Below are 115,343 nucleotides of genomic sequence, written 5' to 3'. Positions count from 1 at the left end.
TTGACCTCGTCGTCTCCGGTGACGGCCAGGCACAAGTCGGCGCTGAGCACGTCGGCGGAGAACAGCACGGTGCTCTGGGAGGCATTGCCCTCGATCGCACGCACGTCCAATTCACTGTTGATGGATCGCACGATTTCGGGATCGCTGTCGATCAGCGTGACGCTGTGCCGGCGTCGGCACAGCATGTCGGCGATCCAGCGTCCAACGGTGCCGCCACCGAGAGTCAGAATCCTCATCGGCTCAGACCATCCAGTCCAAGACGAGAACCAAGGCGAAAACGACCGCCATGAAGCCGGTGATCCAACGGGCCGTGTGGAAGGCGTGTCGCAGGATCAACGACAAATCCTCATGCCGAGTCGCACCAAACACCAGCGAGATCGCAATGATCAGTGGCAGGTAGTACAGCAAATAGGTGGGCGAAATTGAAAGCACAGCGGATTCCAGGAAAGGTTTGAAGTCCCCGCATCCTAGATCAAACCACTGCGAATCGGCAATGTCATGGGGGGAGAGAGCTTCTAGCTTCTAGCTTCTAGCTTCTAGCTCCTAGCTCCTAGCTCCTAGCTCCTAGCCCGTGCCCGTGCCCGTGCCCGTGCCCGTGCCCGTGCCCCTGTGCCCCTGTGCCCCTGTGCCCCTGTGCCCCTGTGCCCCCGTGCCCCCGTGCCCCCGTGCCCCCGTGCCCCCGTGCCCCGTGCCACTTTCCTCCTCTCCCACGCCTCCTGGGGTATGATGCCCCCTTCGGCGAGTTTTTCTCACCAAACAGGCAAGAATTGCATCCATGATCGGAGAGACGCAGATGAGCAGCGGATTGAGCGGCAACGAGCAAGTGACAACGCGAACGAGGTGGGGGGTGAAACGGGGCCTGGTGGCCGCGGTTGTCTTCGCGGCTTTGCATGGGAATTTGGCGATGGCGGAAACACTGAACGTTTGGTTCGGAACCACCACCCCTCGGGGAGGTGCCAGTGAAGGGATCTACCATGCCACCTTCGACACCGATTCGGGCAAACTGAGCTCGGCGAGCTTGGCAGTGAAAGCCTCGCAACCTGGGTTCTTGGCGATGCATCCGAGCAAGCCCGTGCTGTACGCCACCAGCGGAAGTGGCGTGACGGCCTACCGCGTGCAAGCTGAATCGAAGGACGCGAAGTTGGTGGAACTGGGATCGGTCGAGAGCGGTGACGGCGGGGTCGCACACCTGGCGACCGATCGCACCGGATCGGTTCTGTTGTCGGCGCAGTACGGCGGTGGCTCGACGACGTTGTATGAATTGGCCGAAGACGGTTCGGTCGCACGCCGCGTGGAGGTCCATGAACACGATGCCCTGTTGTCGCCAGCGGGATCAGGCGTCGTTGAAAACCGCCAAAACGCACCGCATGCACACTGGGTCGGGACCTCGCCAGACAACCGCTTCGCGTTCACTCCGGATCTGGGGATGGACAAGGTCGTGATTTGGAAGTTGGATCCCAACGGACCTGGTCTGACACATCATGGTTTTGGCGAAGGGATCCCCGGTGGCGGACCACGTCACATGAAGTTCAGCCCAGACGGCAAACGCATTTACCTGCTCAACGAGTTGGCTCTGTCGGTCACCGCGTTCGACTACGACGCGAAGGCGGGCACGATGACGGCCGGACAAACCATCCCTGCCCTGTCGGAAGAAACCAAGGCGAAGGAGCGTTTCAACAGTGCTTCTGAAATTCGAGTGCACCCGTCCGGCAAGTTTGTTTATTCCGCGAACCGTGGCCACGACAGCATTTCGGTCTTTCGTGTGGATGACTCCGGTGAAATGCAATTGGTGGAAGTCGAAGCCATTCGCGGCGGTTGGCCTCGAAACTTCAACCTCGATCCCAGCGGTCGCTGGTTGATTGCAGCGGGCCGAGACAGCCACACTGCCACGGTCTTTGAAGTCGACGGGGACACTGGCGAACTGACCTTCACACGTCAAACCCAACAGGTTCCCACGCCCATTTGCGTGCTGTTCAGCAAGTAGCTGGGATCAACAGATCGAGGGCTCAAGCGGACCTGAGCCCTCGGTCGAACCGCGTCACCGATAGAGGGTGCAATGATGAGACTTCCGAGTTGTATTGGGGGGCTGTTGATTGGGCCCTGCCTGGTCATGTCCATCGCCTGTTTGCTCGGCATGTCAGATGGCGGTTTCGCAGACGAGTCTCCCGGTGAAAGCCTCACGGGTGGAGGCGTGCCTGGGACGGTCAAGTGGCGGGAACCGGTGGAGTTCACTCGCCGAAGTCTTGAACTGCCGGGTTACGTGCAACCGGCTTTGGGAGCCGCAGACGACAAAGCGGTCATCGCAGTCGCCTTCTCGCAAGATGCAAAATGGATGGCCACCGGCAACGCCGCAGGCCAAGTCTTGCTGCGCCGCACCGGCGAACCCGAAGTGCAGCAAGAGATGATCGGTGAGCACCACACGATTGTCCGCGGTCTTCAGTTTCTCAGTGGGGGGAAGTTTCTGGCGTCTCTGGATGTCGAAGGTCGGCTGCTTCTGTGGTCCACCAGCACCGGCGAGAAGGTTCAGGAGTTGGCTCCCATTGACCAGGTGCTCGCGATTGGCGTGGGGAGCGATGACGGTCGGCTCATTGGGCTTTCCGAAGGAACCACGTTGCGGGTTTGGGAACAGGAAGATGATCGATGGCACGAGACGCAGGAGGTCTCGCTGGAGATGCCCTGTTCCTTGTTGTCGGTCAGTCGGGATGCCAATGTGGCGGTGGTGGTTTCACAACCGAACGTCTGGCAGGTTCACCGTTTTCCGGCGAGCGTTGTTGGCCAAGCGGAGAAAAAACAAGCAGGTGACGTCGTCAGCGAAGAGCCATTCACGGCAGACTCCAACGGGCTGAACGCCATCAGTGCTGTCCGAGTGTCGCCCAATGGTGATCGGGTGGCATTGGGGTGGGATGATGGATCCATCACTGTTCACTTGACCGCGGACGGCAGTGAGAAATTTCGTTGGTGGAAGCATCCCAACAGGGTCACCAATCTTTGCTTTTCAAAAACGGGCAAGACGTTGCTGAGCGGATGTTTTCGAGACCGCATTCGTGTCTGGGATCTTGCCCGTGGACAGCACATCAACGATCGAGAGGTGGGTTTGGAATTGGTCGCGGCGATGGAGTTGACCGACGACCCACAGCGTTTGGTGGTAGCGGGAGCCGGACCGGATGTTGTTGTGTTGGATGTGCAGGTACCCGCGGATCGATTCGTTCCCGCGTTTGCTCGGCCGCGAGCCTGGAACAACAAAGCGGTCCATGGGGTTCGGTTTGTTCCAGGAAAAGACGAAATCGCGGTGGTCGCGAAACTGGGCACGATTGAACGAGTTGATCTGCAGGGAAAACGTCTGCAAAAGGCGACGCTGCTCGAGCCAGGTCGCGGCAAGCTGGTCACCGCCATGGTTTCTCCTGATGGCCAGTTCAGTGCGCGCGGTTATGCGTCGGGAGAGGTCCTGGTTCATCGCCAGGGAAATGGAAACCCGCTCTGGAAGTCGAACCTGGGGAGTCGAGTCAATGCGCTGGATATCTCCCGCGATTCCAAGTGGTTGGCGGTCGCCAGCGGTCGGAATTCCGTTTTGCGAGTCATGGATCTTCCGACCGGACGGGAGGTTTCTCGCACAGCGAATTTAGACGAAGACATTCGCCGGGTGCGTTTTGATCCTGACGCAGCAACCTTGCTTTCGAACGGGCATCAAGGTCGACTCTCCGATCATATCGGCGTGTTGACGCGATGGTCCGTCAAAGATGCGAAGCAGCTCAATCGAGTTCAATCGCCCGACATCTACAGTTGTGTGGAAGTCAGCCCTGACGGATCGCGGATCGTTACGGGTGGCATGACCGGCGTGGTGCAATTGTTCGATGACCAATTGCGATTGCTGAAAACGTATGAGGTGGGTGGGCGTGGTGGAATCCACGTGCTGCGTCTGTTTGATTCAAAGCACTTGTTTGTTGGGACCTACAAAGGCAGTGTGCTGTGCATCGACTTGGAGACGGGGATGGAACTTGCCAGGTTGGAACCATTGCCGGAACACTTGTTGAGGCCTGTACGCGACATCGACTACGACGCCAAAACCGAAACGCTGATTGCGGTGGGCGGCTACGACGGGCAAGAATCCATGCGTCTTTACTCGCTCAAAGAATTTTTTCAAACGATTGACGCGGTGGGTGTTCCAGTGATCGAGACACCGCCTCGTCTCCATCAATGATCTTGGATTGGGGGACGGTGGCGTTCCGGTTCGGTGGATGGTCATTGCTGAATGGAACACACAGCTACGACATGAACGCAAGCAGGAGTCCTTTGCATGAACGAAACGAAGAAGGTTGCCATTGTCACCGGTGGTTCGCGGGGAATCGGTGCGGCGATTGCCGAACGATTGGCGAGCGATGGATTCTCGGTGGTGATCAACTACGCGAGCAGTTCCCAGGCGGCGGACGAACTGACCGAGCGAATCACAGAAGCGGGTGGTTCGGCAGAGTCATTTCAAGCCGATGTGAGCGACTCGGACGCGGTCGAGAAACTCTTTGATTTCGCGACGGAGTCGTTCGGCGGGGTGGACGTGTTGGTCAACAACGCTGGCGTTCTGAAGATGCAACCGCTGGCGGAGTTTTCCGACGAGGACTTTGATCGATTGGTGGATATCAATCTGAAAGGTTGCTTTCACACGATGCGAGAAGCGTCCCGTCGACTTCGTGATGGCGGACGGGTGATCAATTTATCGTCCAGTGTGATTGGATTGCGGATGCCGAACTACGGTGTCTACTCAGCAACCAAAGCGGCCGTGGAGGCCATGTCGGCTGTCCTGGCGAACGAACTGAGAGGGCGCCAGATCACGGTCAATTCCGTCGCGCCTGGTCCGACCGCGACCAAGCTTTTCCTAGATGACAAATCGGACGAATTGATCGATCGCTTGACCAACATGTCGCCGTTGGAACGACTCGGCCAACCCAGCGACATCGCGTCCGTGATTTCCTTTCTGGCGGGGCCAGATGGGGCTTGGGTGAATGGTCAAACGCTGCGTGCCAATGGGGGAGTGGTTTGAGAGTGGAAAGGGCCACAGGGCCACAGGGCCTCAGGGCCTCAGGACTCAGGGCCTCAGGACTCAGGCCTCAGGACTCAGGCCTCAGGACTCAGGACTCAGGAAGCTGCTGGTCTGTCACAGCTAAAAGTTAGGGTTGATCGTAGTGGACGAGGCGACGAGTCCTTGGATTTGACGCCAGTTCAGGACTCGTCGCCTCGTCCACTACCCTCGGGATAAGTCATGACAGACCACTCGAAATCAGCGGATGCTGGCTTGTTCGATTTGTGTGAGTTCTCGTTCGGCATTGGTGACACTTCGGCCGCCGATCTTTTGACGCGCGAGTTCTGATTTCATTGCCATGGCATACAAACCGCATGAGACGACGATTCCGATCACGCCCACAATCAGTGACGGGTAAAGTGAGTTGGGGTGCAGGACCTGATCGAACCCTGCGGCCACGACAACGGGGATCCAAATCAACCACCATGCGAAGCCGATGACGGGACCGACCCACAAAGAAAAACGCCTGACGGCGCCGAGCTTCTCGCGAATTTCGGTGATCGGTTGGGACGTGTCGATGCGTTTGATTCGAACCAAGACGTTGGCCGCCGAAATGATCAAGAACAACCCGTAGACGTGCACGATCACACCGCTGACCAGTCGATGTGGCACGTGCGTGTTGGGGGCCCAGCAGTAAGCACCCAGCGCGATGAGAGCGACTCCGATCATAATTTGAAGCACCTGGCCGACACCCAGAGGTCGCAACGCTGATTTGACCCGCTCCATGAGTTGGCGACGTGTCAGGAGCAAACGGCCGGCGAGTTCTTGCTCGTGCATCCCAGCGGAGGAAGGGAGACGGTCTCGTTGTGACGCCGAGTCCACGATCTGGGTTGGAGCGAGCGCGGCCCGGTCACCGGACGCAATGGACTGCATATCGGATTTGATTTGGCTGGCTCGTTGATAGCGTCTCCGAGGTTCCTTTTCCAGTGTTCGCAGAACGACATCATCCAAACGAACATCGATCTCGACCTTTTGGGATGGGGCCGCGAAACGACCGATCGGAAGTTCACCCGTCAGCATTTCGTAGAACACGACGCCCAGCGAATAGATGTCGGCGCGATGGTCGACGCCACGTGCACCTTCAAGTTGTTCAGGGGCCATGTACCGCGGCGTTCCCATGATCTGGTGGGTGCCGGTGAGCGCTGATGGTTGGTCTTGATCGCCGAGGAGTCGCGAAAGTCCGAAGTCGGCGATCTTCACCGAGCCATCGACCGCCATCAGGATGTTTTCTGGTTTGATGTCGCGGTGGATGACGCCGTTGTCATGAGCGAACTGGAGCGCGTCGCAAAGATGCGGCACGATCGCGAGCGCATGGGCGGGGGCGAGTTGGCCGGCCGCGACCACATCACGCAGCGTGGACCCGTCAACGTACTCCATCAAGAAATAGTACGTGTCGTCGACGTGTCCGAACTCATAGACCGAGACAATATTCGGATGGTTCAATTTCGCGAGCGTGCGAGCTTCACGAGTGAACCGCAATGCGAACTTGACATCGTGTCCGAATTCTTCGGGGAGGATTTTAAGGGCAACGACACGATCCAGGCCTTCTTGGCGTGCTTTGTAGACCGCACCCATTCCGCCCGCGCCGAGTAGTTCGGTGATCTTCAAATTGGGGAATCGCTTTCCCAGTTGCTCCACCGACGGTGGGATGAAGGCTCGCTTGGGTTGGCCGTTTCCACGAAATGCGTCGCGGATCACCTGGGCGTTGTCTTGAAAACGATCCAGGTAGTCTTGCTCGGTGGGTTGCTCAGCCCGTCGTCGGCGATAATCGATATCCAACACAATCAGTTCCGCCAGCAGGACGTCCCGTTCGTCCGGCGGAATGTCCTCGGTTAGAAAGGATTCAATGCTGGGCGATTGATCGGTTTGCCATTTGTGCTCGAAGTCCGCGCACAGGTCGTCAATTCGTTCCAAGGTCGCGATCGGTAGTTTCTTTTGGCGAATGCTCATCGAACAGTTCCTGGTGACATTTTTCACGGATGAGGTGCAGACGACGTTCAATCGTCCGTTCGGAGCATCCAAATCGTGCGGCAAGTTCCGTGTTGGAATACCCTTCTAACTTGGCACCCGCCAAATCTCGCAGTTGCCCGACACCTAAATGCGAAAAAAATTGCTCCACGGATTCCTCCATCATCAATACCATCTCGGGGGATGGCTCATCGCCGATGGCCTCGATGAAGGATTGGTTTTCGTCACGTTTGTCCAGTGAATGAAGCTGAACATCCCCGCCCCGTCGCTGGCGATGATCGCGACGTTTTTTGTCGACCACTTTTCGGGCGGACATCTTCAACAGCAAACGCCACAAATCGTCTCGGTCGGAAAGATCCGGAAAGCGGCCTTTTTGAGCGGCTGAATAAAAACTGTCGAAGACGCTCAGGACAATGTCTTCTTCGTCCGAGACGGCGCGGTTTTGGCCGAAGAGTTTGTTTCGAACCGATCGCACCAGCCGATCATAGTAGTGCTGCCAAATCTGGTTGGCAGCAATGGAATCGCCGTCTTTGACTTGGTCGATCCAGTGGCTGATGTTTCTTGATTCTGACATTAAAACAACTGTTGCATCGCAAACCACCTGTGACAACACCACGTCGACGCCGCTTTCGGTTCGTGCAGCGCAGGCGTTCCTGATTGTCGAAGATTACCCGCCCTCGATCTAGCCGGAGCACAAAATTGCCCCAATTGCAGGCAGTCTTTGCAGCACGCTTTGCAAGTGGTCCGAGATTTGGTGGACAAATTCGACGTCTTGTTCGTGAGCCACGATATAGAGCACGAACAGGCTGTACATGGTGAGCAAAGCGAACGCTTTGCCCCGTTTCATTTCGACGGTCTTGGTTCCATCGGAGGCGACGCCTCGTTTGCCGATGTAGTAGATCAAGAAACCGACGATCGTCAGAAGGAAGAGGAACAACCGCAGTTCACCGCTTTGAGCTGCGATCTCAGGTTCCATCTGAATTGGGCCGTGAAACAAAGTGAACAGAAACAGCGGAAACCCAAGCGCGAAGCAGATGTCAAAGATGTTGCTGCCCAACGCGTTGGCCACCGCATCGTCGTAGTCGCCGTCCCGAGCGTCGCGAATGGACATGACCGTGTCCGGAACACTGGTTGCCATCGATGCAAAGATGACCGCGACGAACATCGCTGGCATGCCAAGCCCTTCAAAGGTCTGGCCGAACAATTCGTAGGAAGGGTTCTCGAGGTTGGCAGGGCCGCTGCCGAGCCACTCGCAGGCCAACACCAACGCCCAGCAGGCAACGGCGATGACCCCGGTGCTGGTCAGCAGCAATCCCCAGCCGTTCCAGGTTTCTTGCTTCATCTGTTCGCGGTGATGGTCTTTGACAAACCATCGTTCCAGATCCAGCAACGGTCCTCCCGAGATCCAGTAGAACAAGGTGGCGAGCAGGCCGCGTGGGGCATCGTCCTCTTCCGTGTCTTCTTCATCCAGGGTGTTTTCGGAAGGGTTCCTCTCAGACGGCTTCATCGTCGTCAGCATGTACGTGAGGTAGGCCCCGTACATCAGCATCAGGATCAAACCTTGCCACCAATGAAGTTGTTCCCCGTTGATCAGCAGGATCAAAATGAACTCGCAGAGAATCAACGAGAGGCCATCACGCAGAAGGACTCGCGTGGAAACGTTGACCGAAGTGACGCGGACTCCCATCACGACAAAGCCCACCACGCTGAGGATGCAGACGGCCGGGATGATCATCCCGTTGAACAACGCGCTTCCGGCTGTGGTGCCGATTCCGATCGAAAACCCATCGCGATCGGAAAGCACAAACAGTGCGATCAGGGTCGTGAAGAGTTCTGGGACGGAACTGGAGATGGCATTGATCGTGCCGCCACGAACGCCTTCGGAAAGATTGCGGCCGATGTACTCACTCGCGATTTCGAATCCGTCGCAGGCTCGCCAGATGACCAAGCAGGTGAGGAAGATCAGAACGAGTGGGATGACGATGCCCATGGAAGCCTTGGAAACGGGAAAGAGGGAGTTTGATTCGTTGAATGCTCGCGACCGCAAAGAATGACATCGCGACGGTAACAATTACAAGCGGCGGATCAAGTTTGCCAGGGCCCCGGATGGTGTTTGGGTTCCACATTTGGTTTCACGAAGGTGTCTCAGAATGCAATGCATGCATGTCAAAATGAAGGCGGAATGCTCTGAGAGGACTCGGCGGTGGCTGCGCAAGGACACTCCCCTGCCCCGTGAAACATCCCGCGAGACGTGTTTTGCGGGGCTGGAGACGCGGAAGGCTATGCCGGTTTTGACGACCGTCCAGGCGCCAAGATTTTCGTTCCAGCCCAGTTTGGTCCTTTTCAGTTGTTTCGACTCGGGACGCCGCTAGTCTGAAACTTTGACTTTTGCAGGCAATCGGCACGCTTCGTGCACCAACGGACATCGCCGCCTGGGCCGAACGAGCACCACCGGAAACAAACGGACTTTTGACCGCCATTTGGAGCCACCTTCCATGCCGACCCCATCGCTGATTCACCGCCTTCGATCTTCAAGCATCCTCGCTTCCAAGTTGACGCTCTCATGCGTTCTGTTGGGATCGATGTCCAACCCCGTCGCGGTTCGTGCGGACGAAACCGCTTCGGCAGTCAAGCATGCGGGCAACGACGGTCGAGTCAATGAGGGGCGTGTTTCTGTGCAGAAGATTGCCGTCGAGGATCCCACCGACCAGCTGGCCAAGCAGGCCATCGCTGAGCTGGGGTTGGATGAGCAGAACATCATTGAGCAGATGTCGGCCACCTCACCAGCGAATGCATTTTCAACCAACGACTCCTTTGCTCCGCTGAGCGAAGCGAAGGGAACCACTGGTGGTTTGGACGATCATCGATCGACACCTCCACTGGCGGATCATCCGTTGAGTTGGGCGCTTGGGTTTGCCCAAGCTCATGCGGACCACATTCGCCAGCACGTCAGCGACTACAGTTGCAAACTGATCAAACGCGAACGGATTGATGGTGATTTGCAAATCCCTCAAATCATGGACGTGGCGGTTCGCGTGGAACAAGCCAACGAGCAAGGTGAGGTCTCACCGATGTCGGTGTTTCTGCAGTACCAGTCACCGCGCACCCTCCGTGATCGTCGCGTGCTCTACATCGAGGGCGAGAACGAAGGCAAAGCCAGGGTTCGAAAAGGCGGTGGGGCACTGAGCTACTTGGTGCTGTCGATCGACCCACACGGGCGTCAAGCGCAAGAGCAAAGCAACTACCCCATCACGGACATTGGCTTTGACAAGATCATGAATCGGTTGATCGGGCTGATCGAATTCGACATGGAGAATGATCCCAGCGGCGACAACACCGAGGTGACCTACTTTCGCAACGCTCGGGTGATGGGGCGTCCAGCCACGCACATCCAAATCGTACATCCGACCCAGGAAGGTGGGGTCACATTCCATCGTGCCAACGCGTTCATCGACGACGAACTGCACGTGCCGATTCGTTTGGAAGTCTACGATTGGCCCGCTTCGGAAAGTGATGCACCTGAGTTGAAGGAAGAGTACACCTACGCGGATCTGAAGCTGAACGTCGGTTTGGCGGATGCCACGTTTGCATCGACTCGATTAAAAGGCAAACTGAACGGCAACGTTGGCCTGACCGAAGCCGATTTGAAAGTCAGCCCCAACGCAGTCGCCAAAGACTGAGCGATTTTCGCGGGACGGTCGTTGTTGCGTTGCTAAAAAGGTACGCAGTTGTCATCGGGTATGTGAGCCGCTTGGCGTTAGCCACGGTTCCCGCACTGAACCGGGGCGAACGCCCAAACGGCTCACGGGATTCAACTCAATCATTCCTGCGTAGCTGCTTCGTTTGGGCACGCTTCGAGCGAACGTAGCAACGGTTTCGAACTTCGATCTCGACACGCCAGGTCACTTCTGTCTGAGATAGCTGCTGTTGAGGATCGTGAGCGATTGGACCTTTCCGTTTTCTTGCCCTTCCAGCAACACGCTGACGTCGTCGTCGGATCCATCCAAGTATTGAAGGCGTTTGGGAGAGGACGTTTTCACGAGTTTGCCAAACGTTTTGGGGCCTCCCCAGTCGATCACCATTTCCAAACCTTCGCCGGCTTCCGAAACCGTTATCACCCTCGACTGAAGTCTGAACTTCCCGACGAGCGATTCGCGAAATTCTTGCTCGAACTGCTGCGATTTCGGGAGTGGAATGACCATGGTCTCCAAAGCCTTTCGGCAGCCTGATTCGGCGAGGAAGAAACCACGTTTGTCGTCGGTGTTGGCCAGGACGATCAAAGAGGCGTTCTGTTCTGGGTACCAAGAGACCGCGGTGAGAAAACCACGCACGGAACCGGTGTGAGAGACTCGCTGATGAGGTTCGCCTGCATCGGCAATTCGCCAGCCAAGTCCGTAGCTGCCGTCGGGGCCGGGTTGCAGCATTCGTTCCACGCTCGCTTTGGATCTCCGAAGCGTCAGAAGAAAGGAGAGCATGTCCTCCGCGTTGGTGACGATCCCTCCCATTCCTTGATATTGCAAACCGTAAAAATCGCCGTATGGATGCTCCAGTGCGGAACGGTCCGCGCCATAGGTTGATTTGCCAATTGACACCTGGAAGCCCTCGGGGGCGGAGTCACCGGTGAAGCACGCGGCATTCATTTTCGCAGGACGCAAAACCAATTCGCGAATTGCGTTTGGGTAGGTTTGACCGGTTACCTTCGCGATGATCGCGGCGAGCAACGCGTAGCCCTGGTTCCAATATTCAAATTGGGTTCCTGGTTTCTGCTGTGGACCGCCTTGCAGATAGGCTTCGGTCACCTTCCCGACATCTTTTGACACAGGGCCATAGTTCGTGCCCGGAATGCCGGAGGTATGTTGCAGCAGATGTTGGATCGTGATGTCACGGCAACTCTCAGGGACATTTGGCAAGTGATCCGCAATGGAATCCTCAAGAGACAATTTGCTTTGTCGGTCGAGGATGATCACCGCGAGAGCCGTGACCGGTTTGGTCACCGACCCAATCTCGAACAGCGTTTTGGAATCGATCGGAGTTTTCGATTTGGAATCGGCGTAGCCAAAGCTTTGATTGGCGATGACCTTTCCCTCTTTTTCGGCAACCACGATGCCGCTGAAATTGCTTTTGCCGGCTAGGTCGATGGCTTCTGCGAATTGGCTCTGAAGTGATTCCTGCCCCATCAGACTTGGGACGAGAAGGAATTGACTTATCAGTGTCGATATCAAGAGACTGGTGCAAAAGCGTACGGCCATTTGTTTGTTCCCGCGGATCGATTGAGACCAGTGCCACCGGTAGGGCGATGACCGTTCGTATTTGGAATCGTCTTCTGTGGGACTGTATGCGTTCCACCCGATTGGGTCAAGTTTGGGGCTCGCATTCAATGATTGGTTCGACCGAGTGGGATCACTCCATGCAAAACGCTGGAACCATGTTTGGATCCAGCGTTTGTTGTCGGGTGGCGGCGGTTGGGGAGTTGGGATCCCTATTTGCCGTAAGGTTCTTTCGTAGAGGAATTTATCATCGATTCATAGTCTTCCATTTCTTGCGCCGCATCCGTAGGTTGCTGGATGACGGTTGATTCGCCGCTGTCGCATCCGATGCAGAACAGAGAGAGAGCGATCAGCGAAAGCAAGGCAAACGATCGGTTGGAAGATGGGGTTCGGGACATCAGCGTTCAGTTCCGTATGAGAGAAAGAGGGGGACAAGGTTGGCAAAGAGAAAAGCGTTGTGGCTGCATTGCAACAACGCTTTTCGTTTCCCGGGCGTCGAACAGGTCGCCTGATCGACAATCAGATCGAGTCCAGCGACACGATTTCTTTGTTGGCTTTTGTGCCAAGAGCACCCCACAATCCGTAGGGGCTCTGCGATCCCGCGTTGCTTGGGCTGTGGTCCTTGTAGACGGTGTGAGCACGCGAGTTGCCCGCTTCAATCGAGTCGGTGATGAACTTCACGGCCCCATCACCCATCAACACATGCACTCCGCCTTGGTGACGTGAACTGGGTGGGTAGATGCCCCAAGTGCTGTCGGCCGTGGTGCGAGAGACGGTTTCGCTGTTGGGGGAAAGGATGGTGTTCATGCCAGAGTGTTGCATTTCGCCGTCTGCCCAGTGAAATCCACGAGCCCAGCTTGCGCGGGCGCCGTCCCCAGCAGCGTTGTCCGTGGTCAAGTTTTCCCCGGATCGCCAGAATTGTGGCCGTTCGGGATCGATCTTGTCATTGTCTCTTGCCCAGGAAGGGTTGTCCCGCAAGGGTGCCGAGCCGGGACCGTCGATCGGAGCGGTTCGGATATCGCGGTCACCCAGGTCCGTGGCAATTTCGCCAGCCGCGATCGTGTTGGACAAGCCGTCCAGCACATCCCGGAAACCGGTGTATTGGCGAGCGATGAACATGCCCCGACCTGAGGCACGGATTTGTTCCGCATAACCCGAGTTGATCACAAACGGATTGGAACCGCCCCATGCGCCGACTTCTCCGTATTCGACGGCATCGCCTTGGCATGCGGCATAGTTCGTTCGCCCGAGCGCTGGCAGTCCCGTTCCTGGATCGCTGGGGCAACGAAGAGCCGCCAGTTCCGTGATCCAGGGGGTGTAATCGGATCGCCACGGTGCGGGGCCCATCCCAGGCCAAGGGGTCGCACGAAGTGTCCCGTCCGTGTTGATTGCCAAAGGGTTGCTGATCTGTTCCCACAAACCTTGTTGTTCGATGAAAGGCAAGATTGCAGGCAGCCAACCCAGACGCAGTTGGTTCCCGCCGAGCGATCCATCGTTGGCATTGTTGGACCCGCCTTTTTGAGCAGGCAGCTTGTTGTAAGCCGAGTGATAGTTGTGTAGTGCAAGTCCGATTTGCTTGAAATTGTTGCTGCAGCTCATCCGTCGGGCTGCTTCGCGTGCCGCTTGGACGGCTGGCAACAACAAGCCAACCAGGACGCCGATGATGGCAATGACCACCAAAAGTTCCACCAATGTAAAACCGTTTTTGCGCATCTTCTTCATAAGACTCTCCCCGAGAGCTGATCGCGAAAGGATGGCACCAGCCATTGCTGAAGTCGAGAGTTCGACTGTGATGCCCAAGTGGTAGACAAGGCAACGCTTTCCAAGAATCGCTTGGTGCACGTTGTGCCACTTCTAAGGGGATTAAGTTCTCCTACGATGCAATTGTTTCGCGAGAATCCTAAATTTTAGTGCGTCTTTTCACGAGAGGGTTCCTCACGCCATAGGGGACTGCCAAGAGGGCGGTGCACTTGTGAGTGGGCTGCAGGTGGTCCACAAGGGGCGTGTTCAAAGGCCTGCTAGGCCAACGCGGTTGTCGAACGTATGGTGCGGCGAAACCCACCTGTTTTTCCGAAGCCTCGCGTCCTTTGCTTCGACGGAGGGCGATTCGAAAGTCATCAGAAATCGCGAAAAGGACCGCGTGGTTCAGCGGCTTCCATCTCGCGAAGCCAATGGGCATACCGTTCTTTGACCATCGCAAGCACCTCGGGGTGTGACTCCGAAAGGTCCTGTTTTTCGGCGAGGTCGCGATCGAGATCGAACAGGCCACCTTGTTCGCCCATCTGGACCCATTTCCACTGGCTGACCCTCGCTCCGATCTGATCGCGGCGTTTCCAGAACAATTCTTTTCTTGGTGATGCTGACTCGCCACGGAGGGTGGGCCACCAATCGAATCCGTCGAGGACAACGCCGGCAGGTGGTTCGACACTCGCAGCTGCTGCGAAACTGGGCAGCAGCTCCAGGCTGGTCAGAAATTCGTCGTTCACCTGCCCTGCTTGGATCTTTCCGGCCGGCCAACGAACGATGCAGGGCACGCGAATGCCGCCTTCCCAGGTCTGTCCCTTGTGGCCTCGCAGCGGTGAGTTGTCGGCACCCCCGCTGCCACCGTTGTCGGAGAAGAAAACGACGATCGTGTCATCGAGGATCTGCTTCGCTTCCAACGTCTTCAGCATCTCGCCAATCGCCGCGTCCATGCAGGTGACCGCCGCACGGTAGTCGCGACGCCGGGCCTGCGGTGTCGCGACCGTTGCCGGGGCGCCGTAGCGATAGCGGTCGGTGACTCTCGTTTCCGCCTCCACGGGCGGGTACATCGCTTTGAATCGATCGGGGGCCTGCACTGAGGAGCGAATGGTCGGATCCAGCGACGACGAATTGTGCGGCGCGTTGAATGGAACGTACAAGAAGAACGGCTCTTTGCCAGCGTGTTCGTCCAAGAACCGCAGAGCCTCACGTTGGAACAGGTACGTGCAGTAGGTGCCCTTGTCCTCTTCCGTCGGTTCGAGGTTGCGAACCATACAAGGCACGCCGTAACGCTCGTGCGTGAAGTAGTCGATGCCGGTGTTGACGAACCCGTAGAAGTCATCGAAGCCACGCGAAGTGGGCAGCATTCGGCGCAGGGCACCCAAGTCCCATTTGCCATAGATCCCGCTTTTGTAACCGGCCGGTTTCAAGACGGCTGGGATGATCGCCTCACGTTCGTCCATCCCGCCGATGCGTTCGAACGTCACGGGGTATTCTTCGGGCGTGTAGCGATGGCCGTAGTCGGGAGCTTCGTTGCGGATCATGTCGTAGATCCCGTTTCGCTGCGGATAACGCCCCGTCAACAGACTGGCCCGCGACGGTGTGCAGGCTGGCCACGCCACATAGAAATTTGTCAGCCGGGTGCCTTCTTTGGCAAGGCGGTCGAGGGTCGGCGTGAGGATGCCGTTGCCAAGGAGGCCCAGGTCGTTGTAGCCCTGATCGTCCGAAACAATCAGCAAGATGTTCGGACGATCCGCCGCTGAGGCCTTGGCGGCAATCAGCAACATCGCAAGCGTCATGAGAAAGTGGATCATCCAGTTTCGGGGCGGTTGCATCACGCTGTTCCAGTGGGGATGGGGTGTCAGGTGTTTTTGGAGGTGTGTTGTTCTGCTTGCGTGGGACGCTTCAACGTAGCCATCGACTCAGATTCTCGCGTACGAACGCATCGTCATTGAGAGCTGGGTAAGCGGCGATCACTCGATCGATTTCTTGGGATTGACCGTCCGAGAGAACTTCGTTGGGATCCAGGCACCAGGTTCCAGGCAGCAGACCTTGGCGGCGTAGCACCTCATGGATTCCGGGAATGCAGCCGGCAAACCCGTTGGCGGCATCGAAGAAGGCTGCGTTGCAATCGGTGACTTCGATGTTACGGCTGAGTAATTCCAAAGGGATGTCATCGCCGCGATCCAGCACTGCGTGAATTTCATCGAGCAATTCAACGGCCTTGCGAGTCCACACGCACCAGTGCCCCAGCAGCCCGCCACGAATTCGAACCGATTTCACTCCGTGTTCCGTGACAATGCGGTACGGCGTCAGCAGGTCCGCGATGATGTTGTCGTCGTTGCCGGTGTAGAAAGTGATCGCGTCGTCGCGATCAGCGTCACAGATGGCACGAACCACATCCAGCGTTTGATAGCGGTTGAAGGGAGCCAGTTTGATCGCGATGACGTTTTCAATCTCGGCGAACTCTCGCCAGAATTCATACGACAGCACGCAACCACCGACGGCTGGTTGCAAGTAGAAACCGATCACCGGCATGACCTCGGCGACTTCTCGACAGTGAGCAATCAGATCGTCGATCGAATCGTTGGCCAACGCCGCCAGGCTCAACAGACATGCATGATAGCCCTGTGAAACGGCGAACTCTGCTTCGCGGATTGCTTGCGGTGTTTTCCCACAGACGCCCGCCACTTTGAAGATTTCACGGCCTTGCGCACCGGCGTGTTCGTCAATGACCTCGGACGCCAAACGCAACACGGGTTCATACAACGCGATCGATGGATCACGGATGGCGAACTGCGTGGAGTGAACACCGACTGCGATGCCCCCCGCGCCGGCGTCGATGTAATAGCGAGTCAGCGCCGTTTGGTAACGAGGATCGAATTGGCGGCTGGCATCGAGAGCCAGAGGTTGCGCTGGGATGACGATTCCACGGCGGACGTTCGCGCGGATGTCTGGCGAGAGGTCACTGGTCTGCATCGGTTCAATAGGCTCCGTCACTGACTTCGAAATGAGTGGGCTTGTTCAGCGAACGACCGCCGGTCTTGACCCAGTGGGCTTGCCAGCGAATCAGTTGATCGGCTGAGACGGACGGAGCTCCGAACAGCTTTCTGGCTTGGGAGCTGTCACTCAGGTAAGACGCATCGTCCGGAGTGGTCGTGAAGCGAACGGGCTTGTTCAGCAGTTCCCCGAGTCGCAGGGCAACATCTTCGGTGAGCAATGTTTCTGGACCGGTGACGTTGAGAATGTTCGCTGGCGAGGTGCAGTGGTCCAAGCACATCAACGCTTGATGATTCGCGTCGCCCTGCCAAATCACGTTGAAGGCTTGGACGGAGTTGTCGACGGGCTGCCCGTTCCAAATCTTGGCGGCGATGTCATGCAGCACCCCGTATCGCAGGTCGATCGCGTAATTCAATCGGTACAGACAGACGGGAGTTCCCCACTCAAGGCAGCCGTACTCGAACATGCGTTCTCGACCCAGGCATGATTGAGCGTACTCGCCAATCGGTCCCGGTGGTGTGAGTTCGGTCGGTTGGCGATCCACTGAAGCCAGCGGGTAAACACACCCGGTTGAAAAGGCAACGATCTTGGAATCCCGAAAGTGATCCGCCACATTCGCGGGGACAATCGTGTTCATCGCCCAGGTCAAAGGTTCTTCGCCCTCGGTTCCGAATTTTCGGCCGGCCATGAACAGGACATTGGGGACGGGTGGAAGTTTGGCCACGGCGTCTCGGTCGAGCAAATCGCACTGGATCGTTCTGACGCCCGCCGATTCCAATCGAGCACGAGCGTCTGCATCGGAAAACCGTGCCACCCCGTGTACGCTTTTTCGCAGGCCAGCTTTCTCGATTGCCGCAACGGCCAACTGGCCCAAGCTGACACCCATCTTCCCAGCGATTCCCAAGATGATCAGGTCGCCATCGAGTTGTCGCATGAACTCGATCAGTGCATCGCTCGGTCGAGACAGCAATGTGTCGAGTTGCGATTCAGATTCAATCCACTCAGGAAATTCGACGGCCATCGTCTGCTGCTCGTTGGTGGTCACAAGGTTGGACCCTGATTCTAACGTCGCGTGACCACGTTGGCTTGCTCGAGCCCAGAGCCCTCATGAAACCGTGAGAGCATGTGCGAACCGCACCTTTGGTTGTCGTCGTTCAGTCGTTGAGTGGATCAGGGAATTTGGAGGTGTGGTCGTGGACGATTCGCCAGCCTTCCGGAAAACGCTGGAACACGAGCGTGAATCGGCCGCCCATCGGTTCGTCTCGTTCGAGTTTCCAGACTCCCAGGACTTGCATGGCAGCGTCGCCGAGTGGCAAGAATTCGAGATCCGTGAACGTGAGTTTTCCCATTTCTTTCGACGTTGGATAACGTTTCTTGTATCGCTGCCACGTCGCGTCGAACCCGCGAGTCACTTCGCCACCGGAGGAAAACGTGAGCTGGTCGCTCTTCCAGTAGACGTCCATGAACGCGTCGATGTCGCCCGCATTCCAGTCGCTGGCTTGCTGTTGGATCAGAGCCGTGATTTCCGCCGCGGGTGAGCTCGTTTGGTCCGTCGTGTCCGCAGGGGCTCCGCCGTTGTCGAGGATCAAGTGCGTCTCGAATCGTCCGGTGCTGTCGGCTGCAGCGCAGCTCATGCCAGGTGTGTTGTGCTGCATCACGATCTCGCCGGTTTGTGAAACGGCGATCAATCCACCGATGCCAGGCTGAAGACGATTCAGCATGATCTCCGTGACGGCTGATTCGAGCGATTTGCTCGCGTAACGCATTTGAGCTGCGATGTCATAGGCGACGCTGTTACGGATGTACTCTTCGCCAACACCGGTGCCGGAAACGGCGCACAAGCCATTGGCGGCGTACGTGCCTGCACCGACGATCGGTGAATCGCCAACTCGTCCGGGCAGCTTTTGGGCGGTGCCACCGGTGCTGGTTCCTGCGGCCAGGTTCCCATGCGAATCCAACACCACACAGCCAACGGTTCCCAAGTGGGATTCGTCTTCCTCCTGATTGGCGGAAGCAATGTTCGCTGCGTCATCGCCATCGCGTTGGGAGAGAAAGTATGCCGGATCGACGAGAGGCACTTGCTGTGTTTCTGCAAACTCATCGGCACCGGGACCGACGAGCAGCACGTGTTTCGTGTTTGTCATCACCCGGCGAGCAAGCGAGATTGGATTCTTGACCTTGGTCACGCCAGCAACGGCGCCACACCCGAGTGTCTTGCCATCCATCACCGAAGAGTCCATTTCGACGCGTCCGTCATTTGTCAAAACAGAACCACGCCCGGCGTTGAAGATTGGATTGTCTTCCAAGGTGCGGATGACGGCTTCGACGGTGTCCATGGCGGTTCCGCCGTCGGCGAGCAGGTCGCGTCCTGTTTCCAACGCGTGTTGCAATCCGGCGGTTCGTTTTTGGCTGGATGCCTCACCGAGTTGTGCGGGAGAACTGCCTGCTCCGCCATGAATCACGATGGCCCAGGTTGGTTTCATGGCTGGCTCTTCACTGTGGGTGCTCCTTGTGCTGATCAACGCCAATAGGATAGCGGGGACAAGGATCGTCGCATTGAACTTCATACTTCAGGCCTCAAGCGTCGGCGACACAACGAACTGGATTCAACGTCGAAACCATCTTCCATCGGCGAGAGAGACGCGGGAAGGGGACGCGATCGGGCGGTCCGCGGCGAAGGGAAGAAGAGGTGAGGCAGGATTCTGACGGCTGCAGCAACGCCGGCAAAGGCCCGGTTCGGTGGGGATTCCCTGCTTCAAAAGGAAGCTTTTTGAGGCTGATGTCACGGGGATTGTTTTTTAAAAAAGATGGCGGCGGTCCGGCGTGAAACTGGCAACGTGTTGTGTAGGCGGATGCGTTCGTTACACAAGTTTTTGCTACTGGAGAACTCACTATGTCCCGTCCATCTCATCGCCAATGCCGTCCCTTGGAGCATCTCTTTCGAGCCACGACGCAGTCGGGAATTTCCAATTCGAGGATGACCAATTTTGAGCCCAGCCCGAATGTCCAACGATTGAACATGGAGCTCGATGGCTCACCCGGTCAGGACAAGAAACCGTCGTCGATCAACCGCATTGCCGCTTATGAGCGACAGCATCTGCCGACGGGGAGACGCGTGGTGGACACCGAGGCGGTGGACCACTGCTTTGGCAGCGACGTGGATTACTTGGTGGATTTGGACGACTGCTCAAGCGAATGAGGTGAGCGTCACCACGGTGGCTGGCGATGCACTGAGTCGAATTCTTGTGACACTTCGATGCAAAAGCGTCCTTTGTTGAAGGAGAGAATGCGTGGCCGTGATGGCCGCCCTTTCCATGTTCCTTTCTTTCACGACGCGCAGAGGTGCACGATGAATTTCCAACGAGTCTCCTTCCTGATCGCAACGGCTTTGCTGTCGGCTGCTTTCTGCAGCAGTGACGTCGTTGCCCAGTGCAGGTCGGGTGGCGGCAGATCGCCGAGCGGCAGCCCGGCCTCGTACACAAGCAACTCGATGTATCCGCAGAACGCTCTGGTCTCCAATGGGTATCCCCAGGGCAACTTGGCCGCGCTGCAGTACCAGCAACAGCAGTTGGCGTCCCAACGGCAAGTCGCAAACGTCGCCTATGAGAACTTGCAGCGACAACGACTCGCTGCGATGCAGTTTGAGACAGAAGTCCAACTGCAACGTTTGGCTCGTGCGGAAGCGAAAAGAGCCGCTCGAGCAGAACGCATCGCCGCCCGGTTGCGTGAGCAAGGGCGATTGGATGAGTCCTACACTTTGGCGTCGGTCCGTGTCGGTGAAGACATTCCGCGACGCTGACTCAAGACCGAGCGAAGAAGTGTCAGGTTGAAATTGTAGCTCAGGCTTCGAGTGGTCTGTCAGAACTTGTTTTTAGTGTAGTGGACGAGGCCACGAGTCCTGAACTGGCGTGAAATCCAAGGACTCGTGGCCTCGTCCACGACGATCAACCCTCACTTTTAGCTGTGACAGACCACTAGCCTGAGTTGCACGCAATCACCGGCTGAAGCCTATGCCACTTGATTTCCGACCTGCCTTAGACAGGGCTGGATGCCAAGGCAGCCGATTTGGAATGGCTGAAGTGGTTGGCGGTGCCGATGCCGTGTGGAGCCGAGATTCCCTGCGACGCCTTGTGAGCCCTGCCCGTCGTTTCGTGGGTGCTTCGCGAGCGGTACGCCCAACGGACGTTCAGATCATCGACGGCAACCAGCAATGGATCGGCGTTGCAGTCGACACGAGCTTGGTACCTGACCACAACGGTTGATCCACTTTGGACCGTGTTGAAGTGCAGGTTGAGGTTCCGGTGCATGGAATGGTTGGTCGGACGGGACGGATTCCCATCGATGTGAGTTGAGAGGATCTGATCGAACATCAGATTGGGGCTGTAGCTGCGTGACAGTGCCACTTGCACGACGTCGTCTTCGTCCTCGACCTGAGGCAGCTCCAGCGTGATGCGGAATTGAAGAACGTCTCCAGCAATCGCGATTTTCTTGTCGCATGATTCAAGCCAGCGAAGTGGCCCGGCTTCTCCACGAGAGATCGCGATGGTCTGAGATTCGTGGACTGCAGCTTGAATCGTGTTGCACGATTCGATGAGTTTGTCCAAAGCCAAGTCGTTTTGGGGAGAGTCCACTCGTGTCAACTTCATGCGTTTTGTTCCTGATCCACGTGGGCCTGATTTTCAGAGAAACGGCTTCATTGCCGAACTCTCTCTCCGTCGCATGAAGAGATCTTTGCACCTGAAATCGCGCGGCGAGCAGGAGTCAAGACGAGAAGCAGGGAAACTTCCGCCTCGAAGGGGCACGCGTGTGATCTGGAACGATTATCAGGACGCGTGGGATTGGGGCATGCAGAGAGAAGGAGACGCGGTCGCTCTCGAACGCTCCTTCCGTGGACTTTCGATCGAATCGCATTCCCGTGCGTTCGGCGGTTGCGAAGCCAGGATCGGAATGAGTGGGCTTCACTGATCGCGTGGTCGATGCTGCCCAGCTATTCCAGGATGATCTGGGTGAAGTCGGCGAATTTGGTTCCAGCAAGATCGGCAGCGATGACCCGTTTGGCGATTTCAAAGTCCACGACGATACAACATGTTTCCATTGTTCCTGAGCCAATGCTCCCGCCGTCGCAGTGTCCCAATCCAGTCCAGCCGAGAGTCTCGTTCATGCGATCCTCGAGAGCATGGCGTTTGCTGAGATCTTTTTTGCTTCCCATCCCTTCGATCGCGTATTCGATCAGCAGGACGTCGAAGTCGTCTTCATCGAGGGGGGCGTAGCCATGGCCCAGCGGCTTGGCGAGAACGGACAGAAGATTGTCGCTTTCAGACTGGTTCTTGTCGCATTTGTGTATTTTTGTTTCGCCACGTTCGCCGACGAGCCCCCAATCTCCGTGATTTTTGGCCCGTGAACCCAAGCTTCGTGGTACCGGAGTTCCGTATCTGAGCGAAGGTAGAGTTTGAGCATGGCAGTGGGCGTTTGAGTTGCGTCGTCGCATGATTGGGATCTCAAGGCACGCCCCATGCTAAGCCATTGCATCTGCGTGGCAGCGGCAACATCCTCGGAAATCCCGTGCATGTTCCTTCGCTTCTCGTTACGATGCTTCGTTTTGAACCTGTTTCGCTGGCTTGTTGCTAGGCAGGTGGACAGGAATGATCGGACACACCCCTGTGAGCCGTTTGGGCGTTCGCCCCGGTTGTACGTGGGAGCAACTCCTGCCGACCTGCTTAGCCCCGCTGAAATTGCACATCAAGAATCGACAACCGAGAAAGAAAACTATGCTACGACGCATCCTGACAGTCTTCCTTTTATGCGGCGGTATTTTGCCGAGCCTGATGCCGCAAGCTGGTGCCGAGGAGGCGATTGAGTTCCAGGCCAACGACGTGGTCGCCATCTACGGCAACGGCCTGGCCGATCGAATGCAGCATGACCCCTGGGTCGAGACCTTTCTCCAGCATCAATTGAAAGGGCTTGATGTCAGTTTCCGAAACATGAGTTTTTCGGGTGACAAAGTCAATCAACGTCCAAGGAACAAGGGCTTCACCAACGACATCGAGTATTTGAAACACGTGGCGCCGGATGTTGTTTTCTCTTTCTATGGTTTCAATGAGTCGTTTGCTGGACCGGAAAAAGCGGGCGAGTATCGCGATGAATTGATCCAACTGGTTCAGCGGTACACCCAGGCCCGAAAGGACCAAGGGGAGGACTTGCGGTTTGTTTTGTTCAGCCCGATCGCCTACGAGAACACCGGCGACCCGAACCTGCCCGACGGCACAGAGTTGAACGCGAACTTGGCGGCCTACACCGAGGCGACTCGTGAGGCAGCCGAAAAGACCGGTGTGGAATTCGTGGATTTGTTCTCGCCAACCTTGCAATTGTTTCAATCGAGTTCCAAGCAACTCACGCTCAACGGCATTCACCTCAATGCGACCGGTTACAAGGAGCTTGCTGGGATCATTTCTCGGGCCTTGTTCGATGAGGCGCCTGCTGCTGATGCGGATTTGGAACCCTTGTATGACGCGATCAAGGACAAGAACTGGCATTGGCACAATCGTTACCGGGCAACCGACGGCAACGACATTTGGGGCTCTCGGTCCACATTGACCTTCGTGGACGGGCAGAGCAACGCCGACGTGCTGAAGCACGAGTTGGTGATGCTCGATGTGATGACGGCCAATCGCGACAAAGTGATTTGGGCAGCTGCTCAGGGGCGAACCTTGCAAGCGGACGACAGCAATGTGCCACCGCCGGTCAAGGTGATCTCGAACATTGGCGGCGGGAGTGCCAGTTCCAGTGCGAGGAAAGAGGGCAGCATTGAGTACCTCAGCCCCGAGGAGTCGATGGCAAAGATCAATGTGCCAGAAGGCTACGAACTGAATGTCTTCGCCTCGGAGGAGCAGTTTCCTGATCTGGCAAACCCGGTCCAGATGCAAGTCGACGCCAAAGGTCGCCTTTGGGTTGCGAGTTGGAACACTTACCCCAAGTGGGAACCAGGCAAGGAGATGAATGACAGCCTGATGATCTTGGAGGACACCGACAACGATGGGAAAGCGGATGTCCGGAAGATCTTTGCTCATGTTCACAATCCACTCGGTTTCGAGTTTTGGAACGGGGGCGTGGTCGTCACGTCTGGTCCCGATTTGTGGTTCTTGAAGGACACGGATGGCGATGACAAGGCCGACGTGCGATATCCCATTCTGCAAGGGCTCGGCACCTCGGACACCCACCACGCCGCCAACAATTTGATTTACGGGCCTGACGGCGGGATCTATTGGCAAAGTGGTATTTTTCTCGTCCACAACCACGAGACGCCTTGGAAGCAGAACCTGAACATCGGGGCGTCGGGCATGTACCGCTTTGACCCGCAAACATTTGCGATCACCCCTCACGCGGGTAACTCGCCCAATCCGCACGGAACCAGCTTTGACTCTTGGGGCTACTGCTACGCCAGCGATGGAACCGGTGGGCGTTGTTACCAAGTGCGGCCCGAAGGCAACGGTTTCAAGATGCACCAATTGCTGGAGAAAGAGTTTCGTCCGGTGGCCGCCAATGCCATTTTGTCATCGGAGCATTTCCCCGACGAATTGCAGGACGACATCCTGATCTGCAACACGATCGGTTTCTTGGGAGTCAAGCAGTACAAACTGGACCGAGAAGGTGATGTCGTCGAGGAAGACCTGGCAGAGAAGACCCAGGAGGAACCGGGGTACGTCAAAATCACACAGGGTGGTGGGCTGATCACGGTCGATCATCCCGCGCTGAAGGACGCCAAGATCACGGGGTTCAAACTCAGTGTGAATGGACGCCAGCAGATGAATCTCTCCGAAGTGGAGGTCATCAGCGGTGGCCAAAACATTGCGGCGACTGCCAAGCTGAAGCAATCCAGCGAGTACAGCAACGGAACCTTTCCCGTGCAACGGCTCGTCGATGGTGACAAGGGAAACTTTGCTCACACATCGCAACAGAAAGACCCTTGGATGCGAGGTGACTTCCCGTCGCCCGTGCAGATCTCCGAGTTCAAAGTTTGGAATCGCAAAGGATTCGAAGATCGTTTCAACAACGGCAAAATTGAGTTCCTCAACGGCAAGGATGTTGTCGCGGCAGTGGATATCCAAATCGCTTCGGTTGCTCCGGAAGAGAAGCGACGAGAGGTCGGTGAAGTTTGGGGAACGCCCGGGTTGGAACTGCTCAACAGCGATGACCGGAACTTCCGTCCCACCGATGCGGTTGTTGGCGAGGATGGTGCTCTGTATGTCTCGGATTGGCACAACGCGATCATCGGTCACATGCAGCACAACATTCGCGACCCCAATCGTGACCACGCTCACGGCCGGATTTTTCGATTGACGGTCAAAGATCGTCCCCTGCAAAAACCCGTCAAAATCGCGGGCCAGCCCATCGAGGCTCTGCTCGAAAATCTGAAGCACCCCGTCAATGGTGTTCGGCATCGGACTCGAATCGAGCTCACCGAGCATGACTCCGATCAAGTCATCGCAGCAACGCAAAAGTGGATGGCGAACTTTGATCCCAATGACGAAACGGAAGCTCATCACCTGTTGGAAGCACTCTGGTTGCATCAGCAAAACGGGGTCAAGAACCAGGCTTTGCTGAACCAATTGTTGGAGTCCGATGTCCGCCACGCTGTGGTCGCAGCCAAGACGGTTCGGCACTTTTGGGAAAAGGTTGATACGACCGGTGGAAGCGAGTTTGCCGCGCCTGCGGAACTTGAATTCGTGAAGTACGATCCACCCAAGCACCTCAGCCCGGCAGACCGCAAGACGTACGAGTTGGGCGCGACGATCTATCAGCGTGAATCGCACTGTGCGACCTGTCACATGACTCACGGCAAGGGAACGCCCAATGTCTACCCGCCATTGGTCGGCAGCCCCTGGGTCAACGGGAGCGAGGATCGGCTGATCAAGATGGCCCTGCATGGCGTGTGGGGCAAAATGACCGTGGCCGGGAAGACTTACGACCCTGCCCGAGGCGTGCCGCCCATGACCGCGTTCCGATCTTTGTTGAAGGACGATGAAATGGCCGCGGTTCTGACCTTCGTGCGGAACACTTGGGGGAATGAATCCTCGGTCGTCAGTCGGCAGTCCGTCACGCGTGTTCGGGAAGAAACCAAAGACCGGACGACGTTCTACAAACCCGAAGAAATTCTCCGTGTTCATCCGCTGGAGAAGGATCTGATGGATGAGAACGCCGCACCCGAGGCGGAGGTGTTCTCCAACGAGGAACTGGAACAGCAGCTCCTCACCGCTTCACCTTCCAAGCTGGCGCAGGTTGCCTTGGCGAAGGGGAATTTTCAACGCGGCAAACGGTTGTTCCACGAATCGTCTGCAGCCTGCTTCGCGTGTCACTCGCCACCCGCGGGCACCGTGCGAATGGGACCGGACTTGGAAAAGGCAACGACCAAACGCACGAATGAAGAACTGGTCGATGCCCTGCTCCGCCCGTCCAAGTTGATCGACAAGGACTACGCGCAGGTGAGCGTGCTGACCGTGGATGGTCAGATCTTCACTGGCATTCGTGTGAGTGAAAACGACGACGAGATCGTGTTGCGGAATCTCGCTCAACCGGAACCCATCACGATTGCGCAGGACGATGTCGAGGATGTGATCGAGTCGGAGGTGTCTTTGATGCCTGAGAACTTGATGCGGCAGATGAAGAACCGCAAAGAGTTCAACGATCTGTTGAAGTACATCATCGAAGTCCGCAAGAAGTGAGTCTGCGTTGATGCTGGCTGGATGATCCATCTTGGTGGTTCCCCACGAGGATCCCGGCGGGATCACAGATGGTAGCCGGGGGGTGCTGCGTAGCAGTGCACCCCCGGAATTCGAGCCCCAATAACACACTCTCCATCCCTCCGTGGCCGAGGCCACGGAGGGATGGAGAGTGGAGACGTGGGTTTACATGTCCGTCGGTGGCGCTATCGCTTACCGACGGCTACTTTCTGCCATCCCTACCGGGATGAAAACCTACGCGGGCGACCAGTCTGCGACACCCTTCGGGGTCGAATGAATGGTCGCGTTTGAAATCCGGGGGTGTTCGCTGTCGCTCAAACCCCCGGCTACTTTCTTTCATCCCTCCGGGATGGCGTTTTTGTGGGGTGAGCAAAGGAAGTGAGTGAAAAACTCATGACACGATCGACCTGCCGGCAGCTGTGGTCTGCGCAAAAGATCCCGACGGGATCACAGATGGTAGCCGTGGGTCGCGATAGCGCACCTACGGTCAGCAGTCACTCGCGAACGCCGACCCCGAAGGGTGTCGCAGAGAACGATTTGGCCAGCGTGTATTGTTGCCTCGTCTTTTGGGAGGCTCCTCTTTGGGCCAAGCCTAGTTCGTTGGCGGGTCAACGAACTCGAGTGGTGGAGCGACGTCAGGTTCTCGCTCTGAAAGGACTCGGATCGTGTAGCCTCCGTAGCACTTTTGGCCGACGATCATCATCCAATCGGTGATATCGCTACGAGTAACCGTGCGGACATCGCCAAGCTTCAGGTTTGGAATGTTCTCTGGGTCATTTGCACACTCGCCGGTAATCTCATCGCCTTCGATTTTGATGGGAGTGAACCAGATGTGTTCCAATTCGCCATCTGACGTTGGCATTGCGAATTTGAGATTGTAGGCATCGCTACCCATCGTCTTCCAGTTGTTCTCAAAGAACGAAAGCGTTTCCTGTGCCTTGGCGATCGCCGCATTCATTTCTGAGTCGTCGTCTTCAACGTTGACGACCGGGGAGACCGAAGAGTTCGGTGTCGGTGACTCGCTGCATCCGCAGAAGGCGATGAGCGTTGATGAGACGAACCCGACTAGCAATTTGTGGATCAATGCCGTTTCCTTCGGTGAGTTGAATGTTGCCGCCGCAGGCCGATATCAGGCAATGCGTGAGGCGATTGTAATCTCACTTGGCAGTTCTGACCGAACCGCTGGAGCAATGGATCGGTCGCCGCAAACGCACGTATTGTCATTTGTCCAGACTTGGGGCGTGGGAACGCTCTTGCGATCAACACTCGCTAAAAGCCGATGCCGCGGAAGGTGGTTCAGGCGTTGCGGGCTTCTCGGGCGATGGTCCACTCGATGGCGGCGATCAGGGCGCGGGCCTTGTTGAGGGTTTCTTCGTATTCTGAGTCGGGGTTGCTGTCGGCGACGACTCCGCAACCGGCTTGCACGTGATACGCCCCGTTTTGGTGCACGATCGTGCGGAGCGCCAAGCAGGTGTCCATGTTGCCTCGGTAGTCGATGTAGCCGACCGCGCCCCCATACGGGCCGCGACGATGCGGTTCGATCTCGTCGATGACCTGCATCGCCCGGACTTTGGGGGCACCCGAAACGGTTCCCGCGGGCAAGCATGATTTCAAAGCGTCAAACGCGTCCAGGCCTTCCCGCAATTTGCCTCGCACTTCGCTGCTGATATGCATCACGTGGCTGTAACGCTCGATGACCATGATCTCGGTCAGGTCCACGGTGCCGAACTCGGCGATCCGGCCGATGTCGTTGCGACCCAGGTCGACCAGCATCACGTGTTCAGCACGCTCCTTGGGGTCGGCCAGCAATTCTTGTTCGAGGGCTTTGTCCTCTTTTTCGGTCGCGCCGCGAGGGCGGGTGCCCGCGAGCGGACGCACCGTGACCTCGCGGTCTTTGACTCGGCACATGATCTCGGGCGAGCAACCGACCAAGACACATTCGGGATTGCGGACAAAGAACATGAACGGCGACGGATTGACGACACGCAGCGAACGGTAGACGGCGAAGGGATCGACATCGCTTTTGACGGTCAGACGTTGGCTGGGAACGACCTGGAAGATATCGCCGGCGCGGATGTATTCAACGCAGTGGCGGACCGCGTCACAGAAGGATTCCCGGGTGAAGTTGGACTCGACCGGAAGTGGTTGGCGTTGGTCTTCTTCGATGATTTCGTCCACGCGAAGATCCGGTGGGCTGGTCATCAGACGCTTGATCGTTTGGTCGACTTCTGCGGCGGCGGATTGCCGGGCGGCGGCGATGGTCGCGGAGTCCGATTCTTCGTCGATGCCGCGGCAATCGGCCAGGGAGACCACCGTGATGGTCTTGTCGACGTGATCGAACACGCACAGGGTGTGATAAAAAGCGAAGTTCAGATCGGGAAGTTCGCGGTCATCTTCGGTGGTGTCCGGCAAATTCTCGACATAGCGGACAACGTCATAGCCCGCGTAGCCGATGGCTCCTCCGATGAACGGCGGCAGTCCATCCAGGGTCGCGGTGCGGTCTTGGAAGCGTTGGCGAAACGCGTCCAGGGGATCGTCGCACTGGGATTCAACGACTTCGCCGGTGGACATGTTTGTCTGCCGAACCGTGTTGCCTTTGGCGGTGAATCGGGCCAGGGGTCGGGAGCCCAAAAAGCTGAAACGCCCCACCTTTTCGCCTCCGATCACGCTTTCGATCAGAAAAGCAGGGCCGCCATCGTCCAGGTGCATGAACGCCGTGACGGGGGTCAACGTATCAGACAGCAGGCGTCGGTAGACGGGGACAAAGTCGAACCGACGGGCCAGCGATTCGAACGACGAAAGCGGCGGTTGGTGCATGAGGTTTCCAGTCATGAAGTTTCGGCACGTTGGGGCGTTGCGATAGTGTGAAGTGCGACGGCGGGCTTGGAAACCGGGTTGGCCAGCGATAGAATTCCAAGGCGTGAACGAGTCCGCCTCCTCGGGCGGTCATCACGGAGCCGTGATGCCGACCATGACAGCAATCGTGCCGCGAAGTTCGCTTCGGACCGCGAATTCCGCATCGTGCCACGGAACCTGTGTCACGAATTTAGCGAGCCATCCTGCGAGACTCTCATGAAATGCCAGTACTGCGATAAACCGGCGACTTTTCACATCACCGAATTGACCGAACCCGATGGGCCGCAAGTGCTGCATTTGTGCGAGCAGCACGCTCGGAACGTGTTGCAAAAGGGCGAACCAACGCCGGTTTCCAGCGTCGCAGGGGCGTTGGCCAAGCAGTTGCAATTGGGCCAGACCAAGGAAGAATTGCGGAAGTTGGATCAAAAAGAGTGCCCCGTTTGTGGGATCACCTTCTTTGAATTCCGTAATTCAGGACGGTTGGGTTGCCCCCTGGACTATGACTTCTTCGAAGCCGACCTCAAACCTTTGTTGCTGAATATTCACGACTCATTGGAACACACCGGAAAACGGCCCACCCGAGCGGCTGCCACAGCCGATTCACAAGCGGACTTGATCCGGTTGCGAAAAGAAATGGAAGCCGCGGTGGACCGGGAAGAATACGAACGAGCGTCCGAATTGCGAGATCAAATCAACGCGATCCAAGGCGAGCCCAAACGTCGAGGAAACGCGATATGAAAGAAGCCACCGACCTGTCGGTGTTGGTCCAAAAAAGCGGTGAATGGTTGCGTGGCACGGGCCCCGAATCCGACATTGTGATCAGCAGCCGCATCCGTTTGGCCCGCAATTTGGCGGGATTCCCCTTCATTCGAAAATGCAGTCCCGAGGACCGCGAAAAAATCGAACGCCAGGTTCGTTCCCGGCTGGAAAATCTGCCTGAATGGGACGAGATCCCTTACGTCGACATCGCGACACTGAGTGAAGTGGACCGCCAGTTCTTGGTCGAACGCCAGCTCATCAGCCGAGAAATCGCGGATTCCGAAGGCAGTCGTGCCGTCGCGATCGATCCCAGCGAACAATACTCGGTGATGATCAACGAGGAGGACCACTTGCGCATCCAGGTGATGCACAGCGGTTTGGATTTGCTCAGTGCCTGGGAACAAATTGATCGAATCGACGATGCGATTGAAGGGGAGGTGCTGTACGCATTCCACAGCAAATTCGGCTACCTGACGGCTTGTCCAACCAATGTTGGCACGGGGCTGCGGGTCAGTGTGATGCTGCACTTGCCCGGTTTGGTGATCACTCAGCAGATCGAAAAGGTGTTCCGCAGCATGCAGCGGATCAACGTCACGGTCCGTGGTCTGTACGGCGAAGGGTCGCAGTACACCGGCGATTTTTACCAGGTCAGCAACCAGGTGACGCTCGGGCACACCGAACAAGAATTGTTGGAAATGGTTGGCCAAGAGGTGGTTCCACGGATCATCGATTACGAACGCAAGGCTCGCGAATTCCTGATCGACAAGGGCCAGCAAGACCTGCATGACGACGTCAGCCGGGCGCTGGGGATTCTCAGCACGGCCCGCAAAATCAGCAGCGAAGAAACCATGCACTACTTGTCCAAGGTTCGGATGGGCGTGAACCTGGGGCTGATCGACGACGTGCAATTGGCAACGATCAACAAGCTGTTCATCCACACCCAGCCGGCTCACTTGCAAAAGCTGCACGGGCGAGTGTTGACGACCAGCGACCGGAACGTCCAGCGAGCCAGCTACTTGCAACGCCATTTGTGCGGGCCCGCTGACCGCACCGACGAACTGAACTGACTTTCTCGAAGATGCGTCTGACTGAATGGATGTATCAAACGCCGACCCAATGAGTGGACAAGTTGCAACGGGAAATCATCGTCAAAGGCGCTCGCGAACACAACTTGCGCGACGTCGATTTGACGCTCACGCGAGGTGAGCTGATATGTTTCTCGGGTGTTTCGGGAAGTGGGAAGAGCTCGCTCGCGTTTGACACGCTGTACGCCGAAGGTCAACGCCGGTATGTCGAGAGCCTGAGCAATTCGGCTCGGCAATTCATGGGCCAGATGCCCAAGCCCGACGTCGATTTGGTGACCGGGCTGAGTCCCTCGATTTCGATCAGCCAAAAGTCGACGGGCAACAACCCTCGCAGTACGGTTGGCACGATCACGGAGATCTACGATTTCCTGCGAGTGCTGTACGCTCGCGTTGGCACCGGGCACTGCCCAGCCTGTGATGTCGAAATCGCGGCGCAAACGACCGATGTCATCGTCAATCGATTGGTGCAGTTGGCCGCCGATGGTTGGCAGGACGACCAATCGTCCGAGGAGTCTGGAACGGAAGCTGCGATCGAAGACGGAACGCTGTGGGTGATGGCGCCGTTGGTTCGCGGTCAAAAAGGTGAATTCCGCGACCTGTTCGAAGACCTTCGCAAACAAGGGTTCAATCGCGCTCGTGTCGACGGGGAAACGTTTCGGCTGAGCGATCCACCGCCGCTGGATCGAACCCGGCGTCACGATGTGGAAGTCGTGATTGATCGCATTGTCGCGGGGCAAATTGACCGGCCACGATTGGTCGAAGCGGTGGAGTTGGCGCTGAAACTGGGCGAGTCGTCCTTGATCACTTCGGTCGGGCCGCCCAACGGGGAGGACGTGCCTCCGGTCCGTCACGACCAACTGTTCTCTTCGAAGTATTCGTGCGGCAATTGCGGACGAAGTTTCCGGCCGCCGACGCCGCAGCTGTTCAGTTTCAACAGCCCGCAAGGGATGTGCACGTCCTGCGATGGAATCGGCCGGCTGTACACGTTTGTGCCCGAGTTGTTGATCCCCGACGAGTCGCTGTCGATTCGCAAAGGTGCGATCGCATTGCTCGGCAAATGGGGCGACCTGGGGCGCTACCGACGTCATATCTATCGCGGTGTTGCCGATGCGATGGACGCCGAACTGGAGCTCGAACCCGGCACGATGCTGGAAACTCGCTGGGACAAACTGCCAGAGATCGCTCGCCACATTTGGTTGTGGGGCGCCGACGACTCGATGCAGTTCACTTGGCGAGGCGGACGCCAAGCCAAAAAGTATGTCGGCAACTTCGAGGGTTTCATTCCCGAGTTGCTTGATCGCTATCGAACCAGCCGCAACAAAATGCAGTTGCGTCAGTTCGAAAAGTACATGAACACGATGGATTGTCCGGATTGCCATGGCAAACGGCTGAACGATCAGGCGTGCGCGGTCCGTCTCTCGACAGGCTCGGAGGACTTTGCCGGCTCGAAGAGCCAATCGCTTCCCGATTTGTGTGAGCTTTCCATCGATTCGCTGATGGAGTTCTTCAGTGACATCCCGCTTTCAAAGACCAACGCCCAAATCGCCGGCGAGGCTCTCAAAGAAATTCGCGGGCGGATTGGGTTTTTGCTCGGCGTGGGCTTGGAATACCTGACGCTGGGCCGGACCGCGCCGACGTTGTCCGGCGGTGAGTCCCAGCGGATTCGACTTGCCGGCCAGATCGGTTCGGGGTTGTCGGGTGTGCTTTACATCTTGGACGAGCCGTCGATTGGTTTGCACCCGCGTGACAACGACCGTTTGATCACAACGTTGACTCGTTTGCGAGATGCGGGCAACACGTTGATCGTGGTCGAGCACGACGAAGACACGATGCGAGCGGCGGACACGATCGTGGACTTTGGGCCTGGTCCCGGTGTCAAAGGTGGTCACATCGTGGCGGCCGGTTCGATGGAGGACCTGTGTCGATCCCAGGAAAGCGTCACGGGAGCGTTCTTGTCGGGGGCTCGCGCGATCACGCCGAGAGAAAAGCTGCGACCGGTTGATCCCGCAAAACAGCTGACGATTCGCGGGGCGCGTTTTCACAACCTGAAAGACATCGACGTCTCCATTCCGCTGGGCGTGGTGACTTGCGTCACCGGGGTCTCGGGCAGCGGCAAGAGTTCGCTGATTGGCGGGATCGTCGAACCCGCGCTTCGCAATGCGCTCAATGGTGCCGAAGCGGATGTTGGCGACCACGATTCCATCGAAGGCCTGGAGCATCTCGACAAAACGATCGCGATCGATCAGTCACCGATTGGCCGGACGCCTCGCAGCAATCCCGCGACGTATGTGAAGGTCTTCGACGAGATTCGCAATCTGTTTGCGAAATTGCCTGAAGCGAAGGCTCGTGGGTACACGGTCGGTCGATTCAGTTTCAACGTGGACGGAGGTCGTTGTGCCGCTTGCGATGGCAACGGTGCGACCAAATTGGAAATGGACTTCTTGGCGGACATCTGGGTGACGTGCCCGGTTTGCCAAGGGTATCGGTACAACCGAGAAACGTTGTCGGTTCAGTTCAAGGGCAAGTCGATCGCCGACGTTCTGAACATGGACATCTCGGAAGCCTTGGATTTGTTCCAGAACATTCCCAAGATCGCCGAGAAGTTGCAGACGTTGGTCGATGTGGGGTTGGAGTATTTGAAGCTCGGTCAACCTTCACCGACCTTGTCCGGCGGCGAAGCCCAGCGAATCAAACTTTCGCGAGAATTGAGCCGAAGGGACACGGGCCGCACGCTGTACGTGCTGGATGAACCGACGACGGGGTTGCATTTTGCCGACATTGATTTGTTGTTGGGGGTGATCAATCGATTGGCCGATCGCGGCAACACGATCGTGATCGTTGAGCACAACTTGGACGTGATCAAAACAGCGGACTGGGTGATCGACATCGGCGTCGAAGGTGGTGCCGGTGGCGGTCGGGTGGTCGGCGAAGGTCGGCCGACAGAAGTCGCCAAAGTGGATGACAGCTACACCGGTGCGGCGCTGGCCGAGGTGTTGGGAATCAAACGCCGCCAAGCCAAAAAACGCGGCCAAGCGATCCGTGACATCGTTGCTCCGCCGGCCAAGTCTCGGACCCATGTGGTGGTCGAAGGTGCATGTGAACACAACTTGAAATCCGTCGATTTGGCGATTCCACGTGACGCGATGACAGTCTTCTGTGGTCCCAGTGGCAGCGGCAAAAGTTCGCTGGCGATGGACACGATTTACGCCGAGGGCCAGCGGCGGTATGTCGAGTCGTTGTCCAGTTACGCGCGGCAGTTCATTGGGCAGGTGCAAAAGCCCAAAGCGGAACGCATCGAAGGGCTGTCACCCGCGGTGGCGCTGGAGCAAAAGAACCTCGGTCATTCTCCACGCAGTACCGTCGGAACGGTCACCGAGGTCTATGACTACTTGCGGATTTTGTACAGCAAACTCGGCACGATGCACTGCCCGGACTGTTCGGTGCCCGTGGGAACGCAAACGCCCGATCAAATCATCGACAAGGTGATGGGATTGCCAAAGGGCACGCGAGCTTTGTTGCTCGCGCCGATCGAGGTGCAGTCTGGCGAAGCTTCGCTGACGACTTGGCAGAGCTATCGTGCGATGGGGTACTCCCGCGTCCGCATCGATGGCGAGACGGTTGAACTGGATGACGCGAAAGCACTCGACCCGCGGCGGGTCCATCTGGTGCAGATCGTCGTCGACCGAATCAAGATCACTCCAGAGGAACAATCCCGGATCAGTGACAGTGTGGAGCAAGCGTTGTCGTTGGGCGTTGGCGTGATGGACGTGGCGATCGCCGATTCGGATCAACCCGAACGCGATTGGCATGTGCTTCGGCACAGTCAGCACTTGGTTTGTGAATCCTGCGGTCGGTCGTTCTCGCAGTTGACCCCGCACCATTTTTCGTTCAACTCCGGCATCGGTTGGTGCCCTGGTTGCGAAGGTTTGGGAACCCAAACGGGGACCAATCCCGCGGCTTTGATGGGGACGCCTCAAACGACATTGGCCGATGGGGCAGCGTTGCTTTGGCCGTCCGTCGATCATGCGGTCAGTCGCTGGATGTTGCGAGCCCTTTCGCGAACAACGGGCATTCCGATTCATCAACCGATCGATTCGTTGACCGTGTCGCAGCGACGGATTCTGTTTCATGGTTTGGGGCCGCGGTGGGTCGAGGTCCGGCATGGCGACACGACCGATGACAACGCGTCCGCCGAAAAAGAACGCGTCGAAGAGGTTCGTGATCACTTTGGGGAAGGCAATGTCCTGTTCCGGTTCCAGTTCAAAGGGTTTTACCCGGCTCTGGAAGAAGCCTCGCGTTTGACGCCGGGATTGCGGATGCGGTTGGAGGCCTTTGTGGCTGAAATCGACTGCTCGGTCTGCGATGGTTCGCGTCTGCGGGATGATTCCGCGGCGGTTCGATTCCGGGACTTCACGATTGGCGACTTGGTGCACATGCCGCTGGATCGATTGTCACGAGAGATCGATTCGTGGGACCTCGATCGCCGCGAATGGAAGATCGCAGGCGAGCTGATTCGCGAAGTTCAATCTCGCGTCCGGTTCTTGCGAGACGTGGGACTGGACTACCTGACTCTGCACCGTGGTGCACCGACACTTTCGGGTGGCGAGGCTCAACGAATTCGTTTGGCGTCACAGCTTGGCAGTGGTTTGTGTGGCGTTTTGTATGTGCTGGATGAGCCGACCATTGGTTTGCACCCACGAGACAACCGGCGATTGCTGGCGGCGCTGCATCGATTGCGAGACCAAGGCAACACGTTGTTGGTGGTCGAGCACGATTACGATGTGATTTCTGGAAGCGATTACCTGTGCGACTTCGGGCCTCGGGCCGGTCGGCACGGTGGTCGGGTGGTGGCCCAAGGCAAGCCCGATGCGGTCGAACCTGCCAGCCAGTCCGTCACCGCGCCGTACTTGCTCGGCGAAAAGCAAATAGAGTTGCCTGCGGTTCGCCGCCCGGTGATTTCTGAATCGGGCAAGCCGATGGTCGAATACCTGTCGATCAAAGGGGCGCGTGAGAACAACTTGCAGGACGTGGACGTTGACATTCCGTTGGGAGTTTTGACTGCGATCACGGGCCCCAGCGGCAGCGGGAAAAGCTCGCTGATCAATGACATCGTTTACCCTGTTTTGGCGAGACGATTGCACCGGGCCAAGGTCAAACCGGGGCAGCATGATGGCATCGATGGTTTGCGTTACGTCAACAAAGTCATTCAAGTCGACCAGTCTCCGCTGGGGAATTCCCCGAGCAGCAACCCGGCGACCTACACCGGTGTGTTTGATCTGATTCGGGCTGTGTTTGCGGAGATCCCCGCTGCACGCGAGCGGCGTTTCACACCCCGGACATTCAGTTTCAATGTCTCGGGGGGACGCTGCGAATCTTGTGAAGGCAGCGGCCAACGCAAGATTGAAATGCATTTCTTGCCTGACGTTTGGGTGCCCTGCGAAGATTGTGGCGCCCGGCGTTACAACGACGACGTGCTGGAAGTCAAACTGCATGGCCAGTCGATTGCCGATGTTCTGGAAATGCCGTGTGGTGAAGCGGTCGAGTTGTTCTCATCGCATTCCCGGATCGCACGTGTCATTCAGACACTTTGTGATGTTGGATTGGAATACGTCACGCTGGGCCAGTCCGCCCCGACTCTCTCGGGTGGAGAAGCTCAGCGAGTGAAATTGGCGGCGGAGTTGGCTCGTCCTGCAACGGGGCACACGATTTATCTGTTGGACGAACCGACGACCGGTTTGCACTTCGGTGACATTGAGAAGTTGTTGGTCGTGATGCAGCGGTTGGTCGAATTGGGGAATTCGGTGATCGTGATTGAGCACAATTTGGACGTGATCAAGTGTTGCGATTGGTTGATCGACATTGGGCCCGGGGCAGGCGTCCACGGTGGGCAAGTCGTGTTTGCGGGAACGCCGGAAGGCTTGGCGGCGAAGGCGGATCCTGCCAACTGTGAAGCGGACGAATGGGTGTCTTCGACCGCGCCGTTCTTGGCCGATGCGATCTCGGGAACGCGTACCGCTGAGCCGCGAGAAATCTTGGATTGGCAGCCGACGGTCAACGGTCGAGTGGCGGAAACGAACACGGGGAATTTGCCGACGCCGACAATCGTTGCGAAGCCTGCGCCCGTTCTGCGAGTCGATTCTGAGACGCAGATTCCGGTTGCCGAAATGGTTTCGGAATCCGATTCCAACGGCGACGAGCCGGCGGATTCGATGCAACCGTGGCGCGTGTTGGGGCGTCGTTGGCACACGTTGCCGAAGGGGTTCCCCGAGAACACTCCACCTCAGTGGCCGCTGGAATTGGTGGAAGCGTTGCTGGACATGTTGTCGAATGTCGCGGGCGAAGGTGCGGTGGAGTACCCTGCCCCGGACCGTGTCTCCGTTCGGTTAGAATCGGGCGAGGAAGAAACTCCGTTGCCGCATTGGGCAGAGCTTGAAACCAAGGTCAGCGATTGTGTTCGGTTGAAATTGAGGGGGCCTCAGTCCGCGATTGATTTGGAGCAATTGTTGGCATTGGACGTGCTCCAATCTCGTTCCGACACTGGCACGTTGGACCTCAGTGATGCCGAGCGAGTGACCCTGACATTTCATTTGACCGACGTGGATCATGCACGCAGTCGCAAGCTGAAAACGTTCTTGAAAACGCACTTGGATCGGACCCGGTCCTCCACTTGACGTGTTGACGAGGCGACGGGTTTGAGCGACAAACCCGAGTCACGCACATCCGAAACCCCCCTCTTTCCACCTTGAATCGGTTCGTTCTTGCTCATGGCCAAATCGACCAGCAAAAGTTTGGTGATCGTCGAATCGCCCGCGAAAGCCCGGACGATCTCGAAGTTTTTGGGAAGTGGTTACCAGGTCGAAGCCAGCGTCGGGCACGTTCGCGATTTGCCTGGCGGAGCCAAGGACATCCCCAAAAAGTTCAAGAAAGAACCGTGGGCCTATCTGGGGGTGAACGTCGAAAAAGACTTTGAGCCGGTCTACATCGTGCCGGCGGACAAGAAGAAACAAGTCGACAAATTGAAGGCCGCGCTCAAGGATGCAGACAGCCTGTATCTCGCGACGGATGAAGACCGTGAGGGAGAGGCGATCAGCTGGCACCTCTTCGAATTGCTCAAGCCCAAGGTGCCTGTTCACCGTTTGGTCTTCCACGAAATCACGAAGGAGGCGATCCAGCACGCGCTGGAAGACCCTCGCGAGATTGACGATGGTTTGGTCCGAGCCCAAGAAACACGCCGGATTCTGGACCGTTTGTACGGTTACGACGTTTCGCAGTTGCTGTGGAAAAAAGTCGGCCGTGGTTTGTCGGCCGGACGCGTTCAGAGCGTCGCGGTCCGGTTGATCGTCCAACGTGAGCGGGAACGGATCGCGTTCAACGATGCGACCTACTGGGATTTGGAAGCGATTTTCACGACCGAGAACGGTGACTCGCTGCCCGCGATGTTGGCGACCGTGGAGGGCCGGAAAATCCCCAGCGGGAAAGATTTTGATTCGACCAATGGGAAGCTGATCAATCCGCAAATGTTGCAAATGGATGAGCAGCAGGCCAACGAATTGAAGCAGAAACTCCAGCAGGAAAGTTTTCGAGTCGCCAAGGTCGAAGTCAAACCGTTTGCTGAACGACCCAAAGCACCGTTCACGACCAGCACGCTGCAACAAGAAGCCAACCGGAAACTGGGCTTCACCGCACGCCGCTGCATGCAAGCGGCCCAGCGATTGTACGAGAACGGTTACATCACCTACATGCGTACTGACTCGACCACACTGTCGAAGGAAGCCATCAACGCGGCGCGTGATTTGGTTCGCAGTGAGTATGGCGAGAAATTCTTGCACGAAACGGTGCGAGTCTACAAAGGCAAAGTTAAAAACGCGCAAGAGGCTCACGAAGCCATTCGACCCGCCGGGACGCCGTTCCGTGTTCCTGCCGCCGTGCAGAACGAACTGGATCGCGATCAGTTTCGATTGTTCGAACTGATTTGGAAACGAACCGTTGCCTGCCAAATGGCCGACGCGAAAAAGCAACGCATCGGTGTCACGATCGAAGGTGGTGGAACCACGTTCACCGCCAGTGGCACGAGCATTCTGTTCGAAGGTTTCTTGCGAGCCTATGTCGAAGGCAGCGATGATCCCGAGGCCGAGTTGGCTGACAAGGAACGCTTGCTGCCCGCGGTCAATGAAAACGATGGTTTGTCTGTCGCGACGTTGGATCCCAAGAGTCACACGACTCAGCCACCCTCGCGTTTCAGCGAAGCGTCGTTGACTCGCACGCTGGAAGAAAAGGGAATTGGTCGACCCAGTACCTACGCGTCGATCATCGACACGATCCAGCGTCGCGATTACGTGTACAAAAAGGGCAACGCGTTGGTCCCCAGTTGGACGGCGTTCAGTGTCATTCGTTTGATGGAAACCCACTTCGAGCCGCTCGTTGACTACGACTTCACGGCTCAGATGGAGGATTTTCTGGACACGATCAGTCGGCAAGAAGCCGAGTCGCTTGAGTATTTGAAACGTTTCTACTTTGGCGATGACAACGAACCGGTCGTCGGTCAAAAAGCTGCGATCGGGTTGAAGCCCCGATTGGAAAGCAAGATCGAAGAGATCGATCCTCGAGTGACGGCAAAGTTTTCACTGGGGATTCCAACCGAGGGCGAGAACCGTGAAGAGGTGTTCGTGCGAGTTGGGAAGTACGGACCCTTTTTGGAGCAAGGCGAACGCAAAGCTCCGATCTTGGAAGGCATGGCGCCCGATGAGATGACACTCGCTCGAGCGATGGAGTTGTTCGAGGACGCCGCTCGGGAAGACGAGCCTTTGGGCACGCACCCGGACACCGGCAAGCCGATTTACATCAAGGCCGGTCGCTTTGGCCCCTATGTTCAAATGGGTGAGAAGGACGATGAAGAAAAGAAGAACGCATCGATTCTGAAAACGATCGCGGTCGAAGACGTCGATCTGGCGATGGCTTGCAAACTGCTTTCGTTGCCGCGTGACTTGGGCGAGCATCCCGAAATGAAGGAGCCGATCCAGGCTCACGATGGACGCTACGGGCCGTATGTGAAATGTGGCAAGGAGACCCGTTCCTTGCCGGCTGAGAAGTCACCCTTGGACGTGACATTTGAGGAAGCGATTGAGTTGCTCAAGCAACCCAAGACCCGTGGGCGTGCGGCACCCAAGGAACCGATCAAAAAATTCGAAAAGCCAAGCCCGATCACGGAAAACGAGATCAAGATTTTGGAAGGTCGCTTTGGTCCCTACGCGACCGATGGCGAAACCAATGCGTCGATCCCACGCGGGACGGACCCGCAAGAGATGACGTTCGAAGGAGTCTTGGATCTGTTGGCGGAACGCGCTGCCAAGGGCCCGACCAAGAAGAAGAAAAAGAAGAAGGCCGCGAAGAAGAAGACAGCGAAGAAGGCTGCGAAAAAGAAAACAGCCAAGAAGAAGGCCGCCAAAAAGAAGACTGCCAAAGCCGCGACGAAGAAAAAAGGCATCATCAAAAAGTCCTCTTGAGATGCCCTGTCATGAAGACACCCCGGCCCCGGACGGGGCCTTCGTGGGAGAGGCGATGCGGTCCCTCGCTCACCGGCTTGTTGATCTCGTGGTCCGTCAAAGTTAAAAGTTAGGGTTGATCGTAGTGGACGAGGCCACGAGTCCTTGGATTTGACGCCAGTTCAGGACTCGTGGCCTCGTCCACTACCCTAAAAACAAGTCCTGACAGACCACTAGGCAGTTCGCACAGCGTTCAGCGTAGGGCGCCGCTGGGGGACGACGGCTGGATCGAACCCAGCGCACGGTGACTGGATCTCGAATCGTCAATGCGAACTCGCGGACGACCAAGGACATGCCCATCCTCGCCGGGCAACTCCCCGAAAGAGGTTTGACCCATTGAATCTCGAGTGTGCAAATCAGACGCTCCCACTGTGCGAATCGGCGCAGCGGTGTGTCACTGGCTGGCTGACGGTGCGAATCGCGTGACAAATGCGAATGGCGTGAGAATTGCGTGAGAATTGCATGTGGGACATTGCGTATGAAGAGTGAGCAGCCAAACACACCGAAAACAGGAAAGAGCAGACCATGCGAAGCAACGTTCATTTCTTAATCGTCTCCGTTTTCACCATAGCGATATTTAATATGGGCGAGACTCAATCGCGTGCTGAGACGCCGCAGGATGGATCCATCGTTCAATACGGAAAAATGCACGAGGCGATCGGCAAGCACCAAGATCAGGGGCGTGTCCAACTGAGTGATCTTGTGAAGCGGCCCCATTTCTTTGGAGTTGGGGCGCTGCAGGGTCTCGAAGGCGAAGTGACGATCGACGATGGAAAGGTCACGATCACCGGGGTCGATTCCGATGGTCAAATGAAGCCACTTGAAAACTCGGACGCTCAGCAAGCGACGATGCTCGTTGGATCCTACGTGGCATCATGGACCAGTCACGAAACGGCCACGGCAATAGGCCCCGATGACTTTGACCAGTTCATTAGTGATGCGGCATCCGCGGCAGGCATGAACACTGACAAGCCATTCATGTTCAGTGTTGTAGGAGAGTTTAGCGACGTCAGGTTGCATGTGATTCACGGGGCCTGTCCGATTCACGCGCGGATGCAAAAGATTGATCTGCCCCAAAGTGAACGACCTTTCGAGAGCACCTTGCCGAAGGTTCGCGGAAAACTGATCGGCGTTTACGCGAAAGACGCCGTCGGAAAGCTCACACACCCAGCCACCTCCACTCACGTTCACATTCTGTTCGAGAACCAGGAAACGGGTGCTCCGGTGACTGCCCACGTCGAGCAGATCGGTCTGCTGAAAGGAGCCACGTTGATGCTGGCGAAATGAGTGCTTGGGAGGAAAGAGCAGATGAGTGCGGCGGCTTGGGTGGGTGGCATGAATCTGGGAACCGTTATTCGTTGCAGTCGTTTATAGAAAAGACCCGTGATCGTGATCTCGATCAGGGCCTCTTCGAACTTGAAACGGAACGAATGCTCGACATCAACCTGAACGGTGAGGTCTGGACAAAGCTCGGCGCCATGGTCGCCTATGCGGGAAATGTCAAATTCGAACGCGAAGGAATTCTTTCGCGTGGGATCTGAAACTTGCTCAAAAAAGCGGTCTCCGGCGAATCCGTGCAGCTTCTGTTTCGTGGCCATGGCTTCGTCGTCGTCCAACCCTACGAAGAGGTCTATTTTCAACATCGGCAGGCATAAGATGCCAGCGCATTGAGGCTAGACGGCAAAGAATCGGGTCGGCTGGGAAATACGTCAAGTGGCAAGTTGTGACGTTTGTTCACTGGCGATTATCGAACGAGCCGGCTTGCGACGATGTACGACATACGAGGGGCACTCGGTCGCGTGCTTGGGAACCGTGAAGGCGGCGGTTTCCATCGCGACTTGTTGAAACGTTGCAGATCACCCAGGGGCACATCGCATGAATGCGATGATGGGGGATTTGGCGTGCCTCTGTGTACGCTTATTCCGCTGCATGTGATGAAAAAACGAACCGCACGTCTTGCGTTGTTGATGGCGATTTTCGCCAGTCCTTCTGCCAACGCCGCTGATTTTGACGTCAGCAACCACAATGATTCTGGGCCGGGTCGCTGCGCGCCGCGATTGAAAGCTCCAATGGTGCCGGGGCTGATGTCACGATCGCTAACATGACGCTGAAAGAGGGGTGAGCCGACGGCGGTGACGGTGGCGATGGCTATGCAGGAGGCGGAGGAGACGCTGGGGCTGGCGGTGCTCTTTTCGTCAACACGGGCGCCATCGTCAATGCCCAGTTCGCTGGCGTGGGCGGGGCAGGCTCCACGGCCAACGGCTTGGACCTGGGTCGAGACTGGGCGATCGCCGCTGGCGGTTTCGCGGCTCGACCGAGCGACCGCTAGGAACTGCGAGCCGACGACGACGCACAGTTCAACGATCACCAAGTCTTCCACGTCGGATCAGGCTCCGTCAGCTACGTCTGGTAAGCCCCGTCGAAGGGAAGAAGATTCTCAAACAACCAATCAAACTCAAAAAGGAAGAATACCATGCTTCGGCACTTAACCACCTGGGCTCTCATCGCGTGTGTGACCACTGCACACGCAGCGGGCCCGATCATCAGCTCGTCCAATACCAGAATCACGCAAGCCGACGGCCAATTTGATATCGTCGATGTCAACGTGGGGGCAGGCGAGTCAATCTCGGCCATCAACGTTAGCAATGCGGGTGATGAGCTTTACACGCGTCTGAATGGCGAAGGTGAATTTTGGAGTAAAAGTTGGTTTGCTGAAAGTGGTAACCTGCTAGATCATGGAGGCCCTGACACGGTTTCTCCCGGAATGTACAGCTTCTTATGGGACGATCATTTTGGTTTCGGAGGTGACTTTACCATCGACTTCATATTTGCTCTCGCCTCGTTTGAAGCAGGGCAATTGCTCGGCAGCACGTCGCAGGCTCAGTTCCAAAATCAGAGCTACCAATTCCAATCGCTCAGCAGTCAAGTTCGCAACATGGCGGGCACCTACACCAGCGGTGGCGGATCGATGGGCTTGGCCTCGCTGACCCCTCCACCCCGCACCGCCGACGGTGAGTACGCACCCATTCGTTTGGTCAGTTACGAAGAGCCAGCCGTTGATCAGGTCAGCTATCAAACGGGTGCCGCCCGTCAAATCAACAACCACAGCTTGCCACTGACACGCGGCGGATGGGGTGGATGGATGCAAGGCTACGGCGTCGGCGGTAGCGCCGATGGTCACGCCGGTGTGTCGGGATTCGACTACGGCGGCGGCGGGACTCAGTTAGGACTGTTCCGCCACGTCGACGCTCACACGATGGTTGGATTCTATGGTGCCTACGGCTATCAAAACGTCAACACCGATGCCGGTTCGGAAGCCAACGTCAACAGCGGCATGGTCGGCGCGTTCTTGCATCGCCACGACCACGAAGGCAACTACTACACACTGGCTGGCAACGCAAACTACGATGACTACGACACGTCTCGCACCGGTGGAATCACCGGCAACTTTGACGGCGTGCAAACGGGCACGTACCTGGAACGAGGGTGGAATCGCACACTCGGTGGCGTGACGGTCCAGCCCAATGTTGCCCTGCAATACGTCTGGGTACATCAAGACGACCATGTGGAATCCGGCGGCGCGTCGATCGACGACGTCGATGCCCATTCGCTTCGCAGCATGATCGGATCGAACTTCTATGGCAGCCGTCACTTCCACGGTCCGCTGGGTTGGGGCTGGACACCGAACGCTCGTGCGTCATGGATGCACGAATTCTTGGACCCATCAACGAGTGTGACGGGAACGCAAAGCGGATCAAGTTTCGCAACCAACGGTTTGGACATGGGCCGCGACTGGGCACTGCTGGGTGTCGGCATGCAAGGCAACCGCAACGGAGCGTTGTCGTTGTACGCCAACTACGACCTGCAAGCCAACGACCGCAACCGATTCCACACCGGCACCGGCGGCATCATCTGGACCCGGTAACCCGACCGCCAGGGTGCTGATTCGTCGCCACAGCGTGGCATAGCCGCAGGGGAGGTCGGGCTGCTTTTGCCAGCACTTACGAACTCGACTTCACCCTCCTGAACACAGTTGGGGAGGGAGCGGAAAACGAGCGTTCAGCGAGATTTCCGGGGCAGGGCCGAACTGGCAGGCCACCCCAAATCAGTCATGCTCGGCCTAGCGTCCCACCCCAGGTCGCACGACGAATGGTAACGATTCAGCCATTTGGCCGAGAGTTCGATCTAAACCGATTTTCATAACGCCGAAGGCGTCACCGTCTTTTAGCCGGTGAGTTCTTCCCAGCGAATTCGGTTCTCTTTCATCGCGGGCAGGAGTTCTTTGGGAACAGTTCCCTCTTCGATCAAGGTCCATCCCGTAAAACTTTTGGCATCCGTGTCGAGGAGCATCGGGAATAGTTCGTCCCACGGATAATGGTTGTTTCGGAGGTCATGGATGTGAATCGTGCCCATCCGATCTTTTAGCAGGTTGTAGTTGTGCGCCAAACCTTCCCCGTGCAAGTCCTGTGGGTTGCAGTTCCAACAAACGGCCACGTTCGGGTGATCAGCGATGTCCATGATCGTCTTCATGTGAGCGATCTCCGTCGTGCCTTTGCCGTGCACTTCGACTCGGATTTGGACGCCGTATTCGGCAGCGAAGCGTCCGACCTCATTGAGCGATCTCCCAATCTGTTCCAGGGTTTTTTCGACAGGGCGTCCGGCAGGCAAGCCATTGGGGCGAACTTTAACGCCGCTGCCACCGACGTCACTGCATAGCTTCACGAACTGCTTGGTTTCTTCGATGTTCTTGTTGAGCTCCGCAGAGTCAATCGCGTGATACTCACATGCGCTGCCGAGTCCCACAAGCGTCACGTTGCTATCCGCAAATTGTTTGCGAACATGCTCCCGTTGCTTTGAGTTGAGCGTGATTTCAACCTGATGTTGATGGGTGCTTCGCAATTCAACGCCAGCGAATTGGGTTGTTTCGCAGTTCTTGATGATGGTTGGCAGATCCCAGTCCTTGCCCCAGTTGTAAGTGACCAGCCCGAGCCGCAATGACTTTGGGGATGCTTTGTCAGCTCGGACATCAGAAGCGGAGAGAGCAGCAAGTCCCAATGCCGAACGAGCGATAAATTGACGGCGATCCAACGACATGGAGGCTTCCTTCGAAAGGGGAACGGAGCAATTTCAGGGCTGCCCAACTTACACCGATGAGGTGTGGCATGCCAACTTAAGCAGGTCGGCAGGAGTCTTTCGGCATTTGAACTGTTTGGGGGAGCGTTGTTGCTCCCATGTGCAACCGGGGCCAACGCCCAAATGGCTCACCGGGTTCTGCCTGATCGTTCCTGCCGACCTGCTTCGGAGTGAACTCCGCGTCACTGTTTTCGTGTTGGCCTGATCGGGTTGGCGTTGGATGTCAGGACGGCCACGCCAGTTCAAAACCTTGCCGTGTGAGGAGGCGTTGGAACTCGGCCAGTGACTGGGGATCGTTCCGAACTCCGCTTGGTCGATCGTGTTGATCGAGACAATGAGCGGCCAAGGCACCCGCGGCTTCGCCGATGCTCCATTCGACTGGGTGCAGGCGGTAGCAACCGTTGCTGAGATGAGTGGTGCCAATGTTCTTGCACCCAGCGATCAAGTTCTTCATTCGCTTGGGGATCAATGCGCCCAGGGGAATTTGAAACGGAACACTGGCGAAGTCGATGTAGTTGTCGCCACCGGTGCTGGGGTGCAGATCGAGATGGTAGTAGCCAACCCCGATCGAATCGTGAAAGGATGCCGCCCGAACTTTGTCCGTTGGGCTCTTCACCAGCGTCTCACGCTCGGCACGTGAAATGTGTTGTTCGAGAATGGTGAACTCGGCTTCGATTCTTCGCGACTCACGGATGTAAGGATACTTGGCCAGGCCATCCTCCGTGCCCATGATGTCCTTCCGTAAGCGGAGTCCCTTCCATCCCGTTCCGCCGTCAGGACGTGGTGCTTCGGTCTGCAGCCAGTACAGCAACGACAAACTCAGTTGCCGGGATCCTTCCAAATGCTTGGCGATTTCCTGTTCATCGCCAGTCATCAAATCCCCCAGCATGTAATCATTCTGCGGCCAATTGACGATGGTCACACCGCTTGGGTAGGTGCCAGGGACAAAGTTGGCTGGGTCCAGGATGCGGCGATACAGCCACAAGTTCAGGGCTTGTGTTTTCGCTGGTGGCTGTCCGTTGCTTGGCGGGACAAAGGCGAGGTCATGGGGCTTGTGCGTGTTCGGCTTGGAATACTGAAGCGACAGCAACTTGCCGGGCCAGGGTGGCGTTAAGTCAGGTGTGTGCTCTTTCCAGAATCCGTATTGTTGGGGCCGATCGATGGTGTGATCTTCTCCGTCCAGGTGATCGATCGCGAAGCACCACGTGAACGATTGGATGTTTTTCGGGGCGGCTTGGTCAGGGGCATGTGGTTCCCCGGTTTGGTCTCGAGATTCGAAGCCGGTGACATATTCGGTGTTGGTCAGTGGCAGCACGTCCCCTTGTTCGCTGGCGTCGACGAACATCGGTGCCGTCACGGTCACCGCCGTCCCCGCTCTGTTGCGGAAGGTGAGCGATCGAATGCGATCGCCATCGACATCAGCTTGGATCGGTTCGGTATCGAGCAGCACGGTCAGTCGGCCTGCGCTGACTGCAGGCGCCAGCATGGCATCCAGGACCGCGACGGCAACACGAGGCTCATGACAAAGCCGCGAGACACTTCCATTGCCAGGATTCAAGCGAGCGTTCTGTCGGGCGGCCTCGGTGAGCGGGGAGTGTCTTCTGTAATGGTCGCGAACCTTCTCGCGAAATTCTCGGTAGCTGGCGGTGCAACCATGTGTTTCGATGTGGCTGTGTTCATCGGGCGGCACACCTTGTTGACTGAGTTGTCCACCAATCCAATCGGTGGGCTCAGTCATCAGCACACGCTTGCCCATCCGGGTGGCTGCCAACGCCGCAGCACAACCGCCAAGACCACCGCCAACGATGACGACATCCACCGCCATTTCGTCTGCGGGGGTTGCCCCGGCGGCATCAGCCGCGGCAGCGATTTTTGGCAGGCAAGAGGATGCGGCCACCAGACCAGCGAACTCAAGGAAGTCACGACGCTTGAAGCTGCCTGAGTCGGTTGGACGTGCAGCGAAGACGAATGATTCAGGCATGGTTTTTCGGATGAATTCGGGGCGGAGATCCACCCCAGGCTCGTGGTCTGTCATGACTTGATCTTAGGGTAGTGGACGAGGCGACGAGTCCTGAACTGGCGTCAAATCCAAGGACTCGCCGCCTCATCCACGACGATCAACCCTCACTTTCAGGCAGGTCGGCAGGAGTCTTTCGGCATTTGGACTGTTTCGGTAAGCGTCGTTGCTCCCACGTACAACTCACATGATGATGCCCGATCATTCCTACCGACCTGCTTCGCTGTGACAGACCACCAGGAGCCTGTGACACTGTTGGTGAACGTGCTTGCTTGCCAGCTACTTCACGGTCAAGGTGACCTTGTCGATCTTGCCCGTGAATTTGCTTGATTCCTCGGTGTAGTCAGGCGACACGGAGGTCTCGCGATCGAGGCCGACATTGGCGGTTTCATCTGCCGACCAAATCGCGAACTGGGTTTTCTCGACCTTGCCTGAACCAACCGGTTGGCCGTTGACCTTCAGCGTGGCCGTGCCTCCCGCACCAAGTTTGGGTTGGCCATCGGCCGATTGACCGTCATACGCGAATTCGAGTTGGAGCGTTGATTTGCCGACAGGCAGAACGTCCTTCGATGTCACCGAATAGCTTTCCAAACCGAGGTAGTTGTACGTGTAAACCGGCTTGCCTTCTTTCAAGTACAAACTCCATCCACCAAAACGACCGCCTTGGCTGACGATCACCCCGTTGGTTGCTTTGCCCTGTGATTCGATTTCCGCGACGATTTCGAAGGAACGGTTCTTGGTGTCGATGAAATCGTTTTCAGGCAAAAATCCCAGCCCTTCATAGACGGTCAGCGAGGTGCGATCTCCCATCAAGGTTGGCCGTCCGGCCAGCTTGGCGTTGAGTCGCAATTGGCGTCGATCGTCGATCGGCAACACCTTGTATTTCACCGCTTCGGACAAAAACACTTCCTGCAGCTCTTTCAGCTTTTCAGGATGCTTCGCTGCCAGGTTGTTTGCCATGCTGAAATCTTCGGCCACATGATACAGCTCCCAAACATCGTCGAGGAGTTTGTTCCTTGGTGGAGCCCAGGGGTACATGTGAACGGTGCCGGCGAACCAACCATCGTAGTACACGCCTCGATTGCCCATGATTTCGAAGTACTGCACCAAATGCCGGTCAGCGGCTTGGGCGTCGTCGAAGGAATACAGCATGCTGACGCCTTCCATCGGACGTTGCCCGACGCCATTGACGATTCGCGGCTGGGGCAGGCCAGCGGCTTCCAAGACCGTGGGGGCAATGTCAATCACATGGTGCCACTGCTGACGCAAACCGTTCTTCGCTTTGATCCCTGCCGGCCAGTGGATCACGGTTCCCTGACGCGTTCCGCCATAGTTGGACGCGACTTGTTTGGTCCAGGTGAAGGGCGAATCAAAGCACACGGCCCAGCCGGCTGCCATGTGAGGGTAGGTGCTGGCGCTGCCCCAATCGTCGTAGTGCTGGAGCATGTCGTCGACCGTTTCCTCGACTCCATTGAAGTACGTCATCTCGTTGTACATGCCGTTCATGCCGCCTTCCGCACTGGTGCCGTTGTCACCGGCAATGAAGACGATCATGGTGTTGTCGAGTTCGCCGAGTTCTTCAATCGCATCGATGAGTCGGCCGATTTCAAAGTCCGCCATGTCCAAGAATGCTGCAAAGACCTCCGCCTGACGCGAGAACAGCTTTCGCTCTTTCGGCGAAAGATCGTCCCAGTCTTTGATGTCCTCGGGCTTGTCGGCCAGCACCGCGTCTTTCGGAATCACTCCCAAGCGTTTTTGGTTGTCGAAAATCTGCTTCCGAATGACATCCCAGCCAGCGTCGAACTTGCCTTCGTGCTTTTTGATAAACGATTCGGGAACATGGTGAGGTGCATGCGTTGCACCGGGGACAAAGTAGGTGAAGAACGGTTTTTCCGGGGTCAGCGACTGCTGGGCTCGAATCCAGTTGATCGCCTGCGTCGTCATGTCGTTCATGAAGTGATAATCGGGGTCGCCCTTCGCCGGGTTGTCCACGGGGGTGATGCCGTCGTAGATCGCAGGTGCCCACTGGTTGGTTTCTCCCCCCAGGAAGCCGTAGAACTTGTCGAATCCCGAGAGCGTTGGCCAACGAGTCAGCGGACCGCTGGGACTGATCTCCCAAACAGCGACTTCGTGACACTTGCCGAAGTGGGCCGTGCTGTAACCGTTGAGTCGGAGGATTTCAGGCAACTTGGCGCAGCTGTCTGGGAGCTTGCCTGTTTGGCCTGGGAAGGAGGTCGCAATTTCCGTGATCGACCCCATGTTCACGCTGTGGTGATTCCGACCGGTCAACAAAGCTTGACGTGTGGGCGAGCACAACGCTGTTGAATGAAAGTGGTTGTAACGCAACCCATTCTTTGCGAGTCGATCGAAGGTGGGCGTTGGGGTGACGCCGCCGAACGCGCTAGTGCCACCAAAACCAAGGTCATCAATCATGATGACCACCACATTGGGCGCATCCTGGGGCGCTTCGACCTTGAACACTGGCGGAGCTGTGGCATCGCGGGCGTCCAACGTTTTGATCGGTGGTTGCCATGGCGCCGCGATGGGCAGCACACGTCGGTTGACTGGCACTTCTCGGTCAGACTCTTGTGCCTCGGTTGCCTGTGCATGAAGCACGACTCCCGCCAACACCAGGCACTGGATCACGTTCCGAATGACAGGTGATTGTTTTTGATCGAACTTCATGGAAGCAATCCAGCAGAACCAGGAAACAACGGGGATCGAATGCGGGCGACTGCATTCGGTTGAGAGCCTATTCATATCACTCCCCCCTCGAACATACAACTAAGCGGGGCCGCAGGATTGATTGGGAGCAAGCATGCAAGCTGTTTGGGCGTTTGCCCCGTTTGTACATGGGAGCCTTGGCGAACGCCAAAGGTCTCACACACTCGAAGACGCCCGTCGAGCTGATTGAACGGGAACGCTTCTGTCACGCAAAAGTGATTGGCATCACGCGACATTCTGCCGAAGCAATGACAATCTCTTTGTGAGCTTGCAAAGTTCAGGCAGGACCAAGGCTCTGGCCATTGAACTTCGCTTGAATCGTCGATGGCACGGGATGCATGATCGACTGGTGGATGAAGCAACTGTTCTCGCCGACTTCAATCATCTTCCGAATGGTTTCTTCGGATTCCTCCGATTCGATCTCCAAGTGAGTGATCACTTCGACGCCTCGGCCAGTCAGCGTGCCTTTGAGAACCGATCCTTCCATCGAGAACCGGGTTTCCTGCGAGAGCTTCAACCGGGAGATTTTGAGTTTCTTGATGGAGGCGTAGCGAGAGAGCTGAGTCAGCAGGCAAAACGCGATGCTGGCGCTGTAGTAGGCCAGTGGCGGTGGTGCGGAATCGTCCCCGCCCAAGTATGGGCCTTCATCGCAAATGATTTCGAACGTGCTGCCTTGAGGTTGATCGACTCGAACCGTTGCCCGCTTCCTCATGTTGTCCAGTGATTCTGCCTCCAACCGCAACACGACTTCGCGTTTCTGAACCGGCGCGAGACTGGATCCATGCTCGTCGGGATTGGAGAGTTCTTCCACTTTGCGAACAATCGGCGTGGCGGATTCGTCTGTGCCCATCGGTGAACTTCCGGCTGGAGTGAAAAGAGGTTTCAGAGAATCATCACGTGATGAGCACACGTTGGTCAATGCGTTTGACACCGCACGGTGCCGGTGAGCCTGCCACGGTGGTTGTACGACGGACGGGTGGTTGAGTCAGCGTGGACTTCGAAAAGGGGACGACAGCCGGAACCACCGACGTGCTCTGTGAAATCGAAGACATGTGTCCCCTGCGTGGCTACGGCTTCGTCGACATGGGGAATGGCTATGTCGACCATCCGATGGCTGGAGAAGACGCCTACACGTTCGCGTTGAGCTCTGGCGTGGGGGTTGCATGTCCATCGGTGGCGCTATCGCTTACCGACGGCTACCATCTTGCATCCCTATCGGGATGAAAACTTGGGCAAGCGACAATACTCTTTAAGCAGGTACGCAGGTGTCATCGGGTATGTGAGCCGTTGGCGTTAGCCACGGTTTTCACGCACAACCGGGGCTAACGCCCAAACGGCTCACATGATTGTGCTTGATCATTCCTGCCGACCTGCTTCGTGTTCGATCAGCGGAGATTAGTGTTCCCTTGGCCGCTCTGGCGGAACACTAATCCACTCTGATCGGACACTAATCTTTGGTGTTTCGAGATGTGGGGTATAAAAAGGCTTCCGAGCCCCTCCGGTCGAAGTCTAGCTGGGTTTGACTTCTCCGATGCTGGGCGGGCAAGCCTTCAAAACTTCGGTGACAATGTCGTCCATCGTTTGATGACTGGTGTTGATTCGTAGGTCCGCCGATTCACGGTAGAGCGGTTCGCGGTGGGTCATCACCGTTTTGACTTCATCGAAGACCGATTGATCCGTCAGCGAGGGACGTCGATCGGCCGTGGTTTCATCGCCAGCCAATCGAGCCATCAGAATTTCAGGTTCAGCGTCCAGCCAAACGCACCAGCCCGAATTGGCGATCAGATTCCGGTTGGCCTGGCGAAGGATTGTGCCACCACCGAGAGCGATCACATGCGTTGGCCGCTGGGCGACTTCCACCAACGCGGCTTCTTCGCGGTCGCGAAAACCGGACTCGGTTTCAGCGGCGAAGATTTCCGCGATCGATTTCCCTGCCGTCGATTCGATCACATCATCCAAGTCGACGACCGGCAAAGACAACCGCTGCGCTAAAAGTTTCGCAAGCGTACTTTTGCCGCACCCGCGGTAGCCGGTCAAATAGAGATGCTGAGGTTTCACTGCGTCGATGTTCATGACGCGAAACGCTACCAGCCAACGGTTCGATTGAGAAGTCCGAAGGGAATGAGATGAATTGGATTGCAAAGACAACGTTGACCGTGGTGCTGATCATCGGGCTGGCGGTCCAAGCGACGGGGCAAAGCGATGTCGTCCGCCAAACGGACGAGGCAGCAGCCGTTCCTGCTCGGACGCAATCGGCGGTGAATCCGGAAGACGTTCCGCAGGCACTCGAGGGTGAGTTCGACACGCGAGACATCGCTGCGGCGACGGCCTGGGCCGACCAACTGCACCTGGCGGATTGGTTGGGGCCGCTTGCTCCACTGGCCTTGTCTCCGTTTTTCGGTGTCGCTTGTCTATCGGGTTTGGCTTTGTGGGGACCGGACTGGATCACGGACAACGCGTTGTTGGGGTCAGCGGGGCCGCTCCGTAGTGTCCCGCTGTTCTGCGTTTTCGCGGTTCTTGCAGTGGTGACCAGCGTCCCGCGATTGTCCAAGGTCAGCAAACCGTTTGCACAGGCGATGGATCAGCTGGAAGCGTATTCGGTGATTGTGATTTTGTTGGCGATCAAGATCACGGCGTCCATGACCGCGGATTCGGTTGGCACCGACGAAACGCAGCTGGCAATGGAAACGTTGCCGGTCTACACGGCGGGGATCTTCAGCTTCACCGCCAACACGCTGATTTTGATTGCCATGACGGTCAACATGTTGGTCATCAACAGCGTCAAATTCTTCTTCGAATTCCTGGTCTGGCTGACGCCCTTTCCGACTGTCGACGCCATCTTTGAGGTTTGCAACAAATCACTCTGTGCCGGACTGATGGCGGTGTACGCGCTCAGTCCGACCCTGGCAACGGTGTTCAATTTTGCGATCCTCTTGGTCGCCGCGTTGATCTTCCGCTGGGCCGGCCGGCGGGTGAAGTTCTATCGGACGATGTTGTTGGATCCCGTTTTGGCTCGGATTTGGCCGGGATTCGCGACCCCCGACCCACGTGGCGTGATCGTGTTTTCACAAGACTCGATTGGGCCCTATCCTGCGAAAAGTTGTTTGCGTTTGCGTCGCGATGACGAAGGTTGGTTGTTGACGCCGGCCACCCCCTGGTCGCCCTTGTCGTGGGGGTTGGGCCGGGACGGGCACGTTCTTCGTTGCGAAGCCTCACCTCGGCTGATTCGCGGTTGGTTGACGCACTCGATCCATGCGGATTCGGGAGACGATGCGGTGGTGTTGTTAAAGGTCAGTCGTCGGCATGACGCGCATCTGACGATTGTGCTGGAGCAATGTGGTTTGAGGGAACACGTGGAAGAACAGGCGGCTTCGAACGAGTCCAAACGGCGTGACTCCGCGGTGGAGTTCGCTTGAGGCCGTGGAGCATCGCCCAGCATCGATGGATGACCTCGGCTTGAAAAATGTCGTGAAAGTCAGCCTAAATCGTGGCTCAACGGGGCTCGGTCCTCTTTGGGCGATGACCTCGGTGGACTAAAGTGGGGACGCATTGTAAGTCCCCCTTGGTCAACCGCATTGAATTCGGAGCTGCTTGAGAATCGATGGCCACGCAACGTTTGACCAAGCAGAATGCCGCGATGATTTCGGCCGCCGTGGCGCTCCGAGCGGATCGAAATGCTGACGCCCTGCTGTTGTTGCTGGATGGCAGCACCGATTGGAAACGAATTTCGGAGCTGACCGAAGCAAGCAAAAACATGGTGATCGTCGCGGTCGATACCATCGGGGACTTGGACGGTGCCGCCGAAGCGGGCTTGAAACCGCTGGCGTTGAACAAGGAAAAGGCTCCGCTGCTGGAACGCTTGCAAGAGGCATTGTTGGAAGCCGCTGCCGACGAGTTGATCCGGACCAACGGAGAAGTCGTTGCGGTCTACAGTGGATTTCAACAGGGCCGGCTGGACTCGATCAGCCACCTGCAGCTGGATGAGCGGATGCGTCGGTTCACCGTTCGCGATCTGCAGACGCTCGAAAGCAGCGTCCCTTTGAAGACCATCAAAGCGGTCGTCGACTTGGCATCGCAAATTGGCCGAGAAGGTCGCGAGGGCAAGGCCGTTGGAACCATGTTCGTGGTCGGCGACAGCCGCCGAGTGCTGGAACACGCCAGCGACAGCGGAGCCGATCCATTTCGCGGATACAACAAAAAACACCGCAACATCTTGGACCCCAAGGTGCAGGAAGATGCGAAAGAGATCGCCCAGCTGGACGGCGCGTTTGTGGTCACCGCGGACGGCATCATCGAACGCAGCCGCCAAATGTTGGAGGTCTCTCACGAAGACCTGAAAATGACCAAGGGGCTCGGGTCCCGGCACTGGGCCGCGGCCGCGATCACGCGAAAAACGAAGGCGGTCTCGGTCGTCGTCAGCCAATCCACCGGCACGGTGAGGCTGTATCAGAACGGGTTCTTGATCCTGCAGATTGTGCCCATGGACAAGGCGATCAAGTGGCAAGAATTCGCGTTCGAGCCACCGCAACAATCAGCGGACGAAAACTAGAACACCGCTCGCACTCGGTTCCCAGCTTCGATTCGCTGTGTCGACACTCCCGTGACCAACATCACAACTCGAAGCGTGACAGGCTGTTGATTGAGTCAGCCGGAACGCGATCGCGTCCGGTTCGTCTTCGGTAACCGTGGGCTACCGCCCGTCGGCTGATCGCTCAATCTGCGAAACACACTCGACCAACAGCCTGGTGTGCAAGGGACAACCTCGAATGCTCAGAACTGGTGCCCTTTGCGGGGACCGTCTTGCGTTTGCGTCAGGATCTCGGGGCCTTCTTCGGTCATCAGGATCGAATGTTCGAACTGAGCCGAGGGGCGTCCGTCTCTCGTTCGGACTGTCCAGCCGTCTGCTTTGTCACACTGGGTGTAACGTGAACCGGCGTTGATCATGGGCTCGATCGTGAAGCACATGCCGGGGAACAAGCGATCGATTCGGCTTTGGCGGTTCGGGAAGTGAGGAATCGAAGGGTCGAGGTGAAATTGTTTGCCCAACCCGTGACCCACGTATTCGCGAACGACCGTGAATCCACGTCCTTCGGATTCGGGAACGACGGCTTCGCCGATGGTTGCCACCCGGCAACCGGGGGTCAGAGCATCGATGGCCAAGTGCATGCAATCAAACGCACACTGGGTCACCGCCCGCTTCTCATCGCTGACTTCGCCCAACAAAAACGTCTCGCTTTGGTCACCGTGCCAGCCGTCCACGACGGTGGTGATGTCGACGTTGATGATGTCGCCCTCGCACAGCTCGTAATCATCGGGAATCCCGTGGCAGATCACTTCGTTGACGCTGGTGCAACAGCTTTTCGGGTACTTCTGATACCCCAGGGTTGCTGCTCGGTACCCGTGCCCGTAGGTCCAGTCGTGGACCATTTGGTCAATTTTGCCCGTTGTGATGCCGGGTTTGACATGCGGCCGGATGAAGTCCATCAGGGCGGCATTGGCTTGGCCTGCGGCCCGCATCATGTCGCGCTGAATGTCAGTGAGGATCAGTTTTCGTTGCTTGGTCAGCATGCTTCTAAGTGGTGCTGGATCGGTTGATGGTGGGCCGTCAGAGGCGAGTTGCCAGCATAGCAGGTTTAGAGAGGCGGCAAACCCAATCTGACATCAGATGCCAGCCGGTGGGGGGACCTGAGGCGGAATGATTGGCACAATCCGGCGATTTGCTTGAGCAGGAACGCTCCCCGTCGGAACTTTTGTGGCCGGGAGGGGTTAGTTCATGACGGAACGGGACCATTTACTCGTGCCGTTGCTTTTCGGGCAACTATCCTGACACCCGAGTCCAGGCAAACGATTTCCGCTTCGTCCAGCTCGATCCTAAATCTTATCTATCGAAATGAATCGAATTGTTCCCAACGCGACGCAAGCCGCGAACGCTTTGTCTTCCCGAAGTTCCGATTCCAGTGGACGGAACCCTTCGCCGATCGACATCGCCCTTAGTCAAGCCGGTCGCAAGCGATCTCACTGGAAGCAGCTCGCAATCCGAGGGGTGGCTGTGGCCGGGATCTTGGTGCTGGCATCCGGTTCGGCCGTAGCACAGGACGCCAGCGTTGACGTCCCCGCTGGCCCGATCACATCGGCTCCGGCAACCACGGTTCCCAGCGCCGACAAGGAATTGAGCTTCAATTTCTCGGGGGCACCGTGGTCGGATGTGCTTCGCTGGTTCTCCGAACAAGCTGATTTGTCCTTGCAAATGGACGGGTCGCCGGCTGGGACGGTCAACTTCAGTGACCCCACTCAAACCTATTCCGTCGGGGAAGGTCTGGACCTGATCAATCGTCTGCTGCTGGACCGAGGATGGGCCGTGGTTCGCCGAGGACGCATGCTGCTGCTCGTTGACCTCGAAGCAGAAAACGCAGAGAAGCTGATCAGCGAAATGGCCGAATTGGTCACTCCCGATACATTCGATCAACGCGGCAACAGCGACATCGTTCGCTGTGTCTTCCCCCTCGGCGGATTGTCGCCCGAGGAAGCTCGTGAAGAGCTGGCGCAGATCATTGGTCCATGGGGACGAATCAACGTTCTCGCCGGAGCACGCCAAGTCGTCGTGACCGAGACCGTTGGGAAGCTAAGAACCATTGAGTCCGTGTTGTCCGCGGCGGAGGAAGCTCAGTCCAGCGTGGTTGAAATCACGCTCCAACACCGCGCCGCAGAAGAAATTCTCGAAGTCGCTCGTCCGTTGGTTGGATTGGAACCCGGCGTGAACCTCGGTGATGACCTTCGCATTTCGGTGTCGCTGTACGGCGACCGAGTCTTTGCGACTGGCTCACCCGCCAAGTTGTCGCTGCTGAAAAGCATCTTCACCAAAGCCGACAAGGCGATGCCGGGCAGCGAAGACGCGGAAGAGGTCGAAATCATCAAACCAGTGTTGAAGACCCACGCGGTCGCTTCGGCCAACATGCAAACCGCGTTTGATGTGCTGCAAACCATGTTGGCTGGGACGCCCGAGACTCGCATCGCGTTGGATACCAAACGCGGTGTGATTGTCGCTTCCGCTCGTCCGGAAACTCAGGCTCTGATCGCCGAAACAATCGCGGAACTGGAAGGTGATGGCGACAACTTCGCCATCATCAATCTGCGTCGGTTGGAACCAGCCAACGCATTGCTGACAATCAATAAATTCTTCGGCGTCACCGAGGCTGGCGGGCAAGGTCCCACCGTCGACGGCGATCCGGAAACAGGACGGCTCTGGGTTCGTGGAACGACAGCCCAAATCGAAACTGTGAAACGGCTGATTGATGAACTGGAAAACGATCCACTGGCAGGCGGCTTGGGTGAAAACGTTCGCGTTCTGCCAATGACGGGATCGTCGGCCAATCAAACGTTGCGGCAACTGGAAAGTTTGTGGCCAATGACCGGGCGTGAGAATCGCTTGCGAGTGATCGTGCCGACCTCTTCGGAGGACGAACAGCTGCAAGAAGGGGGCCGAGACACACAACCCATCGGCCAACCGAGGCAACGTGTTCTGGATCAAGAGGCGTCCTGGAATCGCCGGGATTCCCGTGCGGATGACCAATACTTGGTTCGTGCATTTGACGATTTCGACGTCAACGCATCGTCCGGTGCGGATCCTTCTGAGCTGGATTCCGAAGCAGCGGTCGCTGGTCCCACCTTGTTGCAAGACGAGTTCGCGAATCCAAACGCCGGTGCTGAGATTGTTGTGCAAATGACTCCCGCGGGTTTGGTCATTGCATCCAAAGACAGCGAAGCTCTCGATGCCTTTGAACAGTTGCTCAGTTCCATCAGCACATCGTCAGGAATGGCGAGCGATCTGCCGACCATCTTCCGTTTAAAATACATCAAAGCCGAAGTGGCTTCGGAATTGGTTGCCAGCGTGCTCGGCGGCTCAGAATCCTCCTCCGGATCTCTCACCGAGTCGGTGATGGGTGGTCTCGGCGGTGGGATGCTCGGCGGTTTGCTGGGAATGGGCGGCGGTGGAGGCGAAGAGGTCTCCAGCAGTCGTTCGATTTTGACCAGTCGCGGCAGCGTCAACATTGTCGCCGATGGGCACCTGAATTCGCTGATCGTCCAGGCCAGTCCGGCGGACTTGGAATTCATCCGCTTGGTCATTCGAGAAATTGATCAAGAAGAAAGTCCGGAGTTGGTTCGCACGGTGCCACAACCCAGGTTGATTCCTGTGATCTATCAAGAAGCATCGGATGTCGCGACGCTTGTGAAGGCCGTGTTCGCTGAGAAAATGTTTCAAGAGCAAAGCGCCGGAGGTGGCGGTGGCCGTCAATCTTCACCGGAAGACATCATCAACGCACTGCGTGGCGGTGGGCGCGGAGGACGAGGAGGCGGCGGTGGCGGAACAGCCGAGAAAGCCAAGAGCGAACCGACAAAAATCATTGTCGCCGTGGACGAACGCAGCAACTCTTTGGTCGTGACGGCCACACCGCAAGATTTCCAACAGGTTCAGGAACTCGTTGAGATCTTGGATCAACAAGGGATGGAACAAGAAGAACAAACGGTGGTGATGCCAATCGCAGGTGGTGTCCGCGCAGAAGTGTTACAACAAGCGTTGGAGTCCATGCTGGGTGTGAAAGCCACCACAGCAACCTCAACCTCAGGAAGTTCCAGCAGTGGAGCTTCGGGGTCTGCACCAACTGGCTCGTCAGCCGAAGATGTTCAGCGGCGAATTGAGTTCTTCCGATCGCGATTTGGCGGCGGAGGAGGAGCTGCTGGAGGCACCGGGGGACGCGGAGGTGATGCAGGCCGCGGTGGAACGGGACTCGGAGGCGGAGGAGGAGGTGACACAGGTCGCGGTGGTCGCGGCGGACAAACAGGCGGAGGAAGAGGAAGATGATCATGCATGCTGGCGAGATTCTGCAACGACGCGGACTGCTGACGTCCCAGCAATTGGAGCAAAGCCGCAACGGCGACCCTCAGTCGGTCGTCGACAATGCGGTCACATTGGGATACGTCTCGGCGCGAGATGCCTTGTCGGCGATTGCTGATGAGGTTGGGCTGGAATTTCGCGACCTGCGAACATCGGAAATCGATCTGTCTGCCCTCGAGGGCTTTCCACAGAAACTGATCTATCGCCATTCCATGTTCCCAATTGGTTGGGAAGACGGGGCGTTGCTGGTTGCGACCGCCGACCCGTTTGACCTGTACCCGCTGGATGAAGCCTGCGCGACGACTGGCAAAACGGTGGTTCCCGTTGTTGCCGAGCGTGCCGAAATCAGCCGTTTGGTGAAGAAACACCTCGGTGTCGGTAGTGAAACGGTGGAAGGCTTGGTCGCAGCCGCCGGCGATGATGAAATCGAATTGCTCGAAGGCATCGAAACCGATGGCAGTGAACTCTCCGAAATGGCTCAAGAAGCCTCGGTTGTTCGGCTGGTCAACGAGATTCTGATTGAAGCCGTTGATTCGCGTGCCAGTGACATTCACATCGAATCGCAGTCGGATGGGCTGGTGATTCGGTACCGGATCGACGGGATCTTGCACCCTCAACCTGTGCCACCCGAAATCAACCGTTTCCAAGCCGCGATGATCAGCCGCTTGAAGATCATGGCCCGGTTGAACATCGCGGAGAAGCGACTGCCACAAGACGGCCGGATCAAACTCCGTGTGCACGGCCGCGAGGTCGACATTCGTCTCAGCGTGATCCCCATGATCCACGGTGAAGGCCTGGTCATGCGTGTCCTCGACAAATCGTCGATGGTGTTTGATCTGCAGGGACTGGGGATGTCCAAGGAAATCTACGATCGGTTCAGCCAGCTGATCAAATTGCCACACGGCATCGTGTTGGTCACCGGACCGACCGGGAGTGGTAAAACGACGACGCTGTACAGCAGTTTGTTGGAGATCCGCAGCCCCGAAAACAAAATCATCACGACGGAAGATCCCGTTGAGTATCAGCTCGATGGCATCAACCAGATCCAGGTTCACTCCAAGATCGGATTGACCTTCGCTGCTTCGCTTCGAAGCATTCTGCGTCACGACCCGGACATCGTGCTGGTCGGCGAAATTCGCGACTTGGAAACGGCAGAGAATGCCACCCAGGCATCGCTGACAGGTCACATGGTGTTCAGCACCTTGCACACCAACGATGCCGCTGGTGCGTTCACGCGGATGGTCGACATGGGCGTGGAACCGTTCTTGGTCGCAGGGACGGTGGAGGCCGTGATGGCTCAGCGACTGCTTCGACGTTTGTGCCAGCACTGCAAGGAGTCATTCATTCCCGAACAAGACGATTTGCCCAAGGATTTTCCTTGGGATGAGATCGCAGGCAAAGAGATCTTTCGCAGCGTCGGTTGTCGGGAGTGCCGCAATGTTGGTTACTCCGGTCGTTTGGGGATCTACGAACTGCTCGTCAGCAGCGAGCAAATTCGCGAGATGGCTCAGAACCGTGCCAGCAGCTGGGACATCCGTCGACAAGCTGTCAAGGAAGGCATGCGAACGCTTCGGATGGATGCCTGGGACAAAGTCGTCGCCGGCGTGACCAGCGTTGACGAAGTCCTTCGTGTTACCAAGGGCGAGGCTCTCTAGCCCGCGACTTGCTGACCGTCATCCAGGTTGTCTGGGCTTCTCGCCCGACACCAAAACGCGCATCGCCTTCCATCACGCCCACCTGCTTCCCGCCGCTCTGTCACTATGCCAACGTTTCAATACACCGCCCGAGACATGACTGGAAAGAGCGTCCAAGGAACGCTCGAGGCCGGGTCGCAGCGTGAAGCGACGTCGCAACTGACTGGACGTGATTTGTTCCCAACCAAAATCACGGAACAAACCTCCGGTTCCGCGTTTGCGATCTTTGGAACCAAACGCAAGAAGGTCAAAGGTCAAATCATGGCCACCTTCTACGGCCAAATGGCGTCGTTGCTGCGAAGTGGCGTGCCAATGATTCGGTCGCTCACGATTCTTGGTGAGCAATCCAGCACGCCGGTCCTCGGGGAAGTCTTGGCCGAAATTCGAGGTCGGGTCGAGGACGGCGAACCCATCGGTGACACCATGGCTCGCTATCCCGGCGTGTTCAGCGACATGGCCGTCAACATGGTGCGTGCCGGGACCGAAGGTGGTTTTCTAGAAGACGCCTTGGACCGCGTTGGCGTTTTCACCGAACTGCAAGAAGACCTCAAGGGACGCACGGTCAGCGCGATGGCGTACCCTGTGTTCTTGTTCACGATCGGAAGTGTTGTGATCTCGGCCTTGCTGGTTTTCTTCGTGCCCAAGTTCGACATGCTGTTTGATCGATTGCGGCAAAAGGGCGAGATGCCTGCCATGACAGAGGCCTTGCTGGGCTTCAGCAACTTCCTCCAGGGATACGGATGGATCCTGATTGTGGTGGCAGTGGGATTGATCATCTTTATTCGCCAGCAACTGCAGACCGATCGCGGGCAAGACTTGTTTGACAAGATCAAACTGAAGGTCCCCGTCCTGGGTGACATTCTCATGAATCTTTCCGTCGCTCGGTTCTGCCGGGTGTTGGGAACCTTGCTGGCCAACGGCGTGCCGATTCTGAAATCGTTGGATATCAGTCGGACCGCAACCGGCAATCGCTTGCTCAGTCGATCGATCGCGGACGCCAGTGAAAACATTCGCAGCGGTGAAAGCCTCGCGAAACCACTCCGCCAGTCGGGATACTTTCCGATTTCGGTGGTGGAGATGATCAGCGTGGGTGAAGAGAGCAACTCGTTGGACCGAGTGCTGCCTGAAATCGCAGACTCCCTGGAAAAGCGAACGTTCCGGCGTCTGGACTTGTTCGTGCGATTGCTCGAGCCGATCATGTTGCTGGTGATGGCAATTCTGGTTCTCGGTGTCGTGATGGCATTGCTCGTGCCTGTCCTCAAGAGCAGCACCAGCCTCTAAGCAGGTCCGCAGGTGTTATCGGGTATGTGAGCCGTTGGCGTTAGCCACGGTTTTCACGCACAACCGGGGCTAACGCCCAAACGGCTCACATGGTTGTGCTTGATCATTCCTGCCGACCTGCTTGAGTGGCTGGGCAGCGGCCTGGCATGAAACTTCATGATCGATCCCGACCGCGGAGACGATCGCTGGGCTCTCGGCGGCGACGTTGTCCGGCGTGACTCGCAAGTTTCCTCGTGGGAAACGAGCAGGGGTTGGGGAGCGCACCCATGGAATGTGCAGCTCAACGGCTCTTTCAAAGTGTGTCTGGCGGTTCGAGTGGGAAGTTGTTCGCGAAAGACGCGTTGTCCACCCTGCCGATCGATCGTCTTCCCTTGTCGCATCCGGGCATGCTTTTTTTGTCGAAGGAGAACGAAATCTTGCCGCGAGCTCGGTAACATGGTGCGTCCGCATCGATCTCTTGAACAACGGCTTGTTTCTGGTAAACGTTTCCCGATTAAGAGATCCAGTGGAGAATTGATATGCGAACCTTTCCGCTGTTGCCGTCAACCGTCTGATACCTCGATGCCGCTTGCATGAACATTCACACGAGCTCCCGCCCCAAGATCACTGTCGTTGGTTCGGCCAACGTCGACCTCACGTTTCGCACGCCGCGGCTTCCTATTCCTGGCGAAACCTTTGCGGGGCATTCGTTGCATCAAGGGATGGGCGGCAAAGGGGCGAACCAAGCGGTTGTCGCGGCTCGACTGGGCGCCGAAGTTGCCTTTGTCGCGCGTGTCGGAAACGATGGCTTTGCGACTCAGGCCATCGACGCCTACCAAGCAGACGGAATCAACACGACGTTCATTCGACACTCCGATGACCAGCCGACGGGCACCGCGGCGATTCTGGTGGATGATGAAGCAGAGAACTGCATCATCGTTGTCGCCGGAGCAAATGCGGAACTGACCGCGGACGATGTCCGATCGGCCAAGGCAATCATCACCGAATCCGATGTGGTGATCTGCCAGTTGGAGACTCCCGTTGAAGCGGCCCTGGAGGCATTCAAGTTGGCTCGTGCAGCCAACGTTCTGACGATGCTCACTCCGGCGCCCGCGGAATTGGTCACGGACGAGTTGCTTTCGCTTTGCGACGTCTGTGTTCCCAACAAAACGGAAATCGCTGCGATCACCGGATGCGGTGTGGAGACCGAAGCGGACTGCGTCACCGCCGCTGAGAAATTGAGACAACGTGGCGTCCGACAGGTTGCGTTGACGATGGGCGAGGAAGGCGTTTTGGTGCTCGACGAAACGGGGATGTCTCTCATCCCTGCGACTCAAGTCAAAGCGGTCGACACGACTGGTGCGGGCGACGCGTTCACCGGAGCATTGGCGGTCTCTCTCGCCGAAGGGATGTCGTTGGCCAGTGCTGCCAGCCGCGCTGGGATCGTTGCGGCCATTTCGGTCACACGCGTCGGCACGCAGACGTCCTTTCCATCGCTCGAAGAGATCAATCGGTGGAATCAAGCGGAGCAAACTGGATGAACAACCTCTTCAGCCTGTTCACGATTCGGATGCTTGCATCTTCCATTGTGATCGCCGATGACGGGGCAGCATCGAAGACGCGGATGGTGGTGTTGACCGGCATCGACGGCGACTCACGGGACTTCAGCAGCAAGGCCGGTTCCCACCGACCATCGACTTTCAACAGCGAGAAATAGAGTGCGAATCCTATTCACAGGTGGTTCAGGCAAAGCGGGGCGTCACGTTGTGACTCACCTTGCTGATCAAGGTCACACGGTGATGAATCTGGACCTCGTGCCCGCAAACATCGATGGCGTCTGGGACATGACGGTTGATCTCACGGATGCTGGACAAGTCTTTTCGGCGATGTCTGGGATCGTTGGTTTCGATGACTTGGACGCGGGCGACTCTGCACCGAAATTTGATGCTGTGGTTCACTTTGCAGCGGTGCCTCGCATTCAGTTACGGCCCGATCCGGAGTGTTTCCGTGTCAACACAGCGTCGACCTACAACGTCTTGGAGGCCGCGGTGAAGCTCGGCATTCCCAAGATCCTGATGGCTTCGTCGGAGACCACCTATGGGGTTTGCTTTGCTCACGGGGAAGTCAAACCGGAGTACATCCCCGTTGATGAACAGCATCCCACGGTCCCGCACGACGCCTACGCGATGTCGAAGGTCTGCAACGAGGCCTGCGGACGCAGTTTTCATGCTCGGTCAGGCACCGACATCTACGCCCTACGAATCAACAACGTGATCGAGCCTCACGAGTACGCGAGCCTGGTCCCGCAATGGAGCGGCGATCCGGCGTGCCGGCGTCGCAACCTCTTCGCTTACATCGACACTCGTGATCTGAGTCACTTCGTGGACTGTGCGCTCTCCACCGATGGACTCGGCTACCAAGTGTTCAACGTTGCCAACGAAGATTCGTCGGTTGGGATCTCGAGCTCCGATGTGATCAGGCAGTTTTATCCCGGCGTCCCCCAACGACGTGAGTTGGGCGAATTCGAGACGTTCTATTCCATCGACAAGGCAAAGCAATGGCTCGGGTTCTCGCCGCCGTCGCGATGGAGAGACGAGTGACAATCGACGATGCGAAGGGATGTGTTTTTCACGCCCCACTTCGCGATGTTTTGGTTCCGCCAATTGGAACGCGATCCCGGAGGGCTTGGAGAAAATGTCGTTGGTACCGTTGCTGACGCAGGCCAACCAGATCGGAATGGTCGCTCGCATTCGCCGCGTGGAGACGGTGGAATGGTTGCCGTTTTGGACATTCTCAACGTTGGCGCGCACGCGCATGGATGCCATTCAGATGAAAATGCCTTGTCGGGGACTGCGAACAGCATGGATCAGTTTTCTTCTTACCCCGCTGAAATGGCATCGGTGCTCTCAAAGCAATGGGAATCGCGAGGTTTCCCCTCGGATTTGCTCCCGCCGAACGCGTCCTTGGTTTCGCTCCTGGACGTTTGCTACCAGGCCAGCTTGTTGCGGGAAGAGGACTCGCCCGTTCGTTGTCGGGTGATCTACGCCAGTCGCACGCATTTGCAGTCCGTCACGACGGAACAACCGCGACCGCACGTCTTGTCGTTTTCTGAGCCTGCGACGCTCAGCCCGCATAATTTGAGGAAACTCTACGCGGCAGCGGACTTCTATCGCGCCGCCTTGGCAGTCACCACCGATGATGACGGAACCCTGGTGATCTGGGGGTTGGTGGTCACTGGGACGGAATGGGTCAATCGCGTCGAAGGCAGCCGGTTCGATGGTGTTTCCTTGCCGCCCAACTTGGTCGTTCATGCGATTCGACCGGGGCACCTGGTGGCCTCGTCAGGTTACCTGCGTGTTCTGGAAACCAACCAGGGCCAATTGTTGATTGACGGGTTTGATCCCTTTCGGTCGACCTGGATCTCAAGCCGGTTTGCGAACGTCCGAGAAGAACTCCTACGCCGCGTTCCTGACGAGCAAGTGAGTGAGGCAGGCGAAACCAGAGTCTGCGAATCATTCGTGCGTGACCTCGCTCAAAGTGTGGTGCGGCGGGTGCTTCGGCTGGTTCGCAACCGTCGCCATGGTGGTTTGATGGTCGTGTTGCCAAACGGGGCGCACGACGATGGAACCTGTGAACAATGGTTGCGGTTCCGTGTGCAATTTCAGTCCGATGATTCGACCCTGCTCTATCGCGAGATGATGCAGCGTTTGATGGCTCGGGCATTGGCGGTCGCCACGACGCGGCAGTTGGCCGTTTTGACCTGGAGTGACTATCAGCAATTTCGCGACGCAGAGTTGCGACGCTTGGATGATCAGTTGATCGATTTCAGCCACTTTCTCGCGGACATGATGACGGTCGATGGTGCCTTGATTCTTGATCACAGCTTTCGATTGATTGGCTTTGGTGGCGAGATTTTGGGCGACACACCGGTCCAAAACATTCATCGTGCCACCGACATTGAGGGCCACCAAACCGTGGTGGAACCAGCCGATTCGGCGGGGACTCGGCATCGGTCTGCCTACCGATTGATCAACGGATTGAACCGTGCGATCGCGGTCGTGGTCTCGCAGGATGGCGACGTCCGTTTTGTGGCTCATCACAACGGGCAGCTGACTTACTGGCCGTACCTTCCGTGACGCAAACCTCGGGCTCGCGAACTGAGCCGGACTCGCGTTTCGATCCTCTTGGGGACTCAAAACGAGCGTCTGAAACCGTTGACCAAGCGTCGGCAGGGAGTTATCGTCAATCGCTCATCGACGATGGATTTCCCTGAGGATTCTGATTTGGCAAAGACGACCAAGAAGTGCTGCGATACCGCGCCCGTGAAATTGAAAGACGATCCCACGGCAGAGGACTTTGCCAAACTCGCCTGGGCGATTGCGCATCCGGCGCGTGTGCAAATCGTGCGTTTCTTGATCGGTCGCGAAGCCTGCATGTGTGGTGAGATCGTCAATCAGTTGCCGTTGGCTCAATCCACCGTGTCTCAGCACCTCAAGATCTTGAAGGAAGCGGGATTGATCCAAGGGGAAGTGGACGGGCCCAAGGTCTGTTACTGCATCAACGAAGAACGGCTGCAGCAGCTCAAGACGTTCGTGGTCGCTTTGTAAGGAATTGGTCGGGACAAGATTGCTTCGTAGCGGTTGCCGGGGCGTCCCAGTGGGCGTTTCGCACAATGAAACCGACACCAAGTTTCAGCTCATTGGGAAGCCGCCGAGATGGTCTCATGCGTTCAAATTCGAGTGCCGTGGGGCATTGGGGCGTTTCGATTTCCTCGCTTGATTCGCTTGGCGTGCTGGTGGTCGCTCGTGATTGCCCCATCCGTCATCCACTCTGCCGAACCAGACGACTACTTCGCGATTCGTATCGTTGACGCAGCCACGGGGAGAGGCATTCCGTTGGTCGAGTTGCGAACGACCGATCAAAATCGTCACTTCACGGACAGCAACGGGTATGTCGCGTTCTTGGAACCCGGGCTGATGGACCAACTGGTTTGGTTCGACGTCGGAAGTTGGGGATACGAGAGTCCCGCGGGACCCTTCGGGACAACGGGAATTGCCTGGAATACCACACCGGGCACGGAAGCGTTGTTGGAACTGCCTCGCAAAAACTTGGCCGAGCGGTTGTATCGACAAACCGGAGTCGGCATCTACCGAGACACCGTCTTGCTAGGCAAAACACCGCCATGGCAGGTGCCTCTGGTCAACGCCCAGGTGACAGGTTGTGATTCGGTGCAAACCGTGATCTATCGGGACCGAATGCGATGGTTCTGGCAAGACACGAACCAGGTCAAGTTTCCACTGGGGAGTTTCAGCATGACCGGCGCAACCTCGCCGTTGCCCCACGAGCTGAACGCAGACATCGGTGTTCCGCTGGAATACTTTGTCCGTGAACCGAACGGATTCGCGAAAGAGATGGCTCGGGTGGAACAGGATGCCAAGCATCCCATTTGGGTGGACGGTTTGATGGTCGTGCGTGACGAACAACAACAGGAGCGTTTGGTGGCCCGCTACGTCGCGGCCCGCCATGACTTTTCGGTGGCCCAGATGGGGTTGATGATCTACGACGATTCCGAGGAGGTCTTCCTGGAACACAGCCGCCTTCCGTTGCCAACCGAATCGCGTTTGTTTCCCAGGGACCATCCGGTTCGTGTCAGCGTGGACGGCACGGACCATTTCTATTTCGGAACGCCACCGACCGTTCGAGTTCCTGCGGACATGGAATCCACTTTGTCACCGAGCCGCTACCAAGGTTTGAGTTGCTTGGCTGAAGACGGAACCATCCGGCGTGATGAAACTGGTGGCATTCGCTTCACTTGGCGACAAGGGCAGCAACCGATCACCTCGGACCAGATCGAAGGTCTGATTCGCGAAGGCCAACTGCTCCCTGAGGAGGCACCGTTTGCCCTGCGGGAGGTTCAAACGAACAAACCCGTTCGTGTGGGCAATGGTTCCGTGGCTTGGAATCCATTTTTGAAGCAGTGGACGCTATTGTTCTGTGAACAGGGCGGTGACAGTTTCCTGGGTGAAGTTTGGTTTGCCGTCGCCAACGCACCCGAAGGTCCCTGGGTTGTTTGCCAAAAGATCGCGACGCACGCTCGTCCGGGGCAGAACATGGATTTCTACAATCCCATGCAACATCCTGAACTGTTGCGTGAAGACGGCCGTGTCATCTACTTTGAAGGCACGTTCGTGAACACTTTTTCAGGGACAACGGTTGCCGTGCCACGGTACAACTACAACCAATTGATGTATCGACTGGACGTGAGCGATGAACGATTGCAACTCCCGCGTCCGCCAAGCGGTCTGAGCAATGCGAGGCCGTCCAACATCACAACGCCGGTGGGCGTCCGTTGATCGGGTCGTCAGGATGCAAGGCACTTTGCTCGCGGAAGCACCTGCGGGTGAATTGCTTGGGTTGATGAGCCGCCTTCCCAACGCCACGGTTCCCACACCCAACCAAGGCCAAGCAGGTCGGCAGAAATGATCGGCATCACCATGTGAGCCGTTTGGGCCTTCGCCCCGGTTGTACGTGGGAGCAACAACGCCAACCAAAACAGTTCCAATGCCGACTCATTCTCGTTCCCAGGCTCTGCTTGGGAACGCAATGCACTGCAGGCTCGGGACGTCGATTTTATCACTGACGTTCTTCGAGGTGTCCTTCGCCCAGGACCTGAACCGTCGTGGACGAGGCGACGAGTCCTCCCCCACGCAAGGGACTCGTTTCCTCGTCCACTACCAATCGTCCACTACCAAATGCTGCCCTTCATCAATCGACATCCCCCGCCTGCTGAGACAGAATTGGGAGGCGGAGCCTCCAAGACAGTGTGTTCCCAGGCAGAGCCTGGGGACAAGGAATTTTGAACCCAAAACAGCCGTCATCCATTCAACCGATGTCGAGGGTTCGGAACGCGGGCGTTCAGCGTGATTTCCGGGGGAGGGGAAAACACATCACTTCCCAGAGTAGGCCTCTTCCCTCGCGATCGTCGGAACGGCGTCGCTCCCCAAAACTTCGTTTCGAGGGAGGTGCAGCATGCAAGAACCCACTCAAAAGCGGCGTCGATATTCTGCACGTTCTCATCGGCGGGGGCTGCATGAGGACTGCTCAACCGTTCATTCATTGGTTCTTCATGCAATCTTCGAGATTCGTCGCGATTCCGGTTTTGATTGGCTTCGGGGGCCGGGCTTCCCTTTCCCGCATCCTCCCAGTCGCTAGATTGAAAGCGACGACGCGCAAAATGAACGTCGCCTGCGCACCTGCTCTTGCTCGTACAACTTTGGAAACAACATGCTCAATCCGCACGACATTGGCCGAAGAACTTTCCTCCGAGATGGCTCGTTGGTCCTGGCGGCGACCGCCATCACACCGTCTCTGTTGATCAAGAACCCATCATTCGCGGACGACTCAGCCAAGGCAGTGCGTGTGGGGATGGTCACCGATTTGCACTACGCGGACAAGTCTCCCGCCGGCTCACGTCATTACCGCGAATCGATTGGCAAACTGGAAACCGCCAGCGAACAATTTGCGCGCGACCAACCTGATTTTCTGGTCGAGTTGGGAGACTTCATCGACGCAGCGGATTCTGTCGAGGTCGAGCAACGGTACCTCAAAACCATCAACAAAGAATTCGCTGCGATTACCGACGACCGACACTATGTGCTTGGCAATCATTGCGTCGACACGTTGACTAAAGAAGAGTTCTTGGCCGGAGTCGAAAAGGAAGACTCGTACTATTCGTTCGACCGCCAGGGCATTCACTTCATCGTCTTGGATTCGTGCTTCCGAAGTGATGGGGAGTCTTACGGACGCCGGAATTTCCAATGGACCGATGCGAATGTCTCGGCGGAAGAGTTGGAGTGGTTGCGTGGCGATTTGAAGTCCAACCCAAAGCCGACGGTTGTCTTTGCCCATCAACGTCTCGATGTCAGCAACTATCATGGCGTCAAGAACAACGCGGAGGTTCGAAAGGCGTTCGAAGAATCAGGCAACGTGCTAGCTGTTTTTCAAGGGCACAGCCACCAGAATGACTTGAAGGACATTGGTGGGATTCACTACTGCACCTTGGCTGCCATGGTCGAAGGATCCGGACCAGAAAGCAACGGCTACTCTCTCATGGACATTCATCCGGACGGCACCATCCAGATCAAAGGCTTCGTGCGTCAAGCTAGCTATCAGTGGACATAGTGCGACCCGCCTCTGGGATCTGAGGCGTCAAGACGTGCGTCCAACCGGGCAAACGCTGGACTGCGAAGCGTTTGCCTTTGGCGCTCGAATAGCGGATGCAATTCTTCTTCCGGCTTCTGTCTTTCTCCATCCCGGTAGGGAAGTCAGATGGTAGCCCGGGGGGTTGCTGCGTAGCAGCACCCCCCCGGAAACACCGTGCGTCACAACACCAAACATTCAGCAGACCAGGCGAACGCCAAACGGCTCACATGGTTCTGACGGTTCCATCCTGCCGACCTGCTTGACAGGCGTTTCGATTAGCGTTTGGATTTCATCTCTTTGGCCATGGCTTTGTCGGCCTCGACCATTTGTTGCTGCGATTCTTGCAACATCCGGTTGTATTCATCGAATTCGCTGTCGCTGATGTCGCCGGCAAGGTTGGTGGGTTGGCTTTCAGTGCACCCGACGGACAAGACGAGCAAGGCACAGCACGCGAACAAGGTAAATCGTTTTTTCATGGTTCGATCAGAGAAGGTGTGCTTTCAGAACAATGAGTTCTGAGTGATTGGTTGGAGAAATGGTGCAGCCGAATCGATAGAGAACCGGCCGCACCTGTGAGTCATTTGAAATCAGAATGCCTCTTCGATGACTTCCTTTGCGGCACGCGTTCCCAAGGCACCCCAGACTCCGTAAGGGCTTTTTGCACCAGGGGTACGATAAGCGTTGACGCTCAGGTGATTCTGGTTGCCCGCGTCGATCGAGTCGGTCATGAATTTCACAGCTCCGTCCCCCATCAACACGTGGACGCCACCTTGGTGACGACTCGACGCGGAGTACCAACCGGAATTGCCTGCATTCTGCTCGTTGCAGATGGGGCTGTTCGGCGGTTGTGCGGTGAAGAATCCGCTGAAGTTGGGCAAGTGTTCCGCCCAACGGAATCCGCGTCCGTTGACACCACCAACCGTGTTCTGCGACGCATCCCAGAATTGAGGGCGAGTGGGATCGACCAAGTTGTTGCAATCGCTCGGTGGGTACTGGCGAACGAATGACCAACCTCGACTCAGTGGTGATGTGCGAACGTCTTTGTCACCCAAGTCCGTCGCAATCTCACCTGCAGCAACCGTGTTCGACAGACCGTCCAACACGTCACGGAAACGACGGCTTTTGTGGACAGTGAAGAATCCTCGGCCGGCACCTTGGATTTCAGTGGCCAGAGTCGTGTTGATGTTGCCATAGCCAATCGGTGCGCTGTTGTTCCAGTCGCCTTGATGGGCACGCTCTGCCGAGTCACCCAAGTTGGCGGCGTAGTTCGTCCGGCCAAGCGAAGGCAGCCCAACACCTGGATCGCTCGGGCAACGGAACGTTGGCATTTGAGTGACCCATGGCGTGTAGAGAATCTCGTCCGGCGTTGGTCCCATGGAACTGAAAGGGCCGCCGTTGCGAGTTGCGCCGCCGCTGACACCGCCATTTCCGCTGGCTGCCGGTGGAATGGCGCCACGCGAATCTTCGTTCAGCGGGTTGGAAATCATTTCCCATAAACCCTGTTGTTCGATGAAGGGGGTCAACCCGACCAACCAGCTCAGACGCCCGTTATTCGACACCTCTGATGGACGCCAAATGTTGGCGGAGTACGGGTCGTTGGTGCCGCCGCCATGAATCGGCAACTGGTTGTAGGCACTGTGGTAGTTGTGGATCGCGAGGCCGATTTGTTTGAAATTGTTGCTGCAACTCATTCTGCGCGCAGCTTCACGAGCGGCTTGTACCGCAGGCAACAACAATCCAACCAAAACACCAATGATCGCAATCACGACCAGCAGCTCGACGAGCGTGAAGCCCGAGCGTTGCGGGGGGGACTTGAGCATGACAAAGAACTCCAAACGAGAATTTAGTTGGATTGAGAAACCAATCCAGAAGCGGGAAGAGACGTGAAGCAAAGCAATCGCAATCCTTCCCGTCGTTGGATTCGCTGGGATGGCGGAATCACGCTTACGGGGCCGTGAGGGCGACTACTGACCTTCAACGGAAGCCATTCTTCCTCTCTCGGGCGGTGCGAACATAGCCAAAATGCCACAGCATGCCGTTTATTAAACAAGTGCACAGGTGGCGATTTTGAAAAACGTCGTTCCGGGAACTCTGTAGACTCTATTGATTAAGGCGTTTTTCGCTGGCGCAATCATTCAGGTGATTCGGTGGCGTGACGATTCTTAACCACATCCGGTGGCGACAGCCTGCACGACCTCCGCTCGCCGGGATCAACGGGGACTGTGCCACTGCGAGGGAATGATCAGCGAGCACTCCGTTGCTCAGGCGGCCTGCCAGTCAGCTTTGACTCGTGCCCCATCAATCGGTGAGAAGTCTCTGAGTTTCAAACCGACGGGCTCGATCACGAAACTTTGGGTGAGAAGCACCCCAAGACAGCCAGTTCGCTCCTTCGCCGACTTTTTTTGCGGGGAAACGCATCTTTTTCCGAGAATCTTCGTCAGGTTGGGGGACGTTTCAGACATTGCCACTGCAGGCTTGTGGTGGTGGCCGAACCGCCTGCCCATCCGACCGGTGCGTTTTTGCGTGGCAACGTATTGAATGGGTGTATAGTATGTTGGCCAAATAGCAGGACTTAAACAGCGTGGCCTCATCGCCAAATTCGTCGATTCCAATGAAACCGTGTTGCACGAGGGGTTTGGGGGATGAGATGAGGCACGAAGACGATCGGCAGACGCCTCTGGACCTCATTTCCTAAACAAATTGGTTGACAGGAAATTTGGGGTTTCGGGAACCAACGACCATTCGGTCTCGAATACCCTTGGATACGCGATGGAACAATTTCAAGAGCCAGAGTTTGTCTCGAAGCAGACGGTCGAGGCTTCGCATTTTTATCTGGACCTTGATCCGGACCGCTCCAGTCGGTTCACGGTCGTCTGTGGCGGGATGGAGCGGACGTCGCTGGACTACGTGATCGAACGGAGCAACTTTCCTTTCTGGGGACTTGAATTCGTTGAACAAGGCGAAGGCAAGCTGCAGCTCGAAAATGAATGGTTTGACCTCAAGCGGGGAACCGTCTTTGCCTATGGCCCCGGGGTCCGCCACCGAATCGAAAACCGTTCCAAGAGCGGCATGCGCAAGTACTACTTGGACATGTACGGGACGGATGCGAGAAGCCTGCTGCTGGAGGCCAACTTGCTGCGTGGGCGTCCTCTTCAAGTCCGAAATGTGAAGGAATTGACGGACCTGTTCTCCATCATTTCCACGGAAGGAAAGGACGACCAGTTTCGATCGCGCGACATCGTGTCGTTGATGACGCGAGCCATGATCATCAAAATCGCGCAACGCAAATCCACGGTCATCAGCGACTCACCCAAGGCATTTGAGGTCTACGAAGACATCCGCCAATACATGGAGGATAACTTCCACGACTTGACATCCATTGGGCAGGTCGCCGAGCAGTGTGGCTACACCACGGTTTATGTTTCGCGATTGTTCAAACGGTTTGCCTCGCGTGGCGCGTATCAGTACCTGCTGCGATTGCGAATGAACTACGCCGCCGAATTGCTCTTCACCCAAGGAATGAAGGTTCGCGATGTTGCCGAGAAGCTTCAGTTCGCCGACGCGTTCCAGTTCTCGCGCGCGTTCAAACGCGTCTACGGTGTGCCACCCAGCCAAATGAAACGATCCAGCTGAACATGGATTCGGCGCAAACAAACCCATCGGTCCCCGCACAATGGAATCCCGAAGCGTCAGCAAGGAACCAGCCATCCCGATTCCTCGTTCACCCGTTTTGAAGCTGCGAATTTGCAGTCGGTTTTGTTGGCCAAAGGCCAACCTCAACCCACTTCAAAGTCGCCCCCGACGGACCGACGGCTTGCCTCAGTCCGTTGCAGCCGGACTCTCGGACAGCAACTTCCGATCGATCAGCCATTCCAACATGCGTTCTGGCCAACGTCCTGCCGCCGTCTGACTGTTGGCTCGAAACCCGAAACCGTGTCCCGCTTCGCTGTACACATGCATCTCGCAAGGTACTTCTGCTTCCTTGTACTTCAAGTAGACCTTGGCCATCCCGTACGCGATGTCTTCTCGATCGTGGTACCCAAAGGCAATGAAGGCCGGAGGCATGCCTGGCGAAACGGTGAAGGTGCTGGACTTTCCCGGATAGATCAAACCTTGGAAATCGGGCCGGCTGCTCACTCGCTCAATGGGGTCCTCGGATTGAAGGTCACCTGGCAGTGGATTCATCGCAGAGTAAGCCGCCAGTTCACCGCCTGCCGAAAACCCGAGGATGCCAATGCGATCGGGCGTCACGTTCCAAGCCTCGGCATGGGAACGAATCATGCGAATGGCTCGCCGAGTGTCATCCATCGCATGCCCATCGAGGGTGTACTCCGAATCGGGTTCCCGACACAGTCGATAACGCATCACAAACGCAGCCACGCCATGGTCGGCCAACCACTGTGCCAGCGAATCGCCCTCGTGTCCCAGGCAGAGTTTGCTGTGGCCTCCACCCGGTGCAATCAGGATCGCCGTTCCGGTGGCCTTGTCTTTCGCTGGCAAGTAGGGCGTGATCGACGGATGATGCACGTTGGACACATTTGTCCCGGTCAAGACTTCGGGTTCGTGCATGCGTGCTTCCGAACCCGGTGCGCCGTCGTCCCAAAGCGGGATCCTTTGCGGCGAATCCTCAGCAATGCCTATCGAGGGGATTGCAACACAAAGTGAAAGCAGCAACGCACGGAAGGTAAACGAAAGCAATCGACGCATCAAAATCTCCAACGAATGGCGGGGCGATGGGTAGGCAGAAGGGCAGGAACCATCAGACATCACCATGTGACCCGTCTGGGCCTCAGTCACGGTTGAATGTGGTCCTGCCGACCTGCTTAGGCAGGGGGGATGCCAAGTGTAGTCGATGCAAATCGAACGAGGTCGGCCGCAGTTCCAACTAGAATGGATCCGACCAGCCGAACCCTGAAGCCAAGCATCGAGTTGAGAAAGCAGAGCCACGTGCCTTCCCAACGCCGAAACCCACCACGCTGTTGAGTCAATGCATCTCGCAGATGGCGTGATCAGCCGCAGGGCGATCGCCCATGGTTCCCAGAGACGACCTCAACCCAATCACGTTCCAGCTGACAAAATCACCAGGCCCGAAATCCAGCCCCAATCCAACTATCCCCATTTGAACCATCCTCCCCGACGCACATGAATTTCTCCTCCACCGAACAGTCGTCTCAGAACAGTGAGCAAGCCAAGCAGGCTTCGTGGGTTCTCGGGATCGATCTGGGCGGCACCACGATCAAGTTTGGCCTGTTTCGCGGTCCCCAGCTGATTTGGCGCAACCACATCCGCACCGACGACTATGAATCGCCTGAGGCTGCCTTCGAATCTTGCCGTGACAGTGTGCAGCGAACGCTGGAGGAGTCGTCGCAGTCGCTCGATGACCTGCAAGCGATTGGGTTGGCAATGGCGGGGGTGCTGGACCCCAAGGCAGAAGAACTCGCCGAGACCGCCAACCTCCATCGTTGGCATCAATTGAACTTTCGCCAACAGCTCTCCAGCGTCTTTCAAAAGCCGGTCTTCCTGCTGAACGATGCCGATGCCGCCGCGCTGGCTGAGTCGGCACACGGCCTGTGCCGTGCGGATTCATTGGTGCTGATGACACTCGGCACCGGTGTCGGTGGAGGAGTCATTCTGGATGGGCGGCCTGTCCGCGGTGCCAACGGTTGTGGCGGCGAGATCGGCCATGCCACGATCGAATTCGGCGACGCGGCTCGCCAGTGCGGGTGCGGGTTCCCAGGGCATCTCGAAGCCTACGCGGGGGCGGGCGGCGTCATCCAAACCGCAATCGAAACTTTGGCTCGGTCGAGCGATCCAAGCGCACTGCGAAAGTTGGATCCAATCACTCCGCTGTCGATCGCCAACGCGGCGGCTGACGGCGATGCCATTGCGATGGATGTCATTCACCAAACCGGAGTCTTGATTGGACGAGCCATTGCCATGCTCGCTCACGTGGTCGACCCCGATGTCGTTTTGCTCGGCGGCGCAATGACCTTCGGTGGCCCCGGTACCGACACCGGGAAACGGTTCTTGCAATCCATCCGTGAGGAATGCTATCCGCGAACACTCGTCCAGATCAGTTCCCATCTGAAGATTGAATTTGCAACGCTGGGCAATGATGCTGGGATCGTTGGTGCCGCACACTACGCTCGCCTCGCCAACGAAGCCCGGCAAGCTTTGAATGCATAGCAGCATGGCACAAGCGGACGAATCAAGCCGTTGTTTTCGCAGGGCTCGACAACGCCTAGAATTCATGGCGTTGAACAGCGATAAGATAAGCAGGGCGGCAGGAATGATCGAGCAGAACCATGTGAGCCGTTTGGGCGTTCGCCCCGGTTGTACGTGGAAGCAACCACGCTTGCCAAGACATTTCAAACGCCGAAAGACTCCTGCCGACCTGCTTAGCCCCTCCCAAACTTCGTTCGCCGCACCTGCTTTCAGTGCTGTGGCGTGCCTGAGAAAATGAACCAGAGAAACATCATGTCTGGAACGGACGCCATCCAACTTGTCCCGCAATCGTCCAAGCAAAAGATTGCTTACCGAGTCTATCCCGAGTCCACCGACGCGAGCGCCGCGATCGCTCGAGAAATAGCCGACCTCATCCGTGCGCGAGCCGCGGATTCGCGAGTGGCCGTCCTGGGGCTCGTCGCGGGATCATCCCCGGTCAACGTGTACGCGGAACTTGTTCGGTTGCATCGTGACGAACAGCTTTCGTTCGCCAACGTCGTCACTTTCAACTTGGACGAATACTACCCCATGGCTCCGGATTGTTTGCAGAGTCATGCGAGGTTCATGCACGAGCATCTGTTCGATCACGTTGATATTCGACCCGAGAACATTCATCTTCCTGATGGAACGCAGCCCGTCGAAAGCATCTCGGACAATTGCCGCGACTACGAGCGACAGATGGCGGACGCGGGTGGAGTGGACATCCAATTGCTCGGGATCGGGCGAACCGGACACATCGGGTTCAATGAACCCGGGTCGGGTACCGAATCCCGAACGCGAATGATCACCCTCGATGGGATGACTCGAATCGACTCAGCCAGCCACTTCTTTGGTGTTGAAAACGTCCCGCGACGAGCGATCACGATGGGTGTCGGCACCATCCTCCAGGCTCGTAAAATTTTCTTGCTTGCTTTCGGCGAAGGCAAATCATCGATCATCGCGCGAACCATCGAAGGTGAGCTCGCGCCCACGGTCCCCGCCACCTCTTTGCAAGAACATCCCGATGCCGAGTTGATCCTGGATCACGCCGCGGCCGCCAAGCTGGCCGTGATCCAATCACCCTGGTTGGTCGAGCACGTGACCTGGGACGACACCATGGTTCGTCGCGCCGTCATCGACCTGTCGCAGAAACTGCAAAAGCCCGTGTTGATGCTGGTGGATGGTGACTACAACGAAAACGGTCTTCAAGACCTATTGGCGGAATACGGTTCTGCCTATGAAATCAACTTGCGAGTCTTTCGGCATCTTCAAAGCACGATCACGGGTTGGCCCGCCGGGAAACCCAACCAGCCCGATGTTGTGTTCCCCAAACGCATCGTGCTGTTTTCACCGCACCCCGATGACGACGTCATCTCGATGGGAGGAACCCTGACACGGCTGGCCGACCAAGGCCATGAGGTGCACGTGGCCTATCAAACGTCCGGCAACATTGCCGTGTTTGATGGAGATGCCATTCGCTTTGCCAAATTCGCACGCGAGTTTTGCAAGGAGTTTGGGCTGCTGACGCCTCCTGTGGTCGACCTGACCGAACGCATGATCGAGTTCTTGAAAAAGAAAGACGCGGGCGAAGTGGACATCCCCGAAATGCAACGCCTCAAAGGTTTGATCCGCCGCGGCGAAGCAGAAGAGGGCGCTATCGTGTGCGGTGTCCCCGCCGAGCGTCTGCATTTCTTGGAGCTGCCTTTCTATGAGACTGGTGTCGTCCGCAAGAAACCCATCAGTGACGAAGACATTCAGATCACGGTCCAGCTTCTGCGAGAGGTCAAACCGCATCAAATTTATGCGGCGGGTGACCTCAGCGACCCACACGGAACTCACCGAACTTGCCTCGACATTCTCTTGGCGGCGGTGGAACGATGCCGAGACGATGACTGGATGAAAGAATGTGTGGTGTGGTTGTATCGCGGAGCCTGGCAAGAATGGGCGCCGCATGAGATTGAGATGGCGGTTCCGCTGAGTCCACAAGAAGTCGACCGCAAACGAACCGCCATCTTCAAGCACGAATCACAAAAAGACCGGGCGCTCTTTCCAGGAGCCGACGCCCGCGAATTTTGGCAGCGAGCCGAAGCCCGCAACGCCTCCACCGCGCGAACCTACGACCAACTCGGGCTGGCACAATACCAAGCCATCGAAGGCTTCGTGCAATACAAACCCCGTCCGTAGCCCCGCTCCGCCCCCAAAACGAACTCTCGCAACAAGTCAAACCTAGAAGAGTAGAACCTTTGTCCCCAAATGTTTGCGTGCCCGGCTACCGTCGTCGAGCAACATCACGCGAACGATTTGAAATGGACTGACTCGCAACAAGCCATCACAAGTGCGATCTGCCCGCCCCAACAGTTGGACGCAAAGGTTCGGTCACACTCCCCGCCCAAAACGAACTCTCAGAACAAGTCAAACCTGGAAGAGTAGAACATTTGTCCCCAAATGTTTGCGTGCCCGGCCACTGTCGTCGAGCAGCACCACGCGAACGACTTCCAATGGACCGACTTGTGGAACGCCATCACGAATGCAACCTGCCCGGCGGAACAATTAAAGCCAAATGGCCTACTGGTCTGTCAGGACTTGTTATTAGGGTAGTGGACGAGGCCACGAGTCCTGAACCGGCGTCAAATCCAAGGACTCGTGGCCTCGTCCACTACGATCAACCCTCACTTTTAACTTTGACGGACCACTAGGCTCAGACGGCGGACATGGAGGTGCCCATCGTTTGGCCGGGTGCGGGCAGGTTGCTGGAACCTTCCAAGAAGATGTCGATGGCACGGGCGGCGCCACGCCCTTCGTTGATTGCCCAGACAACCAGGCTTTGGCCACGGCGGCAGTCACCTGCGGCGAAGACGCCGTCGATGTTCGTCGCGTAGTTGCCATGTTCTGCTTGGAAGTTGCTGCGAGCATCGGTTTCGAGACCGATCGCTTCCGCAACGGTTTGCTCTGGTCCCAAGAAGCCCATCGCCAACAAGATCAGTTGGGCTGGCCACTCTTTCTCGCTGCCTTCGACTTCGGCCATTTGCCAGCCGCCTTCGTCGTTCTTCGTCCATTCGACGTTGACGGTCTTGATGCCTTTCAGCTTGCCTTCGTCGTCGACCAGGTACTCTTTGCTGAGGATCTGATATTCGCGAGGGTCCTTGCCGAACTTCGCTTCAGCTTCTTCGTGACCGTAATCGACACGGAAGACACGGGGCCATTCTGGCCACGGGTTGTCGGCGGCACGCTCGGCGGGTGGCTGGGGCAGCAACTCGAAGTTGACCATGCTGCGGCAACCGTGACGGAGGCTGGTTCCGATGCAGTCGGTCCCGGTGTCACCACCGCCGATGACGATCACATCCTTGCCTTCGGCACTGATGAACTCGGCCGCCAGATTGTCACCATGCACACGTTGCTTGGTGTTGGAGGTCAGGAAGTCCATCGCGAAATGCACGCCCTTGGCTTCGCGCCCCGAGATGGGCAGGTCACGTGGCTTGGTGGCACCACAGGCCAGCAGCACAGCATCGAACTCGCTCTGCAAGTCCTTGGGCGAGATGTCTTTGCCAACATTCACGCCGGTTTTGAAGGTCACGCCTTCCTCGGTCATTTTGTCGACGCGACGCTGGATCGCTTTCTTCGACAACTTCATGTTGGGAATGCCGTACTGCAACAAACCACCGATGCGATCGGCTCGTTCGAAGACAGTGACCAAGTGGCCGGCTTTGTTCAGCTGATCCGCGGCGGTCAAACCGGCGGGACCACTGCCGATGACAGCGACCTTTTTGCCCGTTCGTTCTTCGGGCGGTTCCGCAACGATCCAACCTTCTTCCCAGGCACGATCGACAATCGCGTTTTCGATGTTCTTGATCGTCACAGGCGGGTTGGTGATTCCCAGGACGCACGAGCCCTCACAAGGCGCCGGGCAAACGCGGCCGGTGAACTCGGGGAAGTTGTTGGTCTTGTGCAGACGCTCGATCGCTTCTTTCCAGCGATTGTTGTAGACCAGGTCGTTCCACTCGGGAATCAAGTTGTCGATCGGGCAACCAGTGGCCGACTGACAAAACGGAACGCCACAGTCCATGCAGCGAGCGCCCTGACGTTGCAGGTGCTCAGTCTTGGGTTCGGTGTAGATCTCGTCGTAATCGTTGATCCGGATGACAGGCAGACGCCAAGCCACTTTTTCGCGATCGTATTCCTTGAATCCAGTGGGCTTGCCCATGGCAGAGTCCTCAAAATGGGGTGATGTGTTCGGTGGATGTGGGATGGGGTTTTCGCGGCGATGGCCACGCGTGCCGGGCAAAGCGAATTGCTTCGCCCGATCGTTTTCACTCGCTTCTCAATCAAGCGATGTTTGCCGTCACTCTCAGACGCTGACCGCGTCTTTCTCGGCAGCCATTTCGGCCAGCACGCGTTTGTAGTCCGTGGGCATGACTTTGACGCACTGCGACACAAACGTGTCAAAGTCCGCCAAAGCTTCCGCAGCCAACGCACTCTTGGTGTAGTCGTGGTGCTTCTGGATCATGCCTTTGACATCCGCGAGCTCCGCTTCGTCTTCGATCTTTTCCAACTCAACGGTGGCCAGATTGCAGTGAAGATTGAAGTCACCCTTGCGGTCCCAGATGTAAGCGATGCCGCCCGACATCCCAGCCGCAAAGTTGCGTCCGGTCTCGCCGAGGCAGACCACTCGTCCACCGGTCATGTATTCGCACCCGTGGTCCCCCACGCCTTCGACAACGGTGCGTGCACCACTGTTTCGAACGCAGAAACGCTCTGCGGCGCGGCCGCTGAAGTACGCTTCGCCGCTGGTCGCACCGTACAAGCACACGTTGCCAACGATGATTTCGTTGGCCGCGTCGAAGGTGCTTTCGCGAGGCGGGTAGACCATGATGCGTCCGCCCGACAATCCCTTGCCGACGTAATCGTTCGCGTCACCTTCCAGTTCAATCGTGACACCGTGAGCAAGGAAAGCACCGAGGCTTTGCCCTGCTGAACCAGTCAGATCGATGTGGATGGTGTCATCGGGCAAACCGGTTTGTCCGTGCCGCTTGGCAATCTCGTGCGACAGAATCGTTCCGACGGTCCGGTTGATATTGATGATCGGCGACGTGATGCGGACGGATTCGCCGTTTTCGATGGCTGGCATCGCTTCGGCGACCAACTTGGTCATGTCGAGCGATTTTTCCAAACCGTGATCTTGGCCACGCGTGCAGATCACTTCGACCTTGTCGTGAGGACGCTGCGCGGGACTGAGCACGGAGGTCAGATCCAACCCATCGCTCTTCCAGTGTTTGATCGCGTCATCGGTCGACAACACATCGCTGCGGCCAACCATTTCATCGATCGTGCGGAAACCGAGTCGTGCCATGATGCGGCGAGCTTCCTCGGCAACCAAGAACAGGTAGTTCACCACGTGCTCAGGTTTGCCCGAGAACATTTTGCGGAGCTCAGGGTCCTGAGTCGCGATGCCAACGGGGCAAGTGTTCAAGTGACACTTCCGCATCATGATGCAACCGAGCGTGATCAACGGTGCGGTTGAGAAACCGAACTCTTCGGCACCCAGCAACGCTGCGATGACAACGTCACGTCCGGTTTTCAAGCCACCGTCGGTTTGCAACACCACGCGGCTGCGCAGGTCGTTGAGCACCAAGACCTGGTGCGTTTCAGCGATCCCGAGTTCCCACGGCAATCCAGCGTGCTTGATGCTGGTCAGTGGCGATGCCCCGGTTCCGCCGGTGTCACCGGAGATCAGGATGTGGTCGGCGTGTGCCTTGGCAACGCCGGATGCAATCACACCCACCCCCACTTCGCTAACCAACTTCACGCTGACGCGTGCCGATGGGTTGCTGTTCTTCAAATCATGGATCAGCTGAGCCAAATCCTCGATCGAATAAATGTCGTGGTGAGGCGGAGGACTGATCAGCCCCACGCCGGGTGTGCTGTAGCGAATGTTGGCGATGTAGTTGTCGACCTTTTTGCCGGGCAACTCACCACCTTCGCCAGGCTTGGCACCTTGCGAAACCTTGATTTGCAACTCGTCCGCGTTGGTCAAGTATTCAATCGTGACACCAAAGCGTCCCGATGCAATTTGCTTGATGGCAGATCGCTTGGTGTCGCCGTTGGGAAGCGGTTGGAAGCGTTTGGGGTCTTCGCCACCTTCGCCCGTGTTGCTCTTGCCACCCAAGCGGTTCATCGCGATGGCGAGCGTCTCGTGCGATTCCGCACTGATGCTGCCGAGGCTCATCGCACCGGTGCAGAACCGCTTGACGATGTCCTGAGCGGATTGGACTTCATCCAGAGGCAACGCGGGGCCGCCGACGCCTTCTTTGAAGTCCAACAAACCACGCAACGTGCAGCGGGTTCGGTTGTCCTCGTTGATTTCGTGCGAGAACTTCCAGTACGCGTCTTCGTTGTTGTTGCGAGCGGCATTTTGCAAGGTGCTGATTGCCTGAGGACTCCAAGCGTGCTTTTCACCTTCGGCGCGCCAGTGGAATTCACCTAGGTTTGGCAATTGAGTCAGACGATCCGAATTCTTGTCCGGGAAGCCCAGTTTGTGACGACGCAGCGTTTCTTCTGCGATGACGTCGAAGGTCACCCCTTGAATACGGCTGGCGGTGCCGACGAAGCAGCGTTTGATGACTTCATCACGGATGCCCAAGGCTTCGAAAATCTGAGCCCCCTTGTAACTCTGCAGGGTGCTGATGCCCATCTTGGCCATGACTTTCAGCATGCCCTTGGCGACAGCCTTGCGATACGCGGCGACGATTTTGTCGTCGTCCAATGTCGAGGACATCAATCCGTCGCGGTGGGCTTGCCACAGGGCTTCGAACGCCAGGTACGGGTTGATCGCATCAGCACCGTAGCCAATCAACAAGCAGTGATGGTGCACCTCGCGAGCTTCACCGGTTTCAACGGCGATGCCCACTCGAGTTCGCTTGGCCTTGGCGACCAAGTGATGGTGAACCGCACCGGTTGCCAACAGCATGCTGACAGGCACACGATCGTGCGACACGTTGCGATCGCTCAGGACGATGATCTGCAAACCTTCGTCGACAGCGGCTTCAGCTTCGGCACAAATTCGGTCGAGCGTCTGTGTCAGACCAGCTTTGCCGTCGGCGCGATCAAACGTGGTGTCAATCACGCGGCTATGCCAACGCTCGTGGTCCACGTGCTTGAGAGCCGCGACTTCTTCGTTGGTCAGAATCGGATGATCGATCAACAACCGGTGACAGTGCTCCGGCGTCGCTGCCAGCAAGTTCTGCTCGGGGCCGATGTAGCATTCCAGCGACATGATGACTTCTTCGCGAATCGAATCGATCGCGGGGTTGGTCACCTGGGCGAACAATTGCTTGAAGTAATCGTAGATCATCCGCGGTTTGTCGGACAAACAGGCCAGCGCCGAGTCATTGCCCATCGAACCGACGGGGTCACGCAGTTGCTCCACCAACGGACGGAGCATGAAGTTCATCGTTTCGGCGGTGTAGCCAAACGCTTGCATGCGTGGCAGCAACGTCTCGCCGTCGAACCCGTGCCCCTCGGCTTCAGGGTGCAGGTCTGCCAACCGAATGCGTTGTTGCTTGAGCCATTTGCCATAAGGCTTTTTGCGAGCGAAGTCGGCCTTGAGTTCTTCATCGGGGATCAGGCGTCCCGCTTCGAAGTCAATCAAGAACATCTTGCCCGGCTGCAGGCGACCTTTTTCACGAACGATCGAGGGGTCAACCGGCAACACGCCCACTTCGCTGGCCATGATCACGCGATCGTCGTGCGTGATGTAGTAACGACTGGGACGCAAACCGTTTCGGTCCAGCGTCGCACCGATGCACTTCCCGTCGGTGAAGGCAATCGACGCGGGGCCGTCCCAAGGCTCCATCAGGCAGCTGAAGTACTCATAGAAAGCACGCTTTTCTTCGGGCATGGTTTCGTGCTTTTGCCAAGCTTCGGGCACCATCATCATGATGGCTTCTTGCAGCGTGCGGCCGTTCATCAACAAGAACTCAAGCACATTGTCGAAGGTACCCGAGTCGCTCAAGTGAGGCTCGACAACGGGGAACAACTTCTTCAGTTCATCGCCGTAAATTTCACTGGCGGCCGTGCCTTCGCGAGCACGCATCCAGTTGGCGTTGCCGCGGAGCGTGTTGATTTCGCCGTTGTGGCTCATGAAACGCAGGGGCTGAGCACGGTCCCAACTGGGGAACGTGTTCGTCGAGAAACGGCTGTGGACCATCGCCAAGTGCGTTTCGAAATCCTCGTCACGCAAATCGGGGAAATACGGCATCACCTGGGCAGGCGTGAGCATCCCCTTGTAGATGATGACCTTGGTCGACAACGAACAGACGTAGAACATCAACGCTTGTTCGATCTTGGTGCCGCCGCGCAGTTCGTGACTGGCTTGCTTGCGGATCAAGTAGAGCTGACGTTCAAACTCTTCGTTGGAAAGTCCATCCGCCGCACCGACGAACAACTGCTCAATGCGAGGTTCGCTTTGACGAGCGGTTGGCCCGACGTCAGCGGCATCGGTTTCTTGAGGCACATCCCGCCAACCGATCAAATTTTGCCCAGTCTCTTCGATGAGACGCGCGATGGTTTCCTTGCAGGTTTTCCGCTCCGCATCATCGGTTGGCAAGAAGATCAATCCGGCGGCGAATTTTCCTTCTTCGGGCAGTTCCACACCGAGATCAGCCTTGGCAACCTTTTGCAGAAACTTATGAGGCAAGCCACACATGATCCCCGATCCGTCACCGGTGTTCGGTTCGCAACCGCATGCTCCGCGGTGATCCATGTTTTGCAGAATCGTGTCGGCATCGATCACGATTTGATGACTGGGAGCCCCTTTGATATGGGCAACGAATCCGACGCCACACGCATCCTTTTCGTGCTCAGGGTTGTACAGTCCTTGGGCCGGTGGCAGGTGATACAAAGGTTGCTTGGTCATAAATAAAACAACTTGGGGATGAGGGGATGTGTGGACAGGCAAAGGGCGTTGGAGTCTGGGTCGTGCTTCATGCGACGACAGAGACCGCCCGATCTTTGGTTTGGTTTTTCTTCCGGTCCGCCTTGGCGGCTTCGGACTTTGTTCTCAGTTCAGGTTCCATTTCCCGGCCCAAGAGAAGCGATCCCAGTTCAATCGCAGCACGGCTGAGTTTGCCGCTGCGACGAAAGATGATTCCGAGCGGCCGGACCATCTGAATTTCGGGGCAAGCGACCACCCGCAGGGTTCCGTTGGCCGTTTCGCGGCGGACCGCCGCCTCGGGGACAATCCCCAACCCACGGTTCGCCTGAATCGCACGAACCATTGAGTCGGCGTTGTCAAATTCCATCTGAGTGACCACCGAGATGCCGGCGCGTTTCAGACATTGGTCGATCGCCTGACGGAGCACCAACCCGCGTTCGAAACCAACCATTTCCATGCCGCTGAGTTCCGATGCCGAGACTTCCGTTCGCTTTGCGAAAGGGTGGTCGGCGGAACAAACCAGACGCATCGGTTCAGATTGCCAAGGGATCGTTCCCAATGCCTTGGTGGTCCGAGGGAAACTGACCAGCCCAAATTCGACACCGCCGTCGAGCACCATCTGCACGACGCGTTGGCTGCTGCCAAATTCCGTTCGGACTTTGACGTCGGGGTGCTGAGTCTCGAAGACCTTGGTGGCCTCGGGCATGTAGCTCAGCCCGACAGAGTAAATCGCACCGACGTTCACGCTGCCGGTCAGGCGTTCGCCCCGGAAGCGGACCCGTTGTTCCAGTTCATTGTACTGGCGAATCACATCGCGGACGCCACACAAGTAAATCTCGCCCGCTTCCGTCAAACCCAACGGCCGACTGGAGCGATCGATCAGACTGGCCCCAACGGATTCTTCCAACCCGCTGATGGCTTGACTGACCGCGCTTTGAGTTAAACCGCAATCAGCCGCAGCTTTCGAAAAACTGCGGAGATCGGCGACACGACAGAACAATTCAAGCGTACGAAACTGCAACGACAACCTGCTGTATTAAATTTCCTTATGATGCGCCCGGCCACTTTCAGCCGGATTGATGACGGAGGATAGCCACGGAAGCAAATTTGGTCAAGCGTTCTGCTGCTGCCGCCGCTTTCCCAGCGTCAACGAAAAAGCCCAGCAGCGGTTTGAGACCGCAAATGCCGGGCTTTTTATGAACCAAGGCCCAGCAGAGCGGGATGCCCTGTGGGCAGCTTTCGATCCGCCATTTCGAGCTGGCGGCCGCTCATCGACCAGTCGGAAGCGACCAATCCGGAGCGCCATCACCCGGACTACTTATCGGCCCAGTAGTCGATCACGACCACTTTTTCGAGGTGTGGCTTGAGGACTTCCACGAAGGCCTTGTGGGCTGGGTGAGGCAGATAAGCTTCACGGTCGGCTTCGCTTTCGAAAGTCACGAGGAAGCAATGCGTCAGACCATCGTTGAGTCCTTCGGGTGAGTTGTTCGTTCCGAACTCAAAGCCCGAGATCTCGGGAATCTCGTTGGGCAAATTTCGAAAGGCGTCCACGACGACCTGCACTTCTGCTTCCGAGCTGGTTTCTTTGAACCCAAACATCACGACGTGCCGCAGCAGTTTTTTGGGCGTTTCCTTTTCAGCTCCCGTGGCTGACAACTGCATGATCGCGGCGACAGCCAAACAAAGTCCTAAACCTGACAACAAACGCATGACAATCTCTCGGTGGAGGCGGTAACGGGCGAAACCCCCATTGTCGCGTCTTCGAGGTCGGTCAGCTAGATGACAGTCAACTAGATGACCAAACCGAGTCAGAGTGGCACTGAGACAGAACGCTCTGGGAACAGCAGCCAACCGTCGCGAGAGGCTCAGGCACCGGTGTGTCGTCGAGGATCCACCGGACGGCTGCAAATTTTTACTTGCCCCCAACTTGGGCAGTGCGTACAACCATTTCGGCACTTGCAAGGAAGCATTGACATCACATCCCACGCTTCACGGTGGATTCGTCATGCATCTCAATCGTTCGCTTCGCAGCCCACACCAGCCGCACGCATTCACGCTGGTGGAGTTGCTGGTGGTGATCGCGATCATCGGCATCTTGGTCGCCTTGCTATTGCCAGCCGTCCAATCCGCCCGCGAAGCGGCGCGGCGAATGAGTTGTGGCAACAACATGAAGCAGATTGGATTGGGGCTACACAACTACCACGCCGCGTTCAACCAGCTGCCCATCCATGGCGTCGGCCCCACGGACGAAAACGACAACACCGCGGCCCGCGGCAGTGCCAACGATGGAACAGGCTTCACACGAATGGAATTGACCTTCTTGGTCGGCCTGTTGCCCTTTGTGGAACAGCAATCCATCTGGTCCATGGTGAGCAACCCCTTGCAGGAAGCCGATGGCGACATCTGGCCCGCCTTTGGCCCGCGACCTTGGACGATCCAGTATCCGCCCTGGGCGACCGAGATCCCCACCTACCGATGCCCAAGTGATCCAGGTTATGGACTGCCCGGACTAGGCCGCACCAATTATGCGGCTTGCTCGGGGGACGGGTTTTACGAAGCCGAACACGGGGTGACGGTCTGGAATTCCAGTTCGAATCGCTGGGAGTACGACCAATCGCTGGCGACTCAACGAGCCCGCTGTGGCCTTCGCGGCGCTTTCGTACCTCGCAAAGCGATGCGGTTTCGCGATTTCACCGACGGACTGAGCAACACCATCGCGGTCGGCGAAATCGCAACGGGACTCAATGACCGAGACAACCGAACGATCGGATTCACGAATGCAAAAGGCGGCTTCTTTCAAATCGCGAACAATCCGAAACGCTGCTTTGATCTTGGATTCATCGACCCAGAGCGTCCCAACTTCTGGACCGACGCCGCGAACGTGTATGCCCCAATCTCTCAACGTGGATTGCGATGGGCCGACTTTCACACGCTTCAGTCCCAATTCAACACCATCCTCGGCCCCAACTCGGAACTGTGCCTGGTCGGTCACTCCGACACCTATGGCATTGCTCCACCGAGCAGCTATCACGTCGGCGGGGTGCATGTTGCGATGTCCGATGGCGCAGTCAAGTTCATCACGGACTCGATTGAAGCCGGCAACTCGCGTGTCGCTTGCGTGTACTGCAAGGCCCTCTCAGGGCAAACCAACAGCGCCACACCCGCGGGATCCGAAAGCCCCTACGGATTGTGGGGATCACTCGGCACGCGTGCGTCTCGCGAAGTCATCGACGGCGAGTTCTAAGGAAAAGGAACCGTCCGGGAAGAACCTCCTCTGTTAAGCAGGTAGGCAGGTGTCATCGGGTATGTGAGCCGTTGGCGTTAGCCACGGTTTTCACGCGCAACCGGGGCTAACGCCCAAACGGCTCACATGGTTGTGCGTGGTCATTCCTGCCGACCTGCTTAACGCCCAAACGGCTCACTAATTTAGACCCAATCATTTTTGCGTACCTGCTTAGCGGCGCGGCGCAAGCCGCCCGGTGCCGCGATGACAGAAGGCTCACGCGGAACCTCGACGCAGCGAACTCGTCTCTTTCCACAGAACGCTAACGAACGCGTCGCATGTAAGTCAGGAACTTGCGATCGAGTTCGTCCAACGCCATGCCCATGGAACTCTCAAAGTCCTCGATTCGCTCCCGTGGCGTTCGTTCGTCGAGCGGCTTGGATTCGCTGAGCTTTTGCAGGTAAGCCACAAACTCTTTTCGCTGAGTCTTCAATAGAAAGTAGGTCAGTGCCCACGATTCTCCGTAGGCGTCTTCCGCAGTCGATGCGGAACGGAAACGCGAATCGTCTGACAACAGCGTCACCAGAGAATCCTCCGGTCGCAACGGGAGGTATCGCCGAAAGCGTCCCAGGTTGACCACGTTGACTCGGCCAATCCCTCGCCATCCCCGAGGGTTGCTGAAATCGGGCGACTCGAAGAACATCGCCATCCCTTCGCTGACCCACATCGGATTGTCGGCGAACCGAGTTTGCAGACCACAGTTGTAAGCCAACTGGTGGGTCGCCTCATGGATGATGGTCGCAATGTTGCGTTCAATATTAGGCACCCGAAACGTTGTCATCCGGTTGCTTTCCAAGTGGTAGTAACCGATGACGCTCTTCGCCGTGTCACCAATTTCCTGGCCGGCGTACTTCAAGAATTCGTCGTGGTTGGCCAACACCAAAGCGACCAGGGGATACCGAGGCTCTTCCAGGTCAACGTGCTGGTTTTTCCAGTAAGTGAAGAAGCCTCGGTGCAGTTGTTCAAACAGAACGCCGCAATCTCGAGCGTAGGCTTCGTTGCCCTGGTGGAGAATCAAGTAGTTCACCGTTCGGTAAACCTGGAACCCCGCTGGCAATTCCTTCAGCATCCGCCGAGCCATGGTCTCCTGATCGACCGGCGGCCCGGCAGGTTGCTCCGTTCGCTTGACAATCATGTCCGGCTGAATCGTCCACAACCGACCGGCATCGCATCGAGCCAGGACCCCACCATCAGCAGCCTCCACCAAAATCTCCGCGTCGATGGTTCGCTCGCTCTTGGTTGACTCGTCCGCTCCGTCTTCAAAGGTGATGATATCCGCGAACGCGAGCGAACCGACGGTACCTCCCCAATCAATCAACACGGCCCAAGCAATCAGCGCGGCAAAGAAGATTGATACAGTGCGTCTTGCCACAACAAACAAATCCAAGGGGGACGACGATCGGTAGCGAACTTGCCACGAGAAACCTCGCGTGCGAGTCCACCCAAAAAAAATGGCGACGAGCTTGCCGCTCGTCACCATTGTAGACCATCCAAATCATGTCAACGAATCCGTCGCCTCGTAATTCGCAGCCCGAAACGCTGCCAGCCAGAGACGCCGCCAGTCAGTCAGCCAGGATTGCCGATCTTGGTTTTCGGTCCATCCCGGCAGCCTGCCGGCTACTTTCGGAAGTAATCAGCAAAGTCATCTGCTTCGGAGGGTTGCGTTGCTGCCTTGCGGACCGGACGGGAAGTCCGACGCACCGATTCAGGCTCGCCACCTTCGAAGGAGGTCTGCCGAACGTTGACGCGACGCCGGCTCACTCGGGCGGAATCGTCCTCGAACGGATTCCGCATTTCATCAAACAGCGATCCGGCGCGTTCCTTGGACCCTCGGGTGGGTGCTGACTGCGTTGGCACAGGCTTAGGAATCGCTGGCAAACCATTGGCTGATTTACGGATAGTCGTTTTAGTTCCGTCTGTCAGAGGGGTGTTCTGCAGTTGGGGTGCGGGGGTTGGGATCGCTTGCACGCTGGGTTGATGCTGAGCGTAGGGCATCACCTCCGTCACCGTCGAATTCGAAGCGTGCGGCATCGAATGTGAATCGATCACGACGGGTGCTTCGATCACGGTGTGGTGCCCATAGGAATGCGTCTCGTGAGCCCCGATTCCTGCCATGGAAGATTCACAGTGACTGCACGTTTTGCATCCCGATTCACAACCACGATGGCGGTGAGGACCGCACACCAAGTTCGCCCCAACCTCCAACACTCGCTCCACGCTGCACGCAGCCAGATCCAACGTTTGGTAGATCGGATTGCACTTTTGAACTTTGTGACGCCCTAGGAATCCTCCGCTGTCTGCTTTGCGACAACTCGAACACCCGGCGGTCTCGCATCCGCAGGTCACATCCAAGCCGCAGCTTGGTTCGCTGGCGAAGAACGGCTCGACACCGCACACCGGTTCCGCGCCGCAAACGGGCTCCACGGTGGACGAACACTTGGTTTCACAACCACAGGACACGCCCATCCGAGCCCGAAGAGCAGGAAACGCCAGCGGGGCTTCGCAGCCACAAGCGGGTTCCAATCCGCAGGCGGGTTCACCGCATCCGCAGGACTGGGCCGACGCGTGACTCAAACCGACGCAAACGATCCCAGCGATCATGGCCCACGCTGCCATGACACGGACGACGACACTCCATCGACCGAGCTGCAAACGGGGTGCGAGGCACAAATCAGACACTGGTCGTTTCTTTGAAAGGGTCCAAGACATCAGCTTCTTTCTCCGTCGAATTTTGGATGACTGACATCGCTTATCGACGAAGCATGATCGTCAGGACCAAAACAATCCGAACGACATGCAAAGAACCCTCAGGCTGCGCATCTTGCCAAGACGTCAAATCCCCCCAACGGCACCCACCAAGCCCGAATCCACCGGCTCAATAGCGGGGCACGGAAGCGTCGATTTGCAACGACCACTGGTCAATTCCACCGGCCAAGTTCTGCACCTTGCCGAACCCCTTGGAACGCAAAAACTGAGTCACCTGCATGCTTCGGCCACCGTGATGACACTGCACGACGATGTGGTCCTGCTGATGCTCGTCTAGTTCAGACAGTCGCTGCTGAATTTCGCTCATCGGCAACAGCTTGGAACCCTCGATACGAGCGGTTTCATACTCGCTCGCTTCACGGACATCTAGCAACACAAAGTTGTCGCCGCGAGCACGCATCGCGTCCAAATCGGCCACCGTGATTTCGATGGGAAGGGCGGAATCGTTTGACATCAATCAGGGTCCCAGGGAACAAAGCACGCGTCAGAAAGGCGGTCTCCAAAACAGACCGCGAGGGCCCATTGTGCACGCCACCGCGCCGATGCGAATGGGTGGGACGGAACTCAATCCCGGAAGGCGGCACTGGAGGCATCCGCTGGCATCCGCCAATCGCCACGTGGCGACAAACTGACTGAACCAATCTTGGGTCCGTCGGGAACACAATTGCGTTTGAACTGATTCTGAAAGAATCGCCGTACAAACGTCTGGGCAGTCGCTTCGATCACGCCCTCCGAATGCGACTCGCGGAACTTGGCTTGCTTCGCCAAGAAACACATCTTCGCGACATCGCAACCACCTCGCACAAAGTGATAGAGAAAGAAATCGTGCAATTCATAGGGGCCGATCGAGGCCTCCGTGTTTTGGCGAATTTCGCCCTCTTCGGTGGGCGGCATCAACTCCGGCGAAATCGGTGTGTCAGCGATCCGATGCAACGTCTCATGCAGCGCCTTGCGATAGCGGTGATCCGCGGCGAATTGCACCAAGTAGCGAACCAACGTCTTGGGCACAGATGCATTGACGTTGTACATCGACATGTGATCGCCGTTGTAAGTGCTCCACCCCAACGCTTGCTCGGACAAGTCACCGGTACCGAGCACGAACCCGCGACTCATCAACAGCATCGTGCGGATCCGAGCCTGCACGTTTTCGAACCTCAAATCCCCGGCGCTGGCATCGACCTTTTGAAGCCGCTGCTGAAGCGCCTCCACCTCAGTGGAGGAATCAATTGCCAGCCCCAAGGGCGCATGCCCGATGTCCAAAAACGTTCGCAATGCGAGCGGCCGGATATCGATGCTTTCGGACGCCACTCCCAATCCCTGGACAAGCTGATTCGCGCTGTCGTTGGTGTGCTGCGTGGTCCCAAAACCAGGCATGATGATCGCATCAATGACCTTGCGATCTCGCTTCAATTGATCGACCGCCGAGACCGCCACCAACAGCGCCAACGTGCTATCCAACCCACCGGAAATGCCAATCGTCAGCGGCAAATCGGCGGGCAACTGCCGCAATCGTTTGACCAATCCCGCTGTTTGAATCGCGAGAATCTCGGCACATCGCTCCTCGCGTTGGGACACATCATCCGGGACAAATGGATGTGGGTCGACGCGGCGCATCAATCGATCCTTGCCAGCACCACCAAGGGTTGCTGAACCCGACTCCAACCTCTCCGCCGCCGCTTCGGTTTGCTCCTGTTCACGGCAACCCAATTCGATCGTTCGATAGGGCCGAGGCAGCGAGGCCTGAAAGTCATCGAACGAACCAACCACGCGTCGGTCGTGGTCAAGTCGCTGGAGATCCACGTCGCGTGTCACTGCGGTTTGCACGGGCAAGTCTTCGTCATCGGTGTCACCGATCCTGCGAGACTCACCGATCAGAGCGCCATTCTCAGCGATCAAACAGTGGCCACCAAAGACCAAATCGCTGGTCGATTCCCCACCGCCAGCCGACGCATACGCGTACGCTGCCATCAAACGCCCGGATTGGCTGACCACCAAATCACGACGCCACTTGGCCTTGCCAATCAGCTCATTGCTGGCCGACAAATTCAGCACCACATTGGCACCGGCCAACGCCGCGTGACTGCTCGGCGGAACCGGCACCCAAAGGTCTTCGCAGATCTCAACAGCGAGGGTCGCCGCGCCATCTCGAAACAGCAGGTCGGTCCCAAAGGGGACGTCGCTCGAACCGATTTGGACGGTGGGTGGATCTGTTTTGGACGCGGCGCGAAAGTGCCGCGCCTCATAAAATTCGCGATAGTTCGGCAGAAACGTCTTGGGGACCAAACCATGGAGACGCCCCCCTCGGACCACCGCGGAAACGTTCATCACACTGGTGCCCACTCGAAGTGGCAAACCAACAATCACCGTGGCCTGGCAAGAGCGACTGTGAAGCACGATGGATTCCAGTGCGTCCAGGCTTGCGTCCAGCAAGGTATGGGTCGCAAACAGATCACCGCAGGTGTAGGCAGACAGCCCGAGCTCCGGAAACAGAATCAGATCCGAGCCAGATTCTCGTTCCGTCGCTTCAATGCAGGCAATTGTTTCGGCGGCGTTTGCTGCAGGATCGGCCACCAAAACTTTCGGCGAGACGGCTGAAACCCGGTAAAAGCCGTGCTGCCGTCGCTGCGTTGGAAACGTCAGTTCGTTCGAAGCATTCAAAACGCGTGGGTCTCACCAATCCAAGGACACAACAACAGCAGAAATAAGAGCCGCCATCCGCACCGGCGAGAGACAGCCAACCGACAGCCTGTTCACGCTATCAACCGTGCTCAACAACACCCCGTGCCGAAACAGCATGCACTCATCGAACAGTATACCAGGGGGAGGAAATCACGCAGAGGTTCACGAATCCCGGGACCGAAACCAGTGAACGCATCCCTTCAGCAACATCGCAAATCGCTCGACCGGAACCCGACGAACGTGGCCGTGGCGGTCCACCTGAAGCACCGTTTCCGTTTCGAGATCCATCGCTGACAAATAGCCGCCGCCAAAACAATACGTGTCCATGCAGACCAGATGGCTTTGACGAAGAACCTCGCCATCGGGCTGAGGAGTGTGCCCCACAAAAACACGCTTCCCACTGTGATGCGGTGCCGGCAGGCTGGGCGGCAAATGAGTCCAGTAGGTCAACTCATCATCCTGCGTTGCGACCTCGCAACTGGGGTCGTACATCGCATGCACAAAGATCTCGCTTTCGGTTTGATAGCACGCCAGCAAGGACTCAAAGAAAGCCATGTGCTCCTCTGGGATCTTGCGGACCGAGCCACCATAACTGGTCACCGTCGCCCGACCACCACTGCGCAGCCACATGGAGTCGTCCATCCCTCGTGACACCACGCTTTGCAACATCCATTCATGATTCCCACGCAGTGGAATCACCTTGCAAACGGACTGCAGATCAATCAACTGCTCCACGACGTCGCGGGAGTCCGGGCCGCGATCGACGTAGTCACCCAGGAAGATCAGCTCGTCCTCTTTTGTCGGCGCCAATTCTTGAATCATCGACCGCAGTGCTTTTGCGCATCCGTGGATGTCGCCGATCACATACCGGGCCATTCAATTCACACCTGGGTCGAAACCCTGCTGCTCACTTGGAAAAGACACATCGGGCGTCAGATCCTTCAAAATGGCTTGACCGCAACGATGCACCAACTTTTCCCAAATCCCTTCGCAAGGAGCAAAAATGGATTCCGTGTCGGCTGGCGTGACCAACCAACCACCTTCTTCCAATTCGTTTTCCAATTGCATCGGCCCCCAGCCTGAATAGCCAACGATGTAACGCAACTTCGCATCGTCACGTCGGGCGAGCAACCGCAAGTGATCCTCATCGGCAGTGACCCACGCGGGAACATCCGCCCATTGGATCGACATGGATCCCCAAGGTTCGGCAGGATGATCATGCAGTTGAGTGGTTGATCCAGCCGGATCGTTCCCGCCCGCCTCGGTTCCGTCCACACCACACGGATCACCGATGCCGGCGATGTTATGCAGAGCCAACATCGGACCGTTGACTGGTCCCCCAAAATAAATCTGGTCCGGGTGTATCTGCTGGTCCAACTCGACGGGGTTGTCGGCAGAACCGCCGGAGGAGTCGCTCGACGCAGCGGAGGCCAAGTCAATTTCCGGCTTGGTCCCCGGCTGCCAAGACGGGTCACTCATTTCAATGACGTCACCAAACCGCTGTGGCCCCACGCGATTGATCACCACACCAAAGGCACCTTCCTCTGTGTGCCGAACGATCAGCACCACGGAACGAAAGAAATTGCCATCGTGCAAATACGGCGACGCGATCAAGAAGCGACCGGTGCAATTCGTGGACGTGTTCATCTCAAGCCCGGGTTCGAGAACCGGCAACTGCGTGCGTAAATTTAGGATTGGTCTCGGTACTGGTCGCGCCAGAGACATCCGCCCCACGACAACCCCACGCCAAAGCCAACCAAGACATTGGTCGAGCCCTGACCCAACTCGTCACGCCGTCGCATGCGGTCGATCAGAATCGGCAGGGTGCAGGAAACGGTGTTGCCAACATCCGCCAGATCGATCGGCAACCGCTCGGGAGCGATGTCCATTCGTTTCCGGAGTTGATCCAGCATCTTCCAGGTGGCCTGGTGAAACAAATAGTGGCCGATTTGGTCATCGGACAAATGGTTTTCTTCCAGGATTTCATCCACCAAACGCGGGATCGCATCCACCGTGAAATTGATCAGGCTGGGGCCATCCATGTACAGGCGACTTTTCCAGCGTTTGCGGTGTCGAGGCGGAATCGCATCTTCCGCGGGCCGGCCACCGCCGTTGCCAACGATCAGCATGTCGGCACCACTTCCGTCGCTGCCGAACTGGTAACCCCACAAAGAGGGCTCCGCTTCGGCGGTGATCAGGGTCGCGGCGGCCGCGTCCCCAAAAATGGTTCGCAGACTACGGTCATTGGCATCGATGTATTTGCTGTACGTTTCCGCCGTCACCAGCAAGATTTTTTTGGCGACGCCGGTGCGGATCAGGCCATCGGCCATCGCAGTGCCATAAACGAAACCGCTGCAACCGAGGTTAAAATCGATCGCGCCGCACTGTGTTCGGAGTCCCAGTCGGTCCTGCAACAAACAAGCGGTGGTCGGCAGCGGGTAATCGGGGGTTTGCGTGCACAGCAGCACAAAATCAATCGTCGACCGATCCAAATTCTCACGTTCGAACAATTGCTCGCAGGCCTGAACCGCGAGGTCGGCAGAAGTCTCACCTGGCCGAGCGATGTGCCGCTGATGGATCCCCGTTTTCTCCGCGATCAAATCGAGATCCCAGGAGGGGAACTGTTCCTTCAGCGTCGCATTGTCTTCCACATGTTCCGGAAGATGCACCGAGATGGGACCAATCTGGGCGTGGGGCACGTTCGACTCGGCGAAGAGGCTAATGAAAACTGACGTGGATCATTCAAAGAAGGCAGAAGCGTACCAGCGATTCCGCATCAACGGCAACTCGCAAACGAGACTCCGACCCGGTGGGGATGAAAAAATCGCCCTTTTGCGGGGCAAAAAAACCCACCCGACGGACAAAAAAAAACCACGCCTGTTTTGATCCAGGCGTGGTTTTCAAGAGCGGCTGATCGGATTCGAACCGACGACAATCACGTTGGCAACGTGATGCTCTGCCAACTGAGCTACAGCCGCGTTTCAGTTGTGTGGGGCACAGTATAAGAACCATCGGATTTGTCGCAAGTCGACTTGAAAGGTTTTTTAACCGCTTGTCGATCATCGCCGGAAAACACTACACTTTGCCGCTGCATGAAACGGCCCCTGAAGCAGGTGCCCCCCGGTCGAAGCGTCCGATCACCCCGGCCTTTTCGATTTCGCTTTCTGAATGTTCGGTAGCCAACTCCGGTTCGATCGATTCATTCTTCTAACACAAGGTTCAAAATCAGGATGTCCACGTCTTTCGACACCGATTCCACGCCCGCCGAAGACGCGGCTGCTCCCGTCAAAGACCCGCTGCAGTTGAACATGGAGGTTACCAAACCTCATGCCTGTTTGCGGGAGGTCATTGTCACCATCCCTCGTGGCGAAGTGGATCGCTACATGAAGGACGCGTACGACGAACTCGTCCCGGAAGCTCAGGTTCCCGGATTCCGTGCCGGGCGCGCACCACGCAAGTTGGTTGAAAAGCAATTCAAGGACCGAATCGAAGATCGCGTCAAAGGCTCGCTGTTAATGGACAGCTTGGCCAAAGTCACCGAAGAAGCTGAATTTTCCGCGATCGGCGAACCCGATTTCGATTACGAGTCGATTGAATTGCCTGAAAAAGGTGAATTCAAGTACCAGTTCAGCATCGAAGTTCGCCCCGAATTCGACACGCCGGACTGGAAGAAACTGGATCTGAAAAAGCCCGTCGAAACGATCTCGGAAGAAGACGTCGACGCCGCTCTGCAACGCGTTCTCTCTCGCTACGCTTCCCTGGAAGCCTGCGACGCGCCCGCCGAATTGGGCGATCGCTTGCTGATCACAGCGAAATTCAAAGACGGCGACAAAGTCATCTCTGAAATGGACGAAGAAAGCGTCACCTTGGCCAATCGCCTCAGCCTCTCCGATGCCGTTTGCGAAAACTTCGGCGAACTGATGAAGGACTGCAAAGAAGGTGACTCGCTGACCACCAAGGTCAAACTCGGCGACGGTCACCCCAACGAAGAAATGCAAGGCAAAGAAATCGACGCCACCTTCACGGTCGTCGAAGTCTTGAAAGAACAACTGCCTGAACTGACCGCTGAATTCTTGGATGAATTGGGCGAGTTCGAGTCCGAATCTGAACTTCGCGATTTCGTGCGTTCGTCGCTCGAACGACAAGCCAACTTCCGCACCGAACAAGCGATGCGTGGCAGCATCATCGAAAAACTGCTGGATTCAGCGGACTTCGAGTTGCCACCGACCTTGGTTCGTCGCCAAATGAAGCGAGAACTCGATCGCAAAGTGCTCGAGTTCCGTCGCAGCGGTTTCGACGACGACATGATCCGTCGCTTCGTCAACGCCAGCAAGCAAAACATGCAACAAGGCACCGAATCCTCGCTGCGTGAACACTTCATCCTGGAGCAAATCGCCGACGAAGAAAAAGTCGACGCCGAGCCTCAAGAATACGAAACCGAAATCCAGTTGATCGCCGAACAAAGCGATTCCTCACCACGTCGCGTGCGTGCTCGATTGGAAAAAACCGGTCAAATGGATGCTCTTCGCAACCAAATCGTCGAACGCAAGGTCATCGAAATGATCACCGAAGCGGCAACGGTTGCCGAGGAACCTGTCGAAAAGGAAGCCGAAGAAAAGAACGAAGAGTTCGCTGTCGACCACGAAGTGCTGCCGACCAAGGATCACGAAGCGATCCCAGCAGCCAAGTACGACGACAACACCCCCAAGGGTGCCGAAACCGAAGACAAGCAGGAAAAAGACAAGGACTGATCCTGAGTCAGTTCCTCGAACGAATCAACGCCCGGTCGCCAACAGCGCCCGGGCGTTTTTTTTGCGCTGCGGAGCTGCTTGCTGCAGCAGATCTTCCGAGCCCCAAAACCCACCGACAGGAGGATTCGCTAACTCACGAATTCTCGCGGTCATCCTCTCGAGACCCCGCAACGCAGGGCTGCCCGCATGAATCCCGCCAGGCGGTGACTTTCTCTGGATCCAACCGACCGCGGCGATCTCGATGATCGCAAACGTCGCCGCGAACGCCCCAGCAGTTGGGACGCACGCCCTCCGCGACCAGCGATTGCTTTTCCGGGAGTCGAACCGACCCTGCGAGCGCCATCCAAACGCCAGCGTTCGCGGCCGTTCTCAGCAACGATCGCAACTGCTCCACAGACAGATGATCGGTCAACGTTCGTCCATTCTTCCTGAACGTGTCAATCAGCATCCGCCGCCGCCCCGAGTCGATCACCAACTCCAGAACCTGTTCCGGACAGATCGTTTCCGCCGCGACATGATCGGCGTAGGCAACCGGCACCAGTTCCACCGATTGTGGCAAACAAATCGCCTCCCAAACCGAAGCCAGTTTTTGTGCGGTCTGACACCCGCTGGGGCCGATTTTCGCAAAAGAGAATTCGCGGGGAACCTGCCCCGCCAACTCCCGCCCGGTGTCGGATTCCCCCAACGCCGCCGACAACTGAACGCTCCCCCCAGCAACAACCAGAGACGCAGCCAATTGCAAGGCGGCGGCTCGCCAAACGCTGGGGTCGCAAGCCGCCAGTGCACCCCGCGAGGGTTCTTTGAAGTCCACAATCTGAACACCACGGGAGACGACCACTTGAGCCTCCTCCAAATCCCGCACACTGATCAGCAATTCAGCGTCACCGGCCTCGGGAAGGTGGTCTTTGCAGCAATCCGACACCAATCGCTGGCGGGGTGACAACGACTCCATTTGATTTTCTCCGGGGCATTCTGATCCAGGTTGCCGTTCCATCGGATCGACCCGAAGCGGCTGGCAAGTTACAGTCTTCATCCAATCAGCGTTGCAGGGATGCAACTTACGTGAAATCAATGTCACCCAACAAGACACCGGATCTGCCGCGGTGAACTACGACTCCATCGAAACGCCTTCGCAGTTCAGTGACTTTTGCGAGGCCATTGCGGACGAACCCGTGATCGGCTTCGACACCGAATTTGTCTCTGAAGACTGCTATCGCCCCGAGCTCTGCTTGCTCCAGGTTGCGGCAGGCAAACACCTGGCGGTGATCGACCCCTACACCGTTGGCGACACCAAGCCATTCTGGGACATCCTGACCGACGACACAGTCGAACCAGGCAAACGAGTCGTGATCGCGCACGCCGCTCGCGAAGAGATTCGGTTTGCCTATCGATTCGCAGGCCGTCCGATCGCGGGATTGTTTGACACCCAGTTGGCCGCTGGATTTGTCGGCATTGAGTACCCGGCTTCGCTCGCCACGCTGGTTCAGAAACTGGTGGGGCAAACCCTCCCCAAAGGCGAAACACGAACGAACTGGCGGCATCGTCCGCTGACAAAAGACCAGCTGACCTACGCCTTGCACGACGTGACCACGCTGGCACAAATGCACACCAAATTGATCGCGGATGTCAAAGCCCTGGATCGGGTTGCTTGGCTGGACGAAGAAACCGATCGACTTCAACAGAAAGTCATCGACGCGGAAGAAAGCGAGAACTGGCAACGCGTCAGCGGCAGTTCAGGACTGAAACCTCGCCAACTCGAGATCATCCGTCACCTTTGGCGGTGGCGCGAAGAGATCGCCCGCAGCAAAGATCGATTGCCCCGGCGGGTGATGCGTGACGATCTGATGGTGGAGCTCGCGAAACGTGGCTCACCCGACGTCAAAAAAATCCGCAACATTCGCGGGATGGAACGCCGTGGTTACAACGACCAATACGAAGAAATCGGCGACGCCATTGCCGCTGCCCTAGATGTCCCGGACGAGCAACTGCCGCGTCGCAATCGCGGCCGTTCACGCAGTGCTTCGCCGATGTTGAGCCAATTCCTTTCCACGTCGATCGCTTGCATCAGTCGACAACAAAAGTTGGCACCCGCCATCGTTGGTAATTCCGATGATGTCAAAGAACTGCTTTCTTACGAGCTGGATCCGCGACGTGGAACGCCCACCCCATCGCTGCTCAAAGGATGGCGCGGTGACATCGTCGGAACCGCCTTTCGCAAAATTCTTCGTGGCGAACTCGCCATCCGAGTCGCCGACACAAGCGAACAACAACCGCTTGAATTCGTCGAGTGCGAAGGGTCACCTCAGCGGGAAGAAAGCGAGCCCGATTCGGGCAACGCCTGAGCCGGCCAACTCCTGAGCCGGCCAACTCCTGAGTCGAAGCCGCAGGCAATTCACAACCCCGCCACGGCACCGTCACTCATGCTTGTGATGGTGTGGGTCTCGATCGTGGTGACGCTGGTTGATGTGCACGTGCAGTTGAGGGTGGTTTAGAAACAACCACTCCCACCCCGACTCGGTGACCGCCGAATCGTCCAAGTACAGCGATTCTAAATGCGGCAACTCAACAATCACTTTCAAACCTTCATCCCCGAGCGGAACACCGATCAGATGAAGCCCTCGAAGCGACTCCACTTCCAACAGCGCTCGCCCCAAGTCGTTTCCTAGCAACGTGGATCCCACCCGAAGCTGGCGTAGTTTTGGCAGGGCAGCCAACGATCGAATTCCCTTTTCGGTCAACCTGCTGTGCGGCAAATTGAGAAACCAAAGCGTTTCGCATCCAAGCAATGGCTTCAGACCCTCGTCCGTGATGGGCGAAAGCCTCAATCGCAAATGCCGAAGCTCCGGAATCTTGGCGATCGTCTTCATGCCCTCGTCGGTGATCACTCCCTCATCGATCAAGACCGTGTCCAGCTTGGGAAGTTCGGTCACCAGTGGTTCGCCAGCTGCCTCTCCTCCCCCAACGAACCGATCGCTGGGTGGCAGAGGCGCGGACTCCGATGAGCTCGCATCGTCCGACGCCGGACTGCTCTCATCCACCACCAGGTCCGAGCGACGTTGCTCAGCGGCAGCTTCCAATTCCTCGAACGGGATGAGCAGCAAACTGGAATCGTCAATCGGGTACGAAGGCGTGTGCAACTGAGTGGAGACCCCGCCGAGAATCTGCTCGATCTGCAAAGCGAAAAGCTCTTCCGGCTCCGGTGGCTTGGGCGGTGGTTTGGGAACCTCGATCGGACGAGTGGCCCACCATCCGAGCACGATCATCGCCAGCACGGCGATTCCGATGCCAAGCTTGACGGGCGTGAGAAACACTGCCAGCCGCTCTTTCAGGCTGGCTCGCTCGACCAACTGGTCCTCGTCGTCGGTTCCAACGACATCGCCCAGTTCGTCTTCCTCGCCCTGGAGCGGCGAGTCAGCGATCGAGTCGCCTTTGCCTTCTCGGTCGTCGTCCGATGGTTTGATCGATGACATGAAGAAGAGTTGTATCCTGGCACCGGAGCGCCGATAAACGACGCTCCGGTGCGCAGTTAAGTTTCGTTGAGAAGCAAAACGCTGAGACGATTGACCCAGTAACCGTCGCAACGAGTGCAAAGCTTCCGCAGGTCGGAACCCGCGAAGAAATCATTCCCGCAAACGATTTCTTGTCAACGAAACCTAAGTTTGGATGGGTAACAGGTGGGAGGGCGTGAGGAATCCCCAAGCCGGTGAGAGTGGGGTACCAATGGGGGCAAATCAAAGTCAACGCCGAAACGACGTTTGCGCCAAAAATTCCACACTCGCTTCGGTTTCACGGGATGTTTCCCCCCCGGCTTCCCTCGCGTTGACACCGGAAAAGACGCACAAAGGACCACCGGATTGCTCCACCGACGCCACCAGCGGCACACCGCACCATTGCAACAAATCTTTCGTGTTGGTTTGGGCCGAAGCATCCGCGGTGTCGTCCAAGCGATTCAAAATCAGGCCCCCGATCGGTAACCCAGCGGATTCGGCCGCCCGCGAAGTTGAGATCACCTGATGCAACACACCAAGCTGATCCGGAGCCACCAACAGCAGATGAAGTGAGTGCCCCTCTCGCTGCCCCCAACGCTTCATTTCCATCGCCAAATCGATGTTCAACCAATCGTCACAGATCGGGCTGAACAGGCCGCCGGCACCTTCAATCATGACGACGTCGAAATCACCTTGGCACCAAATCGCCAACCCGTCCCGCAATCGCTGCGAATCGACCTGGGTTCCTTCTTCAGCAGCGGCCCGAGGTGGCGACAACGGAGCCATGAAAAGCTGCGGGCAAACCGCCTGCAAAGATTTGGGACGCCCCGCCGCTTGCCAGAGTGTTTCAGCATCGACACTATACCGTTCACCGTCAGCCCGCACTTCACACCCACTGGCCACCGGCTTGTAGATCCCCACTCGCTGCCCACACTCGCGCATGCGTTCCACCGCCCTCGCGGTGCAGTAAGTTTTGCCAACCTCGGTACCGGTTCCTGTAACAAAGTAGAGACTTGCCATGAGTTCTTCGGTCAAATTGTCGTTGATTCAGATGCGTGATGCGGGGTCGAAAGACAAGTCGATCGAAGCATCGATTGAATGGATTGAGAAGGCTGCCGCAGAGGGTGCCCAGGTGATCTGCTTGCAAGAGTTGTTTGCCACATGTTACCCGTGTCAAAGCGAAGACCACGGCAACTTTGATTTGGCAGAGTCCATTCCGGGGCCAACGACCACTGCCCTGCAACCCGTGGCCGAACGACTGGGCGTCGTGATTGTGGCTCCCCTCTTTGAACGTCGCGCACCGGGCGTGTACCACAACAGTGCCGTGGTGATCGATGCCGACGGCAGCGTCGCGGGCGTGTATCGAAAGATGCACATCCCCGATGACCCGTTGTACTACGAGAAGTTCTATTTCATACCCGGCGACCTGGGATTCAAAGTCATCCCCACCCGCTTCGCCAAACTGGGCGTGGGAATCTGCTGGGACCAGTGGTTCCCCGAAGCCGCGCGACTGTTTGCTCTGGCGGGCGCCGAGATCCTACTTTACCCGACCGCGATCGGCTGGATCGATGAAGAGAAAGAAGAATTTGGCGAGGGCCAACGCGATGCCTGGATGACGGCGATGCGAGCCCACGCGATCGCCAACGGCATCTACCTGGGAGCCCCCAATCGTGTCGGGATCGAAGGCCGAGTTGAATTCTGGGGCTCGTCCTTCATCGCGTCACCCCGGGGAGAGGTCCTCTCGCAAGGTGATTGTTCCAGCGACCAAATCGTTTCCGCGGATTGCCAGCTTGCCGACATGGACGTCGTCCGAACCCACTGGCCATTCCTTCGCGATCGTCGCATCGATGCTTACGGCGATCTCACCAAACGGTGGATCGACTGAGCGATTGAGTCAATCAATGTGATGCATCGCGGGAAGCACAAGTGACATAGAGGAAGGGCGTACGACAAATTCCACTCAATCGAATTTCGCGTTGTTAGCGGAGCGGCGCGAGCCGCCCGGTGGATCGCAGGAAACTCCACCACCGGAAAACCGGATGGCTTGCGACATTCCGCTAAAATTTGTTTTCGATTGGGCGGGATTGGGCTTGCGCTGGGCTGCGAAATGTTTGCTTTTGGCGTTCTGATCGCGAATGCAATTTTTCTTCCGGCTTCTGTCTTTCTTCATCCCGGTAGGGATTTCAGATGGTAGCCGGGGGTTGCTGCGTAGCAGCGTCCCCCCGGAAAGCGAGCCCCAGAAAAACACTCCATCCCGCCGTGGCCAAAGGCCACGGCGGGATGGAGTGTGGCGGCGTGGGGGGCGTGTCCATCGGTGGCGCTATCGCTTACCGACGGCTACCATCTGACATCCTTACCGGGATGAAAACTTGCGCAAACGCATGGCCGCCACAAGCCCAAACATTCAGCAGTCCAGGCTTGCGCCGCAACGCTACATTGGTTGCTGGTTGTCCGGCAAAGCATGCCGCGTGGTGATCTCAAGCATTACCGAGTGGACCTTCCCGTTGCTGGCCAGAACGCTGGTTGTTTCCAGTGGCAGAGCGTCACCGGTCGCGGTGGTGATCTGGCCTCCCGCTTCAGTGATGAAGAGGGCTCCTGCGGCAAAGTCCCACGGGGACAACTTGTATTCAAAGAATGCATCGAAACCGCCGCAGCCGACTTCGCACAGGTCCAACGAAGCGGCGCCGAACCGGCGGATGCCATGAATTTCGTTTTGGAAACATTCCGCGATCGCATCCAAGGTGGCACGCATCATGTCACCACGGTCGTAGTAAAACCCACAACCGATCATGGATTGGTTCAGCGAAGAGGACTCGCTGACATGCACTCGCTCACCGTTTAGAAACGCACCTTGCCCTTGAACGGTGGTGAACAAATCATTGCGAATCGGATTGTAGACGACACCTACAATCGGAACGCCGGACTCGTAGTACGCGATCGAAACAGCGAAATGAGGCAGGTGATGGGCGAAGTTATTGGTTCCGTCGAGCGGGTCAATCACCCACAAATGCTCCGCACTGGAATCGCCGTCCTGAAGATCTTCTTCCCCCAGCAATTCATGATCGGGGTAGGCCTCTCGGATCAGCGTCGCCACGGCCTGCTCGCTCTCCAAGTCCGCGTCGCTGACCAGGTCGTAAGCCTTGCCCCCATCCACGGACTTGTCGCGGATCATCACGCCATTTTCAAAGTAGCGACGGAGAATCTCACCGCCGACTTTCGCAGCCTTGATCGCTGTCTCGAGCAGGTCAGCCCGCCTCAGGTCGTTCTCGGACATTTTTGAGTCTCATTCGGCATTTGGAGGTGGCGGCAGTCTGTTATTGTGAGGGAGTCATCCCACTGACTCTTCATCCGATTTGCCCAACGAGGATTTCGTCGTGAAAATCTCTTCGACCGCTCGTGTGTTTGTTTGTTGCTTTGTGATTGGTACCGGCGGGATTGCCAAGGGGGACGACCGCACAACGCCCCCGCCCGTGGAAGCCAAGAAGCTGGTCGCGGCCAAAGCGAGTCCCGGCGACGAAAAACCGGCGAAACAGCCTTCGAAAGAAACCGCCCAGGAGGCCCCCAAGGTGTTGACCATTGGGTCGCCCGCCCCATCGCTGGACATTGAACACTGGGTGGGTGAGTCACCCTCGCCAATGTCAAAATTTGAACCCGGCAAGGTGTATGTGGTTGAGTTCTGGGCCACGTGGTGCGGACCGTGCCTTTACAGCATGCCTCACCTGGCCGAATTGCAGAGCAAGTACGCTGACCAAGGTGTCCGAGTCGTCAGCGTCAGCACGGAAGACCTGGAAACAGTCACCACTTTCTTGAAGCGTCCGGTCAGCCCAAGCATTCTCGGAATCAAAGAACCAGCTCCCAAAGAAAACGAGGAGGAAGCAGACGAAGCCACCGAAGAGACCAAGCCCATCACGTTTGGCGAGCTGACATCGGCGTACAGCCTGACCACGGATCCAGACGGATCGGTCAATGCAGACTACATGAAAGCCGCCAATCAAAACGGCATTCCGACCGCGTTCATCGTCGGCACCGATGGACACGTCGAATGGATCGGTCACCCCATGTCGATGGACGAACCTTTGGAAGCCGTCATCCACAACGAGTGGGATCGCGAAGCGGCAAAAGAGAAATTTGAACGCGAACAAAAGATTGCTCTGGCCGTTCGCGAAATCATCATGGCTCACCGCACCGGGCACCACGAAACCACGTTGAAACTCTTGAAGGAACACGCCGACCTGTTCGTGGGCACGCGTTATGAATCCGCCCTGAAAACCATTTGGTTTCCGACCGCCTTAGCCACTCAGCAAAGTGACATCGCCCTGGAAATCATTCGCGAGAGAATTGCCGCGGCCCCCGAAGACGCCGTTTCCATCAACCGCTGGGCGTGGGAAGTCTACGAAGCCGTGGAACCAGGACTGGAGGGCAACGAAGAAATCTTAAGCACCACCATGACGGCTCTCGAATCGGCCTTGGCGAGCGAAGAGAACGAAGACAACGATGCGATGTGGCCAGCCTACGACACCATGGCTCACTTGAAGTCCATTGCGGGTGACAAGGAGTCCGCCGTGGAGTGGCAATCGCGTGCGATTGAATCAGCCCCGGAAGATGAAAAGGAAAGACTTCAGCAGTACCTGAGCGAACTGACGGGCACCGCCGTCACGTCACCCGAGAAAGCAGACGACGCCGACACGGAAACCAGCGTCCCTCAGCCGTGACACGGATGGATCGACAGAAGCTCGCGATCCTGGCGACATTCCTGCTGATGGTTGTTTCGCTTTACAAAGCTCCGTTTCCGGCGGAGCAATGGCTGCAACACATCCCGACCGTTGCCATGTTGCTGGGCCTGCTTTGGTCGACCAGCAATGCGAGGCTGTCATCCATCGCCTTCGCCTGCGCGATCTCGTTCATCGTGTTGCACATCATCGGGGCACGTTGGACCTATTCCAACGTGCCCTACGACGCTTGGTGCGAATCACTTTTTGGGCGGAATCTATCGGACCAATTTGCCTGGCAACGCAACCACTACGATCGGCTGGTCCATTTTGCGTCGGGGTGCCTGGGCGTCCCGGTCGCCTTCGATTGGCTCCAGCAAATGTGGGGAACCGCTCACTCTCCGTCGCCGCTGCCCAGGCGATGGGGATGGTTCCTGTCAATTTGCATCGTGATGGCAGTGGGAGCCGCGTACGAAGTGCTGGAATGGCAAATCGCCATGTTCTTTTCACCCGCTCAAGCCGAAGCCTACAACGGCCAACAAGGAGATCTCTGGGACGCTCAAAAAGACCTCTGTTTAGCGGGAATGGGCAGTCTGCTGGCCGTCGGAATCCACGGGATTGGGGCTGAATTGCGACGAGGCTGATTCGGTCGTCTTGACGGAACCGGTCACTGGGCGTCGTAATGGGACAATGCAAAGAGACATTGATAGCCAGCGACTTCACGATGACCTCCGCGGATTGGTTTCCGGAGACGTCCTGTGTGATCCCGTGTCGACTCAGTTGTACGCCTCGGACGCCAGCATTTATCAAATCCGCCCGCTGGCCGTGGTGCGGCCCCGGTCCGCCGCCGATGTCTCCACGACGGTGCAGTACGCCTGCGAAAACGACTTGCCCATTCACGCACGGGGCAGCGGCAGCGGCGTTTCTGGCGAATCAGTCGGACCAGGGATCGTCGTGGACATGTCCGCCCACATGAAGCGGATTTCACCGTCGGATGATGGGATGCAGGTCACCGTCCAAAGCGGTGCGACCTTGGCGAGCGTCAACCGGTTCCTGAAAGGGCATCGACGTTGGTTTGGCCCGGATCCAGCCACACGTTCGATCACGACCATGGGCGGGGTGATTGCCACCAACGCGTCAGGCAGCCACTACCTGCGCAGCGGTTCGGCACGGGACACCGTGCTATCGCTCCGTATGATTGCGGCGGACGGTCGTCTGGTTGAGCTGTCGCAACACGACCCATTGCCCATCGAGGATGACGAAGCAACGCCCGAGCATGGCAACCTCGATCCCCCCCAAGATCTCAACGCCTCGCTCTTGGATCAAGCTGGCGAAGCAGGGTTCGTGAACCGCGTTTCGCGAGGATTGGTTGAGATCCGGAATCGCTTTCACTCCCAACTCGATTCCAATGTGATCCAGTCGCCCGCCAGCGGTGGTTATCGCCTGGACGATCTTTACGACGCCAATCATCGAGTCGATTTGGCAAAATTCTTCAGCGGCTCGCAAGGCACGCTGGGCGTGATGATCGACGCCACCCTTCGCACCGAAGCGATCCCGGCGCATCGCGGGGTGGTGCTGTTCTTTTTCCATCGGCTCGACTCAGCCACACGGGCCGCCGTTGCCGCCCTGCAACACGGCCCCATCGCGTGCGACGTGATGGATCGACGGTTGTTGCAAATTGCTCGGGAGGGCGAGAAACGATTCACCGACGTGGTGCCTCGCGAAGCCGAAGCGGCGATGTTGGTCGAAATCCAAGGCGAGTCGCTGGGCGACCTCTACGACCGACTCGCCATTTTGCGTCAGTCCATTTCCAGCGGCCACGACGCGGCGTTCGAATCCGTGGACACCATCCGAGATGAGATTCGCGATCTTTACTGGATGCTGTTTCGAAGAGTGATTCCACGACAATACCGGGTTCGTGGCACACAAATGCCGCAACCGTTTGTGGAGGACATTCACTCACCACCTGAACAACTGCCTGAAATGGTGGTGGCTGTGCAAAACGTTCTCAAACGCCATCAAACCACCGCCACGATCTTTGCTCACGCGGGCCACGGTCAATTGCATGTGCGACCGATGTTGGATTTGCAAAAAGACGAAGACCGCCGAAAAATCCGCCCACTCAGTGAAGAAATCGCCAGTGTCGTTTGGGACCGCGGCGGACAGATCGGCGTCGAACACGCCGCAGGCCTGAGTCGTTCTTACTTGATGCCCAAGCAAGCTGGTGAACTCTGGCAAGCGATGGGCCAGGTCAAACGATTGTTTGATCCCTACCACCGTTTCAATCCAGGCAAGCTGTTTGGTGCAGTGCTGCAAAAGCCGGATGAGAACCTCCGCCCGCTCGACCAAACCATTGAAATTGTCGCCTCGGGCCGCAGCGTGATCCCCTCGTCACTCACGATGACATCCGAAGATCCCGCCAGCGAAACCGAGGCGTCGGCGACTTCGGCAGAGATCGTTGATCCCGACCAGCCAGCGAAAGAAAACGAAATCGCGGACGACGAGTCATCGACGGAACCCGAGCCCGCCAAATGGGTTTCTTCGTTGATGCCGCATCAACCCGCCCCGCAACTGGAAGTCCTTCAGCATTGGCCGGGCGGAGCACCGATCACAACCACCACGCGAGCCTGCAATGGGTGCGCGCGATGCCGCGCCGACGCTTCGGACGAACGTCAGTGCCCGATGTTCCGCATCACCTCCATCGAAGAAGCGTCCCCCCGGGCCAAAGCCAATCTGTTGCGTGGGGTTTTGAGTGGCCAGTTGCCGGTTTCGGAACTCACGGGGGAACGAGCCAAAGCCGTCGCCGACCTGTGTTTCAACTGCCACTCCTGCCGAGTCGAATGCCCCGCCTCGGTCAACATTCCCAAAGTGGTCGGTGAAATCAAAGCCCAGTACGTTGCAACCAACGGGCTGACTTTGTCGGATTGGCTGATTGGCCGAATTGACATGCTGGCCGCGCTCGGCTCACGCGTGGCTTGGCTCTCGAACTGGATGCTGCGGCGACGTTCTCTGCGCTGGTTGGCGGAACGAACCCTGGGGCTGTCCGCCTCTCGGGAAATTCCGTTGTTGGCCAGTGAGTCCTTCGTCCGGTACGCCGTGCGACGACGTTGGCACCGAGCCTCACCCGCCGGCGGATTGAAAGTGGTTTACTTTGTCGACCATTTCGCGAACTACCACGATCCCGAGATCGGTCGCGCTCTGGCGGAAATCCTGCAACACAATCGGATTGGGTTTTATGTTCCAACGGGGCAAAGCCTCAGCGGAATGGGCCGCATCACCGCCGGCGATCTGAAGGGTGCCCGCCGAGTTGCCAAACGCAATGTTCGCTTGTTGGCGGACGCGGTTCGGCAAGGCTACACCGTGCTCGCAACCGAACCCGCCGCCGCACTCTGCTTGAAGCACGAGTACCCGAACCTGCTCGATACCGAAGACGCTCACTTGGTTGCCGAGCACAGCTTCGAAGCGTGCCACTACCTTTGGTCTTTGCATCAAGAAAATCGATTGACGCTGGAGTTTGAACCCATCCAACACCGGATGCTGTATCACCAACCTTGTCACAGCCGCGTTCTGCACAGTGACACCTCCGCGGCTAACCTGATGCAACTGATTCCTCAACTGGAAGTCGACATCGTCGCCAAGGGATGCAGCGGGATGGCCGGCACTTGGGGATTGCAGCGAAAGAATTACCGCAACAGTTTAAGAATCGGTTGGCCGATGGTTTCCACCGTTCGCAAAGCAACGTCCAGTGCCCCGACGACCGAATGCAGTGCATGCAAGTTGCAAATGGAACATGGTGGTGACTACGAAGCGATCCACCCCCTGAAGTTGCTGGCGCATTCCTACGGCCGCCTGCCAGCACTGAATCTGCGTGGAAAAACGCCCCTCAACGAAGACAGCCCAGCATGACTCCCCCCTGTTCCATCGACGTGTTGCTCTTTGCCGGTGCCAGCGAATCGGCCGGTGGTGCCGACCGAGTCACGGTGCAGACGCACCCACGCCCCACAGCCAACGAACTGATGACGCAACTGGCCGAACAACACACAGAATTGGCAGCGATGGTCCAGCGATCTCGATTGGCCGTCGACCAAAGGTACGTCTCGCCCGATCATGTGATTGAAACGGACGCCGAGGTCGCGTTGATCCCGCCGGTCAGTGGTGGTTGATCGATGTCGAACCTCCCATCCACGGACGAGAATTTCGGTGCCGTCAACATTCGCTTGACCGACGAACCGTTGGAACCAATGGTTCAGGCGACTTCCTGCGAGGAACCTTGGCTATCGCACCCCGACGCGGGTGCGATCCTCTGGTTCCATGGCGTGACTCGCCGCCAGACGAAGAAGGGCGATCACGTGACCATCACGAAAGAACTTTCGTACACGGCCCATCGTGAAATGGCAGTCAAGCAATTGAATGAATTGGCGAACAACGCAGTGCACGAATTCGGTTTGCATCGCGTTGTGATTTGGCATCGTCTGGGGACTGTCCCGATTGGACAAGCCAGCGTGATCGTGGGATGCAGCAGTGCTCACCGAGTCGCTGCGCTCGATGCGGTTGCCGCCATCATGGACCGGCTGAAACAAGACGTTCCGATTTGGAAACAGGAACACTTTGAATCTGGCGAGTGCCACTGGATTCATCCGTCACCCACGACGGACGATCCAAGGACTCATTGATGTTTCACGAGAATGCCCACCGGACACTTTCGCGAAACATCACTTCTGACGGCGTTCAGTCACGAGGTGGACGAACGTCTTTTGTCGCTCCTGCACCTGTCTGTGACGCGCGGCGATTTTCTCGCTGAATCGCGTCATAGACCTCTTGGCGGTGCACCGGTATCGCTTGGGGAGCTTCGATACCAAGACGCACTTTGTCGCCTCGGATATCAACGATGGTTACGACCACATCGTCACCAATCATGATGCTTTCGTCGCGGTGTCGGGAAAGGACGAGCATGGTGTCCTCGGCTTAAGTTGTCGGAGTGGGAGAGCTTTCGAATCAATTCGTCAGGAATTTCAATGTGTTCACGGCGGCATTCCATTGCCGAGAGTTGTTGCATTCCATCGCAATGTTCGGACGAGGTTCACCTGATGAAACAACACCCGTTGCTTCGCCTCGCGTACACCACTCATCGACCCACCGGATGGAATAGTTCACGCATCGGTCAGAAGGTCGGCACGTGCCGGTCGTGCCGATTCGACTTGGTACCCCGTTTGCAACGCCCACCAATTTCCATCCTGCAAGCCGGACACCGATTGACTGGATCGGGTTCGCGAAGGAGCTGCTCGAAACACCTTCCTCGGTTTGCAGAGCGGCGCCATCCACCCGGTGCTGCGGTCCCCGAGGGCTTGCAGTTTTGAAGTGCTGTGCCAGTAACGCATTGAGAACCCCGCCCGCGCAGAGGTCGTGCAGGTTTCTGCATTTGAAAACCTCTCCTGAAACGAAGTTTGGGGAGAGCAACAGCGATACACTAGGTCGAGCGACGCCGTTCAGGCGTACGCGAGGGTGAGGGCCGGGCATAGGAAAGCGGCGCGGAATGCGCTCCCCAGGCCGTCTTCTCCCAACGGCCCCTCAAAGCCTGCCGTCCGGCGCTTGCCAACGAAAAATGGCGAGCATTGTCATCCAATGCTCGCCATTCCGTTTGTTTGGTCTGAGTTCGTCGCCTCGAATCAGGCGGCACGCACCTGTGAGGTGGGCAATGGCTTGGCCGATTCGGCTGCCACGGTCGGCAATGGCTGACGCATGGGGCGATCGTCGTTGGTGATCACCTGGCAACCCAAGCGACGATCCAGGTTCAGCATCAAAGGTGCTCGCAGGTTCGTCGTCAACTTGCCAACATGCCCGGCGACGGTGGTCATCACATAGACTTCCGAGCCCGACGTCAGGTGCAAGCTCGACAGATCACGCCGCCCGATGTGGACTCGATAGTCTGGGAAAAACGCTCGTGGACTGATCACAGCTAGTGCTCGGTCACCGCGGGCCGCACTTTGCAGCCAGGCCACCGACGCGTTGTCTGTGTCAGGAATCAACGCCCACTGATGAAGCGATTCCATTCCAATCAGACCCTGCGGGAACAAAAACAACTGGTCGGCGTTGAGTTCCAACGTGCCGAAGCGATGACTGTCGATCCGCATGACTTGATTCCACTCGTCGAATTTTTGGGTGTTCGGGACCGGTCCTGTCCCAAACGGTTCCTTCGGGTTCTCCGTCGCTACTTCTCATCGACCATCGAATCCCGCCAGTCCACCGAACAATCGAAAAAGGACGAAAATTCGCTGCAGCCATCACAATCGGAATCCCCTGACACGGTGGCACTGTTGATCCAGCGGACAAATGATCCAGCGGACCAACAGCCGCTGGGATCAAAGGTAATTCAGGACCGTGATGCCCGAGGTTTGCCCGACGAAACGCATGGAAGCTTCCAGCGCCACCTGCCGGGCCTGCAATTCACTGATCACCGAGGCCAGGTCCGCGTCCATGGCATCGGACAACTGCGACTGCAGGAGAACATTCTCGTTCTCCACCGCCGTTCGGGAGTCCTGCAAGGAAGAGTGCCACACTCCCACCCGCCCGCGAGTCCGCGTGCTGGCGTCCAGGTCATCGTCCAAACGAGCCTGCAAACGGCCGATTTCGGAGATATCCCCGTCGCGGATGGCGGATTCGAGACGCAACAGCGTGTCGATCGCGCCACCGGCGTCACGCGGTTGGTAATCGCTGCCGTTCAACACCGCGACACTTCCGTCCAATTCCCCAACGCCTTCCGAGGCGTCCTCAGGAATCCAGCCCAGATACGTTCCGGCGTCGCTCAAACCAGGCTGTGTCACCCGGATCGGATCGGCTCCCGGAGGCGCCGTTAACCTCAACCCATTGCCCACTTCGTTCAGCGACACCAAAACTCGTTGGGTGTCTTGATTGTCGGGATGGTTCCGAATCAGATCGATGATCTCGCCCACGGTCTCGGCGTCTTCGAGCTCGAATTCCAGCTCGACACCGTCCGGGCGAGTGATCACCAAATCGGGGCCTTCGGGGTTGTAGTTCAAGCCGCGTTCTCGGGCCAATTCACTGACCAACGTGTCCTCATCTGCGGTGCGAATGCCCAGCTCGGTCGCGGCAGAACCACCATTTTCGCCAACGCTGTAATCCACGCCTGACCGAAGTGCATGCAATTCGATCCGGCCCGCCGTTTCATTGAGAACCGCTTTGACTTCCGCATCGCTCCGATTGATCGCGATGATCACGTCGCCCACGGTTTCGGCATTCGAAAAATCAATTTCGTAGCGTTGGTCGCCACGATCAATGACCAACCCGTCGGTCAAATCCAACCCGGCACCGTCGTTCAAATCTGAAATCGAGGTTGCCAAAGTGACCTGAGGTGCCAGGCGATCTCCGACCAACGGTGGAGCCCGAAATCCGTCAGGATTGGAGATCAACAGATCCGACGCCAAACGACTGCCCGCCGCGTCTTTGATTGCCAATGTCCCAGGCAATCCGTCAGCGTACTGGACCGTGATGGAATCGGCTCCCAGCGTGACAGACAAGGATCGACCGTCCAAATCAACGGTCCGCAAGACATCCGCCACGTCGCCAAT

General features: G+C 57.2%; 82 protein-coding genes, 1 tRNA gene and 2 pseudogenes (2 of these 85 running past the window's edge). 40 read left to right on the top strand and 45 right to left on the bottom strand.

What is annotated here, in order from left to right; translation table 11 throughout:
• Both trkA and RISK_RS03765 read right to left on the bottom strand, forming a co-directional pair.
• A protein-coding gene (gene trkA, locus RISK_RS03770; protein WP_047812899.1) for a Trk system potassium transporter TrkA crosses the window boundary here: on the bottom strand, nucleotides 1-236 show its 5' portion. 1,111 nt of this gene lie to the left of the window's left edge; only the first 236 of its 1,347 coding nucleotides appear in the window; its start codon is at nucleotides 234-236; the stop codon falls past the left edge of the window.
• A gap of 4 nt (nucleotides 237-240) precedes the next feature.
• The gene (locus tag RISK_RS03765) at nucleotides 241-432 is read right to left on the bottom strand and encodes a hypothetical protein (RefSeq protein WP_047812898.1); all 192 of its coding nucleotides are present in this window, start codon (nucleotides 430-432) and stop codon (nucleotides 241-243) included.
• 343 nt (nucleotides 433-775) lie between these two features.
• On the opposite strand from RISK_RS03765, the gene RISK_RS03760 reads away from it, so the two are divergent.
• From RISK_RS03760 to RISK_RS03750, 3 genes are all read left to right on the top strand, one after another.
• On the top strand, nucleotides 776-1,984 hold the full coding sequence (locus tag RISK_RS03760; protein ID WP_047812897.1) for a lactonase family protein: 1,209 nt from the start codon (nucleotides 776-778) through the stop codon (nucleotides 1,982-1,984).
• A gap of 126 nt (nucleotides 1,985-2,110) precedes the next feature.
• Entirely contained in the window at nucleotides 2,111-4,198 is a 2,088-nt protein-coding gene (locus tag RISK_RS03755) for a WD40 repeat domain-containing protein (protein ID WP_047812896.1), read from the top strand.
• Nucleotides 4,199-4,294: 96 nt separating this feature from the next.
• On the top strand, nucleotides 4,295-5,032 hold the full coding sequence (locus RISK_RS03750; protein ID WP_047812895.1) for an SDR family oxidoreductase: 738 nt from the start codon (nucleotides 4,295-4,297) through the stop codon (nucleotides 5,030-5,032).
• A 237-nt stretch (nucleotides 5,033-5,269) separates the two neighbouring features.
• Here RISK_RS03750 and RISK_RS03745 read toward each other — a convergent pair whose 3' ends face one another.
• From RISK_RS03745 to RISK_RS03735, 3 genes are all read right to left on the bottom strand, one after another.
• Nucleotides 5,270-6,985, bottom strand: a complete 1,716-nt coding sequence (locus tag RISK_RS03745) for a serine/threonine-protein kinase (RefSeq protein WP_047813035.1) — start codon at nucleotides 6,983-6,985, stop codon at nucleotides 5,270-5,272.
• Complete coding sequence (locus tag RISK_RS03740) at nucleotides 6,972-7,613, bottom strand: ECF-type sigma factor (protein WP_047812894.1); 642 nt, start codon at nucleotides 7,611-7,613, stop codon at nucleotides 6,972-6,974. The genes RISK_RS03745 and RISK_RS03740 overlap by 14 nt, the downstream gene beginning before the upstream one ends.
• 108 nt (nucleotides 7,614-7,721) lie before the next feature.
• Nucleotides 7,722-9,029: a sodium:calcium antiporter gene (locus RISK_RS03735; RefSeq protein ID WP_047812893.1), complete on the bottom strand. Its 1,308-nt coding sequence runs from the start codon at nucleotides 9,027-9,029 to the stop codon at nucleotides 7,722-7,724.
• Between the two features lie 505 nt (nucleotides 9,030-9,534).
• Here RISK_RS03735 and RISK_RS03730 point away from each other — a divergent pair.
• Entirely contained in the window at nucleotides 9,535-10,719 is a 1,185-nt protein-coding gene (locus RISK_RS03730; protein ID WP_047813034.1) for a DUF1571 domain-containing protein, read from the top strand.
• Between the two features lie 222 nt (nucleotides 10,720-10,941).
• On the opposite strand, the gene RISK_RS03725 is transcribed toward RISK_RS03730, so the two are convergent.
• From RISK_RS03725 to RISK_RS03695, 7 genes are all read right to left on the bottom strand, one after another.
• The gene (locus tag RISK_RS03725) at nucleotides 10,942-12,216 is read right to left on the bottom strand and encodes a serine hydrolase domain-containing protein (RefSeq protein WP_047812892.1); all 1,275 of its coding nucleotides are present in this window, start codon (nucleotides 12,214-12,216) and stop codon (nucleotides 10,942-10,944) included.
• Nucleotides 12,217-12,518: 302 nt separating this feature from the next.
• Nucleotides 12,519-12,704 carry a hypothetical protein gene (locus tag RISK_RS03720; RefSeq protein ID WP_047812891.1) on the bottom strand — a complete coding sequence of 62 codons (186 nt, stop codon included), beginning with the start codon at nucleotides 12,702-12,704 and terminating at the stop codon, nucleotides 12,519-12,521.
• Between the two features lie 121 nt (nucleotides 12,705-12,825).
• Nucleotides 12,826-14,028 (bottom strand): DUF1559 domain-containing protein, encoded by a 1,203-nt coding sequence (locus RISK_RS03715; RefSeq protein ID WP_047812890.1) that lies wholly within the window; start codon nucleotides 14,026-14,028, stop codon nucleotides 12,826-12,828.
• A gap of 395 nt (nucleotides 14,029-14,423) precedes the next feature.
• Entirely contained in the window at nucleotides 14,424-15,881 is a 1,458-nt protein-coding gene (locus RISK_RS03710) for a sulfatase family protein (RefSeq protein ID WP_047812889.1), read from the bottom strand.
• 70 nt (nucleotides 15,882-15,951) lie between these two features.
• Nucleotides 15,952-17,025 carry a dihydrodipicolinate synthase family protein gene (locus RISK_RS03705; RefSeq protein WP_047812888.1) on the bottom strand — a complete coding sequence of 358 codons (1,074 nt, stop codon included), beginning with the start codon at nucleotides 17,023-17,025 and terminating at the stop codon, nucleotides 15,952-15,954.
• Between the two features lie 4 nt (nucleotides 17,026-17,029).
• The gene (locus tag RISK_RS03700) at nucleotides 17,030-18,067 is read right to left on the bottom strand and encodes an NAD-dependent epimerase/dehydratase family protein (protein WP_047813033.1); all 1,038 of its coding nucleotides are present in this window, start codon (nucleotides 18,065-18,067) and stop codon (nucleotides 17,030-17,032) included.
• A gap of 133 nt (nucleotides 18,068-18,200) precedes the next feature.
• Nucleotides 18,201-19,613, bottom strand: coding sequence for an isoaspartyl peptidase/L-asparaginase (locus RISK_RS03695; protein WP_047812887.1), 1,413 nt, complete (start codon nucleotides 19,611-19,613; stop codon nucleotides 18,201-18,203).
• A gap of 410 nt (nucleotides 19,614-20,023) precedes the next feature.
• Here RISK_RS03695 and RISK_RS03690 point away from each other — a divergent pair, with 410 nt between their 5' ends.
• Together RISK_RS03690 and RISK_RS03685 are read left to right on the top strand one after the other, a co-directional pair.
• Nucleotides 20,024-20,245: a hypothetical protein gene (locus RISK_RS03690; protein ID WP_150122475.1), complete on the top strand. Its 222-nt coding sequence runs from the start codon at nucleotides 20,024-20,026 to the stop codon at nucleotides 20,243-20,245.
• A gap of 150 nt (nucleotides 20,246-20,395) precedes the next feature.
• Nucleotides 20,396-20,845 carry a hypothetical protein gene (locus tag RISK_RS03685; RefSeq protein ID WP_236695991.1) on the top strand — a complete coding sequence of 150 codons (450 nt, stop codon included), beginning with the start codon at nucleotides 20,396-20,398 and terminating at the stop codon, nucleotides 20,843-20,845.
• Nucleotides 20,846-21,080: 235 nt separating this feature from the next.
• On the opposite strand, the gene RISK_RS03680 is transcribed toward RISK_RS03685, so the two are convergent.
• Together RISK_RS03680 and RISK_RS32770 are read right to left on the bottom strand one after the other, a co-directional pair.
• Entirely contained in the window at nucleotides 21,081-21,692 is a 612-nt protein-coding gene (locus tag RISK_RS03680) for a hypothetical protein (RefSeq protein WP_047812885.1), read from the bottom strand.
• Between the two features lie 341 nt (nucleotides 21,693-22,033).
• Nucleotides 22,034-22,207 carry a hypothetical protein gene (locus RISK_RS32770; protein ID WP_201778926.1) on the bottom strand — a complete coding sequence of 58 codons (174 nt, stop codon included), beginning with the start codon at nucleotides 22,205-22,207 and terminating at the stop codon, nucleotides 22,034-22,036.
• A gap of 15 nt (nucleotides 22,208-22,222) precedes the next feature.
• On the opposite strand from RISK_RS32770, the gene RISK_RS32765 reads away from it, so the two are divergent.
• Both RISK_RS32765 and RISK_RS03665 read left to right on the top strand, forming a co-directional pair.
• Nucleotides 22,223-22,447, top strand: a complete 225-nt coding sequence (locus RISK_RS32765) for a hypothetical protein (protein ID WP_201778925.1) — start codon at nucleotides 22,223-22,225, stop codon at nucleotides 22,445-22,447.
• A gap of 367 nt (nucleotides 22,448-22,814) precedes the next feature.
• Nucleotides 22,815-26,765, top strand: a complete 3,951-nt coding sequence (locus RISK_RS03665; RefSeq protein WP_047812883.1) for a PVC-type heme-binding CxxCH protein — start codon at nucleotides 22,815-22,817, stop codon at nucleotides 26,763-26,765.
• Between the two features lie 610 nt (nucleotides 26,766-27,375).
• Here the strand turns inward: RISK_RS03665 and RISK_RS03660 are convergent.
• Together RISK_RS03660 and trpE are read right to left on the bottom strand one after the other, a co-directional pair.
• On the bottom strand, nucleotides 27,376-27,867 hold the full coding sequence (locus tag RISK_RS03660) for a DUF2314 domain-containing protein (protein ID WP_053061049.1): 492 nt from the start codon (nucleotides 27,865-27,867) through the stop codon (nucleotides 27,376-27,378).
• Between the two features lie 212 nt (nucleotides 27,868-28,079).
• Nucleotides 28,080-29,615: an anthranilate synthase component I gene (gene trpE / locus RISK_RS03655; protein WP_236695990.1), complete on the bottom strand. Its 1,536-nt coding sequence runs from the start codon at nucleotides 29,613-29,615 to the stop codon at nucleotides 28,080-28,082.
• Nucleotides 29,616-29,855: 240 nt separating this feature from the next.
• Between trpE and RISK_RS03650 the strand changes: the two genes are divergently transcribed.
• From RISK_RS03650 to RISK_RS03610, 7 genes and pseudogenes are all read left to right on the top strand, one after another.
• Nucleotides 29,856-30,377, top strand: a complete 522-nt coding sequence (locus RISK_RS03650) for a UvrB/UvrC motif-containing protein (protein ID WP_047812882.1) — start codon at nucleotides 29,856-29,858, stop codon at nucleotides 30,375-30,377.
• A complete protein-coding gene (locus RISK_RS03645; protein WP_047812881.1) occupies nucleotides 30,374-31,465 on the top strand; it encodes a protein arginine kinase in 1,092 nt (363 codons plus the stop codon). Before RISK_RS03650 ends, RISK_RS03645 begins: the two co-directional genes overlap by 4 nt.
• A gap of 53 nt (nucleotides 31,466-31,518) precedes the next feature.
• The gene (gene uvrA, locus RISK_RS03640; RefSeq protein WP_047812880.1) at nucleotides 31,519-38,154 is read left to right on the top strand and encodes an excinuclease ABC subunit UvrA; all 6,636 of its coding nucleotides are present in this window, start codon (nucleotides 31,519-31,521) and stop codon (nucleotides 38,152-38,154) included.
• A gap of 93 nt (nucleotides 38,155-38,247) precedes the next feature.
• A pseudogene (topA, locus tag RISK_RS03635) lies at nucleotides 38,248-40,833 on the top strand (type I DNA topoisomerase); the annotation flags it as partial.
• 774 nt (nucleotides 40,834-41,607) lie between these two features.
• Nucleotides 41,608-42,312 carry an acetolactate decarboxylase gene (locus tag RISK_RS03630; RefSeq protein WP_047812878.1) on the top strand — a complete coding sequence of 235 codons (705 nt, stop codon included), beginning with the start codon at nucleotides 41,608-41,610 and terminating at the stop codon, nucleotides 42,310-42,312.
• Nucleotides 42,309-42,563, top strand: a pseudogene (locus RISK_RS03625) (hypothetical protein); the annotation flags it as partial. The gene RISK_RS03630 and the pseudogene RISK_RS03625, both read left to right, overlap by 4 nt.
• Before the next feature lie 935 nt (nucleotides 42,564-43,498).
• Nucleotides 43,499-44,950, top strand: coding sequence for an autotransporter outer membrane beta-barrel domain-containing protein (locus RISK_RS03610; protein ID WP_083434756.1), 1,452 nt, complete (start codon nucleotides 43,499-43,501; stop codon nucleotides 44,948-44,950).
• A gap of 299 nt (nucleotides 44,951-45,249) precedes the next feature.
• On the opposite strand, the gene RISK_RS03605 is transcribed toward RISK_RS03610, so the two are convergent.
• The 4 genes from RISK_RS03605 to RISK_RS03590 form a co-directional block, all read right to left on the bottom strand.
• Complete coding sequence (locus tag RISK_RS03605) at nucleotides 45,250-46,119, bottom strand: sugar phosphate isomerase/epimerase family protein (RefSeq protein ID WP_047812873.1); 870 nt, start codon at nucleotides 46,117-46,119, stop codon at nucleotides 45,250-45,252.
• A gap of 262 nt (nucleotides 46,120-46,381) precedes the next feature.
• The gene (locus RISK_RS03600; protein WP_047813029.1) at nucleotides 46,382-48,139 is read right to left on the bottom strand and encodes an FAD-dependent oxidoreductase; all 1,758 of its coding nucleotides are present in this window, start codon (nucleotides 48,137-48,139) and stop codon (nucleotides 46,382-46,384) included.
• A 315-nt stretch (nucleotides 48,140-48,454) separates the two neighbouring features.
• Nucleotides 48,455-50,860: an arylsulfatase gene (locus RISK_RS03595; protein WP_083434755.1), complete on the bottom strand. Its 2,406-nt coding sequence runs from the start codon at nucleotides 50,858-50,860 to the stop codon at nucleotides 48,455-48,457.
• Between the two features lie 316 nt (nucleotides 50,861-51,176).
• Nucleotides 51,177-51,749 carry an OsmC family protein gene (locus RISK_RS03590; protein WP_047812872.1) on the bottom strand — a complete coding sequence of 191 codons (573 nt, stop codon included), beginning with the start codon at nucleotides 51,747-51,749 and terminating at the stop codon, nucleotides 51,177-51,179.
• A gap of 140 nt (nucleotides 51,750-51,889) precedes the next feature.
• On the opposite strand from RISK_RS03590, the gene RISK_RS30605 reads away from it, so the two are divergent.
• Nucleotides 51,890-52,123: a hypothetical protein gene (locus RISK_RS30605; RefSeq protein WP_102017506.1), complete on the top strand. Its 234-nt coding sequence runs from the start codon at nucleotides 51,890-51,892 to the stop codon at nucleotides 52,121-52,123.
• Nucleotides 52,124-52,408: 285 nt separating this feature from the next.
• Here RISK_RS30605 and RISK_RS03585 read toward each other — a convergent pair whose 3' ends face one another.
• On the bottom strand, nucleotides 52,409-52,972 hold the full coding sequence (locus RISK_RS03585; protein ID WP_047812871.1) for a shikimate kinase: 564 nt from the start codon (nucleotides 52,970-52,972) through the stop codon (nucleotides 52,409-52,411).
• A 53-nt stretch (nucleotides 52,973-53,025) separates the two neighbouring features.
• Between RISK_RS03585 and RISK_RS03580 the strand changes: the two genes are divergently transcribed.
• A complete protein-coding gene (locus RISK_RS03580; protein ID WP_047812870.1) occupies nucleotides 53,026-54,315 on the top strand; it encodes a hypothetical protein in 1,290 nt (429 codons plus the stop codon).
• A gap of 185 nt (nucleotides 54,316-54,500) precedes the next feature.
• Complete coding sequence (locus RISK_RS03575; protein WP_047812869.1) at nucleotides 54,501-55,448, top strand: DNA integrity scanning protein DisA nucleotide-binding domain protein; 948 nt, start codon at nucleotides 54,501-54,503, stop codon at nucleotides 55,446-55,448.
• 221 nt (nucleotides 55,449-55,669) lie between these two features.
• Here RISK_RS03575 and map read toward each other — a convergent pair whose 3' ends face one another.
• Nucleotides 55,670-56,467, bottom strand: a complete 798-nt coding sequence (gene map, locus RISK_RS03570; protein WP_047812868.1) for a type I methionyl aminopeptidase — start codon at nucleotides 56,465-56,467, stop codon at nucleotides 55,670-55,672.
• Nucleotides 56,468-56,789: 322 nt separating this feature from the next.
• On the opposite strand from map, the gene RISK_RS03565 reads away from it, so the two are divergent.
• From RISK_RS03565 to RISK_RS03510, 10 genes are all read left to right on the top strand, one after another.
• Nucleotides 56,790-59,759, top strand: coding sequence for a secretin N-terminal domain-containing protein (locus RISK_RS03565; protein WP_047812867.1), 2,970 nt, complete (start codon nucleotides 56,790-56,792; stop codon nucleotides 59,757-59,759).
• Entirely contained in the window at nucleotides 59,756-61,447 is a 1,692-nt protein-coding gene (locus tag RISK_RS03560; protein WP_047812866.1) for a GspE/PulE family protein, read from the top strand. The genes RISK_RS03565 and RISK_RS03560 overlap by 4 nt, the downstream gene beginning before the upstream one ends.
• A 105-nt stretch (nucleotides 61,448-61,552) precedes the next feature.
• A complete protein-coding gene (locus RISK_RS03555) occupies nucleotides 61,553-62,767 on the top strand; it encodes a type II secretion system F family protein (protein WP_047812865.1) in 1,215 nt (404 codons plus the stop codon).
• 572 nt (nucleotides 62,768-63,339) lie between these two features.
• Nucleotides 63,340-64,287: a ribokinase gene (gene rbsK, locus RISK_RS03545; RefSeq protein WP_047812863.1), complete on the top strand. Its 948-nt coding sequence runs from the start codon at nucleotides 63,340-63,342 to the stop codon at nucleotides 64,285-64,287.
• Nucleotides 64,284-64,463 (top strand): hypothetical protein, encoded by a 180-nt coding sequence (locus tag RISK_RS03540; RefSeq protein ID WP_047812862.1) that lies wholly within the window; start codon nucleotides 64,284-64,286, stop codon nucleotides 64,461-64,463. Before rbsK ends, RISK_RS03540 begins: the two co-directional genes overlap by 4 nt.
• Before the next feature lies 1 nt (nucleotide 64,464).
• A complete protein-coding gene (locus tag RISK_RS03535; protein ID WP_047812861.1) occupies nucleotides 64,465-65,346 on the top strand; it encodes an NAD-dependent epimerase/dehydratase family protein in 882 nt (293 codons plus the stop codon).
• 171 nt (nucleotides 65,347-65,517) lie between these two features.
• Nucleotides 65,518-66,882 (top strand): putative sensor domain DACNV-containing protein, encoded by a 1,365-nt coding sequence (locus tag RISK_RS03530; RefSeq protein WP_047813027.1) that lies wholly within the window; start codon nucleotides 65,518-65,520, stop codon nucleotides 66,880-66,882.
• Nucleotides 66,883-67,068: 186 nt separating this feature from the next.
• Entirely contained in the window at nucleotides 67,069-67,353 is a 285-nt protein-coding gene (locus tag RISK_RS03525; RefSeq protein ID WP_236696015.1) for an ArsR/SmtB family transcription factor, read from the top strand.
• A 198-nt stretch (nucleotides 67,354-67,551) separates the two neighbouring features.
• Nucleotides 67,552-69,099, top strand: coding sequence for a hypothetical protein (locus RISK_RS03520; protein ID WP_047813025.1), 1,548 nt, complete (start codon nucleotides 67,552-67,554; stop codon nucleotides 69,097-69,099).
• Nucleotides 69,100-70,030: 931 nt separating this feature from the next.
• The gene (locus tag RISK_RS03510; protein ID WP_047812859.1) at nucleotides 70,031-70,927 is read left to right on the top strand and encodes a metallophosphoesterase family protein; all 897 of its coding nucleotides are present in this window, start codon (nucleotides 70,031-70,033) and stop codon (nucleotides 70,925-70,927) included.
• A gap of 296 nt (nucleotides 70,928-71,223) precedes the next feature.
• Here RISK_RS03510 and RISK_RS03505 read toward each other — a convergent pair whose 3' ends face one another.
• Both RISK_RS03505 and RISK_RS03500 read right to left on the bottom strand, forming a co-directional pair.
• The gene (locus RISK_RS03505; protein ID WP_047812858.1) at nucleotides 71,224-71,424 is read right to left on the bottom strand and encodes a hypothetical protein; all 201 of its coding nucleotides are present in this window, start codon (nucleotides 71,422-71,424) and stop codon (nucleotides 71,224-71,226) included.
• Between the two features lie 111 nt (nucleotides 71,425-71,535).
• Nucleotides 71,536-72,768 (bottom strand): DUF1559 domain-containing protein, encoded by a 1,233-nt coding sequence (locus RISK_RS03500; RefSeq protein WP_047812857.1) that lies wholly within the window; start codon nucleotides 72,766-72,768, stop codon nucleotides 71,536-71,538.
• Between the two features lie 949 nt (nucleotides 72,769-73,717).
• On the opposite strand from RISK_RS03500, the gene RISK_RS03490 reads away from it, so the two are divergent.
• Complete coding sequence (locus tag RISK_RS03490; RefSeq protein ID WP_047812855.1) at nucleotides 73,718-74,581, top strand: AraC family transcriptional regulator; 864 nt, start codon at nucleotides 73,718-73,720, stop codon at nucleotides 74,579-74,581.
• A gap of 186 nt (nucleotides 74,582-74,767) precedes the next feature.
• Here the strand turns inward: RISK_RS03490 and RISK_RS03485 are convergent, their stop codons facing one another.
• Nucleotides 74,768-75,517 carry an alpha/beta hydrolase gene (locus RISK_RS03485; RefSeq protein ID WP_236695989.1) on the bottom strand — a complete coding sequence of 250 codons (750 nt, stop codon included), beginning with the start codon at nucleotides 75,515-75,517 and terminating at the stop codon, nucleotides 74,768-74,770.
• A 573-nt stretch (nucleotides 75,518-76,090) separates the two neighbouring features.
• On the opposite strand from RISK_RS03485, the gene RISK_RS03480 reads away from it, so the two are divergent.
• Together RISK_RS03480 and nagB are read left to right on the top strand one after the other, a co-directional pair.
• Nucleotides 76,091-77,134, top strand: coding sequence for an ROK family protein (locus RISK_RS03480; protein ID WP_047812854.1), 1,044 nt, complete (start codon nucleotides 76,091-76,093; stop codon nucleotides 77,132-77,134).
• A gap of 273 nt (nucleotides 77,135-77,407) precedes the next feature.
• Nucleotides 77,408-79,336 carry a glucosamine-6-phosphate deaminase gene (gene nagB, locus RISK_RS03475; RefSeq protein WP_083434754.1) on the top strand — a complete coding sequence of 643 codons (1,929 nt, stop codon included), beginning with the start codon at nucleotides 77,408-77,410 and terminating at the stop codon, nucleotides 79,334-79,336.
• A gap of 514 nt (nucleotides 79,337-79,850) precedes the next feature.
• Here the strand turns inward: nagB and RISK_RS03470 are convergent.
• From RISK_RS03470 to RISK_RS03455, 4 genes are all read right to left on the bottom strand, one after another.
• On the bottom strand, nucleotides 79,851-81,353 hold the full coding sequence (locus RISK_RS03470) for a glutamate synthase subunit beta (protein WP_047812853.1): 1,503 nt from the start codon (nucleotides 81,351-81,353) through the stop codon (nucleotides 79,851-79,853).
• Between the two features lie 144 nt (nucleotides 81,354-81,497).
• Nucleotides 81,498-86,063, bottom strand: coding sequence for a glutamate synthase large subunit (gene gltB / locus RISK_RS03465; protein ID WP_047812852.1), 4,566 nt, complete (start codon nucleotides 86,061-86,063; stop codon nucleotides 81,498-81,500).
• 67 nt (nucleotides 86,064-86,130) lie between these two features.
• The gene (locus tag RISK_RS03460; RefSeq protein WP_083434753.1) at nucleotides 86,131-87,108 is read right to left on the bottom strand and encodes a LysR family transcriptional regulator; all 978 of its coding nucleotides are present in this window, start codon (nucleotides 87,106-87,108) and stop codon (nucleotides 86,131-86,133) included.
• Between the two features lie 287 nt (nucleotides 87,109-87,395).
• Complete coding sequence (locus tag RISK_RS03455) at nucleotides 87,396-87,791, bottom strand: Dabb family protein (protein WP_047812851.1); 396 nt, start codon at nucleotides 87,789-87,791, stop codon at nucleotides 87,396-87,398.
• A gap of 295 nt (nucleotides 87,792-88,086) precedes the next feature.
• Here RISK_RS03455 and RISK_RS03450 point away from each other — a divergent pair, with 295 nt between their 5' ends.
• Nucleotides 88,087-89,325 (top strand): DUF1559 domain-containing protein, encoded by a 1,239-nt coding sequence (locus RISK_RS03450; protein WP_047813021.1) that lies wholly within the window; start codon nucleotides 88,087-88,089, stop codon nucleotides 89,323-89,325.
• Between the two features lie 301 nt (nucleotides 89,326-89,626).
• On the opposite strand, the gene RISK_RS03445 is transcribed toward RISK_RS03450, so the two are convergent.
• From RISK_RS03445 to RISK_RS03410, 8 genes are all read right to left on the bottom strand, one after another.
• Nucleotides 89,627-90,751 (bottom strand): DUF1570 domain-containing protein, encoded by a 1,125-nt coding sequence (locus RISK_RS03445; RefSeq protein ID WP_047813020.1) that lies wholly within the window; start codon nucleotides 90,749-90,751, stop codon nucleotides 89,627-89,629.
• A gap of 230 nt (nucleotides 90,752-90,981) precedes the next feature.
• Nucleotides 90,982-92,043: a crotonobetainyl-CoA--carnitine CoA-transferase gene (locus tag RISK_RS03440; protein ID WP_236695988.1), complete on the bottom strand. Its 1,062-nt coding sequence runs from the start codon at nucleotides 92,041-92,043 to the stop codon at nucleotides 90,982-90,984.
• A gap of 196 nt (nucleotides 92,044-92,239) precedes the next feature.
• Nucleotides 92,240-92,584, bottom strand: coding sequence for a rhodanese-like domain-containing protein (locus tag RISK_RS03435; RefSeq protein WP_047812850.1), 345 nt, complete (start codon nucleotides 92,582-92,584; stop codon nucleotides 92,240-92,242).
• 110 nt (nucleotides 92,585-92,694) lie between these two features.
• Nucleotides 92,695-94,788 carry an NAD(+) synthase gene (locus tag RISK_RS03430; protein ID WP_047812849.1) on the bottom strand — a complete coding sequence of 698 codons (2,094 nt, stop codon included), beginning with the start codon at nucleotides 94,786-94,788 and terminating at the stop codon, nucleotides 92,695-92,697.
• A gap of 183 nt (nucleotides 94,789-94,971) precedes the next feature.
• Nucleotides 94,972-95,685: a metallophosphoesterase family protein gene (locus tag RISK_RS03425; protein WP_047812848.1), complete on the bottom strand. Its 714-nt coding sequence runs from the start codon at nucleotides 95,683-95,685 to the stop codon at nucleotides 94,972-94,974.
• Nucleotides 95,686-96,456: a YqgE/AlgH family protein gene (locus RISK_RS03420; RefSeq protein ID WP_047813018.1), complete on the bottom strand. Its 771-nt coding sequence runs from the start codon at nucleotides 96,454-96,456 to the stop codon at nucleotides 95,686-95,688.
• Nucleotides 96,457-96,497: 41 nt separating this feature from the next.
• Nucleotides 96,498-97,508: a ketoacyl-ACP synthase III gene (locus tag RISK_RS03415; RefSeq protein WP_047812847.1), complete on the bottom strand. Its 1,011-nt coding sequence runs from the start codon at nucleotides 97,506-97,508 to the stop codon at nucleotides 96,498-96,500.
• 206 nt (nucleotides 97,509-97,714) lie between these two features.
• Nucleotides 97,715-97,787: transfer RNA gene (locus tag RISK_RS03410), tRNA-Gly, on the bottom strand.
• A gap of 252 nt (nucleotides 97,788-98,039) precedes the next feature.
• Here RISK_RS03410 and tig point away from each other — a divergent pair.
• Nucleotides 98,040-99,560 carry a trigger factor gene (tig, locus tag RISK_RS03405; RefSeq protein WP_047812846.1) on the top strand — a complete coding sequence of 507 codons (1,521 nt, stop codon included), beginning with the start codon at nucleotides 98,040-98,042 and terminating at the stop codon, nucleotides 99,558-99,560.
• Between the two features lie 133 nt (nucleotides 99,561-99,693).
• Here tig and RISK_RS03400 read toward each other — a convergent pair whose 3' ends face one another.
• A complete protein-coding gene (locus RISK_RS03400; protein WP_236695986.1) occupies nucleotides 99,694-100,593 on the bottom strand; it encodes a (5-formylfuran-3-yl)methyl phosphate synthase in 900 nt (299 codons plus the stop codon).
• A 70-nt stretch (nucleotides 100,594-100,663) separates the two neighbouring features.
• Between RISK_RS03400 and RISK_RS03395 the strand changes: the two genes are divergently transcribed.
• The gene (locus tag RISK_RS03395; protein ID WP_047813016.1) at nucleotides 100,664-101,902 is read left to right on the top strand and encodes a ribonuclease D; all 1,239 of its coding nucleotides are present in this window, start codon (nucleotides 100,664-100,666) and stop codon (nucleotides 101,900-101,902) included.
• Nucleotides 101,903-101,974: 72 nt separating this feature from the next.
• On the opposite strand, the gene RISK_RS03390 is transcribed toward RISK_RS03395, so the two are convergent.
• Together RISK_RS03390 and bioD are read right to left on the bottom strand one after the other, a co-directional pair.
• Nucleotides 101,975-103,030 carry a leucine-rich repeat domain-containing protein gene (locus tag RISK_RS03390; protein WP_047812845.1) on the bottom strand — a complete coding sequence of 352 codons (1,056 nt, stop codon included), beginning with the start codon at nucleotides 103,028-103,030 and terminating at the stop codon, nucleotides 101,975-101,977.
• 267 nt (nucleotides 103,031-103,297) lie between these two features.
• Nucleotides 103,298-104,068 carry a dethiobiotin synthase gene (gene bioD / locus RISK_RS03385; protein WP_047812844.1) on the bottom strand — a complete coding sequence of 257 codons (771 nt, stop codon included), beginning with the start codon at nucleotides 104,066-104,068 and terminating at the stop codon, nucleotides 103,298-103,300.
• Between bioD and RISK_RS03380 the strand changes: the two genes are divergently transcribed.
• Complete coding sequence (locus RISK_RS03380) at nucleotides 104,067-104,933, top strand: carbon-nitrogen hydrolase (protein WP_047812843.1); 867 nt, start codon at nucleotides 104,067-104,069, stop codon at nucleotides 104,931-104,933. The two genes, bioD and RISK_RS03380, sit on opposite strands and share 2 nt — an antisense overlap.
• 75 nt (nucleotides 104,934-105,008) lie before the next feature.
• Here the strand turns inward: RISK_RS03380 and RISK_RS32095 are convergent, their stop codons facing one another.
• Entirely contained in the window at nucleotides 105,009-105,218 is a 210-nt protein-coding gene (locus RISK_RS32095; RefSeq protein WP_047812842.1) for a hypothetical protein, read from the bottom strand.
• A 261-nt stretch (nucleotides 105,219-105,479) separates the two neighbouring features.
• Nucleotides 105,480-106,322 carry an inositol monophosphatase family protein gene (locus RISK_RS03370; protein WP_047812841.1) on the bottom strand — a complete coding sequence of 281 codons (843 nt, stop codon included), beginning with the start codon at nucleotides 106,320-106,322 and terminating at the stop codon, nucleotides 105,480-105,482.
• A gap of 100 nt (nucleotides 106,323-106,422) precedes the next feature.
• On the opposite strand from RISK_RS03370, the gene RISK_RS03365 reads away from it, so the two are divergent.
• The 5 genes from RISK_RS03365 to RISK_RS03345 are packed head-to-tail and all read left to right on the top strand — an operon-like array spanning nucleotide 106,423 to nucleotide 112,430.
• The gene (locus RISK_RS03365; RefSeq protein WP_047813015.1) at nucleotides 106,423-107,760 is read left to right on the top strand and encodes a TlpA disulfide reductase family protein; all 1,338 of its coding nucleotides are present in this window, start codon (nucleotides 106,423-106,425) and stop codon (nucleotides 107,758-107,760) included.
• Nucleotides 107,761-107,765: 5 nt separating this feature from the next.
• Nucleotides 107,766-108,401, top strand: a complete 636-nt coding sequence (locus tag RISK_RS03360) for a DUF2238 domain-containing protein (RefSeq protein ID WP_047812840.1) — start codon at nucleotides 107,766-107,768, stop codon at nucleotides 108,399-108,401.
• A gap of 46 nt (nucleotides 108,402-108,447) precedes the next feature.
• The gene (locus RISK_RS03355) at nucleotides 108,448-111,663 is read left to right on the top strand and encodes an FAD-binding and (Fe-S)-binding domain-containing protein (RefSeq protein WP_047813014.1); all 3,216 of its coding nucleotides are present in this window, start codon (nucleotides 108,448-108,450) and stop codon (nucleotides 111,661-111,663) included.
• Nucleotides 111,660-111,920: a MoaD/ThiS family protein gene (locus RISK_RS03350; protein WP_047812839.1), complete on the top strand. Its 261-nt coding sequence runs from the start codon at nucleotides 111,660-111,662 to the stop codon at nucleotides 111,918-111,920. Before RISK_RS03355 ends, RISK_RS03350 begins: the two co-directional genes overlap by 4 nt.
• A gap of 3 nt (nucleotides 111,921-111,923) precedes the next feature.
• Nucleotides 111,924-112,430 carry a molybdenum cofactor biosynthesis protein MoaE gene (locus RISK_RS03345; RefSeq protein WP_047812838.1) on the top strand — a complete coding sequence of 169 codons (507 nt, stop codon included), beginning with the start codon at nucleotides 111,924-111,926 and terminating at the stop codon, nucleotides 112,428-112,430.
• A 55-nt stretch (nucleotides 112,431-112,485) separates the two neighbouring features.
• On the opposite strand, the gene csrA is transcribed toward RISK_RS03345, so the two are convergent.
• The 3 genes from csrA to RISK_RS03325 all read right to left on the bottom strand — a co-directional run.
• Complete coding sequence (csrA, locus tag RISK_RS03340) at nucleotides 112,486-112,710, bottom strand: carbon storage regulator CsrA (RefSeq protein WP_007325270.1); 225 nt, start codon at nucleotides 112,708-112,710, stop codon at nucleotides 112,486-112,488.
• Nucleotides 112,711-113,423: 713 nt separating this feature from the next.
• Nucleotides 113,424-113,888: a flagellar assembly protein FliW gene (gene fliW / locus RISK_RS03330; protein WP_047812836.1), complete on the bottom strand. Its 465-nt coding sequence runs from the start codon at nucleotides 113,886-113,888 to the stop codon at nucleotides 113,424-113,426.
• Between the two features lie 228 nt (nucleotides 113,889-114,116).
• Nucleotides 114,117-115,343 carry the 3' portion of a flagellin N-terminal helical domain-containing protein gene (locus RISK_RS03325; RefSeq protein ID WP_047812835.1) on the bottom strand. 729 nt of this gene lie beyond the right edge of the window, so the window shows 1,227 of its 1,956 coding nt (coding positions 730-1,956); its start codon lies off the right edge, out of view — the gene reads right to left on this strand; its stop codon occupies nucleotides 114,117-114,119.

Source organism: Rhodopirellula islandica (assembly GCF_001027925.1).
GTDB classification, from domain to species: Bacteria; Planctomycetota; Planctomycetia; order Pirellulales; family Pirellulaceae; genus Rhodopirellula; species Rhodopirellula islandica.
The sequence above is the reverse complement of the archived record's forward strand: the minus strand, read 5'-3'. Positions and strand labels throughout refer to the sequence as shown.

Coding starts and splice junctions, on each gene's coding strand:
- RISK_RS03645 (WP_047812881.1), top strand. CDS start 30,374: ATGAAAGAAGCCACCGACCTGTCGGTGTTGGTCCAAAAAAGCGGTGAA.
- RISK_RS03345 (WP_047812838.1), top strand. CDS start 111,924: ATGTCGAACCTCCCATCCACGGACGAGAATTTCGGTGCCGTCAACATT.
- RISK_RS32770 (WP_201778926.1), bottom strand. CDS start 22,207: ATGAACGAGACTCTCGGCTGGACTGGATTGGGACACTGCGACGGCGGG.
- nagB (WP_083434754.1), top strand. CDS start 77,408: ATGAACCAGAGAAACATCATGTCTGGAACGGACGCCATCCAACTTGTC.
- RISK_RS03455 (WP_047812851.1), bottom strand. CDS start 87,791: ATGCGTTTGTTGTCAGGTTTAGGACTTTGTTTGGCTGTCGCCGCGATC.
- RISK_RS32765 (WP_201778925.1), top strand. CDS start 22,223: ATGGCGTTTGCTGAGATCTTTTTTGCTTCCCATCCCTTCGATCGCGTA.
- RISK_RS03425 (WP_047812848.1), bottom strand. CDS start 95,685: ATGGCCCGGTATGTGATCGGCGACATCCACGGATGCGCAAAAGCACTG.
- RISK_RS03755 (WP_047812896.1), top strand. CDS start 2,111: ATGTCCATCGCCTGTTTGCTCGGCATGTCAGATGGCGGTTTCGCAGAC.
- RISK_RS03600 (WP_047813029.1), bottom strand. CDS start 48,139: ATGCCTGAATCATTCGTCTTCGCTGCACGTCCAACCGACTCAGGCAGC.
- RISK_RS03750 (WP_047812895.1), top strand. CDS start 4,295: ATGAACGAAACGAAGAAGGTTGCCATTGTCACCGGTGGTTCGCGGGGA.
- RISK_RS03605 (WP_047812873.1), bottom strand. CDS start 46,119: ATGTCGTTGGATCGCCGTCAATTTATCGCTCGTTCGGCATTGGGACTT.
- RISK_RS03665 (WP_047812883.1), top strand. CDS start 22,815: ATGCTACGACGCATCCTGACAGTCTTCCTTTTATGCGGCGGTATTTTG.
- RISK_RS03355 (WP_047813014.1), top strand. CDS start 108,448: ATGCAAAGAGACATTGATAGCCAGCGACTTCACGATGACCTCCGCGGA.
- RISK_RS03450 (WP_047813021.1), top strand. CDS start 88,087: ATGCATCTCAATCGTTCGCTTCGCAGCCCACACCAGCCGCACGCATTC.
- map (WP_047812868.1), bottom strand. CDS start 56,467: ATGCTGACCAAGCAACGAAAACTGATCCTCACTGACATTCAGCGCGAC.
- RISK_RS03420 (WP_047813018.1), bottom strand. CDS start 96,456: ATGAACACGTCCACGAATTGCACCGGTCGCTTCTTGATCGCGTCGCCG.
- RISK_RS03690 (WP_150122475.1), top strand. CDS start 20,024: ATGACCAATTTTGAGCCCAGCCCGAATGTCCAACGATTGAACATGGAG.
- bioD (WP_047812844.1), bottom strand. CDS start 104,068: ATGGCAAGTCTCTACTTTGTTACAGGAACCGGTACCGAGGTTGGCAAA.
- RISK_RS03560 (WP_047812866.1), top strand. CDS start 59,756: ATGATCATGCATGCTGGCGAGATTCTGCAACGACGCGGACTGCTGACG.
- RISK_RS03715 (WP_047812890.1), bottom strand. CDS start 14,028: ATGAAGAAGATGCGCAAAAACGGTTTTACATTGGTGGAACTTTTGGTG.
- RISK_RS32095 (WP_047812842.1), bottom strand. CDS start 105,218: ATGAAGAAAGACAGAAGCCGGAAGAAAAATTGCATTCGCGATCAGAAC.
- RISK_RS03760 (WP_047812897.1), top strand. CDS start 776: ATGATCGGAGAGACGCAGATGAGCAGCGGATTGAGCGGCAACGAGCAA.
- RISK_RS03500 (WP_047812857.1), bottom strand. CDS start 72,768: ATGCTCAAGTCCCCCCCGCAACGCTCGGGCTTCACGCTCGTCGAGCTG.
- RISK_RS03700 (WP_047813033.1), bottom strand. CDS start 18,067: ATGGCCGTCGAATTTCCTGAGTGGATTGAATCTGAATCGCAACTCGAC.
- gltB (WP_047812852.1), bottom strand. CDS start 86,063: ATGACCAAGCAACCTTTGTATCACCTGCCACCGGCCCAAGGACTGTAC.
- RISK_RS03575 (WP_047812869.1), top strand. CDS start 54,501: ATGGCCACGCAACGTTTGACCAAGCAGAATGCCGCGATGATTTCGGCC.
- RISK_RS03725 (WP_047812892.1), bottom strand. CDS start 12,216: ATGGGGCAGGAATCACTTCAGAGCCAATTCGCAGAAGCCATCGACCTA.
- RISK_RS03350 (WP_047812839.1), top strand. CDS start 111,660: ATGACTCCCCCCTGTTCCATCGACGTGTTGCTCTTTGCCGGTGCCAGC.
- RISK_RS03595 (WP_083434755.1), bottom strand. CDS start 50,860: ATGAAGTTCGATCAAAAACAATCACCTGTCATTCGGAACGTGATCCAG.
- RISK_RS03360 (WP_047812840.1), top strand. CDS start 107,766: ATGGATCGACAGAAGCTCGCGATCCTGGCGACATTCCTGCTGATGGTT.
- RISK_RS03730 (WP_047813034.1), top strand. CDS start 9,535: ATGCCGACCCCATCGCTGATTCACCGCCTTCGATCTTCAAGCATCCTC.
- RISK_RS03740 (WP_047812894.1), bottom strand. CDS start 7,613: ATGTCAGAATCAAGAAACATCAGCCACTGGATCGACCAAGTCAAAGAC.
- RISK_RS03390 (WP_047812845.1), bottom strand. CDS start 103,030: ATGTCATCGATCAAACCATCGGACGACGACCGAGAAGGCAAAGGCGAC.
- RISK_RS03370 (WP_047812841.1), bottom strand. CDS start 106,322: ATGTCCGAGAACGACCTGAGGCGGGCTGACCTGCTCGAGACAGCGATC.
- RISK_RS03610 (WP_083434756.1), top strand. CDS start 43,499: ATGCTTCGGCACTTAACCACCTGGGCTCTCATCGCGTGTGTGACCACT.
- RISK_RS03555 (WP_047812865.1), top strand. CDS start 61,553: ATGCCAACGTTTCAATACACCGCCCGAGACATGACTGGAAAGAGCGTC.
- RISK_RS03580 (WP_047812870.1), top strand. CDS start 53,026: ATGAATTGGATTGCAAAGACAACGTTGACCGTGGTGCTGATCATCGGG.
- RISK_RS03710 (WP_047812889.1), bottom strand. CDS start 15,881: ATGCAACCGCCCCGAAACTGGATGATCCACTTTCTCATGACGCTTGCG.
- RISK_RS03505 (WP_047812858.1), bottom strand. CDS start 71,424: ATGAAAAAACGATTTACCTTGTTCGCGTGCTGTGCCTTGCTCGTCTTG.
- RISK_RS03735 (WP_047812893.1), bottom strand. CDS start 9,029: ATGGGCATCGTCATCCCACTCGTTCTGATCTTCCTCACCTGCTTGGTC.
- RISK_RS03540 (WP_047812862.1), top strand. CDS start 64,284: ATGAACAACCTCTTCAGCCTGTTCACGATTCGGATGCTTGCATCTTCC.
- RISK_RS03490 (WP_047812855.1), top strand. CDS start 73,718: ATGGAACAATTTCAAGAGCCAGAGTTTGTCTCGAAGCAGACGGTCGAG.
- RISK_RS03400 (WP_236695986.1), bottom strand. CDS start 100,593: ATGAAGACTGTAACTTGCCAGCCGCTTCGGGTCGATCCGATGGAACGG.
- RISK_RS03435 (WP_047812850.1), bottom strand. CDS start 92,584: ATGTCAAACGATTCCGCCCTTCCCATCGAAATCACGGTGGCCGATTTG.
- RISK_RS03565 (WP_047812867.1), top strand. CDS start 56,790: ATGAATCGAATTGTTCCCAACGCGACGCAAGCCGCGAACGCTTTGTCT.
- RISK_RS03380 (WP_047812843.1), top strand. CDS start 104,067: ATGAGTTCTTCGGTCAAATTGTCGTTGATTCAGATGCGTGATGCGGGG.
- rbsK (WP_047812863.1), top strand. CDS start 63,340: ATGAACATTCACACGAGCTCCCGCCCCAAGATCACTGTCGTTGGTTCG.
- RISK_RS03530 (WP_047813027.1), top strand. CDS start 65,518: ATGGTTGCCGTTTTGGACATTCTCAACGTTGGCGCGCACGCGCATGGA.
- RISK_RS03680 (WP_047812885.1), bottom strand. CDS start 21,692: ATGAAGTTGACACGAGTGGACTCTCCCCAAAACGACTTGGCTTTGGAC.
- RISK_RS03585 (WP_047812871.1), bottom strand. CDS start 52,972: ATGAACATCGACGCAGTGAAACCTCAGCATCTCTATTTGACCGGCTAC.
- RISK_RS03510 (WP_047812859.1), top strand. CDS start 70,031: ATGCTCAATCCGCACGACATTGGCCGAAGAACTTTCCTCCGAGATGGC.
- trpE (WP_236695990.1), bottom strand. CDS start 29,615: ATGACTGGAAACCTCATGCACCAACCGCCGCTTTCGTCGTTCGAATCG.
- RISK_RS03650 (WP_047812882.1), top strand. CDS start 29,856: ATGAAATGCCAGTACTGCGATAAACCGGCGACTTTTCACATCACCGAA.
- fliW (WP_047812836.1), bottom strand. CDS start 113,888: ATGCGGATCGACAGTCATCGCTTCGGCACGTTGGAACTCAACGCCGAC.
- RISK_RS03630 (WP_047812878.1), top strand. CDS start 41,608: ATGGGCGAGACTCAATCGCGTGCTGAGACGCCGCAGGATGGATCCATC.
- RISK_RS03685 (WP_236695991.1), top strand. CDS start 20,396: ATGAATTTCCAACGAGTCTCCTTCCTGATCGCAACGGCTTTGCTGTCG.
- RISK_RS03470 (WP_047812853.1), bottom strand. CDS start 81,353: ATGGGCAAGCCCACTGGATTCAAGGAATACGATCGCGAAAAAGTGGCT.
- RISK_RS03480 (WP_047812854.1), top strand. CDS start 76,091: ATGAATTTCTCCTCCACCGAACAGTCGTCTCAGAACAGTGAGCAAGCC.
- csrA (WP_007325270.1), bottom strand. CDS start 112,710: ATGCTCGTCCTTTCCCGACACCGCGACGAAAGCATCATGATTGGTGAC.
- tig (WP_047812846.1), top strand. CDS start 98,040: ATGTCCACGTCTTTCGACACCGATTCCACGCCCGCCGAAGACGCGGCT.
- RISK_RS03590 (WP_047812872.1), bottom strand. CDS start 51,749: ATGGGCACAGACGAATCCGCCACGCCGATTGTTCGCAAAGTGGAAGAA.
- RISK_RS03720 (WP_047812891.1), bottom strand. CDS start 12,704: ATGTCCCGAACCCCATCTTCCAACCGATCGTTTGCCTTGCTTTCGCTG.
- RISK_RS03695 (WP_047812887.1), bottom strand. CDS start 19,613: ATGAAGTTCAATGCGACGATCCTTGTCCCCGCTATCCTATTGGCGTTG.
- RISK_RS03705 (WP_047812888.1), bottom strand. CDS start 17,025: ATGCAGACCAGTGACCTCTCGCCAGACATCCGCGCGAACGTCCGCCGT.
- RISK_RS03485 (WP_236695989.1), bottom strand. CDS start 75,517: ATGCACGAACCCGAAGTCTTGACCGGGACAAATGTGTCCAACGTGCAT.